This is a genomic window from Eikenella corrodens, assembly GCF_900187105.1.
In the GTDB taxonomy this organism is placed as follows: Bacteria; Pseudomonadota; Gammaproteobacteria; order Burkholderiales; family Neisseriaceae; genus Eikenella; species Eikenella corrodens.
This window is the reverse complement of record NZ_LT906482.1, coordinates 57,672-167,504: the sequence shown is the minus strand read 5'-3', so window position 1 is coordinate 167,504 and position 109,833 is coordinate 57,672. Positions and strand designations below refer to the sequence as shown.

The window sequence follows — 109,833 nt, the reverse complement described above, 5'->3', positions numbered from 1 at the left end:
CGGCCACGTTGCGCGCCGTAATCTGGCGCAGCAGCTCTTCGCCGTCGGCATCGCGGCCGCGCCGGCTGATGATGCTGCAGTCCGCGCCAAACGAGGCCAGACGCACCAAAACATTGAGCGGCGCGCCGCCGAGGGCTTTGCCGCCGGGGAAGTCGTCCCACAATACTTCGCCGAAGCTGCTGATTTTCATGATGAGGCCTTTATGGTTGTTTATTTGGGCGTTGGCAGTTTGCCTGATTTTGGTTTCAGGTAGCCCGATGGGGTAGGAAGTAAAACAGGCTACCTGAAAACAATTTATCGCTTTTCAGGTAGCCTTCCATTTGGATTACACGTTAAACAAGAAGTGCATCACATCGCCATCCTGCACTACATATTCCTTGCCTTCCACGCGCATTTTGCCAGCTTCTTTGGCCTTGGCTTCGCCACCGAGCGAGACAAAATCGTTGTAGGAAATCACTTGGGCGCGGATGAAGCCGCGTTCGAAGTCGGTGTGAATCACGCCGGCAGCCTGCGGGGCGGTGTCGCCTTTGTGAATCGTCCACGCGCGGACTTCTTTCACGCCGGCGGTGAAGTAGGTTTGCAGGCCCAAGAGGTCGTAGCCCGCTCGGATCAGGCGGTTCAGGCCGGGTTCTTCCAAGCCCATTTCGGCGAGGAATTCGGCTTTTTCGTCGTCTTCCAACTCGGCGATTTCGCTCTCCATCGCGGCGCAAACGGCAACGACGGGGGCGTTTTCTTTTTCGGCCAATGCTTTCAGGCGGTCGAGGTGCGGGTTGTTGTCAAAACCGTCTTCGGCCACGTTGCCGACATACATGGCGGGCTTGGCGGTCAGCAGGAACAGCGGTTTGAGCATGGCGAGCTCGTCTGCGTCTAAGCCGAAGGAGCGTACGGGTTTGCCTTCGTTGAGGTGCGGCAGAATTTTTTTGCACAGTTCCACCAATTTTTGCGCGTCTTTGTCGCCTGAGCGGGCGCGTTTTTCTTCGCGGACGATGGCTTTTTCCACGCTGGCGAGGTCGGCCAGCGCCAGTTCGGTGCCGATGGTTTCGATGTCGGCAATCGGATCGACTTTGCCGGAAACGTGGACGATGTTGTCGTCGTCGAAGCAGCGTACGACGTTCACGATGGCGTCGGTTTCGCGGATGTTGGCGAGGAACTGGTTGCCCAAGCCTTCGCCTTTGCTTGCACCGGCGACCAAGCCTGCGATGTCCACAAATTCCACAATCGCGGGCTGCATTTTTTGTGGATTGACGATTTTTGCCAGCTCCGCCATGCGCGGGTCGGGCACTTCCACGATGCCGACGTTGGGCTCGATGGTGCAGAAGGGATAGTTCGCCGCTTCGATGCCCGATTGGGTCAGCGCGTTGAAGAGGGTGGATTTGCCGACGTTGGGCAGGCCGACGATGCCGCATTTCATGCTCATGTGTGTTCCTTAAATGCCGTTAGATTAAAATCGGCGGATTTTAACATAGAAGGCTACCTGAAAGCTGCGGTTTGGGTTTTCAGGTAGCCTTTAGGCGATTTGAAGCGGGCTGAAAATAGCCGCACGGGATGACGGTCGGGCAGAAACGCGGCTTCGGCCGGGCAAAATATTGTGCCGCTTTGTTGAAGCTGCATTTTCAGGTAGCCTGCGGGGCAGGGCGGAAATAGGCAGTTTGCCCATAAGGCTGCTATAATGCCGCCCCTGTTTGGCCGGTGTGTTTGCCCGGCCGTATAGCTAAAGCGGTTATTTCTTCATGCAGCCAGGAAGGAGTGAATGCTTTGGCGTTATGCCGATAACCATACAAAGCCGCACATCACCATGCTTGAACACCTGCCTTATTTCCAGCAACATCTGCCTCGCGATTTGAGCCGCGTTAATGCGGTGATTGAGCGCGCGGTGCAATCGGAAGTGGCGCTGATTTCGCAAATCGGGCGCTACATCATCAGCGCCGGCGGCAAGCGGCTGCGGCCGGTGCTCACCATTCTTTCCGGCAAGGTGCTGGGTTACGATGAAGACCCGCTCTACGCACTGGCGGCGATGGTGGAATTCATCCACACTTCGACCCTGCTGCACGACGATGTGGTGGACGAAAGCGAGTTGCGGCGCGGCCGGAAAACGGCAAACAATATGTTTGGCAACGCTGCTGCCGTGTTGGTGGGCGATTTTCTCTACACCCGCGCCTTCCAGCTGATGGTGTCTTCAGGTAGCCTCAAGATTTTAGACGTGATGGCTGATGCCACCAACATCATCGCCGAGGGTGAAGTGTTGCAGCTGATGAATATCGGCAACACCAACATCACCGAAGCCGAATATGTGCAGGTGATCCAATACAAAACCGCCAAATTGTTTGAAGCCGCCGCACAGGTGGGCGCGATTTTGGCCGGCGCCACGCCCGAGCAGGAAAACGCGCTGAAAGACTACGGCCGCCACATCGGCACCGCTTTCCAGATTATTGATGATGTGCTGGATTATTCCGGCAACATCGAAGAAATCGGCAAAAACGTGGGCGACGATTTGGCCGAAGGCAAGCCGACCCTGCCGCTGATTTACCTGATGCAAAACGCCGAGCCGCCGGTGGCCGACGCCGTGCGCCACGCCTTGGAGCACGCCGACCGCAGCTATTTCGAGCAGATTCATGCCCATGTGGTGCAATCCGATGCGCTGGCCTATTGCGTGAGCGAGGCGCGTAAGGCAGTGGATGAGGCTTTATCTTGCCTGGCCGCACTGCCGGATAATGAAGTGTCGCAAGCGATGCGGCAGCTTGCCGAAGAATCACTGGCACGTGTATCATAGCGGCCTTTTTCGGGAATATATAATTGCATCTGAATGTTATCCCGTTGTTTTTGGTATTGCTGATTTTGCTGGGCGTGCTCAGCAACAACCAATCCATTACCATCTCGGCCACTGTGTTGCTCCTGATGCAGCAAACCGTGCTGGCACGCTATATCCCGCTGGCCGAACAATACGGCATTCAAGCCGGCATTATTCTGCTCACCATCGGCGTGCTCAGCCCGCTGGTGTCGGGCAGAATCCAGTTTCCCGGTTTGGCCGGTTTGATGAGCTGGAAAATGCTGGCGGCGGTGTTGGTGGGCGTGTTGGTGGCCTGGCTGGCCGGGCGCGGCGTGCCGCTAATGAGCGAGCAGCCGGTGCTGGTAACCGGCCTGCTGCTGGGCACGATTATCGGCGTGGCGTTTTTGGGCGGCATTCCGGTGGGGCCGCTTATTGCCGCGGGGATTTTGTCGCTTATTGCCGGAAAAGTTTGATTGGAAAGTTTGAGTATTTCTCGCCGTAGTTCAATGGATAGAACGTATGCCTCCTAAGCGTAAAATACAGGTTCGATTCCTGTCGGCGGGGCCATGATGAAAAGGCTACCTGAAATTTTCAGGTAGCCTTTTTCTTGCCTGCCGTTTGCAGGGAATGGGGGATTAACCCGTATTGCGCAAGCCTTGTGCCACGCCGTTGATGGTGAGGTGGATCAGGTGGATGAGCTGCGGGTTGCCCGGGTGCTGGCGCAAGCGGGCGAGCAGGGCTACCTGAAGCCAGTTGAGCGCGTTCAGGTAGGGAATGCGCAGAGCCAGGGAGCGGGCGAGGCTGCGGTTGTCGGTGAGCAGGTGGTCTTGCTCGATTAATTGTAACAGGGCGCGACGGCTGCGTTCGAACTCGCCTGCAATGAGTTCAAACATGGCTTGGGCGGCTTGCGGCTGGTCGGCCAGGCCGACGTAGGCACGGGCAATGTCTAAATCCGCTTTGGCCATTACCTGCTCCATATTGGAGAGCATGGCTTGGAAGAAGGCGCTGTGCTGCACCATATGGCGCAGGTGCTCGAGATTGGCAGGGTTGTCGCGCAAGAGCTGTTCAACAGCACTGCCGAAGCCATACCAAGCAGGCAGCATCAGGCGGTTTTGCGTCCAGGAGAACACCCAAGGGATGGCGCGCAAATCCTGTATTCGCGCTAGGGTTTTGCGGCTGGCGGGGCGGCTGCCGATGTTGAGGCTGGCGATTTCGTTGATCGGGCTGGTTTGCAGGAAATAGCCCACGAAATCGGGATGGGTGATGAGCTCGCGGTAGTAGGCGAAGGCGGCGTCGGAGAGCGACTGCATCAGCGCGGCATCGGGCTCTTCGGTGCGGTGCGGCAGCAGGCTGGCTTCCAGCGCGGCGGCCACCAAGGTTTCGAGGTTGCGCTCGGCGTTGTCGGCATCGGCATATTTGGCGGTGATGACTTCGCCCTGCTCGGTGATGCGGATTTGTCCGGCCACGCTGCCGGCTGGTTGTGCCAGTACGGCTTCGTAGGAAGGGCCGCCGCCACGCCCCACGCTGCCGCCGCGCCCGTGGAATAGGCGCAGGCGTACTTGGTGTTTGGCAAACAGTTTCACCAAAGCTTGCTCGGCCTGATACAGCACCCATTGGCTGGTTACATAACCGCCGTCTTTATTGCTGTCGGAATAGCCGAGCATGATTTCCTGAATATTGCTGCGGTCGGCGAGCAGGTGGCGGTACCACGGCAGGGAGAAAAGATGATCCATCACGCCGATGCAGTCTTGCAGCGCTTCGATAGTTTCAAACAGCGGCACGATATTGAGCCGGCTTTCAGGTAGCCCTTCGGTGTTTAGGCGCAACAGGCCGGTTTCTTTCATAATCAAGGCCAAGGCAAGCATTTCGCTTACGTTTTCGGCATTGGAGATGATGCTTTGGCGGATGGCTTCCTCGCCGAAGCCGGCTTTAATTTCGGCAGCGGCACGGAAGATGGCCAGCTCGTGTTCGGTATCTTCGCTGTATCGGGCGAACGGGCTGTGGAGCGGGCGCGGGGAAGACAGTTCGCGCAGCAGCACACGTTCGCGCTCGGCTTCGTTCAGCGCGGCGAAGTCTTCCAAGCCGGCAGCTGCAAAGAGCTCGGCTACCACGTCGATATGTTTTTGGGCGTGTTGGCGCAAATCTAGCGGCATCAGATAAAAGCGGAACACGGAAGCGGCACGGATCAGGTCGGCCAAGCGGCCGTCGGCCAGCAGGCGGCTGCCGTTGGCGCACAAGGAAGTGTGCACGATGTGCAGGTCGGCTAAAAATTCTTCCACCGTGTCATACGGTTCGAGTAGGCCAAACTGGCTGCCCAAGCCGCTGCCGAAACGGTGGGCGGTGGCCACGGTGCGGGCGAGAATATAGGCCAGGGCGCGGCGGTAGGGCTCTTCTTCGTGGGCGCGTTCGGTGTCGGGAGATTTAGCTGATAAAGCCAACACTTCGGGGCTCACGTTCACGCGCCGGATTGACATCGGCAGCTCTTCATACAGTTTGTAGAGCTGGCTGCGGTAGAAGCGGAACACGGCGCTGGCCTGCTGGGCGAAAGCTGTGCGCAGGGTGTCGGCGGAAACGAAAGGGTTGCCGTCGCGGTCGCCGCCGATCCAGCCGCCGATGTGCAGCACATTGGGCAGGCGGGTGTGCGGAAAGGCTACCTGAAGGGCGGCTTCCAGCTTGCGGTATACGCCGGGCACGGCGCTGAAGAAGCTGAGCGGAAAATACATGATGCCGTTGCTGATTTCATCGGCTACCGTAATTTTGAAATGACGGTTTTCATTGGTTTGCCACAGCGTCCACAGCATGGTTTGCACCTGCTGCTGCAAGCGTTCTTCGTTTTGCCCGGCCTGGTTGGCGCGTTGGTCGAGCAGGTTGCGGATTTGGCGGTGCAGGGTGAGGGTGGTTTGGCGCTGCACTTCGGTGGGATGCGCGGTGAGCACAGCGGCCACTTCGGTGTGGTTTAGCTGCTGCTGTAAGGCTTCGGCGCTTACGCCTTGCTGTTGCAGCAAATCAAGGGTGTGGCCGAAGGTGGATTTGGCGTTGTCGCGGGTTTGGCTGTGCGCCAGACGGCGGCGTTGGTGGTGTGCGTCTTCGGCAATATTGAGGATTTGTGCAAACAGGCTGCAGGCGCGGATGAGGTCTTCCAGCTGTTGGTCGTTGAGCTGCGGCAGGCTGCGTGTTACCACGTCTTGCGGCGCTTCGCCGCCCAGCAGCGCGGCCACGGCTTCCTGCACGGGGCAGTCGGTTTGCGCGGCCAGCACGGTTTGCAGCGCGCCGGTGAGGAAGGCAACGTCGTCGAAGAGCGGCGCGTCTTTGTAGGGATGTTGGCCGGAAGGTTCGGGCATCATGGGATATTCCTTTGCAGAGGGTTATTCTTGGGTTAGCCGGGAAAAACGCAATGTACTGTTTGGGTAATCCAAACCGTACACGCACCAGATCAATACGAAATAGGCAATGGCATGCAGCAGCCAGCCGGCAGGAAGGCTACCTGAAAACAGCGGAGCCGAAGGCAGACAGGTAAACAAGATGCCCGCCAGCACCGATGCCAGAGCCAGCCATTGGTATACGCGCATGCCGAGAAAATACGGCGTTTGCGGTTCGCCGCGCAGCGATTCTTCCACAAAGCGGAACGCACCGCTGAGAATCAAATACATACCGGCGATAAACGAAGCAGGCATTTGCAGCCGGTATAAGCGCCACAGCAGGAAAAAGCTCAGAAAATTGGCGGCGATGGAATAAAATTGGGTGGGGTGCAGATTTTTCCCCTGCCAGCCGGCCAGTTTGCACACACGCGATTTATCATGGAAAAAGCGGATGCCAGGCATATCGGTGGGGATACCGTGGCAGCAGCCCTGAATCAGGCAGCGGCAGCGGCCGAAAAGCTGGATGGGGCAGGCAGCCAGTGCAGCCGCGCCCAGCAGCGTCCAACCGCCCAAATCCGAACCGGCGGCAATCAGGCAGCCGGCCAACACGATGCCGAACACGCTGCCGTAGTAGCCAAACGGGCGCAGCAGCGCCGATGAGCCTTCCACCCATTGCGCCCATAGGCCCGCGCCGATAAACCCGGCCACCCCCAGCAGCCACACTGCCCATAAATACTGCGGCAGCAGATAAGCCAACACCAGAAAACCGCTCACACCGCCCAATGCGGCATAGAAGCCGTGGTTAATCAGCCGCAGGCGGCCAAAGCGCCATTCGTGCCACGAGTTGGCAATATATTCGGCGGCGCGCAACAGAGCGTGGTAGATCGGCTGCCGGTGTCGGATTGCCCAATAGGCGGCCATCCCGGCTAACACATCAGCCAAGGTATGGTTGTGCGTGGTCAGGCAGCTGACAATTACCAGCACCGCCAACAAAGCCCATACCATACGCCACTGCGGGCGGCATAGGCAAGAATATCGTGCGGCCAACAGTGCCCAAAATACATGAAACGAAGGCAGCGCCGCTGCGGCGCTATCATACTCACGCCCCAGGGCAATCCACTGTAGCCATAACGTATTTTCAGGTAGCCTGCTATAGCGCACGGCAGCCGGAATAATCAGATAACAATAGAAAATCAGTGCCATGCCCCAGAATGCGTCTAGGGCAAAGCCGCGCAGCTGGCGGTTTTGCCGCAACCACAGCGGCAGCAACCCGGCCCACGGATAAAGTAGCGCATAAAACACCACGCTGAAGCCCCACAGCGGCACAGCCGCATCCCAAGCGCCGTTGCTATACCACGCATCGGACGGCACCCCCAGCCACACAAACGCTTCATACAGCAGCAGCCATACCAACCAAACCTTCAGCCCGAGCAATAGCCGCCTGGAGAAAGCCACCTCATGCCCGTTATCCGGCGGCAGGCTGAACAGGCTGTAGTGAAGCATCGGCCGGGCGCCAAACTGCTTGGCCATCACCTCGCGCTCGAAGCCAGCCACATAAGCCACAATGAGCAATGCAAACAGCGGCGATACCAGCCACAGCCCGCCGGGCGACTGCGCATACAGTGCCGTGCCCGTGCAAAGCATGACGGCGCCGGTATAAATCGGGTGGCGGCACAGGCGGTAGGCGCCGGAAGCCACAAAATGCTGTGGCGGAAACGCATTCATCGGCAGGCCGCCGCCGCGGTACCACAGGTTGTGCATCGCCCACAGGATTAATGAGAGTCCGGCCGCCGCCAGCAGTGCGCCGGCCAGCGGGTAGGGCGGTACCGGCAGCCGCACCACCTCCGAAGTGTGCCGTGCCCAATATTGCAGCAGCAGCGGCAACAGCAGGCAGAACACCAAGGCATAAACAATTTTTTGCAGGGTAACGCTTATTTTTGCCATAACACCCTCTCGTATAAGGCCCAGCCTTCCACGGCAATATTTTCAGGTAGCCTCAAGGTGGCGTGGCTTTTCCATTTTTGTTCGCGGCTGGATAAAAATCTGCGGCTGAATAGTAGCCGCAACAATGGGTTGCGTGCTGCAATAGCCAGCAGCGGCTCGTCTTTTATCGTTTCCGGTGCAGCAAACGCCAGATGCAGGCCGAATGCCGGCGCTTTCAGCCCACCGGCTTCCAGCACGAAATCTTCAGTTAGCACGCCGTTGTAGTACAAACGTTTTAGCGGCACTTCGCCGCGCCATTCGATCCACACCACATAGTGCTGCTCCGATACGAAACGCCCCCAATACAGCTCGCATAACGGCAGCTGTTGCGGCCAAAAATCCATTTCCAGCGTTTCGGCATAACCCAAGCCGCCGTATTCCTGCCCGTTTAAGGCTACCTGAAAACGGGCATTGGGCGTGTGGGCATGCCAAACGAGCCGATGTTTGCCGCCGGCCGGCAAGGTAAGCCGGATGCCATCAGACAAAGCCTGCCAGCGGCCTTCGAGGCCAAGTTTGGGTTGCCGGATGCCGTTGGGAGATAGTTGTGATGCGCTCAGGCAGCTGCGTTCGATGGTGCAGCCGTGGGCCGGGTTGAAAATCAGGGCTGAATAGGGCAGCTTGATGCCGTGGTAATGCAGCTCGGCCGCATAGGCAATCACTGCGTTGCCGTCAGAATCGATGCCGTCGAAATAATGTTTGCGCAGGCGGAACATGATGGGAGAAAAACTATTTGGCCGGATGAGGCTACCTGAAAAATAGCAGTTTCGTGCCAGCCGATATTTTCAGGTAGCCTTGGCTGGCACGGCCAGTATACTGTTTGATTGCAGTTTACGCGGCAGCTGGCCGGAAGGAAACAGCGTGTTTAGATGTTGCCAAGCCTACAGCGCGGCTTCGTCCCGCTCGCCGGTACGGATGCGCACTACGCCTTCCACCGGCAGGATGAAGATTTTGCCGTCGCCGATTTTGCCGGAGTTGGCCGCCTGCACGATGGCTTCCACCGCCTGCTCGACCATGCTGTCTTCCAGCACGATTTCCAGCCGGATTTTGGGCAGGAAATCCACTGCGTATTCCGCGCCGCGATAGATTTCGGTGTGGCCTTTTTGGCGGCCGAAGCCTTTTACTTCGGTTACGGTCATGCCGTTTACGCCGATATCGGTGAGCGCGTCGCGCACGTCGTCGAGTTTGAACGGTTTGATGATGGCTTCGATTTTCTTCATGGGTTCCTCGGGTAGGTTGGTATATAAGGTTTTAGGCAGTTAAGCTACCACAAGGCAGCAGTGCTTTCAATCGGCTCACTCCGCCGACAGATTAGGGCAGACTTGGCGTATAATCACGCCTCCCCAATCCTCTTTCATGCGAGTCTGTCCATGCCTATCCTCTTCCTGCGCGGCGAGCGCGCCCTGTCTGGTTTCCGTGTTGAAAAACTGCTGCAAAAAGCTGCTGCTTTGAGGCTACCTGAAGCCGAAATCTGCAGCGAATATTGGTATTTTGCCGATTGCGCCGAACACTTGAATGCGGCAGATGCGGAAAAGTTGGAAGCCTTGCTGGCGGGGCAAGTGGCATCGGAGTTGCCGCAGTCTTCAGGTAGCCTGCATCTGTTTCTCATCACGCCGCGCATCGGCACGATTTCGCCTTGGGCTTCCAAAGCCACGGAAATTGCGAAAAACTGCGGCTTCACACAAATCCGGCGCATCGAACGCGGCATGGCAGTGTGGCTTTCAGGTAGCCTTTCCGAAGCGCAGAAACAGCAATGGGCAGCTTTGCTGCACGACCGCATGACCGAATCGGTGTTGCCCGATTTTCAGGTAGCCGCCAAATTGTTCGCCCACCCCGAAGCGCAAACCTTCGATACGGTAGATGTGCTCTCCGGCGGCCGTGCCGCGCTGGAAAAAGCCAATACCGACTTAGGCTTGGCGCTTTCGCCCGACGAAATCGATTATCTGCTGGACAATTATCAGGCTTTAAAACGCAATCCGTCTGACGTGGAACTGATGATGTTCGCCCAGGCCAACAGCGAACACTGCCGCCACAAAATCTTCAATGCCGACTTCATCTTGAACGGCGAAAAGCAGCCCAAATCGCTGTTCCGCATGATTCGCGACACGCACGAAGCCGCGCCGGCCGGCACGGTAGTGGCGTATAAAGACAACGCCTCGGTAATCGAAGGCGCGAAAATCGCCCGTTTTTATCCCGATGCGGCGGCCAATCAGGGCTACCGTTTCCATGAAGAAGACACCCATATCCTGATGAAGGTGGAAACGCACAACCACCCCACGGCGATTGCGCCGTTTGCCGGTGCGGCCACTGGTGCGGGCGGCGAAATCCGCGACGAAGGCGCAACGGGACGCGGCGCGCGCCCCAAGGCGGGACTGACCGGCTATACGGTTTCCAACCTCAATATCCCCGATTTGAAACAGCCTTGGGAAGGCGGCTACGGCAGGCCCGCCCACATTGCCTCCCCGCTCGACATCATGATTGAAGCCCCCATCGGCGGCGCGGCGTTCAATAATGAATTCGGCCGCCCGAACCTGCTGGGCTATTTCCGCACCTTCGAAGCCGAGTTCGACGGCCAAATGCGCGGCTACCACAAGCCGATTATGATTGCCGGTGGTTTGGGCAATATTCAGGCCGAGCAAACGCATAAACACGAAATTCCCGAAGGTGCGCTGTTGGTGCAGCTCGGCGGGCCGGGCATGCTCATCGGCTTGGGCGGCGGCGCGGCTTCATCTATGGACACGGGCGCAAACGATGCTTCGCTTGATTTCAACTCCGTGCAGCGTGGCAACCCCGAAATCGAACGGCGCGCGCAAGAAGTGATCGACCGCTGCTGGCAGCTCGGCGCGGCCAACCCGATTATCGCCATTCACGACGTGGGCGCGGGCGGTTTGTCCAACGCCTTCCCCGAATTGGTCAACGATGCCGGGCGCGGTGCGGTGTTTAAGCTGCGCGATGTGCCGCTGGAAGAGCACGGCCTGACGCCGCTGCAAATCTGGTGTAATGAAGCGCAGGAGCGTTATGTATTGTCGATTCTGGAAAAAGATCTGGACACTTTCCGCGCCATTTGCGAACGCGAGCGCTGTCCGTTTGCCGTGGTTGGCACGGCTACCGACGATGGGCATTTGCAGGTGCGCGACGATTTGTTTGCCAATAAGCCTGTAGATTTGCCGCTGAACGTATTGCTCGGCAAGCCGCCCAAAACCACACGCACCGATAAAACACAACAGCAGCCTGAAAAACCGTTTTCAGGTAGCCATATCGATTTGAAGGAAGCCGCCTACCGCGTGTTGCAACTGCCCGCCGTAGCCGCGAAAAACTTCCTCATCAACATCGGCGACCGCAGCGTGGGCGGCTTGACCCACCGCGACCAGATGGTCGGCCGCTGGCAAACCCCAGTGGCCGACTGTGCCGTGACCATCATGGGCTTCGATACGCATCGCGGCGAAGCGATGGCCATGGGCGAAAAGCCCGCCGTTGCGCTGTTTGACGCACCCGCTTCGGGCAGGATGTGTATCGGCGAAGCCATTACCAATATCGCGGCAGTTAATATCGGCAATATCGGCAACATCAAATTCTCCGCCAACTGGATGGCCGCCTGCGGCAATGCGGGCGAAGACGAGAAACTCTACCGCACGGTGGAAGCCGTGTCGCAGATGTGCCGGGAAATCGGCGTGAGCATCCCCGTGGGCAAAGACAGCCTTTCCATGAAAACCGTGTGGCAGGACGGCGCGGAGAAAAAATCCGTGGTGTCGCCGTTGAGCCTGATTGCCACCGCCTTCGCCCCTGTGCAGGACGTGTGCAAAACGGTTACGCCCGACATCAAGCCGGTGGCCGACAGTATGCTGCTGCTGGTGGATTTGGGGCAGGGCAAAGCCCGCATGGGCGGCTCGGCCTTAACGCAGGTATACGGCGAATTGGGCGGAGAAGCGCCCGACATCGAAGCAGGCTACCTGAAAAAGTTTTACGATGTGATTCAGCAGTTGGTGCAGGAAGACAAACTGCTTGCCTACCACGACCGCAGCGACGGCGGCCTGTTTGCCACGCTGGCGGAAATGGCGTTTGCCGGGCGGAGCGGCTTGGAAGCGAATATCGATGAATACGCGCAGGTTCTGTTTAAAGAATGGGAACGCAAACTGCCGAACGCGATTGTGGAAGAAGTGTTGCCGCTTGCTAATCTGACGGCCTTATTCAACGAAGAGCTGGGCGCGGTATTGCAGGTGCGGAAGCAGGATTTTGCCGATGTGATGGCGGCATTCGATAAACAAGGTTTGGGCAACGCGGCTTACTGCATCGGACAGGCGCATTGCGGCAGCAATTTCACGCTTGTGAATGACGGGGAAACCTTGTTTGACCAACCCTTGGTAGATTTGCAACGCGCCTGGCAGTCCACCAGCCATCAAATCCAACGCCTGCGCGACAACCCCGCCTGTGCCGACAGCGAGTTTGCCTTGCTGGCCGATAAAGAACGCAGCCGCCTGTTTGCCGATTTAAGCTTTGATGTGAAACAGGATATTGCCGCACCGTTTATCAACAGCGGGGCAAAACCCAAAATCGCCATCCTGCGCGAGCAGGGCGTGAACGGCCAAGTGGAAATGGCCGCCGCCTTCACCCGCGCCGGTTTCGATGCCTACGATGTGCATATGTCCGACCTGATGGGCGGCCGCGTGAAGCTGGATACCTTCCAAATGCTGGCCGCCTGCGGCGGGTTCAGCTACGGCGACGTGCTGGGCGCGGGCGAAGGCTGGGCGAAATCTATCCTGTTCCACAGTAAACTGCGCGACCAGTTCGCCGAATTCTTCGCTAAGCCAGACACCCTCGCACTCGGCGTGTGCAACGGCTGCCAGATGATGGCCAACCTGGCTGAAATCATCCCCGGTGCAGACGGCTGGCCGAAGTTCCGCCGCAACGAATCCGAACAGTTTGAAGCCCGCCTGAGTATGGTACGCGTGCCGCAATCGCCCTCGCTGATTTTGGCCGATATGGTGGGCAGCAGCCTGCCCGTGGTGGTTAGCCATGGCGAAGGCCGCGCCGATTTCACCCACTTGGGGCGAGCTGAAAACCAAGTTTCAGGTAGCCTGAAAACCGCCATGCAATATATCGACGGTCAGGGCAAGCCCACCCAAACCTACCCGCTCAACCCCAACGGTTCGCCCGATGCCATCGCCGCCGTCACCACTGCCGACGGCCGCGTAACCATCATGATGCCGCACCCCGAGCGCGTGTACCGCAGCGCGCAAATGAGCTGGCTGCCGGAAGAGTGGCGCGACAGCGAACTGGCCGGCTGGTATCGGATGTTTGCTACGGCACGGAAGGTGCTGGGCTAGGCCGTCGGGCAACACAGGGCTACCTGAAAATATCCGCTTCAATGCCGTGAGGATGTAGAAGCTGAATACTTTCAGGTAGCCTCAATCATGACGAAAACGGAGATAGGGCATGGAAGCCAAGCTGCTGGTGTTAAAACCGGCCAAAATATTCGGCGACCCCGATGAGTTGGCCAACTTCCGCTTTGCCAACGGCCGGGGCTTTCCCACATCCTACCAGCGCTTTGCCACGCAATACGGCTGGGGCCGCTCGCTGGGCAACTACCTCGTTTACATCCCCGCCAGTCCGCACTATTGCGATTCCTGGCAGCAGGCCAGGGCAGCGGTGAAATCTACCTATATCGATGATTTAGACGAATACGAAGGCTTTTTCTCCGCACAGCACGTTTGCCTGATGGCCAGGATGGAATGTTTTGCCAAAAGCGAATCCGGCACTTATCTGTTTTGGGATATTGAAAGCAGGCCGAGCCAAGACGAATTCGATATTTATGCTTTCGATTTCAGGGAAGAGCCCTTCTTAATCGGCCGCTCGCTGGATGAAGTTTGGCTCAAGCTCACCCGTGAATCCGATGCCACCGCCGCCCTGCGCGCCGCGCCGCGTCAGGCCGTGTTTGAAGGATTTGATTCGATTTCATAAGCGGGCAAGCCAGCCCGATATTTTTCAGGTAGCCTCATCATGAATTGGGAAACCCTCACGCAAATCGACCGCCGCCACATTTGGCACCCCTACGCCGCCATGCCCAACACCCAGCCGGTGTACGTCGTGGCACGGGCGGAAGGTTGCAGCATCGAGCTGGCCGACGGCAAACGGCTGGTGGACGGCACTTCTTCTTGGTGGGCGGCGCTGCACGGCTACAACCACTCGCGCCTCAACGCCGCGGCTGCCGCACAGCTGGCGAAGATGAGCCATGTGATGTTCGGCGGGCTCACCCATGAGCCGGCGGTGCGGCTCACGCAGTTGCTGCTGGAATTGCTGCCGACGGCCCTCAACCAAGTGTTTTATGCCGACAGCGGCTCGGTGGCGGTGGAAGTGGCGATGAAGATGGCGCTGCAATACCAGCAGGCCGTGGGGCGGGGTAAACGCTGCCGTTTCGCCACCATCCGCGCCGGTTATCACGGCGACACTTGGCATGCCATGTCGGTATGCGATCCGGAAGAAGGCATGCACGGCCTGTTTTTAAGCAGCCTGCCGGTGCAGTATTTCCTGCCGCAACCGGCCAGCCCGTTCCACGGCGAATGGCAGCCTGAAAGCATCCGCCCGTTGGAAAACTTGTTGGCAGAAAAACACGATGAATTGGCGGCGCTGATTTTAGAGCCGGTGGTGCAGGGGGCGGGCGGGATGTATTTCTACCACCCCGAATACCTGCGGCAGGCACGGGCATTGTGCAGCCGATACGGTGTGCTGCTGATTTTTGACGAAATCGCCACCGGATTTGGCCGCAGCGGTGAGATGTTTGCCTTGGAGCACGCCGGCGTGGTGCCAGACATTATCTTGCTGGGCAAGGGGCTCACCGGTGGTTATCTCACCTTGTCGGCAGCGGTGTGCACCAAGGAAATTTCTACGGCCATTAGCCGGGGCCAAGCGGGTGCATTTATGCACGGCCCCACCTTTATGGCCAATCCGCTGGCCTGCGCGGTGGCGGCCGAAAGCGTGGCGATGCTGCGGGAAAGCCCGTGGCGGCAGCGGGTGGCCAATATCGAGCAAACGCTGCGGCGTAAGCTGGCTGTGGCAGCGCAATGGCGTTGCGTGCGCGAAGTGCGGGCGCTTGGCGCGATTGGCGTGCTGGAGATGGCGCAGCCGGTCAACACGGCGTCCTTGCAGCCGCGGCTGGTGGAAAAGGGCGTGTGGGTGCGGCCGTTCGGGCGGTTGGTGTATCTGATGCCGCCGTTTGTGATCAGCCAGCAGGAATTGGATTTCTTGGCCGAACAGACCTTGGCGGCAGTGGCGGAGGAATACGGCGAAGCATGGCCGCAGTCCGAATAATGCTACACGCGCCGAAGGCTACCTGAAATTTTCAGGTAGCCTGTTTGCAGAGAGGAGAGCAGTATGCAGAAACAAGTTTATTTTGTGAGCGGCATCGACACCGGCATCGGCAAAAGCATCGCCACCGGCCTGTATGCCAAAGAGCTGGCCGCCGCCGGCTGCCGTGTGATTACCCAAAAAATCGTGCAAACCGGCTGCCAAGGCATCGCTGAAGACATCCAAACCCACCGCCGCCTGCAAGGCATCGGGCTCACCGAACACGACCGCAACGGCAGCACCTGCCCCTATGTGTTTGCTTATCCCTGTTCGCCGCACTTGGCTGCCGAGCAGGAACAGCGCCCCATTGATTTGAAAACCATCGATGCCGCCACCCAAACCCTGCTGCAAAGCTACGACACCGTGCTGCTCGAAGGGGCGGGCGGGCTGATGGTGCCGCTAAACCGCGAGCAAACCCTGCTCGACTTTGCCGCCGAACGCGGCTACCCGCTGGTGTTGGTTACGTCCGGCCGCCTGGGCAGCATCAACCACACCCTGCTCAGCCTGGCCGCCGCCCGCCATGCCGGCCTGCCGGTGCACCGGCTGGTGTACAACCGCTATCCCGCTGCCGACCCCGTCATCGGCGCGGAAACCGAACGCTATTTGCGCGATTACCTGCAGCGGCATTTCCCCGAGGCGGAGTGGGCGGTATTGGAAGAGGCTACCTGAAAACCGAGTGCAGCATTTTTTCAGGTAGCCTTGCACACAGCTTTAGCCCGAACCCCCACATATCCGCTATAATCCGCATTTCTGTTTACCCCTCTCCCCAAACCGAATCATGGGACAAAAAATCCAAGCCGTAAAAGGCATGAACGACCTCTTGCCGGTGGAGCAGAAAGATTTCAAGCTCACCGCCGCCTTCTGGCAGGCCTTTGAAAACCGCATCGGCCAATGGGCGCACCGCTTCGGCTACCGCCAAATCCGTACCCCGATCGTGGAGCAAACCGGCCTTTTCGTGCGCTCCATCGGCGAAGACACCGATGTGGTGGGCAAAGAAATGTATACCTTTGCCGACTCCAACGACACCCTCAGCCTCAGCCTGCGCCCCGAAGGCACCGCCTCCTGCCTGCGCGCCGTGGTGGAGCACAATCTGCTGTACAACGGCGGCCAGAAGCTGTGGTATATGGGCCCCATGTTCCGCCGCGAACGCCCGCAGAAAGGGCGCTACCGCCAATTTCATCAAGTGGGCGTGGAAGCGCTGGGCTTTGAAGGCCCCGATATCGACGCTGAAATCATCGCCATGTGCGCCGATTTGTGGCGCGAGCTCGGCATCAGCCAATATCTGACTTTGGAAATCAACAGCCTGGGCAACCGCGAAGAACGCGCCGCCCACCGCGCCGCCTTGGTAGGCTACCTGAAACAGCACGAAGCCGCGCTGGATGAAGACAGCCTCCGCCGTATGCACACCAATCCGTTGCGCGTGCTGGACAGCAAAAACCCCGATTTGCAGGAAATTTGCAACGGCGCCCCGCGCCTGGCCGATTACCTCGGCGAAGCCTCCCGCGCCCACTACGCCGGTTTCAAAGCCCTGCTCGACGGCTTGGGCATCGCCTATGTGGAAAACCACCGCCTCGTGCGCGGGTTGGACTACTACAACCAAACCGTGTTCGAATGGACCACCGACAAACTCGGCGCCCAGGCCACCGTGTGCGGCGGCGGCCGCTACGACGGCCTGATTGAAGAACTCGGCGGCAAACCCGCCCCCTCCATCGGCTTTGCCATGGGCGTGGAGCGGCTGTTGCTGCTGGTGCACGAATACGGCAATCTGCAAGCCGATGCCGCACCCGATATTTACGTGATACACCAAGGCGGCGATACCCTGCTGCCCAGCATGCAATATGCCGCCGCCGCCCGCGCCGCCGGCTTCAGCGTGCTGCAACATTCCGGCAGCCAGAAACTGGCCGCCCAAATGAAAAAAGCCGATGCATCCGGCGCCAAAGTGGCGCTGATCGTGGGCGAAGGCGAGCTGGCCGAAGGCAAAGCCAGCCTCAAAGACATGCAGCAAGGGCGCGGCCAAGTGAGCGTGCCTGCTGCCGATTTGCTTAAACAATTAAACGAATGGATAGGTTAAATGGCTGTTTACGATTTAAAAGACCAAGAAGAAATTGAAAACTTCAAATATTTCTGGCGCAGCTGGGGGCGTTGGCTGTTTGCCCTGCTCGTGGTGGCTGCCATCGGCTACTTCGGCTGGGTGATGTACAGCAGCCACCAGCGCAGCGTGAACAACGAAGCCGTGGCCGTGTTCGACCAATGGGCGGAAAACCAGCAGGCCAACAAGCCTGCCGAAGCCGCCAAGCTGCTCACCCAACTGCAAAGCCAATATCCGACCAGCATCTCCGCCGCCCAAGCCACCCTGATGCAGGCCGGTGCCGCCTTCGACCAAGGTAAATACGACGAAGCCATCGGCCACCTGAATTGGGTGCTCAAATATCACCAAGAACCGCTCATCCGTGCCATGGCCATCCAGCGCCTGGCCACCGTGCAGCTGCAACAGCAGAAATACGATGACGCCATCGCCACCCTCGGCATGAATACCGATGAAGCCTACGCTGGTATCTTGTTGGAAACCAAAGGCGATGTTTACGCCGCCCAAGGCAAACGCAGCGAAGCCGCCGCCGCCTACAAACAGGCGATGGACAAACTGCCCCAAGACGACCAAGGGCGCGAGTTCATACAGCTGAAAATCGACCAGATGAACTAAGGCAGGCCAAAGCCCATAACGGCTGTTGCCGGCGGATGGAAAACCCACCGCCGGCAACAGCCGTTTTTTCAGGTAGCCTTTTGGGTTTCAGGTAGCGTGTAAGGCGAAGTATTATTTGTACAGGAGCTGTCATAGATAATACGCCAATGTTTTACTGATGTGCTGATACTTGATTTGCCTGTAAAGGCTACCTGAAGGGTTGAGTGATTTGGCTATATGGCGATTAGGGAATCGATCAGCAGGCCGCTGCCGAAAAGTAGGTTGATAGCCAAAGCAAGGCGCACGATGTGTGGCAGTTCGCGCCCGACGGCGGCGGGGTTGGTGGCGGTTTGCAGGCGGTGCAGGTGAGTGGCGGCTAACGGTAGTGCGGTTAACCAGAAGAGGCCGCTAGGAATTTGCGGGGCGAGGGCAGCGTAGCAGATGAGGGCGGTGGTGAGGAGGAGTCGGTGCAGGGTTTTGCTGCGTTCAAAGCCCAGCCGGGTGGCAGGGGTGGTTTTGCCGGATTGGCGGTCGCTTTCGATGTCGCGCATATTGTTGATGTGCAGCACGGCTGCGGCGAGCAGGCCGCAACCAGCGGCGGGCAGCCAGCCTTCTGGCGGGCAGCTGCCTTGTTGCAGGTAGGCGCTGCCTTGCACGCCGAGCAGGCCGAAAAATAGGAATACGCTGATTTCGCCCAGCCCGTGGTAGCCGTAGGCATGGCGGCCTAGGGTGTAGGTGAGGGCAGCGGCGAGAGAGAGGCTGCCTAAGAGCAGGAAGGCGAGCCATTGCTGCGGGTGGCGCAAGCTGAGGGCGATGAGCGTGCTGCCGAGGAGCAGGGCGGCCAATATGCTGGCGGCGAGGAGACGGCGGATGTGTTGGAGAGGGATTTGGCCGCCGGCGGTGAGGCGTTCGGGCGCATTGGGGGCGCGGTGGCGGTCGGTACCGCGTATGCCGTCGCCGTAATCGTTGGCAATATTGGAAACGATTTGCAGGGCCAGCGCGGTGAGCAGGCTGAGCAGGAACACGCTGCTGCGCCAGCTTGCGGGGCTGCTGTGCCAAGCAATGGCGTTGCCGCAGCAAACAGCGGCAAGGGCCAGCGGCAGGGTGCGCGGACGAATGAGGCGGAATAGGACGTGCATGGCGGGAGTGGCTTGGAGGCTACCTGAAAAATTCAATTGGCAGTTTCAGGTAGCCTGATACGAAAAACGGGCATGATACCCGATTCTGCGCCATTGGGCTGGGGCTTGCGCTTTTTGCTTGTGTTGGGTCAAGAGGGAGAGTGAACAAATTGTCGGGCAGCTTCAAGCGTTTTCGGCTAGAATACGCAGTTTGGTTTCGGCACGGCTTGCTGCGTTGCCACCCCTGTTTTAACTTTGCTGAAGCTCCGCTTTTCAGGTAGCCCTTATCGGCCAAACTGATGCTTTTGCCTACCATCACGACCGCTTACTTTTTTGCCAAAATATGAACAATATCCGCAATTTCTCCATCATCGCCCATATTGACCACGGTAAATCCACGCTCGCCGACCGCTTCATCCAACACTGCGGCGGCTTGGAAAACCGCGAAATGAGTTCGCAGGTTTTGGACAGCATGGACATCGAAAAAGAGCGCGGCATCACGATTAAGGCGCAAACCGCCGCGCTGAACTATAAAGCCCGCAATGGCGAAACTTATCTTTTGAATCTGATTGATACGCCCGGACACGTCGATTTTTCCTACGAAGTCTCCCGCTCGCTTTCCGCCTGCGAAGGCGCGCTGTTGGTGGTGGACGCGTCGCAGGGTGTGGAAGCGCAAACCGTGGCCAACTGCTACACCGCGATTGATTTGGGCGTGGAGGTGGTGCCGGTGCTGAACAAAATCGACTTGCCCGCCGCCGACCCCGACCGCGTGGCGCAGGAAATCGAAGACATCGTCGGCATCGACGCGGTGGGCGCGGTAACCTGCTCGGCCAAATCCGGACTGGGCGTGGAAGACGTGCTGGAAGAAATCGTGGCCAAAATCCCCGCGCCCGAAGGCGATGAGAACGCGCCGCTGCAAGCCGTGATTATCGATTCGTGGTTCGACAACTATGTCGGTGTGGTGATGCTGATTCGCGTGAAAAACGGCCGGCTGAAACTGAAAGACAAAGTGCGCTTTATGTCCACCAAGGCCGAAAGCCAAGTGGAGCAGCTCGGCGTGTTTACACCGAAATCGGTGAACAGACAAGAGCTTAAGGCGGGCGAAGTAGGCTTTTTGATTACCGGCGTGAAAGAGCTCGGCCAAGCCAAAGTGGGCGATACGGTAACGCTGGTGCAAAATCCCGCTGCTGAGCCGCTGCCCGGCTTCAAAGAAGTGCAAAGCCAGGTGTTTGCCGGTCTGTATCCCGTGGAAAGCCACGACTACGAAGCCCTGCGCGACGCGCTGGAAAAACTGCAACTCAATGATGCTTCGCTGAAATTCGAGCCGGAAGTCTCTCAAGCGCTCGGTTTCGGTTTTCGCTGCGGCTTCCTCGGCCTCTTGCACTTGGAAATTGTGCAGGAACGCCTGGAGCGCGAGTTCGATATGGACTTGATTACCACCGCGCCCACTGTGGTGTATGAAGTGATTTTGAAGACTGGCGAGCATATTGAAGTGGAAAATCCTTCTAAATTGCCGGATTTGGCCACGGTGGAATCCATTTTGGAGCCGATTATCACTGCCACCATCCTGGTGCCGCAGGAATACGTGGGCAATGTGATGACGCTATGCAACCAGAAGCGCGGCGTGCAAATCAATATGCAGTATCTCGGCCGCCAGGTGATGCTTACCTATGATTTGCCGATGAACGAAGTAGTGATGGACTTTTTCGACAAGCTCAAATCCACCTCGCGCGGCTATGCCTCGCTGGACTACCATTTCAAAGAGTTCCGTGCCGCCAATTTGGTGAAACTAGATATTATGGTGAACGGCGACAAAGTGGACGCGCTCAGCCTGATTGTACACCGCCAAAACGCCGTGCAGCGGGGCCGCGAGCTGGCAGCGAAAATGCGCGAACTGATTCCGCGCCAAATGTTCGACATCGCCGTGCAGGCCGCCATCGGCAGCCAGATTATCGCGCGCGAAAACGTGAAAGCGCTGCGCAAAAACGTATTGGCGAAATGCTACGGCGGCGACATCACGCGTAAGAAAAAACTGCTGGAAAAACAAAAGGCCGGTAAGAAACGCATGAAGCAGGTGGGCAACGTGGAAATTCCGCAGAGCGCGTTTTTGGCGATTTTGCAGGTGGGCGATAAGTAGCCTGAAGCTTATCGAACTTATTTCAAACGGGAAAATATCAAAGTGGAACAATCCAATACAATCCTTTATGCCGCCATCGCCGCTTTGGTGGCCGGCATCGTGCTGTTTGCCGTGAGCGGGAAAACGCGGCAGGAAAACGGCGAATGGAGCGGCGGCCTGCAATGGGGCTACCTCCTGATGATGGTGGGTTCGTTCGGCCTCTTGGCCAAGCTGATGAGCCTCACGGCGGTGCTGCTGCTGCTAGTGCTGTTTACCGGCGCGGTGTGGCTGTGGGCGCGTGCGGCACGCAAGCAGCGCAGGCAATTGACTGATCACGCTGAAGCAGCGGAGCAAGACGACAACCATTTCCGCGATTATATGGGCAGCTTCTTCCCGCTGATTTTGGTGGTGTTTGTGCTGCGCACTTTTGTGGCCGAGCCGTTTCAGATTCCCTCCAGCTCGATGCGGCCTGGGCTGGTGAAGGGCGACTTTGTGCTGGTGAACAAGTTCAGCTACGGTATCCGCGTGCCGGTGTTGAACAATGTGCTGATTCCGGTGGGGCAGGTGCAGCGCGGCGATGTGGTGGTGTTCAATTATCCGGTGGAGCCGGACACCAACTACATCAAGCGCATTGTCGGCCTGCCGGGCGATGTGGTGGAATACCGCAATAAGGTGCTGACGGTAAACAGCAAAACCGAGCAGGATAATTTGGTGGGCGGCTACCAATATCCCGATGATTACAAACCGGAGCGGATTCTGGAAGCCACCCGCTTTTCCGCCGATTGGGAAGGCCGCCATTTCGAGGTGCTGAAAAATGAAAACGCGCCCACGGTTTCCATCCCCTTCTTGGCCGAATCCGCCAATAATTTTGCTGCAAACGGCTATCAAAGCGGCTTGCGCGAAAATTGCGAATACGAAGCAGACGGCAGCGGCTTTAAATGTACTGTGCCGGAGGGCAAATATTTCGCCATGGGCGACAACCGCGACAGCAGCGCCGATTCGCGCTACTGGGGCTTTGTGGACGACAAGCTGATTGTGGGCAAAGCGTTTTTCGTGTGGATGAACGTGGGCGATACTTCGCGCATCGGCAACACTATCCGCTGATAGGAAAGAAAAACCGGCCGGCTGGCCGGTTTTTGCTGCTTATGTAAAAGGCTACCTGAAAGTTTCAGGTAGCCTTTATCCTTGTTGTAAATCAGATGGATATGGTGCCTTACTTCACTCCTGGTAGCGACTATTTGGATTGATTCGGCTGGAGCCAGCGGAAGGCGCGGCGCAGTTCGGCGGTGCCGTTGGTTTCGTAGCAGCGGCCGTGGGCGAGGATGATTTTGTCGGGCTGCCAGGCGAGTATTTGCGCCAGGCTCTCGCGGGCGGCAGCGCGGTTGCGGAAGGTGGCGCGCCAGTCGGGCGGGGTTTTGCCGTCGGGCTCGGCGATGCCAACCCATTTCATTACCTGCGCCCAGAAGCGGTTGGAGAATTTGGCGGGCTCGAAGTTTTCGATGAGGTCGGCGAGGATTAGGGTGCGGCTGGCGCGGTGGAAGAATACGGTTTCAGTCATAACCGGGCTGCCGAGGAAGGGGAGCTGGGCAATGTCGTCTGCCCATTGGGCTGGGGCGCTGGAGCCCAAATCGGCATCGAAGGCTACGGCAATGTGCTGGGCGGCTGCGCGTTCGCGCACACCGAGGCTGGCCCAGGCGGTGGCTTGGGGATAGTGTTTTTGCCAAGCGGGGATGTGGGCGTAGTGGATGCGGTTGGGCGAGACGAGGTGGCGCACTTCTCCCAATGCGTTGATTCGGGATAACAGTTCCGGGTTTGGCTCGATGGGGGAGTGGCACCAGAGGCCGCCATCGGCGAGGCGGATAACCGTCATGCGGGTGCTGAAAGGGATGCTCAGGCCGAGCGGAAAGGCCATACGCACGATGCCGCCGTCGGCAATCCAGATATTGCTGCCGAAGGGTTTGAGGGTGTGTAGCGGGCGGTAGAGGTGGATGGGGGCGGACATGGTGTTTCCTTTTTTCAGGTAGCCTTGGATGGGGCTACCTGAAATGTTTTATTACCGTTTCGTGCGTTTGGCGAAGTTCATCAGGCTCATCCCGGCCACCACGGCTGCGCCGCCAATCAATAATGAGACGTGTGGCGGCTCGTGCAGCCAAAAGGTGGCGATGGCGATGCCGAATACGGGCACGAGTGCCATGTAGGCCGAGGCCGTGCCGACACCGAGCTGGCGGATGCCGTCGAAATACCAAAGATAGGCCAGCATGGTGGCGCCGAAAGACATGGCGGCGAGCAACAGCCACACCCGAGCGGGCGTGTGCTGCAGGCTGTGGGTGAATGCGCTGCCTTCGTAAAGCGTGGTTAGAAACAGCAGCATCAGTGCGCCGATGGCTACGGTGGCGGCGGTGGTTAGGAGGGGGCTGATGCCTTGCAGCAAAACGCGGCCGATGAGGGCGTAGCCTGTCCAACACAGCACGGTGGTGAGCAGCAGGTATTCGCCCGTGCCGAGGCCGCCGGCCAATATGGATAGGGGGTTGCCGCGCGCGATGGCGGTGAGTGCGCCGAACACGGCCAAGGCCATACTGATTATTATGCCGCCATTGAGCCGTTCTTTAAACAGCACGGCGGCCAGCAGCAGCGTCGGAATGGGGTTGAGTGCCACCACGGTGGCGGCCTTGCCGGCGGGAACGTATTGCAGTGCCTGCATGAAAAACACGGCATAGCTGCATACGCCGAACGCCGCAGCCGCGGCCAAACCCGCCCATTGGCGCAGGGTGAGCCGGAGCAGCGGGCGCGTGCCTTCTTTCAGCAACAGCCAGCCCACCAGCAGGATGGCGGCCAGTATGAAACGCAGCGTGGCAGCCGTGAGCGGGGGCATGGATTGAACCACGGCTCTGCCCCATGACCAGTTTGCGCCCCACAGCAAGGCCATGCCGAGGAGCTGCAGGTGCGGGCGTAAAGAATGTGTGTGCATAAATATCCTGTGTGTTTGGTTTTTTAAGCTACTTTTATTAGAGGCTACCTGAAAGTGAGGTTGCCGCACAGAGGAGGCGGCATTTTTAATCTTAGGGTTTGTCGGCGGCGAACACTACGAAATTGTAGTGCTGGAAATAGAGTGTGGGCGGCAGGCCGGCGGCGGTGAGCCATTGGAATTGGCCGGACAGGGTGGCCATGCGGTCGAGTTTGATGCGCTCGAAGGCGGCGGCTTTGGCTTCGGCGGACAAATCGGGATGGGCGGTTACGTGCCGCCGCCAGTGTTCGGTATAGGCGGCTTCGGCGGCTGCGGTTTCGCCCAGCACTTGGTCGGCGTTGATGAAGCGGCCGTTCGGGGCGAGCAGGCGGGCGATTTGGCGGAACAGGGTTTGCTTTTGCGGGTTGTCGAGGTGGTGGATGGCGAGGGAGGAGACGATGAGGTCGAAGCCGTTTTCAGGTAGCCCGCCACCGGGTGCGAGCCGGGTGAGGTCTTGTTCGATAAAGTGGAAATTTGGCAGGCCGCAGAAGCGTTCTTGCGCTTTGGCGAGCATCTGCATGGAGATGTCGGCCAGGATGAATTCGGCCTGGGGGCAGCGTGTGTGCACGAAGGCGCTCATCAGGCCGGTGCCCGCGCCGAGGTCGAGCACGCGGCGCACGTTGGGCACGGCTGCGGCGAGATCGGCAGCGGTTTGGTAGAAGAGGTCGAAACAAGGGATGAGAGCGCGGCGCTGGCCGTCGTATTGTTCGGATACGGCGTTGAATTGGCTTTGGAGGGTTTTGGACATGGTTTTTCTCGGGCAGGCGGTTTCAGGTAGCCTGTTGGCATATGGGGGCTACCTGAAAGCGGGCGGTGCGGGTTTCGGCGAAGCTGAAACTATCGGCTCGGCCGTCCGCTTTATTCCGCCCAAACCACGGTTTCGGCGGCATCGCGGCGTGGTTTGGGCTGAATATCGCGGGCGCGGTAGCCGAAGGTGGCGGCCACGGATACGCCGTATTCGGCGGGGTCGAGCATCCCGGCTTGGGCGAGGATGTGCTCCACAGCGGCGTAGTCCATGCCTTCTATGGGGCAGGAGTCGATGCCGAGCATGGCGGCGCCGGTGAGCATATTGGCCAGGGCGATGTAGCTTTGCTTGCTTGCCCAGTCAAATAGGGCGCGTTCGTCGTCGGCAATGGCGATATCGTGGATTTGGAAGCTGCGGTAGCGCTCAAGGGCGGCGGCGCGCTGTTCGGGGGTGAAGCCGCGCCGGTTCATCAGCTCGCTGAAAAAGGGGCTGTCGTAGCGGGCGTGTTTTTTCGCCAGCAGAATCACTAGGTGGCTGGCTTCGGCAATGGTGGCCTGCATGCCCCAGGCCACGGGCTTGATTTTTTCGCGCAGCTCTTGGTTTTGTATCACCAGAAACTTCCACGGTTCGGAGCCGACAGAGCTGGGCGAGAGGCGGCCGAAATCGAGGATGGCGGCGAAATCTTCGGCGCTGATTTTGCGTGCGGGGTCGTAGTAGCGGGTGGAAACGCGGCGGCGGAAAATATCGAGGGCTTGCTGGCGGGTGAGGATCATGACGGTTCCTTTCTATGGCGCTGCATGTTTATTGAAGGGATGATTGGTTTGGGCGGCGCAGAAATTGGCTCTGTGTGTTTTTCAGGTAGCCTGTTTGTTTTCCTGATAACGGTGTTCGGGCATGCCGATTTGGCGGCTGACAGGGTTGTTTGCCAGATGGAAGAAGCCGTCTTCGATTTCGTAGAGTGGGTGGCTCCAAAAGGCGTGGTCGGTAGCGGCATCGGGGTCGGCTTGGGTGAGCCAGTTTTGCAGTTGTGTGGCCAGGGCTGTGCCTTGGTCAAAGTTGTAGCCTTGGGCGAAATCGGCTTTGAGCAGGAATACGGCAGACATCAGCCGGCAATAAGTTTGTACAAACAAGGCTAGGCTGCTGTTAACCAATACCCATTCCTGCTCCCAAGCGTTTTTGGCGCGTGGCGAATACAGCCACACCGCATCATCTGCGGCCACCACGAAATAGCTGCCGCCATAGCCGTATTTGCCGAAGCAGCGGGCTTCGCCGCGCGGGGTTTGGATGTCGATGGTTTCATCGGGGAGGCGGACGAAGTGGAAACGGGCTGGCGGATAGTCGGCCAGATAGGCGATGCCGTCTTTGAAAACAGTATTGAGGCCGGCCGGCTCTCCGGCGCTATAGGCAGCGGGGCGGAGGATGGGAATATGGTCGGCAGTGAGGGCTTGGGCTAGGTTCATAGCGGTGTTGGGGTGGCATTTGTGGTGGGCAGGCTACCTGCAAGCCAAATTAAAACGAGGGTTTGGATCGATGATGGCGGAGGGTATTTTACACTTTCAGGTAGCCTGTTTCAGAAAGGCTACCTGAAAATTTGGCCACGCATTTAACTGCGCTTAAGCTTCGCAAAAATCCAGCTTCAGCTGAGCCGAAACTTCGCTTTCAGGTAGCCTTTTGCAGTTGAAACCTGCCTACAGTGCGGGCAGCCATTGGCTGAGGGTGTAAATCAGCAGGCCGACCAGGCCGCCGACTAAGGTGCCGTTGATGCGGATAAACTGCAAATCACGACCGATGGAAAGCTCGAGTTTGTCGCTCATTTGGCGGCTGTCCCAGCTTTTCACTTTGTCGGCGATAAATTCGGCGGCGGCGTGGCGGTGGCGGCGCACCAGGCTGCGGGCGAGCAGGGCGAGGCGCACGTTGAGGCGGCGCAGCTGCTGCGGGGTGGCGGCGTGTTGCTGCAGCAGGTAGGTAAGCAGGCTGTTCAGCCGGCGGGCAGTAGCAGAATCGGGGTGTTGGGCATCGGCGGCGAGTCGGGTGGTAAGGCTTTGCCACAGTTGGGCAATTTGCTGTTTCAGCCCGGGGGAGTCGGCCAGGCGGCGTTTGGCCAGGGCGAGTTTGCGCTGCCAGGCTTCTGATGTGGCGAGCTCTTGGGCGAGGGCGCGGTATTGACGGCGGAAGACGGTGCGCAGTTCGTGCTGCGGGCTGGTGAGGGCGGCTTCGAGGTAGTTGTCGGCCCAGTCGAGGGCTTTTTGCGCCACCCAGCTGTCGATTTGGCCAACGAGGCGGCCGCGCAGCTGGGCTTTAAGTTTGTCCCAGGTGTCGGGTTGGCTGGTTTCGATTTTTTCAGCCCAGGCGCGGAGGTTTTCTTCGAGTAAAACGCGGGTGTCGGGCTGTTTGATCCAATGGCGGATTTGACCGAGCAGGGCGGTTTGCAGGCTTTCAGGCAGCCCTTGCTGTTCGAGCAGGAGCAGGGCTTGGGAGAGGGCGGTGCCGAGTTGTTTGCCGCTGCCGTGTGTGGCTAAAAAGGCGGCGCCGAGACGGGCAGCTTCTTGCGGTGGGATGGTTTGCAGGGCGGCGGGGATTTGGCGGGCGAGAGCGGGCAGCCATTCTTGGCGGGTGCTGCTGCGCGCCAGCCAGCGGCGCAGTTTTTCGGCGATGCGCAGGCGGTAGATGCGGATGGCGATGGGGCGCTCGGGCAGGAAGTTGGTTTCGATGAAGCGGCCGAGCTCGTCGGCAATGCGGTTTTGGTTGCGCGGCAGGATGGCGGTGTGGGGGATTTTGAGGCCGAGCGGATGGCGGAAGAGGGCGGTTACGGCAAACCAGTCGGCCAACGCGCCGACGGTGGCGGCTTCGGCGAAGGCTTTCAGGTAGCCCAGCGCGGGGTGGCGCTGCACGAACAGCGCGGAAACGATAAACAGCAATACGGCAGCCAGCAGCAGGCCGCCGGCCTGGCGGCGGCTGCGTTGCAGCCTGGCGCGGGCGGCGGCTTCTTGGGCGTGACCGGACAGGATGTTCATGGCTATAGGGCGCGCTCGGAATAGAGCGGCACTTTGCTCTCGGCCGACAGGCGTTCGATATAGGCCTGCAGCTTGGCGGGGAAGGCGATGCCTTTCACCAGGGTGAGGTTGCGCAACACGGGGAAAATGATGATGTCTTCCATGCCGGGGGCGCTGCCGTTGAGATAAGGTTGTTTGCCCAACAGCGCGGCCAGCTCGGGCAGGGTGATATGGATGCGCTCGAGATAGGTGTTGGTTTCGGCTAGGTTTTGCTCGAAGCTGCCGATATTTTGCTCTTTTTTCTGCACGAAGTAGGCAATGGCTTCGGCGGTGGCGAATTCGGGCAGGGGCGGCTCGAGGCGCACTTCGCGCGGCATCACCAGATGATTGTAGTATTTGTTTACTTGGTCGAACCAAGCCTGCACGGCGGGGCGGATGGTTTCATCCAGTCGGGTTTGGCCGGCGAATTCGTCTACATAGCGCACGATATCGAGGCTCTCGCCCATGTGGCTGCCGTCCGGTTTTTGCAGGATGGGCACTTGTTTGGCGCCGATTAGTCCGATGGGCGTGGCTTCGTCGTCGTTTAGCAAAATGATTTCTTCCACCGGCACGTTGCGCAGGCCGAAAATCATGCGGGCGCGCACGCAGAAGGGGCAGTGGTCGTAGATATAGAGCTTCATGGCGGTTTCCTTGGCGGGGTTTGATTTCAAACAGGCGGATTGTAGCACGGCGGTAGAAGGCTACCTGAAAGTCTAGTGGATTAAAATAAGGATGGGATAAGAAGAGCCAACGCAGTAGCATTCTTATTTCCATTCACCATATCTGCCTGCCAAAACCGTTGGCCTAGCAGCGCCGGGCGAATGTTCAGCGGCGCGGTTTGCTGTTAAAATCCGCTTTCTGTAACGAAACGGCAAAGCATCATGAGTATCGCCAACAATAAAAAAGCCTTTCACGATTATTTTATCGAAGACCAGCTCGAGGCCGGATTGGTGCTCGACGGCTGGGAAGTGAAAGCCGTGCGCGCCGGCCGCGTGCAGCTGAAAGAAAGCTATATCCACTGGAAAAAAGACGCGTTTTACCTGGTGGGCTGCCACATCACCGCGCTGCCCACCGCCTCCACCCACGTTAAGCCCGATCCGGTGCGCCAGCGCAAGCTGTTGCTCAAGCAGAGCGAAATCAATAAGCTGATCGGCAAGGTGGAACGCAGCGGCTACACCCTCGTGCCGCTCAACCTGCACTACCGGCGCGGCTACATCAAAATGGACATCGGCCTGGCCAAAGGCAAAAAACAGCACGACAAACGCCAAAGCATGAAAGAAGCCGATTGGAAGCGCGAAAAACAGCGGCTGTTGAAAAACCGCTGAGTTGTTTGCGTGTCCGATTAAAGGCTACCTGAAAGCGCCATGCCGCCAGATTTCAGGTAGCCCCACCTTCAGCAGGAGCCCCTTATGAAACAATCCTCCCTTTTCCTCCCCATCGTGCTGATTATTTTCGGCGCCGTTTGGTTTCTCAGCAGCACCGACATCCTGCCCACCACCGCCACGCTGCTGGCTCTCGCGCTGGTGTTGGGCGGCCTTGCCCTGCTGCTGCTCGACGGCATCAACACCCAAAGCATTGTGCACGGCCCCATGCTGATGTATATCGGCGCCGCGGTTTACCTGCGCAACCAAATGTTTATCAACACTGCCCCGCTGGCGGCGCTCGGCATGATGCTGCTCGGCGCACTCATGCTGCTCGCCCGCAGCGGCATCGTGCCGCAAAAATACGGCGCCCACGGCATCCTGCTGCGCCGCAAACGCCGCAACGGCGAACAGGAATAACATCCAAGGCTACCTGAAAAAGTTTTGGCCTGGCAAAAGCCCGGCCAAAGCCTCGTTTTCAGGTAGCCATTACCGAAATTATTAGGAAAAACAATATGGCTATCATCATCAAAACCCCCGAAGAAATCGAAAAAATGCGCGAACTCGGCCGCCTGGCCGCCGAAGCCCTCGACTACATCGGCGATTTCGTCAAACCCGGCGTTACCACCAACGAACTCAACCAGCTGGTGCACGATTATCATGTAAACGTGCAAGGCGGCTACCCCGCGCCTCTGCACTACGGCAATCCCCCCTTTCCAAAATCCTGCTGCACCTCCGTAAACCACGTTATCTGCCACGGCATACCCGACGATAAACCACTGAAAAACGGCGATATCCTCAATATCGACATCACCATCAAAAAAGACGGCTTCCACGGCGATTCCAGCCGCATGTATACCGTGGGCACCATCAGCCCGCAGGCGCAGCGCCTGATCGACATCACCCACCAAAGCATGATGGCCGGCATCGAAGCCGTGAAGCCCGGAGCCACCCTTGGCGACATCGGCTACGCCTGCCAACAAATTGCCGAAAACGCCGGCTACTCCGTGGTGCAGGAATTTTGCGGCCACGGCATCGGCCGCAGCTTCCACGAAGACCCGCAAGTCGTCCACTACGGCAAAAGAGGCACCGGCCCCGTGTTGCAGCCAGGCATGATTTTCACCATCGAGCCCATGATCAACCAAGGCAAACGCCACCTGCGCATCCTCGAAGACGGCTGGACCGTGGTGACCAAAGACCGCAAACTCTCCGCCCAATGGGAACACGAAGTGCTCGTTACCGACACCGGCTACGAAATCCTCACCATCAGCCCCCGCACCGGCCGGCCCTAATCCCGCCGCTCCGCCCCATTCCGGCCAACCAGCCGAACCGCATCCGCGCTTGGCTGAAACTATCATTTCTCCGCGCCAGGCAAGCCTATGCGGCAGGAAGAAATAAACGTTTCAGCCACCCCCGATTTTTCAGGTAGCCTTTTCCCTTCGCCAAGTCCCGCCATGAACCGCACCTACCAAATTTTCTATTCCTTCTACACCGACGACGCCCACATCGACGGCGGCAGCCCCATTACCGTGTCCGCTGCCGAGCTGCCCCAATATTTCAGCCGCCTGCAGCAGCACCACGACTTCCTCGGCATCATCGACCGGCACGACAACACCTTCCAAATCCTGCTCGAAGAATTCAGCGGCTTTTACTGGGGCGAAATCCCCGACCCCGTAAAAGTTGGCGCGCACGGCCGCTTCTACAGCGCCGAAGAGATGCTCGAACTGCTGAGCAACCTGCCCGCAGAATTCGTGCCGCAAAACTTCGAAGGCCTCAGCTTCGAGCCTTGGCACGAATATTTTGAAGACACCACCTACGGCAAAGAAGCCCAGCTCCTGTTTGAAAGCAGCGGCGACACCGGCGAAATGGTGCGCACCGCCGAAGACATCTGCGAATCCTGCCGCCTCGGCGCATGGGACAACCTCTGCGACGACGGCCTCGCCCTCCTGCAAAGCGAACTCCCCGCCAGCCCCGCCGCCTACACCGAAATCAACTACCAGCGCCTCTGCCGCAGCCTCGATTGGCTCGAAGACCTCGTGGCCGAAAACGGCGCATTCGACGAAGACAGCATGGACGATTTGTGCGACATGCTGCTCGAACGCATCGTTGATCTCGACAACTACCGCCAGCCAAGGCACTAGGTATAGCCCATCGAAAGGCTACCTGAAAGCGTATAGGTCGGGGTTTATGCCAGCCAAACCGCGAAAAGGCTACCTGAAAAATGTTTCAGGTAGCCTTTCTTGCAGGAAAGTTTGTGCGGTGTAGGGTGCGTGCCTCAGGCACGCACGCCGTTGCCCATTTGCCAAGTTGCCGTATTCCCAAGCCACGTGCGTGCGTTCCGCACACTCCCTACATCCCACACATGAGCAGGCTACCTGAAACTATTTTTTCAGGTAGCCTGTTGATCGGGCAGGGCGTAGGTTGGGTTGGTAAACCCAACATTTCACTTTAATTTGTTGGGTTATTCCTGAGGCTAACCAAACCTGCTTACTTATGGAGCTTGATAAAAGGTAACACCAAACTGTTCATATTCTCCAATAATTTCAACAATAAATTTTTTATTGGGGTAGTTTGTTATTAAATGGTATTCCCAGTTTTTTTTAATTAGATCGGCAACATTTTTATAAGTTTCATCACTGGCAGTTTGAGAAGTATTAAAAAAGATATCATATAATATAATATAATTAATAGCTTTTTCAGCTTTTGAAATAGAAAGAAAATTTCTTATTCCTTCATCAAATATTTTTTTAATTTCTTCAATATCTTCATCTGTTTCTGCCCACCAAGATAAAATTACCCTATCCTTATATTCTATCGTTTTTGGACAAAGAATGTTTGAAAATATCTCAATATCTTCTGCATATATATTTAAACTAATATATGATTCTATATAAGAATCTATGAAGCCCTGTTCACGCCATTTTTCATATTTCCAATTTAATTTCATATGTTAATCCTTATGATATTTTAATTCATCTAGTCTAATTGCCAGTTATTCCAAAGCCGCGTGCGTGTGTTCCGCTCACACCCTACACTCCACATAATAAGCAGACTACCTGAAATTCATTTTTCAGGTAGTCTGTTGATCAGGCAGGGTGTAGGTTGGGTTAGTAACCCTAACATTTCACTTTAATTTGTTGGGTTACGCCTGCGGCTAACCCAACCTACTTTGCTGACCTACGGCTGCTGCTGATTGGGGAAAGTGCAGTAGCTTCGGGATGTCTGGGTGCACTTGCCTTTCAAAAATACAGGCTCGGCCGCTATAGAAATCGGGGTTGAATAAGTCGATACCGAAATGGCCGCAATAGCGTTCCACCATTTCCGGGGTGAGCCGGTCTTTGATGCGCCGGGCTTGGTATTGTTCTAACTCTTCAAATGGGAAGGGCTCGCCTTGTTCGACAAATTCCCAGCGGCTTTCTCGATGTGCTGCAATATAACGCCCAGGAACTTCATAATAATAGCCTGTTTCGGAAACAATTTTTTTGGCTCTCGAACCATCGCTATAACTGAATTGGGTTGAACCTGGTTTAATTTTTGGAATATCCCGTACCATGGTGATTGCGATCTCATGGACACCTAATATTTGGCATAAATAACTTGGGTCTGAATAAATATCAGTCCCCTGCATACCGTTATCCACATAAACACACCATGGAGACTGGGTTTCGGAAATCATTGCTTTGGGGGAATGTAGAGTCAGCGGCAGCAGGCTATTCAATCTTTGCTCCCATGTGCCGCCAATCTCAATCTTTTGTACGGACACTTCACGATATTTATCCTGTTTACGCTCCCACTGGGCTATACAGTCAACCAGCTTGTCATAGGGAACTTCCAAAAAGGCCATGATATTGGTGGTGGGTGCATAACGGCGGAGGAAGAAATCGGGATCGCGCATGGGCTTCCTTGGTTGTTGAGGTGTGGAGGCTACCTGAAAATTTCAGGTAGCCTTTTTGTCTTCCGGCTGCGTGGTGCTGCTTAGGGCGGCTTCATCCAAATCTTTGAGCCAGGATAATTTTTCGGCGATTTTGGCTTCGAGGCCGCGTGGCACGGGTTGGTAGAAATCGGGCTCGGCCAGGCCTTCGGGCATATAGGTTTCGCCGGCGGCGTAGGCGTGCGGTTCGTCGTGGGCGTAGCGGTAGGCGCGGCCGTAGCCGAGCTCTTTCATGAGCTTGGTGGGGGCGTTGCGCAGGTGGATCGGCACTTCGGCGCTGCCGTGTTGCTTCACAAATTGGCGCATTTGGTTGTAGGCGGTATAGCCGGCGTTGGATTTGGCGGCGGCAGCCAGATAGAGCACGGCTTGGGCGAGGGCGAGCTCGCCTTCGGGGGAGCCGAGGCGTTCGTAGGTGTGGGCGGCTTCGTTGGCGATGGTGAGGGCGCGTGGGTCGGCCAGGCCGATGTCTTCCCAGGCCATGCGGACGATGCGGCGGGCGAGGTAGCGGGGGTCGGCGCCTCCGTCGAGCATGCGGCAGAGCCAGTAGAGGGCGGCGTTGGGGTGGGAGCCGCGCACGGATTTGTGCAGGGCGGAGATTTGGTTGTAGAAGCTTTCGCCGCCTTTGTCGAAACGGCGGATTTGGCTGCCGAGGCTGTCGGCCAGGAAGTCGGCATTGAGCCGGCTGATGCGGCGGGTGGCGGCGGCGCGCAGGAGCTGTTCGAGCAGGTTTAGCAGGCGGCGGGCGTCGCCGTCGGCGGTTTGGATGAGCAGTTTTTGCGCGTCTTCTTCGAGGCTGAAGCTACGGTATTCGGGCAGGGCGAACACTTTGGCGGTGAGCTGAGCGAGTTCGTCGGCAGAAAGGGCTTGCAATACGTAAACTTGGGCGCGGCTGAGCAGGGCGGGATTCACTTCGAAGGAGGGGTTTTCGGTGGTGGCGCCGATGAAGGTGAGCAGGCCGCTTTCCACATAGGGCAGGAAGGCGTCTTGCTGGGCTTTGTTGAAGCGGTGGACTTCATCGACAAACAAAATGGTGGCTCGGCCTTGCTGGAGGGCGATTTCGGCTTTGTTGACGGCTTCGCGGATGTCTTTCACGCCGGAAAATACGGCGGATACGGGCAGGAATTGGGCGTTGAAGCTTTGTGCGAGAATGCGGGCGAGGGTGGTTTTGCCCACGCCGGGCGGCCCCCACAGCAGCATGGAGTGTGGCTGCCCGCCTTCCACGGCCACGCGCATGGGCTTGCCCGCGCCGATCAGGTGCTGCTGGCCGACTACGTCGTCGAGCGTGTGCGGGCGCAGGCGTTCGGCCAGGGGGGCGGCGGGGGTTTGGGCGAAGAGGTCGTTGGGCATGGCGGGCTACCTGAAAAGTGGTAAGGCGTTGGGGTGGATTTTATAGCAAATTCTGCGCGGCGGCTTCAGTGGGAAGGGGCGGGTTGTGGTATGATGCGGCGCGATGGCTTTCAGGTAGCCTTAAGCGCATCGGCTGCGAATACTGAAAGGCTACCTGAAAGCTGTGTTTCCGATTTTCTGATTTTCTGAAAATAGCCCGGCACGGGCTGTTTTTAACGTTTGACTGATTTTTCCGTATGCGATTCCGTTTTGATTTTGCGGTGCTGTATGCCTTGCTGGCGCTGAATGTGCTGGTGTTTGTGCTGATGCAGTTGCCGGGTTTTGAATTTTTGCAGCTGGCCGGCCCGTTGTGGCCGCTTGAGCATCCGCGCTACCAATATTGGCAGTGGCTTAGCCATATGTTTTTGCACGCGAATTTCACGCATCTGCTGTTTAATATGGTGGTGTTGTGTTCGTTTGCTCCGATGTTGCTGCTGCGTTTCGGCCAGCGGCGCTTTTTGCTGCTGTATTTGCTGTGCGGCTTGGCCGGGGCGTTGCTTTATACGGGCTGGAACGAATACCTGATTGCCAACGGCGTGCGCAATGTGGCCGAGCAAATCGGGCTGGACGAAGCTACAGTACGCTCGGCGTTGCTCTCCGGCGGCCTGCCCAATGTGCCCGACGGCTTGGCGATGGCGTTTTATACCCACCTGCTGGGCGCATCGGGCGCGGTGTTCGGTGTGCTCGCGGCGTTTGCGCTGTGCTTCCCGGATGCGCCGCTCACGGTGATGTTTTTGCCGATGCGGATTAAGGCGAAGTATTTGGTGCCGGTGGCGGTGGGGTATGAGCTGTTTGCCCAGTTCGGCGGAGTATCGCTGTTTGGCGACAACATCGCGCATCTGGCGCACGTGGGCGGCGCGGTGTGTGGCGCACTATTAGCCTGGTATTGGCTCAGCCGCCGCGAGCCGGTGTCGTTTACCGATTCCGGTGCTTCGGATTTCAGGTAGCCTTTTTATACAAATCATTATTCCAACGGTGTTTTTATGAAATACATCAGCACGCGCGGGCAAACCGCGCCCAAATCTTTCAGCGAAGTTTTGCTTATGGGCCTCGCGCCCGACGGCGGCCTGATGCTGCCGGAGCGTTATCCGCAGGTGGATGCAGCCGCGCTGCAAAGCTGGCGAAATTTGAGCTACGCCGAATTGGCGTTTGAAATCATGAGCCTGTTTATCGACGATATTCCAGCAGCCGATTTGCGCCGACTGGCCGGCAACACCTACACCGAAGCCGTGTTCGGCACGCGCGAAATCACCCCGGTACGCACCCTCTCCGACGGCATCAAAATCCAAGCCCTGTCCAACGGCCCCACGCTGGCCTTCAAAGACATGGCCATGCAGTTTCTCGGCCATGCCTTCGAATATGTGCTGGCGCGAGAAGGCAAATGCCTGAATATTATCGGCGCCACCAGCGGCGACACCGGCTCTGCCGCCGAATATGCCCTGCGCGGCAAGGCCGGCATTCATGTATTTATGCTGTCGCCGCACGGCAAAATGAGCGCCTTCCAGCGGGCGCAAATGTATAGCCTGGCCGATGCCAACATCCACAATATCGCCATCGAAGGCATGTTTGACGACTGCCAAGATATTGTGAAAGCGCTGCAAAACGATGCCGCCTTCAAGCAGCAATACAGCATCGGCACGGTAAACTCCATCAACTGGGGGCGCATCGTGGCGCAGGTGGTGTATTACTTTGCCGGCTATTTCCGCGCCACCGCAAGCAATAGCGAAGAAGTGAGCTTCTGCGTGCCCAGCGGCAATTTCGGCAACATTTGCGCCGGGCATATCGCCAAACAGATGGGCCTGCCCATCCGCCGCCTGATGGTGGCCACCAACGAAAACGATGTGCTGGACGAGTTCTTCCGCACCGGTCGCTACCGCCCGCGCAGCGCCGCTAAAACCTACGTTACCTCCAGCCCGTCGATGGATATTTCCAAAGCCTCCAATTTCGAGCGTTTTGTGTTTGATTTATTGGGGAGGGACAGCGTTCAGGTAGCCTCTTTGTGGCAGCAGGTAGCCTCGGGCGAAGGTTTCGATTTATCTGCCGAGTTGCCGCGCATCCGCGACACCTTCGGCTTTGTGTCCGGCTCCAGCCGCCATGCCGACCGCCTCGCCACCATCCGCGCGGTGCAAGCCAGCGACGGCGAATGGCTCGACCCGCACACCGCCGACGGCGTGAAAGTGGCGCGCGAATTGCGCGAAGCGGGCGAAACCGTCGTGTGCCTGGAAACCGCGCTGGCGGCCAAGTTTGCCGACACCATCAGCGAAGCCGCCGGGCATGAAGTACACCCGCCGCGCCCCGCCGCACTGGCCGGGCTGGAAAACCTGCCGCAACACGTTACCGTGCTGCCCAACAGTGCGGCAGCAGTGAAAAGCTTGATTGAGCAGGCCTTGACTTAATTGGTCGGCCATAAACAGGCTGAAGGCTACCTGAAAAATTTCAGGTAGCCTTCATATAGTGGATTAACTTTAAACCAGTACAGCGTTGCCTCGCCTTGCCGTACAATCTGTACTGTCTGCGGCTTCGTCGCCTTGTCCTGATTTTTGTTAATCCACTATACCATTCGTTTCTATCAAACGCTTCAGCCCGCGCGGCATTTCGCCGACGCTTCGGCCACTGCTTGCGTGAGCTGTTGCGGCGATACTTCGCCCAGCAGGGTTTTGCGGTAGTTGCCGCAGGCCGGGGCGCGGATGACGGTGAAGGGCAGGGCACCGGTTGGGTTGCCCAAGCCGTGCATCCAGGCGGTGCTGTCATTGCCGGTGTAGCGCAGAATCGGGTAGCGCACCGGCACGCTTTGCAAAAAGCGGCTCACATCGGCAGGCTTATCCAGCGCTACACCCGCCATATCCACGCGCACGCCGCGCCGCTGCCGTTTTTCCGCGGCATACCACTGCGAAAGCGCCGGCATTTCGCGTCGGCACGGCACACACCATGTCGCCCATACGTTCACCACCTGCACCCGCTTCTGCGCGCCGGTATCGAGCGAAGCAGGGCGGTTGTCCGCATGGTTCACCAAATCCGCGGCATACAGCGGGGCAGCGGCCAGCAGGGCGGCCAATCCAACATATTTTTTCAAAACAGGCTTCCAAATTGTGAAAACAAGGGCGTTTATTGTACGATATAGCGGCTTGGAATAGAAACGGCTGATGGCCGATGCGGTTATTTCTTCCGACAGGGCAGGCTGGTTTTGCCATGCTTTATGTGCCGTCTGCGGCTGCATCGCCGCTTTGGATTTTTATAGTGAATTAAATTTAAACCAGTACAGCGTTGGCTCGCCTTGCCGTACTATTTGTACTGTCTGCGGCTCGCCGCCTTGTCCTGATTTAAATTTAATCCACTATATTAGCCAGCTATCATGGCATCAGCTATTTTGGCTGCCAAGCCGCTGTTTAAACAAACCATCATTTCCCCGCGAGCATCCCCATGAGCGAAACCGTTTTGCTGTATCACAACCCGAATTGTTCCAAATCCCGCGCCGCCCTGGAGTGGCTGCAACAGCAGCCGGGCGTGGCCGTACAAACGCTGGATTACCGTGCCAACCCGCTTTCCGAAGCCGATTTGCGCAGCTTGTTGCAACAGCTCGGCAGCCCAGATGTGCGCAACATCATGCGTACCGGCGATGCGGCTTATGCAGAGCTGGGTTTGGACAAGCTGGAGTTGAGTCAAGACGAGCTGATTGCCGCGCTACACCAACATCCGGTGTTGCTGCAACGCCCGATTGCGGTATACCGCCAACGCGCCGCCATCGGTCGGCCGCTGGAAAACATTATCGCCTTGTTCGATTAACTGATTGAGTTGTAAATATATGTGAGACCACCATGCTGGCCATATTCCGCGGTTCCTTGTTGCGCCAAGTTTGGCGGGGCATCAAGCTCTGCCTGCTGGTGTTGCTGGTGCAGGCCGCATGGTGCACTTGGCTGGTGTACAGCTATAGCACGCGCACCGCTTCCCGGCGGGCAGATGCAGCGGTGGTGCTGGGCGCGGCAGCCTGGGGCAAAAATCCTTCGCCCGTATTCCGCGAGCGCATCAACCACGGCATCACGCTCTACCGCAATAATCGGGTGGGCAAACTGATTTTCACCGGCGGCACGCCCAAGGCGGGCTATATGACCGAAGCCGAAGTGGCCCGCCGCTACGCCCGCGGCCACGGCGTGCCGAATAAAGACATCCTGCTGGAAACCACGTCGCGCGATACACAGCAAAATTTGGAAAATACCAAAGCCTTAATGTATAACAACGGTTTGGAAAGCGTGGTTATCATCAGCGACCCCTACCACCTCGCCCGTGCCGCCGCCGTGGCCGATTATGTGGGGCTGGATTACCAAACCGAGCCCACGCCCACCAGCCGCTACAGCGGGCAGAGCCGCGCTAAATTCATGGCCAGCGAAGTGCTGTCGCTAATGGCCTTCCAGTGGTGGCGGCTGAGCGAAACCGTCGCCGCCTATGGGCGTGATTACCTGCTTTCACGGCAAGCGGGGCAGTAGTGCAACACGCCGTTGCCCTGCCGCCATCATTTGCCTGCGGGCGGGAGGCATAAAGTGGTAACAGTATTTCCCTATTCAGTTCACATTATTTTCAGGTAGCCCTATGTATTTGCTGCTCAAACTGCTGCATATTTTCTTTATTATTTCGTGGTTTGCCGGCTTGTTTTACCTGCCGCGCATCTATGTGAACCTGGCCATGGTGCCGACAGGCAGCACGGAATACCGCCAGCTTCTGGGCATGGCGCAGCGCCTGTTTAAATTCATGACGCCGCTGGGCATCGGCGCGGTGCTGTTCGGGCTGCTGATTCCGTTTTTCACCGGCTGGTGGGGCCAGGGCTGGGTGCACACCAAAATCACGCTGGCCGTTATCCTCGCGGGCTACCATTTCTACTGCTACCGCCTGCTTATCGATTTCCAAGAGCGGCGCAACCGCTATTCGCACCGCTGGTTTCGAGTGTTCAACGAGATCCCGGTGCTGGTGATGGCGGCGGCGCTGTATTTGGTGGTGTATAAGCCGTTTTAGTGTGGATACGGATTTTCAGGTAGCCTCTGAATAGCGGGAGGCTACCTGAAAATATTTAGAGAAATAGAAATGTTTTGCTATTCAGTAGTTGGGTGCTCATGTGTATCGGCAGGGCATGCTGATTGAGGGTATGGAGATTATGGGCTGCTATACGAATGGTATGGCAGGTATTAAAGCAAAAAAGGCTACCTGAAACTGTTTTCAGGTAGCCTTTTTTACCGGAGTGGGTTGAGAACAGGCCGTTGGAAGATTGCTTTCCAATGGCCTGTATGGTTAGGTGTGGCCGGATTTGGCGTAGAAATCGGGGCTACCTTCGGGGCGGGTTTTGAAGCGTTTGTGCAGCCAGAAGTATTGTTCGGGCTGTTCGCGCACGCGCTCTTCGATAAAGTCGTTCATACGCTGTACGTCGGCTTGCACGTCTTCGCTGGGGAAGTTTTCCCAGGCGGGGTAGAAGCGCAGGATAACGTGGCCGTTGGGCTGGCGGGTGGGGATGGCGGGCACGACTTTGGCTTGGGTGAGGGCGGCGATGCGGGGGAGGCCGGCGATGGTGGCGGTGGGGATGCCGAAGAAGTCGGCGAAGATGGAATCTTTGCGGCCGAAGTCTTGGTCGGGCAGGTAGAGGAAGGGGGCGGGGTCGGCGCGCAGGTGTTTGATGATGGCGCGCAGGCCTTCGGTGCGGCCGATGAGGAAGACGTTGTTGTAGCGGTGGCGGCCGCGCAGGATTTGCTGGTCGAGCACCGGATTTTTCTGGTGGGAATACATGCTGGTGAGCGGCACGTCTTGGTTGAGCGCGTACACGGCGAGCTCGAAGGCGGTAAAGTGGGGATAGAGCAGGATAACTTTATTCCCGGCGGCGAGCTCGTTGTCGAGATGATGTTTGTCTTGGTAGAGGACGAGGGATTTGAGCCGCTCGGCGCTGCCATACCAATAGAGGCCGTATTCAAGAATGAGTTTGGCCATATGGCGGAAGTGGCATTTGAGCAGGGTTTTGCGCTGTTTTTCGCTTAATTCGGGGAAGCACAGGCGCAGGTTGATTTCGCCGATGCGGCGGCGGGGGGCGACGGCATAATAGGCGAGGCTGCCGATGGCGTCGGCCAGCTTTTGGATGGCGGCGAAGGGCAAAAGTTGGATGAGGTAAAGAAAGAAAAAGGCGACTTTCATGGGCGGGTGCAATCGGGCGGGTTGCGGGGATTATACAGCGGCGGGCCGGCGGAAAGGGCTACCTGAAATGATCTGCCGGCATGTTGGCCAGGCAGAAAGCTGTGCTGTTTGTTTTCAGGTAGCCTTTATCTGCCATCATGAATCCAAGCTTTGATCCATATCGGCGGAGGGGCGCACGTTGCCTTGACCGATCACGCGGGCGGGCACGCCGACTACGGTACTGTGGGCGGGTACGTCGTGCACCACCACGCTGCCGGCGCCGACTTTGGCGCATTCGTTCACGCGGATGTTACCGAGGATGGAGGCATTGGCGCCGATCATCACGCCGTCGCTGATTTTGGGGTGACGGTCGCCGCCTTCTTTGCCGGAGCCGCCGAGGGTAACGCCGTGCAGGATGGAGATGTCATTGCCCAAAACGGCGGTTTCACCCACCACAAGGCCGGTGCCGTGGTCGACCATAATGCCGTGGCCGAAACGGGCGGCGGGGTGGATGTCGATGCCAAATACTTCGGAGGCGCGGTTTTGCAGGAAGTAGGCGAGGGTTTTGCGGCCGTGCTGCCACAGCCAGTGGTTGATACGGTGGGCTTGCACGGCGTGGAAGCCTTTGTAGTAGAGTAGCGGCAGGTAGTAGGCGTCGCAGGCGGGGTCGCGTTCGTAGTAGGCGACGATGTCGGCCTGCATGGCTTTGGAAATGCGGGTGTCGCTGTCGAGTGCCTGGAAGAAGATTTCGTTGAGCGCGCGGCTGTCCATCACGGGGCTGGCGAGCTTGCTGGAAAGGTGGAAGGCGAGCACGCGGTCGATGCTGCTGTGGCGCAGCACGGTTTGGTGTAGGAAGCTGGCGAGCATGGGCTCGCTTTGGGCGGCTTGGGCGGTTTCGGCCAGGATGGTTTGCCACAGGGTGCGGCTGTCGGCGTAGTCGAGGGTGGTCATGTTTTCAGGTAGCCTTTAGGAGGGCTATAGTTAAAATACTTTACTATCATTAGGATGCTGGCCTAAAGCCCATCCACTCATTTATTTGCAAAAGTTGAATTGAAGCGCATATTGCTCACAAGCAACATTGGATTCCAGGCGATTTTTATTATTTGTGTTCTGTTCCCCTTTGCGCCTCATGCCGGCGCGGGGCACTTCCTTTTCTTTGCTTCGCCAAAGAAAAGCGACTGCGGGCACAGGTTTGGCTTCGCCAAACTTCCCTCACTTCACGTGATTTTTCGGGCGGGCTCGCAACTTGCGGCTGCGCCGCTTCGAACATGCAAGCCCTTGTTTCCCGAAAAACCACGCTCCGTTCGGCTGCGCCAGCAGAGAATGACTGCAACCTAACCATTTGCGCCAAAGATTCTGCATTTCGATTTTTGATAGATTTATTATGGTTTTCAGGTAGCCTCTAAGGCTACCTGAAAGTGCGGGCGTCAACAAGGTAAGCTGGTATTTTGGTGGAGCTGAGGCGGCGGGCCTATTTGCCGCGCATCAGCTCGAAAAACTCGTCGTTATTTTTGCTGTCTTTGAGTTTGCCCACCAGGAATTCGGTGGCTTCGAGGTCGTCCATCGGGTGGAGGAATTTGCGCAGCAGCCACATGCGTTGCAGGCGGTCGTTAGAAACGAGCATTTCTTCGCGGCGGGTGCCGGATTTGTTGATGTTGATGGCAGGGAACACGCGTTTTTCGGCCATGCGGCGGTCGAGGTGCAGCTCCATGTTACCCGTGCCTTTGAATTCTTCAAAAATCACATCGTCCATGCGGCTGCCGGTTTCCACCAACGCGGTGGCGATGATGGTGAGCGAGCCGCCTTCTTCGATGTTGCGGGCGGCGCCGAAGAAGCGTTTGGGGCGGTGCAGGGCGTTGGCGTCCATGCCGCCGGTGAGGATTTTGCCGGAGGTGGGGGCAACGGTGTTGTAGGCGCGCGCCAGGCGGGTGATGGAGTCGAGCAGGATCACCACGTCTTTTTTGTGCTCCACCATGCGCTTGGCTTTTTCAATCACCATTTCGGCTACCTGAACGTGGCGGGCGGCGGGTTCGTCGAAGGTGGAGGCCACCACTTCGCCGCGCACGGAGCGGGTCATTTCGGTTACTTCTTCGGGGCGCTCGTCGATCAGCAGCACAATCAGCACCACTTCGGGATAGTTGGCAGTAATGGCGTGGGCAATATTTTGCAACATCACGGTTTTGCCGGTTTTGGGCGGCGCCACCAAAAGAGCGCGCTGGCCCATGCCGATGGGGGAAACCAAATCGATGGCGCGGGCGGTGATATTTTCTTCGGCCTTAATGTCGCGTTCGAGCTTGATCGGACGGGTGGGGAAGAGGGGGGTAAGGTTTTCAAACAGGATTTTGTGTTTGCACACTTCCGGGTCGTCACCGTTGATTTTATCGAGGCGCACGAGGGCGAAGTAGCGCTCGTTGTCTTTGGGCACGCGCACGCTGCCTTCGATGGTGTCGCCGGTGTGCAGGTTGAAGCGGCGGATTTGGTTGGGGGAAACGTAGATATCGTCGGGGCTGGCCAGATAGGAAGTGTCGGTGCTGCGCAAGAAGCCGAAGCCGTCGGGCAGGATTTCGAGCGTGCCGGAGCAGCTGAAGCTTTCGCCCTGTTTCATCATGTGGCGGACGATGGAAAACACCAAATCTTGTTTGCGTAGGCGGTTGGCGTTTTCAATGCCGTGTTGTTCGGCCATTTCCAAAAGTTTGGAAATGTGCTGGGTTTGTAGTTCGGAAACGTGCATAAGATTATGTTTTGTGTTGAATAATGGATAAATTGATTAAATGAACGCGCGGTTCAGATAATGGGAAAACGGGGATATGTGTGGGGATGGGTTTGGAAGATTTAAGAGTTTTGGCTGTTGTAAGCCGGAGAATGGGGCTGCGCACCAAAAGTGAGGCGGGCGCAAAACGGCGGCATTCTAGGAGCTTTGGTACGGCTTGTCAAGGAAAGCCACCGCCGGAAGAAGCGGCGGTGGCGGAATGAGGCGGTATTACAGTGAAGCGTTCAAGAAATCGGTGAGCTGGCCTTTGCTCAGGGCGCCCACTTTGGTGGCCACGCGCTGGCCGCCGTTGAACACCATCAGGGTGGGGATGCCGCGCACGCCGAATTGGGCGGGGGTTTGCTCGTTTTCGTCGATATTCATCTTCACTACTTGCAGCTTGCCTTGGAACTCTTCAGCGATGTCGTCCAGAATCGGGGCGATCATTTTGCAGGGGCCGCACCAGGGAGCCCAGAAGTCGAGCAATACGGGCAGCTCGGCTTTCAATACGTCTTTTTCAAAGGCAGCATCGGAGGTGTGGATGATTTGGTTGCTCATGTTTTTTCCTTTCAGATAGGGATTTCAGATGGCAGGCAAGATACGGGTTTCGCCGCAAAATAACAAGGCCGGCCGTGCATCGGCAATGGCGGTTATAGTTTCCGGCAATGGCCGAAGCAATGTGTATTGAGGCTACCTGAAAATGTGCGGCTGTGGTTTTAACTTCGTTGAAGTTTCGTTTCCGCTCCGTAAAAACCTGGCTTGCTTTTGAAATCTGTGTTTCAGGTAGCCGTTGCCAACGGGTTACTTCAAAATCACATTCACCAACACTTCTTTCATCAAAAAGCCCATCACGCCCAAGCCGAGCACAAAAAACAGCACGGCCATGCCGAATTTGCTGGCGCCGGATTTTTTGCCTAAGTCCCAAATAATGAAGCCGATGAAGATAACCAGCACGCTGAGGCCGATTTTCATACCCCAGGCGGAAAGTTGGGCTTCGGTCATGATGTTTCCTTTTTAATTAAGATGGTGTGAATGGCGCATTATATCGCTAAAGTTTGTGCAAGGCAGCGGGGCGGCAACAGGCTACCTGAAACCGCTGTTACGCATCTGCCGCCAGCAGCTCCCGCCAACGGGCTACCTGAAACTTCACCTGCTCCGGCGCGGTGCCGCCTAAGTGGTTGCGGGCGTTCAGGCTGCCTTCGGGGGTGAGCACTTGGTAAACGTCGTTTTCAATCAATGTGCTGAAGCCTTGCAGCACGGTGAGCGGCAGGTCTTCCAGCCCGCAGCCTGCCTGTTCGGCGTGTCGCACGGCTTGGGCGACGGCTTCGTGGCTGTCGCGGAAGGGCAGGCCTTTTTTCACCAGATAATCGGCCAAATCGGTGGCGGTGGCGAAGCCTTGCAGCACGGCGGCGCGCATGGCTTCGGGCTTCACGGTGATGCCGCGCATCATGTCGGCGTAAATCCGTAGTGTGTCGATGAGCGTGTCCACCGTGTCGAACAGCGGCTCTTTGTCTTCCTGATTGTCTTTGTTATACGCCAGCGGCTGGGATTTCATCAGCATAATCAGGCCGGTGAGGTGGCCGATGACGCGGCCGGATTTGCCGCGCACGAGTTCGGGCACGTCGGGGTTTTTCTTCTGCGGCATGATGCTGGAACCGGTGCAGAAGCGGTCGGCGATGTCGATAAAGCCGAAACGGGGCGACATCCACAAAATCAGTTCTTCGGACAGGCGGCTCAAATGCACCATCACCAGCGAGGCGGCGGCGGTGAATTCGATGGCGAAGTCGCGGTCGGACACGGCATCGAGCGAGTTTTGGCAGATTTGCTCGAAGCCCAGCAGCGCGGCGGTGGTTTCGCGGCGGACGGGGAAGGTGGTGCCGGCCAGCGCGGCGGCGCCCAGCGGCATGCGGTTGGTGCGGCGGCGGCAGTCCGCCATGCGTTCGTCGTCGCGGCCGAACATTTCCACATAGGCGAGCAGGTGGTGGCCGAAGCTGACGGGCTGGGCGACCTGTAAATGCGTGAAGCCGGGCATGACGGTGGCGGCGTTTTGTTCGGCCAAATCGAGCAGGGCAGCCTGCAGGTCTTTAATCAGGCGGCGGATGGTGGAGATTTCGTCGCGCAGCCACAGGCGGATGTCGGTGGCGACTTGGTCGTTGCGGCTGCGGCCGGTGTGCAGGCGTTTGCCGGCGTCGCCGATTTTGTCGGTGAGGCGGCGTTCGATGTTCATGTGTACGTCTTCCAAATCAAGCGACCATTGCAGGCTGCCTGCTTCGATTTCAGCTTGGATTTCGGCCATGCCGCGCTGGATGTCGGCCAAATCTTGCGCGGAGAGCACGCCGGCTTCGTGCAGCATCTGCGCGTGCGCGAGCGAGCCTTGGATGTCGTGGCGGGCGAGGCGTTGGTCGAAGTTGATGGAGGCGGTGTATTGTTTGACGAGTTCGGACACGGGCTCGTTGAAACGGCCGGACCAGGTTTTTTGCTTGCTCATGGAGTTTCCTTCTATTGGGTAAAGTAAATTTTTAGGCTGCCAGGCGCCCGGTTAGCCAGTATTTGCCACTAATGACATTGCCGGTTTGCGGCGCATGCTCCGACATATCGCTTGGGAATACCGCTTGCAGCGTGCCGCCGTGGGTTTCGATCAGGCAGCAGTAGAAATTGTTGCCGGATAATTCGTTGCGGCGTGTTTTGGTAGTGCGGACAGTGCCGATAAACCATGCGCTCGCTTTGGCTTGGTTTTCCGCACCATCTGAAGATTGAAACATACCCAACGGGGTGAAGAATGTGCTGCTTAATGGCAGTTCAGGGTCTTGTTGCGCTTCAAATGCGGCTTCATCGGCAAAAATATCAGCCTCTTCGGCAAAGGCACACAGGCGGATTTGGCAGCTGGTGCTTTCTGAGTGCTCGGGGAAGCTGGCCAAATCGGGGGTGTCAAACACGAAAGGATAACTGCCGCCCAGCCTTTCGCCGTCTTTCCATTCGCTGCCGTTCATCCAGGCCTGCACTGAGCCTGTGCCGTCGCCATAGCCGCTGGAGAATACGGCATCTATGCCTACGGTGTGCAGGCTACCTGAAAAATAGGGTTCGGCGCAGAGCAGGCTGTCATCGTCTGAAAAGCCCAGCCATAACTGGGCGCCGCTGGGATCGGAATACACCATATAGTTGTCGGAAGGCTCGGCTTCGGAAGAGTGCTCTTCCGTGTCGACCTCATTTTCGGCAAGCGTGCGCAGGGCCTGGCGGATGAGGTCGTTCAGCTCGTCGTTGCTGTCGATAGCATGGAAGCCGATAGCGGAATAATGGCTCATGGGGGGCGTCCTTAAATACTGCAAAGCGTAAAAATAGTGTTTCAGGTAGCCTTATCGCGGCGGAGGCTACCTGAAAGCAGCACGGGCATTATAGTCCAATCCTCCAATGGGGCTACCTGAAAACAGCTGCCGTTCGCTATATAATGCCGCCGTCTTTTCCACATAGTTTGCACCATGACCCAATACTATATCGGCCTGATGTCCGGCACCAGCATGGACGGCGTAGATGCCGTGCTGGCCGCCTTCGATGGCACCCAATGGCAGGGCGCACTCGGCCATTTTGCCGTGCCCTATAGCGATGATTTGCGCCGCCGCCTGCTGGATTTGCAAAACCCAGGCGGCAACGAAATCCAGCGCAGCGAAATGCTCGCGCAAGAGTTGGCCGCGCTCAACGCTCAAGCCGTGCATGGCCTGCTGGCGCAGCAAAAGCTTGCCCCGCGCGATATCGCCGCCATCGGCGCGCACGGCCAAACCGTGCGCCATGCCCCCGAGCACGGCTACACCGTGCAGCTCATCAACCTGCCGCTCTTGGCCGAGCTTACCGGCATCGACACCGTGGGCGACTTCCGCCGCCGCGACATGGCCGGCGGCGGCCAAGGCGCGCCGCTCGTGCCCGCTTTCCATCAGGCCGTGTTCGGCAGCCCGGAGTATGGCCGCGTGGTGCTCAATATCGGCGGCATTGCCAACATCAGCGTGTTGCAACCGCATGCCGATGCCAGCGGCTTCGACACCGGCCCCGGCAATATGCTGGCCGATGCCTATATGCAGCACCGTTTCGGCCAAACCTGCGACCGGGACGGCGCCCTTGCCCGCAGCGGCCGCGTTATTCCCGAGCTGCTGCAAACCCTGCTGGCACACCCTTATTTCCACCGCACCCCGCCGAAAAGCACCGGCCGTGATTTGTTTTCCCTCGATTGGCTGCAAGGCTACCTGAAAAACAGCGAAACTAACACATCACTATTGGAAAGCGGCTACGCCCCCGCCGATATCGTGCGTACCCTCAACGCCCTCACCGCACAAAGCATTGCCGACGCCATTGCCGCCCATGCTCCCGGCGTACGCGAAGTGTTTGCCTGCGGCGGCGGCGTGTTCAACCCCGTGCTGATGGCCGAGCTCTCCGGCAGGCTCGCTCCGCTCGGCATCCGCACCGCCACCACCGACGAGCTAAACCTGCCGCCGCAATGGGTGGAAGCCGCCGCCTTCGCCTGGCTCGCCGCCTGCCGCGTGTGCCACGAGCCGGGCAACCCCCACGCCGCCACCGGCGCGAAACAGCCCTATATCCTCGGCGCTTGGCATTGCGCGTGAGTTTGTGATGAGAGGGAAGTTTTGGTGGCAGGTACATCGAAACGCTTGGTATTCGTTCATTTCGTGCATGCATATGTTTTCAGGTAACCTGACGGAGACAGGCTACCTGAAAAGAAGGGTAGAGTGAGTGGTAAGCGTAAGCTTATATGGCACATGGAACGAAATATAGCTTGCTGTTAAGCCTAATCTATTCTGGATTCTCATTATGGGGGTGTTCGCCTTCATGCGTAGGCTGTTCGCATGCCTGGCAACATACGGTGCCGGTATCGGCGGGCTCGGTTTGCACCGTGATGTGGCTGATGCCGTGTTTTTGCACCGTTGCCTGCACTTGTTGCGCCAAGACGGCGGCCTCTGCCACGGTTAGGTCGCCGCGCACGATGATGTGGCAGGACATAGCGTGTTTCTTGCTGGTAATCGTCCAGGCATGCAAGTCGTGTATGCCAAATATGCCGTTGATTTTCTGAATGTCTTCGGCAATTTTCACCAAGTCCGTGCCTTTGGGCGTGCCTTCCATCAGGATGTGCAGGCTACCTGAAAGCACGCCCCAGCCGCTTTTGCCAATCAGCAGCGCCACTGCCGCGCTGGCCGCCAAGTCCGCCCAGTTCCAGCCGTAAAACTGTATCAGCAGGCCGGCTGCTACTGCGGCAACGGAACCGAGCAAATCGCCCACCACATGCAAAAACGCGCCGCGCATGTTCAGGTTGTCCTTCTCGCCGCGCAACATATACCAAGCGATAAACAGGTTCACCAAGAGCCCGAGCACGGCCACCGCCAGCATCGCGCTGCCCGCCACGGGCACGGGCTGGAAGGCGCGGATAACGGCTTCGACCACAATCCATGCCGCCATCACCACCAGCGTGAGGCCGTTGAGCGCGGCGGCTAGGATTTCCACGCGTTGATAGCCGTAGCTTTTCTGCGAGTTGGCGGCCTTTTCCGCCCATTTGAAGGCGAACAGGGCGAGGGCGAGCGAGGCGGCATCGGAAAACATGTGCCCCGCGTCCGACAAGAGCGCGAGGCTGCCGCTGAGCCAGCCTGCCGCCGCTTCCACCAACATAAAGCCGGCAATCACGGCCAGCGATACTCGCAGGATGCGGGTGTTGGTGCTGTGGGCGTGGGCATGGTTGTGTTCGTGGGTGTGGAAGGACATGGGCACTCCTTGGGCTGGATTGGGGCTACCTGAAAAATAGGCAGGGCAATAGGGGCGGGCATTTATGCCCACGGGCTTTCAGGTAGCCGGAGAAGTATAAACTGTAGTAGCAAGAGTTCATCTACTTGCTTGTCCCATAGGTTACCTGAAATATCCGGCTGCATGGCTGCCGGTATGTTCAGGTAGCCTTTTGCCAGATTGTGCAGGCGGTTTCCCATTTCAAGGCGTACCACCATTCCAGTGGGGCAAATCGGGAATGCGGATACCGAACAGGCCGAGGGCGCGGCCTACGCTGTGGGCGAGCAGTTCGTCTATGCTTTGCGGGCGCAGGTAGAGGGCGGGCACGGGCGGGAAGATGATGCCGCCCATTTCGGTGATGCGGCGCATATTGTCGAGGTGGGCGAGGTTGAGCGGGGTTTCGCGCGCCATCAGCACGAGGCGGCGGCGCTCTTTGAGGGTAACGTCGGCGGCGCGGGTGAGCAGGTTGTCGCCCAGGCCGTGGGCGATGGCGGCGAGGCTGCGCATGGAGCAGGGGGCCACCAGCATGCCGGCGGTTTCAAACGAGCCGCTGGCGATGGCGGCGCCGAGGTTCCGGACGGGGTGCACCACGTCGGCCAGCGCGGCAATATCTTCGATGCGGTGCGCGGTTTCGTGGCGGCAGGTGTGCTCCGCGCCTTCGGAAATCACGAGGTGGGTTTCGATATCGGCTGCGTTTTGCAGCAGTTGCAGGGCTTTGTGGCCGTATTGGAAGCCGTCGGCGCCGCTGATGCCGAGGATGAGGCGTTGGGTGGGCATGGGGTTTTGTTGGTGGTTGGATTTTGGTTTTCAGGTAGCCTTTGGGATGGGCTACCTGAAAGTTATGGGGGAGGGCGGAATAAGTTGCCTGTGCAGGGTATCGTTGGGGAGGTGCTTTAGCTTCACGAAAGCCCGGGCTTTCAGGTAGCCCGGATGGTCAGGCTACCTGAAACTGCTTCAACCGGCCTTCAGCGCGCGCTGGCGGCGGGTTTCGGCCAGCACCATGCCGGTACTCACAGAAACGTTCAGGCTTTCCACTGTGCCGAGCATGGGGATAGACACCAGTGCGTCGCAGTGTTCGCGGGTGAGGCGGCGCATGCCTTCGCCTTCGTTGCCCATCACCCAGGCCACGGCGGCGGGGATGTCGTAGTGGAACAAGTCAGCTTCGCCGCCCATGTCGGTGCCCACTATCCAGATGTCGCGCTCTTTGAGCTCGCGCAGGGTGCGGGCGAGGTTGGTAACGGCGATGTAGGGCACGGTTTCGGCGGCGCCGCAGGCCACTTTGCTAACGGTGGCATTCAAGCCGACACTGCGGTTTTTCGGCGCAATTACGGCGTGCACACCCATGGCGTCGGCCACGCGCAGGCAGGCGCCGAGGTTGTGCGGGTCGGTGATGCCGTCTAGGATGAGCAGCAGCGGCGGCTCAGTAAGGTTGTCGAGCACGTCGTCGAGGTGGACGTGGTTGTGCGAAGCGTCGATAAAGCCGGCGATACCTTGGTGGCGCGCGTGGCGGCACAGATTATCGAGGCGGGCGGCTTCCACGAAGTGGACGGGAATATTTTCCTGCGCGGCTTTTTCTAAGGCCTGCTGCATACGGGTATCGTGGCGGCCGGATAGGGCGTAGAGCTCGGTGAGGCTTTTGGGGTTTTGCCATAGGCGGGCGTTGACTGCGTGGAAGCCGTAGATCAGGCGGCGGTTGGACATATGGTTTGCTTTCGTGATGCAGGCTACTTGAAAAAGCGGATGCGGTTTCAGGTAGCCTTTTGGATATCGGGGTTTAATTTACGCGGCAGCTTTCGCTTGCGGATGGCCGCATGGTGTACGGCCTTATTCCGGCCACAATTTTTGGAAGGCGCGCACGGCGGCGGCAGGGTCGGGGGCGTGGGTGACGGCGCTGACCACAGCCAGCGAGGACACGCCGGTGGCGAGCACGGCGGGCGCGTTTTCCAGCGTAATGCCGCCGATGGCCACAGTGGGGGTATTGCCGGCCTGCTGCACGTAGCGGCGCAGTTTGTCCAGTCCCTGCGGTTCGGTGGGCATGGCTTTGGTGTTGGTGGCAAATACGGCGCCGCAGGCCACGTAGCTGGGCTGAACGGCCAAGGCGCGGGCCATTTCGGCTTCGTCGTGTGTGCTCAGCCCCAAGCGGATGCCGGCGCGGGCGAGGGCGGCGAAGTCGGCACTGTCCATGTCTTCTTGGCCGAGGTGCACGCCGTAGGCGCCTTCTTCGAGGGCGAGCTGCCAGTGGTCGTTGATAAAAAGTTGGCTGTGTGAATCGCGGGTGGCGGCGATGACACGGCGGATTTCCCGGCGCAGGGCTTCGCCGGTGAGGTGTTTGCTGCGCAGTTGCACGGTGTCTGCGCCGGCCTCGACCATGCGCGCCACCCAATCGGCATCGGGCACTACGGCGTAGAATTTGAGGGGGCGGACGACAGGGGGAAAGGGTTGCATAGCGGGCTACCTGCGGGTGGTTGCGGGGTGGCTATTATAACGCAGCCGCTGATGGCCGGGATGGAAAAGGCTACCTGAAAATGGATTGGAGTTTTCAGGTAGCCTTTTGTGATGGATGGGAGACGGTAGGCTTTGCCTACTCTTCGCCCAATAATTGCTCGCGGGTGAGCAGGAAAACGCTGCTGCCGCCGTCGCTTTGTTCGGGCCAGAAGAAGGGGAGCTGGGGTAAGGCGGCTTCGAGGGCTTCGCGGTTGTGGCCGATTTCCACCAGCAATACGCCGCGTGGATTGAGGAAGCGGGGGGCGTGTTGGAGGATTTGGCGGGTGGCGTCGAGGCCGTCTTCGCCGCTGCCGAGTGCCATTTCGGGTTCGTGCAGATATTCGGCGGGCAGGGCGGCGACGCTTTCGGCGTTTACGTAGGGTGGGTTAGAGATGATGAGGTCGTAAGTGCCGGAAAGGTTGGCGAAGAGGTCGCTTTGAATCAGGCGGACGCGCTCTTCTAGGCCGTAGTTGGCCACGTTGATAGCGGCCACTTCCAAGGCTTCGGGGCTGAGGTCGGCGGCGTCGACTTGGGCTTCGGGGTAGTGGCAGGCGGCTTGGATGGCGAGGCAGCCGCTGCCGGTGCAGAGGTCGAGCACGCGGTGGATAGAGTGGCTGTCGCCTGTCCACGGGGCGATGGGCTCGCCGAGTTGTTCGTAGATGAAGGAGCGGGGGATAAGCACGCGTTCGTCTACATAAAATTCGAAGTCGCCCTGCCAGGCTTGACGGGTGAGGTAGGGCATGGGGAGGCGTTCGTTGACGCGGCGTTCGGCCAGGCTGAGCACGGCGTCGATTTCTTCGGGCAGGAGCGCGGCATCGAGATAGGGCTCGAGGGTGTCGAGCGGGAGGACGAGGGTGTGGAGGATGAGATAGGCGGCTTCATCGTGGGCGTTATCGCTGCCGTGGCCGAAACTGAGGCGGGCTTGGTTGAAGCGGCTGGTGCAAAAGCGCAGGAGGTCGCGCGGGGTGCGGAGGTGTTGGCGGGCTTGGGCAAACATGGTGTTGGCGTGTTTATGAAATGGTAAGGGGTGGGATTATAACGGATTGGCGGGTGAGGCTACCTGAAAATTTGGTGGGGCGGTTTGTGGCGGCTATGGAATGGTGTATGATTAATTTGTTGCTTAAACATTGGTTTAAGGAGGAGATGATGTTGGCGAAACTTTTTCAGGTAGCCTTTGCCGGCCTGCTGCTGGCGGGCTGTGCGATGACGCCGCAGCAGCGTGCGGCCTATGAGGCGGCAAGGGAGCGGGAGATGAAGCAGACGGCGGTGGCGCTGGCAGCGCAGTGCGACCGGCGCACGGCTGAGCTGTTGGCTTTGCAACAGGAGGATTACTTGGGGGTGGCGGATGCCGAGAAACCTAAGTTGCAGCGTGAATACCGGCGGCGGATTGCGGAGCCGTCTTTTCAGGCTTGTTATCGGATGGCTTGGGAGAATCTGGTGTATCGGCAGCAGCTGGAAATGTTGGAGCGGCGCGAGCGGCGGCGTGAGTTGGAGTGGATGATGTATCGGCCGTATTATCCGTATTGGTGGTAGGGTGGTTTTTATCAGTTTGGTTATATTCGGTTTCCAATAGATTGTTGGGAGCCGATTTTTTATTGCTAATCATATAATTATTTTATAAGTAAATATTCATTTAATCTAATTAGAAATTGTTTGCATTTTGCTCTGCTGCAAGGATATAATCGACCGAATATGAATTTTGTAAGGAGCGGCCGGCGATGCTGATTGCTTTTTTGATTATGCTGCGCGAGGGCATCGAAGCGGCTTTGATTGTGGGCATTGTGGCCGGCTTTTTGAAGCAGGGCGGCTATCGGCATATGATGCCGAAAGTGTGGCTCGGCGTAGTGCTGGCAGCGGCAATGTGCCTGTTTGCTGGTTGGTTTATTTATAAAAAAACAGGCGAAATTCCGCAGAAGCAGCAAGAGTTTGTGGTGGGCGTGATCGGCTTGGTGGCCGTGGCGATGCTCACTTATATGGTGCTGTGGATGCAGAAGGCGGCCAAGTCGATAAAGCAGCATTTGCAGCAGTCGGTGAGCGATGCGCTCAACCGCGGCAACGGGCATGGCTGGGCGCTGGTGGGCATGGCCTTTTTGGCGGTGGCGCGCGAAGGCATGGAGAGCGTGTTTTTCCTGCTGGCGGTGTTCAACCAAAGCCCCACGGCGGCCATGCCGCTGGGTGCAGTGCTCGGGCTGGCCGCTTCGGCTGTGGTGGGCTGGCTGATTTATCAGGGTGGGGTGCGCATCAACCTGGCGCGTTTTTTCCGCTGGACGGGCGTTTTCCTGATTTTTGTGGCCGCCGGCCTCACTTCCGGCGCGTTCCGCGCACTGCATGAGGCGGGCGTATGGAATGTGTGGCAGGTGAATCCGTTTGATTGGTCTTCGCACACGCCGCTGGATTGGTCGCACGTTTTGCATGAAGACAGCCCGCTGGGCGTGCTGCTCGGCGGTTTCTTCGGCTATACCGACCACCCGGTGTTGTCTGATTTTATTCTTTATTTCGCTTATCTGATTCCCGTGTTGTTTTTGTTTTTGCGCGGCAGCAAGCCGGTTGCCGCACCTTCCCAAACCAGCTAGTTTTTTGCATCTGAAAGGTTAAATTATGAAGAAACTGAATATTACCGCCTTGGCCGTATTGGCCGCTTTCGGCTTGGCAGCCTGCCAGCCGCCGGCCGCCGAACAGCCCGCCGCACCCGCTTCCGGTGCTTCCAGTGCTTCTGCCGCTTCCGGCGCAGCCGCCACTGCCAATGCCGACGGCAGCTTCAATATTGCGGTAAACGACCACGCCTGCGACCCGATGGAGCTCACCGTGCCCAGCGGCCAGGTGGTGTTCAACATCAAAAACAACAGCACCCGCAAGCTGGAGTGGGAAATCCTCAAGGGCGTGATGGTGGTGGACGAGCGTGAAAACATCGCCCCCAGTCTGAGCGACAAAATGACCGTTACCCTGCTGCCGGGCGAATACGAAATGACCTGCGGCCTGTTGAACAACCCGCGCGGCAAACTGGTGGTAACCGACAGCGGCTTCAAAGAAGCGGCCGGTGAAGCCAATATGGAAAAACTGGCCAAACCTTTGGCCGACTATAAAGTTTACGTGCAAAACGAAGCCGCCCAGCTGGTGACCAAAACCACGGCTTTCGTAGAAGCCGTGAAGGCCGGCCGCACCGAAGATGCCAAAGCCATGTTTGCCGACGTGCGTACCCACTACGAGCGCATCGAGCCGATTGCCGAGCTGTTTAACGAGCTCGACCCCGCCATCGACTCCCGCGCCGACGACTTCAAGCTCGGCGAGAAAGACGAAGGCTTCGGCGGCTTCCACCGCATCGAACATTCTTTGTGGGCACTCAATACCACCAAGGGCATGGAGCCCGTTGCCGACAAACTCCTGGCCGACGTGCAGAAGCTGAAACAGGAAATCGACATCCTCACCTTCCCGCCGAGCAAAGTGGTGGGCGGCGCCGCCACGCTGATTGAAGAAGTGGCAGGCAGCAAGATTACCGGTGAGGAAGACCGCTACAGCCGCACCGACCTGAGCGACTTCCAAGCCAACGTAGAGGGTGCGCAGAAAATCATCGAGCTGTTCCGCCCGATGATTGCCGAGAAAGACCAAGCCCTGTTGGATAAAACCGATGCCAACTTCAAACAGGTAACCGACATCCTCGCCAAATACCGCACCGAGAAAGGCTTCCAGCCCTACGACAAACTCAGCGAAACCGACCGTAAAAACCTGCAGGCACCGATTAACGCCTTGGCCGAAGATTTGGCTAAATTGCGCGGTATTCTCGGTTTGAACTAAATGCAAGCCATCGTGTTTGATTTAGTTGGATGAAAGATTTTCAGGTAGCCTGTATTCAGCATAGAGGCTACCTGAAAATTTATAGTGGATGAAAATCGCAATGCTACGGCGTTGGCTCGCCTAGATGTACTACCTGTACGCCTTGCGGATCGCCGCCTGGTATCATTTTTATTTTAATCCACTATAATCACTCATCAAAACAGCGTATATTGCCAAACAACCCATTCCTACTCCCGGCAGGAGAAAAACATGAGTCACAACGAACACCCCCAATCCCCGTCCAAACGCAATCTCTTCAAAGGCCTCGCCGTTGGTGCTGCGGCCGCCGGGCTGGCTGCCTGCGGTTTGAATAGCAGCGGCCAAGGTGGTGAAGGCGGTACAGCACAAAACGGCGGCAGCAACGCCGAGCACCATTCCGATCAGAGCTTCCCCTTCTACGGCACACACCAAGCCGGCATTACCACGCCCCACCAACAATTCGCCATCATGGCCGCCTTCGACGTGCTGGCTAAAACTCCCAAAGAACTCGAACACCTCTTCCGCGCCATCACTGCCCGCGCCGATTTCCTCACCAAAGGCGGCGAATTGCAAGACGGCGATTCCAAACTCCCCCCGCAGGGCAGCGGCATCCTCGGCAAGGTCATCAAACCCGACGGCCTCACCATCACGCTCAGCGTGGGCAACAGCCTGTTTGACGAACGTTTCGGCCTCGCTCCGCACAAGCCCAAGCATCTGCAGGAAATGAAAGACTTCCCCAACGACAAACTGCAGAGCGAATGGTGCGACGGCGACATCAGCATCCAAATCTGCGCCTTCAGCCCCGAAACCTGCCAAAACGCCCTGCGCGACCTGATTAAAAACACCGCTCAATTTGCCGTTATCCGCTGGAGCATCGACGGCTTCCTGCCCAAGGCCGAGCCCGGTGCGCTGGCCGCCCGCAACCTGTTCGGTTTCCGCGACGGATCCGGCAATCCCGATGTATCCAAGCCCGAAACCGCCGATGCTGTAGTGTGGAGCGGCGTGGCTGAAAACAGCAAAGACGAACCGGCCTGGGCCAAAAACGGCAGCTACCAAGCTGTGCGCCTCATCCGCCATTTCGTAGAATTTTGGGATAGAACACCGTTGCAAGAACAGCAAACCATCTTTGGTCGCGAAAAATACAGCGGCGCCCCGCTGGGCATGAAAAATGAAGGCGATATTCCCAACTACGCCTCCGACCCCGAAGGTAAAACCATGCCCACCGACAGCCATATGCGGCTTGCCAATACCCGCGATCCCGAATTCATGAAACGGCATTTGCTCTACCGCCGCCCCTTCGACTATTCGCGCGGCCTCTCCAAAGCCGGCCAGCTCGATGTGGGTCTGATCTTCATTTGCTACCAGGCCAACCTCGATGATGGCTTCATCTTCGTGCAGAAACTGCTCGACTTTGAGCCTTTGGAGGAATACATCAGCCCATTTGGCGGCGGCTACTTCTTCACCCTACCCGGCGCGGAGAAGGGTGGCTACCTCGGACAGAGCCTGTTGGCCAATGTGCTGGCGTGATTGAATGTACGGATAGCTTGTCCACAAAACGATATTGGCTTGAGCCTGGCTTGCAGCGATGCAAGAAAGCGGATGAGCCGTCCATACTTCGATATAGCCACTGAATATTTGAGGCTACCTGAAAAATGAAACCCGTCTGCTTGTGCAAACGGGTTTTGTCTTGTTCAGGTAGCCTCGGCGCACCGAAGCAATGTTTCATCTAAAGCAGGCCAACTTAACTTTCGCTACAGCGTTGGTTCTTCTTGCCATACTTCTGTCTGCCTGCTGCTCACCGACTTGTATCAAAAGTTCTGTTGGCTTGCTATATCAACCGAACAGGCTACCTGAAAGTGGAAATCCGTTTTCAGGTAGCCTGTTTATTTTTAGGTAGCCTCTTTCAAAGCTTAGCCGCTTTTTTTGCGAGTGCGGGGCTTGCGTTTGGCTTTGGGCTGGACGGCCTGAGCTGGCTGGCTGCTTTTGCGGCTGCGGGTTTTCTTGGCCGGAGCAACGGGGGCTTTGGCCTTGCTTTTGGCAGCAGGTTTGCCGGCGGGAGCTTGGCTACGGGTTCTGCCTTTTGCTGTGGCAGTTTTCCCTTTGGCTGCGGGTTTTTTGCCTTTGCCGGGCAGGCTGCCGCCGCTGATGAGCATGAGGTCGATTTTGCGGGTATCCAAGTCGGCACGGGCTACCTGAACCACAACTTTGTCGCCCATGCTGAAACGCAAGCCGCTGCGTTCGCCTTCGATGCTCATGGTTTCGGCGCGATAGTTGAAGTAGTCTTCGCCCAGTTCGCTGATGTGGACGAGGCCTTCAATGTGGATGTCGTCGAGAGTAACGAACAGGCCGAAGCCGGCCATGCCGCTGACGGTGCCGCTGAATATTTCGCCCACTTTGTCTTGCATGTAGTAGGTTTTGAGCCAGTTTTCCACGTCGCGGCTGGCTTCGTCGGCACGGCGCTCGCATTGCGAGCTGTGGATGCCCAGCGCGCTCCAGTTTTCGGCGGGGTTGTAGCGGCTACCTGAAAGCACGGCTTTGATGGCACGGTGCACGAGGAGGTCGGGGTAGCGGCGGATGGGGGAGGTGAAGTGGGTGTAGGCGGGGTAGGCAAGGCCGAAGTGGCCGCTGTTATCCGGCTCGTACATGGCCTGCTGCATGGAGCGCAGGAGCATCACTTGAATCAGCTCGCGGTCGGGGCGCTCGGCAGTTTGGGCGAAAAGTGCGGCATAATCCAGCGGGGTGGGTTTGTCGCCACCGCCGAGGGTAAGGCCGAGCAGGCCGAGCTGCTCGCGCAGGGTAGCGAGCTTTTCCGGAGTGGGGCCGGAGTGGTTGCGGAATAGGGCGGGATGCTGGTGTTTCAGCAGGAATTCGGCAGCGCACACGTTGGCGGCGAGCATGCATTCTTCAATCAAGCGGTGGGCTTCGTTGCGCACCACGGGCACGATGCGTTTGATTTTGCCCTGTTTGTCGAAAATCATCTCGGTTTCGGTGGTTTCAAACTCCATCGCACCGCGCTGGTGGCGTTTTTTGAGCAGGATTTGATAGAGTTTGTAGAGGGTGTCGATGTGCGGCTTGAGCGGGTTGTCGCTGCCGTTTTGAATCCAGTCCCACACTTGGGTGTAGGTGAGGCGGGCATGGGAGCGCATCACGGCGGGGTAGAAACGGTAGGATTTAAGATTGCCGGCGTAGGTGAACACCATGTCGCACACCATGCACAACCGATCCACATCGGGATTGAGCGAGCAAATGCCGTTGGAGAGGCTTTCTGGCAGCATGGGAATCACGCGGCGTGGGAAATACACGCTGGTGGCGCGATCCAGCGCGTCGGCATCAATCGCGTCTTTGGGCTTCACATAGTGGCTCACGTCGGCAATGGCTACCACCAGGCGGAAATTGCGGCCTTGTTTTTCGGCATACACGGCATCGTCGAAATCGCGCGAGCTTTCGCCGTCTATCGTTACCAGTGGTAGGTCGCGCAGGTTTTCACGGTCTTTGAGGTCGGTTTTGCGCACGGCAGAAGGGATTTTCGCAGCGGCTTTTTCGCAGGCGGTGGAGAATTGGTGGGGTAGGTGGTGCTGGCGCACGGCAATTTCGATTTCCATGCCGCTGTCGGCATAGTTGCCCAACACTTCCACCACGCTGGCCACGGCGGGGCGGTGCGCGTCGGGGTAGGCATCGATTTGAGCCACCACCACTTGGCCGGGCTTGGCCTTGCCCACCGAATCGGGTTCGAGCAGGATGCTGTCGGGCAGGCGGCTGTCTTCGGGTGAGAGCATGGCAATACCGCGCTCTATCATGAGCCGCCCGACTACGGTTTTCTGCGCACGTTCAATCACATCGAGCACCTGGCCTTCGCGGCGGCCGCGCCGATCGGTGCCGGCCGGGCGCACGGTTACCGTGTCGCCATGCATCAGGCCGCGCATCTGGCGGGCAGGCAGCACGAAGTCGCCCTGGCCGTCGGGCGTGAGCGGTACGGCAAAACCGAAGCCGTCTTTATGTGCTTCAACGCGGCATTTCACCAGCGCGAGTTTTTCGGCAGCGCACACCATGCCGCGCCGGTTGATGAGGATTTGCCCGTCGCGCACCATCGCAGTCAGGCGGCGTTCGAAAAAGGGCATTTCGTGCTCGGCAATATCGAGCAGGATGGCTAAAGATTCGGTTTTCAGCGGCACGCCCCTGTCTTCCAGCATTTCGGTAATCCATTCGCGACTGGGCAGGGGGTGTTCGTAGCGTTGTGTTTCCCGCTGCAGATAAGGGTCTTGCAGTCGGAGCGAGGTTTTCTTCTTCATATATAAATTGACAAGTGGAAAATTGGCGCTATAATGCGCGTTTCTTGCATAAAGAGCAATGCACTTTACCGCAAAGTTCGATTAAAGCAAAGCCCAGGTGGCGGAATTGGTAGACGCGCCAGCTTCAGGTGCTGGTATCCTCACGGGTGTGGAAGTTCGAGTCTTCTCCTGGGCACCACAACTTGCTTTAATTGAAACTGAAATGGAAATTGCTCGCCCAGGTGGCGGAATTGGTAGACGCGCCAGCTTCAGGTGCTGGTATCCTCACGGGTGTGGAAGTTCGAGTCTTCTCCTGGGCACCAAAGAATCAATAATATCCCGCATGGTTTGAACCTTGCGGGATTTGTTTTGTGCGTATGGATATGAGCCAACAAGCGGAAGGCTACCTGAAAAGCGTGGGTTTTGTGGAAAATAACTCTATATCTGAGGTGAAGTATGCAACAAACCTATTTATTCCCAATCCTGTCTATTGTTTATATTATACAAGTTAATATTCATTTAATTTTAAGCTATAAAATATTCAAACAGGAAAAAGCTATTTCTGGATTTGGTGATTTTATGTTGAAATCTGCTTCACTCTATCCTTTAATGTTTAAAATATTGCTGGGTAAGAGAAATAGCTCGCCCCTTGCGAAGCTGTATAGAATTAATTTCTTTTCAGCATTGGCTATATTCGTGCTTATGCTAATGATATTTATAGTTGAATTGGTAGGGTAGGTAATTGATTGTTTATGTGTGCAATACCAAGTCTCTTTATTGGTTTTGTTATTGATGGTTCTTAAGTCATCCTTATTTCTATTTTGCAAAAGGCTACCTGAAAATATTCAGGTAGCCTTTTACTTTACAAACTACAAGCAGCAATCAGAATTTCACACCTTTGTGCAGAGCCACTATGCCGGCACTCATGTTGTGGTAGTCCACGCTGTTGAAGCCGGCGTCGAGCATCATTTGCTTGAGGGTTTCCTGGTCGGGATGCATGCGGATGGATTCGGCCAGGTATTGATAGCTGTCGGCATCTTTGGCGATGAGTTTGCCCATCAGCGGCAGGAGCTTGAAGGAATAGAGGTCGTAGGCCGGAGCAAGCGGCTTGGCTACTTTGGAAAACTCCAGCACCAAGAGTGTGCCGCCGGGCTTGAGCACGCGGTGCATTTCTTTGAGGGCAGCGTCTTTATGCGTCATGTTGCGCAGGCCGAAGGATACGGAAACGAGATCGAAATAGTTATCCGGGAAGGGCAGTTTTTCGGCATCGCATACTGCCACGGGCAGGAGCAGGCCTTCGTTGAGCAGGCGGTCGCGGCCCACGCTGAGCATGGAGGAGTTGATGTCGGTGAGCCAGACTTCGCCGTCTTTGCCCACACGTTTGGCCCAACCGCGCGAGAGGTCGCCTGTGCCGCCGGCAATGTCGAGTACTTTACCGCCTTTGGGCACGCGGGCGGTGGTGAGGGTGAAGTGTTTCCACACGCGGTGCAGGCCGCCGGACATCACGTCGTTCATGATGTCGTATTTTTTGGCGACGGAGTGGAATACTTCGGCCACTTTGGCGGCTTTTTCGCTTTCGTTTACGGTGCGGTAACCGAAATGGGTTTGCTTGTCGGTCATTATGGTGCTTTCAGGTAGCCTTTGGGCGTGTTACATCAGGTTTTGGTTGGCGGCGCAGCTTTGCAGGCCTGCCACCAGTTTTTGAAAGATTTCCTGGTTTTGGTCGTTGGGGGACAGGCCGGCGCGAATCAGGTCGCGTTTCCATTTTTCGCGGTCGGTGTATTGGGCGGAAGCGGTGTCGTAGGCGCAATGGCAGAGCTTGGAGGCTTCTGCTTGGCTCAATTGGCGTTTGAAGGCTTGCGGATCGAGTGCGCCTTTGACACAACCTTCGATAAAGCCGTCTTTGGCTTCTTGCTCGGTTACGTTGCTGGCGGCTTTATTGGCAATAAAGTCGCAGCCGGCCAGGAGCAAGAAGCTTAAGGCGATGAGGGCGGGTTTGGTGGACATAAAGTGCTTTCAGGTAGCCTGCAGAAGGGTTATAGCTGGCCTTTGGAGAAGCGGTCGATACAGGTGGTCATGGCGGCTTGGATTTTGGCTTCCAGCTCTTTGTTGTTTTGGTTCAGGCCGTAGCGGATGAGGTCTTTCTTCCACTCTTCGGAGCTGCTGTAGGTGGAGGCGGCTTGGTCGTAGGTGCAGCCGCACAGTTTGGTGGCTGCTTCGTTATTGATTGAGCCTTTGGAGGATTCGACGGCAGATTTGGCGCAGTTGGTAACGAATTCGCTGCGGGCTTTTTGGTCGTCGATTTGCCCGGCGGCGTTGTCGGCAACTTTGTCGGCAACTTTATCGCAGCCGGCCAGCAGCAAAACGGAGGCGGCGATGAGGGCGGGGAGTGTGCGGCTTAATGCGGACATTTCTTTCCTTTCGGGATAGCAAGGGTTTGTTCGGTAGGTTCGCGGGAGGCGCCGGCTTCTTCAAGGCGGCGCAGGTAATCGGGCCACATTGTAGCGTATCCGCTTGCCAATTCATACAGGTAGCCCCAGCTGTAGAGGCCGCTGTCGTGGCCGTCGGAGAAGGTGATTTTGAGGGCGTAGTTGCCGGCAGGCTGCAGGTCGGTGATGCTGATGCCGGCTTTGCCGGCTTGCAGTTTGGCCTGCCCGTGGCCATGGCCGCGCACTTCGGCGCTGGGGGAATACACGCGCAGGTATTCGGCGGGCAGGGTGTATTCGGCATCAGGGTAAACTAATACGAGGCCTTGGCGGCCGGCTTGCAGGCGGATTTGTTGCGGAGGTTGATGGAGCATGGGGTTCCTTTGCTGTGTGATAGAGGCTACCTGAAAATGGGGGTGGCGGCTAATGCGTATAGCATGGCGGTGTGGGTTTCGCCGGTGAGCTTGGAAAAGAAGTGCTCTATGGTTTGCCGGTGGCGGAAGCCGCGTTTTTCCAGCACTTTTTGTGAGGGGATGTTTTCTTGATAAGCGCCGGCCAATAGGCGGGTTAGCCTTAGTTTTTCAAAAGAATAGGCAATCATGGCTTGCAGGGCTTCGGTGGCATAGCCTTTGCCCCAGAAGCTTTCGCCCAGCCAATAGCCTATTTCGGCTTCGCCTGCGGCCAGTGGCAAATTGCTGTCGTTTGGGAAGAGGAGGCCGATGCTGCCGATGAGTTGATGGTCGGCCAGACAGATGGCGAAGGAATGGGGCTTAAACAGGATATGTTCGATAATTTCCCGGCTTTCTGCCACGCTTTTATGCGGCAGCCAGCCGCACATGACGCCTATTTTGGGATTTTGGGCTTGCGCGTAGAGCGCGGCAGCGTCGGCGAGTGTCCATGGGCGGAGGATAAGGCGGGTGGTGCGGAGGGTTTCCATTGCTTGCTTTCGGTTTGAGCGGTGCAGAAATCTGCGGCGTTCATTGTTATTACGCTGAGGCTTTGGTTTTCAGGTAGCCTCTGCGGAATTTTAGCAGATTGCCGGGCTGGGCTTGGCATTTGGCTTTTGGGCGGATTGGCGATATATTACCCTCTGCCGTGCAACCGAGCGAAGGGTGGCAAATGAGCGAGATAGAATTGTTGGCACACATCATCAAATGGCGCGACGAGCTTTCGGCCGATATTCGGGTGCTGAAAATTGATGCGGATATTTTTGTGCGCCCGCGTGCGATTAGGATTCTGCTCAGCCTGCTGCTGCGGGAAGGCTACCTGAAAAATAGCGATAACGATGAAGTGGTGCTCGAAATGGAGCTAAACCGGGCAACTTTGCAAGGCAGGGTGGATGTGAGCGATTCGCTGGGGCAGTATTATTATTTGGAAGAGAATGCAAGGATTGCGGATGAAGCCGGCCTGGCTTCATTGAGCGCTTATATTCAACAGGCCGCCGATGAATTATGCGTTGGCGGCTCATCAAAATAGGAAAAACATGATGCAAACCCAAGCCGTTATCCGACACATCAGCCGCTGGCTGGCCGATTATGCCGTGCGCGCGGGCGCGAAAGGTTTTGTGGTGGGCGTTTCCGGCGGGGTGGATTCCGCCGTGGTGTCTGCCCTGTGTGCGCACAGCGGGCTGGACGTGTTGTGCGTAGTGCTGCCCATCCGCCAACAGGCCGACCAGTTGCAGCGGGCCAACGAACACATCGCCGACTTGCAGCACCGTTTTATCAACGTGCGCAGCCAAACGCTGGATTTAACCCCCACTTTCGAGCAGTTCGAGCGCAGTGTGGCCGACACTGCTGCCGCCAATAAAAACCTGGCCATGGCCAACACCCGTTCCCGCCTGCGCATGGCCGCGCTGTATTACTACGGCCAAATCAACGGTCTGCTGGTGGCGGGCACGGGCAATAAGGTGGAAGATTTCGGCGTGGGCTTTTTCACCAAATACGGCGACGGCGGCGTGGATTTAAGCCCCATCGGCGATTTGCTCAAAACCCAGGTATACACCCTGGCCGAAGCCTTGGCGGTGCTGCCCGCCATCCGCCAAGCCGCACCTACCGACGGGCTGTGGGACGAAGAGCGCACCGACGAGCAGCAGATGGGCGCGAGCTATCCCGAGCTGGAATGGGCGATGGCGCAAAGCGAAGCCGGCCGCCGCGCAGAAGAATTTTTCGGCCGCGAGCGCGAAGTGTTCGAGATTTACCAACGCCTGCACCGTGCCACGCTGCACAAAATCCAGCCTATCCCCGTGTGCAAAATTCCCAGCGAATTATTTGATGAAAAGGAAAAATGATGATGAGAGTGCTAACCATGAACCTGCACGCCGTGCGCGCCCGTATTTGGGCTGCCGCCGAAGCGGCAGGCCGCCCCGAGCCTGAACTGATTGCGGTGAGCAAAACCTTTCCCGCCGCCGATGTTCGCCTGTTGTGCCAGAAAAGTGCGCAGCGCGATTTCGGCGAAAATTATCTGCAGGAATTTGAAGAGAAAAGCAGCGAGCTGGCCGATATTCCCGACATCTGCTGGCACATCATCGGCCATATCCAATCCAACAAAAGCCGCATTGCCGCCGAACGCGCCCATTGGGTACACACCGTCGACCGTGAAAAAATCGCCCGCCGCCTGAGCGATCAGCGGCCGGAAACTATGCCGCCGCTGCAAGTGCTGATTGAAGTGAACATTGGCGGTGAAGACGTAAAACACGGTGTGCCGCCGCAAGAGGAAACGTTGAGCGAACTGGCTTTTCAGGTAGCCTCTCTGCCCAGGCTGAAACTGCGCGGCCTGATGTGCGTGGCGCGGCTGGGCAGCAGCGAAGAAGAGTTGCGCCAGCAGTTTGGCCGCATGAACGAATTGCTGCAATTTCTGCAGGCGCAGGGGCTGGATGTGGACGTGCTCTCCATGGGCATGTCGGACGATTTGGAAACTGCCGTTGCCTGCGGCGCTACCCATGTGCGTATCGGCAGTGCTATTTTCGGGCAGCGGGATTATGGCGAATAAAGGTTTCAGGTAGCCTTTTGCTGCTAGGGGAGGCTACCTGAAAAATGTGCCGTACTGTGTGAAGATTCTGTATTTAATTCGTTGAAGCCGAAGCTTTCAGGTAGCCTATGGTTTCCAAAGCCAGCTTGACAAACATGTTTACCCCACTTTCTGCAGAACAAATTATGGCTAAGCTGCCCAAGCGTGCAGTTGCGGTTAAGCGTTTGGACAAACTGCCGCCTTTGCCTGCAGCGTATTTGTCTTTTTTGCAGCAATGCGAAAGCGTGGAAATCACGCCCGATATCCGGCTTTGGGATTACCCGACCGCGCTTGGCGAAAACCGCCGCCTGGGCAGCGACTATCCCGATGTGGCTGCGCGGTATTGGCTGATCGGCGATGCGGGGCAGGGCGATACCTGGTTCATCGGCAAAGAGAGCGGGAACATTTTGTTTTATGACCACGATCAAGGCGAATACGATGAAGCCGATGCACGGTTTGCCGATATGGGCATCGGATTCATTCCCTTCCTGCAAACGGCCTTCCTCTTTCAAGAGCTTGAAGGGCTGTTCGAAACGCAACCGGAACCCGGCCAGCCGATACGGGATGCTTTCAAAACCCGGATGGATACCATTGCACCGGGTTTGTATGAGCAATATCCGTTTGCATATTGGTAGGTAACAGGCTACCTGAAAAGATGCAGATAGGTTTTCAGGTAGCCTGTCGGTAGGTAGATGAGGCTACCTGAAACTTTCCAACCACCACATAAGGAAACATCATGACCATCTATTTTCTCGGCGCAGGCAATATGGCCTCTGCCATTATCGCCGGCATGAGCCGCGCCGGCGGTTTCGATATCTGTGCCATCGACTACAGTGTCGACAAACTGGCCACGCTTGCGCAGCAATACGGCATCGCCACTGCTGCAGAGCTGCCGCCGCTGAATGAGGGCGACGTGCTGGTGTTGGCAGTAAAGCCGCAAGATATGCAGGCGGCGCTGCAAAAGGTGCAAACGGGCGGCGCGCTGGTGTTGTCGATTGCCGCCGGGCTGCCGTGTGCGGCCTTGAGCCGCTGGTTGGGCGGTACACGCCGCATCGTGCGCATCATGCCGAACACGCCGGCGCAAGTGGGGCAGGGTGTGGCCGGCTTGTTTGCCGACAGCGGCGCATCCGCTGCCGACCGGGAATTGGCCGACCGTATCATGCGCGCCAGCGGGCAAACCCTGTGGCTGGATAGTGAGGACGGCCTGCACCGCATTACCGGTATCAGTGGCAGTGGCCCGGCCTATGTGTTCTACCTGCTTGAAGCGCTGCAAAACGCCGCAAGGCAGCAAGGTTTCAATGCGGAAGAAGCGCGGCAGCTCAGTTTGGCCACCTTCCAAGGCGCGGTGCGTTTGGCCGAGCAGAGTGGCGAAGAGTTTTCCGATTTGCGCCAAAAAGTTACCTCTAAGGGCGGTACGACTTATGCTGCGCTGCAAAGCTTTGAGGCGCACGGTGTGGCCGAAGCGATTGTCGCGGGCGTGGCTGCTTGCGTGGCGCGTTCGCAGGAATTGGCTGAGCAGTTGGCGGAATAGGGTGGTATGTTTAATCAATTTGTCGCCCTGCTCGCCGATGCGCTGGCCATGCTCCTGTTGGCGCGCTGCCTGCTGCAATACGGCCGTTTGAACTATATGCACCCGCTGGCGCAGTTTTGCTGCCGCAGCAGCGACTGGCTGGTGAAGCCGCTGCGCCGCCTGCTGCCGCCCTTGGGCGTTTTGGACAGTGCCTGTATTTTGGCGGCCTGGCTGCTGTATGCGGTGTTATATTTGTTGTTGTCGCTCATCAATCTGCCGGCAGGGATGTTCGGCTGGCAGATCGCGGCGGCTGATGTGTTGCTTGCTGCGCTCGCCCTGACGCGTTCGGCGGCTTATGTGTTGCTTGGCGGTTTGTTGTGGCGCATGGTGCTGTCTTTATCACAGGCGTATTCGCCGCTGGTGGCAGTGCTCAACCGTGTGTATGAGCCGCTGTGCCGCCCGTTTGCCTTTTTGCGTATTGGCCGCTGGGATTTTTCAGGTAGCCTGTTGGCACTTTTGCTGTGGGGTTGGATTAGCTGGGGGCTGCCGGCAATTATCATGCATTTGAATTTTTTGCTCTTGCCATAAGCTGGCGGCTGTTTTATATTCCGCCTTTTTATAAAAGAAGCAGCCGCTGGCGGGAAGGGGCGGTTGGTAGAATTTCACAAAAAGGATAACTCATGGCAAAATTAACCGAGCAAGACATCATCAACTGGAAAGGCCCGGAAGAGGAGTATATGAATGCCGATCAGCTGGCTTTCTTCCGTGAGTTGCTGGTTAAGCTGCAAGATGAGCTGATTCAAAAGGCGGCCGACACTACCGGCCATCTGCAAAACCATGAAGCTGCTCCCGATCCGGCCGATCGTGCCACGCAGGAAGAAGAATATGCGCTGGAGTTGCGCACCCGCGACCGTGAGCGCAAATTGCTGAATAAAATCCAGGCCTCGCTGCGTCAGATTGATGAAGGCGAATACGGCTATTGTGTTGATACCGGCGAGCCCATCGGTCTCAAACGCCTGCTTGCCCGCCCCACCGCTACTTTATCGGTGGAAGCGCAAGAGCGGCGAGAGCGCATGAAGAAACAGTTTGCGGATTGATGCTTCAAACCAACTGGCCGGCAAGTGGAATGCCGGCCTGTTTGGATTGTGCAAAAGCAGCGTGAAAATTAGTTATCTATATAAATCAGGCTGTAGCAAAAAAATTGTGTTTTGGGGTTTGACAGAATTTAAGAAAGCCGTATAATGCGCGCTTTCTGAATGAGCGGCGAATTAGCTCAGCTGGTTAGAGCAGAGGAATCATAATCCTTGTGTCCGGGGTTCGAGTCCCTGATTCGCCACCAAATTGGGGGTATAGCTCAGTTGGTAGAGCGCTTGCATGGCATGCAAGAGGTCAGCGGTTCGATCCCGCTTACCTCCACCAAATTTAAAAGAGTCGGCTAAAACAGCCGGCTCTTTTGCATTTTCAGGTAGCCTTTGCCGTATGGTGTTGGGTATACACACTTGATGTGGTGGAGGAGAATCAATATTGGCAGCAAACCCTTGCCTGATGCTGCTTCTCTCAAATCCATGCCAAGCAAAAAATCACCTATATAGGTGGTTTTTTATCGTAGGTAAAGGTGGTAAGATAATTACATTAGAACGATAATGACTCTTTTCGCCCATGCTGTTTTGGGGCGATAAGGGTAGGGCGCTTGGAATGCAGTTGATGTTTGAATTTCTAAGTTTTCAGGTAGCCTCAATCCAATCTTGAAACACAAATACACATTCTCATTTGTTGTAAATACAGGAATTACCCAGCAAAAACAAGGAAAAAGTTTTATGGTGCAACAAGCTGGAATCAACTTTGTGGTGGCGCCGGACTACCTGCCCGACCACTTCAGCCATTGGTATCTACTCAGCAGTCATTTACAGCGCGAAACCGAACTCTCCATCCATTTGCATCTGCCTGCTAATGCTGTAGAAATACAGGAGTTAGCCGAGGGCGGTAAAATGGATATGCTCTATGCCAATGCTTTTGATGCCGTGGCACTGATTAAAGACAAAGGCTATTTGCCGCTGGTGTGTTTGAAAGATAAATTCGATGAAGCCGTAGTGGCCGTATCCGCCGAATCAGAGTATCAAAAAATAGAAGATTTGCCGGTTGATGCGTTGATTAAAACCGGCCCCAATCCTGATATCCGTTGTCTTGGCCTGCGTTTGTTGAAACAGGCCGGGTTGGATGTGGAACAGCTTAAAATCGAAGAAGCCGCCACCTTCCCTCAGGCAGCCTCTGCCTTGATTAGAGGCCAAGCACAGGCCGGTTTCTTTCTGGCCAGCACCTATGCCCACATGAGCAAGCGTACGCTTGAGCAACTGCGCGTGTTGCAGGAAGGCAGTTTTGCCGCCGTAACGCATATGGTGGTGTTGCATCCCGATTTTGCCGAGCAGCAAGAAGCCCTGCGGCAGGCATTTGCCGAGATGGCCGACAAACCCACCGGCAAAACCACGTTGGAAGCATTGGATTTGCCTGCCGGTTTCGCCACCCTCACCCAAGAAGCCGCCGAACAGATGGTGGCCGATGCCGAAGAAAACGGCAAACAGGATGATTGAGCGCGGCCACTGTTTTATGCTTATATCACAGAGGCCTTTGCGAATACACCGCAGAGCGGCACTTCGCAAAGGCCTCAAATTGTCACACGGAAATTGAATGACTATGCCCCAACCCACCCCCCATTCCATACTCACCATTATCGGCAAAGACCGCATCGGCATCGTTTACGACGTATCCAAACTCTTGGCCGAACACCAAATCAACATCCTCAATATCAGCCAGCAGCTCATGGGCGAATATTTCACCATGATTATCCTGATGGATACCAGCCGCTGCCCGCAAAGCCGCGAAGAAATGCTGAGCGTATTCGCCCAAGCCGGTGAGAAGCTGAGCTTGGATATCCGTATGCAAAACGAAGCTTTATTCAACGCCATGCACCGGATTTAATCTTCAGGCTGCCTGAAAGTTCTTCACCGCGATTACAGTATTTCAGGCATGGAATAGGTTTCAGATAGCCTAGAGTGAAGAAATACCCAGAGATATTCGCATACCAGATGCGCAAAAGTGTTGAGGGGACCCATGGAAATATGTATGTCAAACTCAAAATCTAATCCAACAATATAAAGGCTACCTGAAAATGTCCCTTCGCTTTACCGAAATCTTAGAAACCGTCCGCATGGTTGCCGACCAAAATTTCGACGTGCGCACGCTTACCATCGGCATCGATTTGCACGACTGCATTTCGCCTGATATCGACCAGCTAAACCAAAATATCTACGATAAAATCACCCGCGTGGGCAAAGACTTGGTTCAGGTAGCCCGCGAGCTGTCGGCCAAATACGGTGTGCCGATTGTGAACCAGCGCATTTCCGTAACGCCCATCGCCCAAATCGCCTCGGCTACGGGGGCGGACAGCTACGTTTCCATCGCGCAAACGCTGGACAAGGCGGCCAAAGCCATCGGCGTGTCGTTTATCGGCGGCTTTTCCGCGCTGGCACAAAAAGGCATGTCGCCATCCGACGAAGTGTTGATTCGCTCCATTCCCGAAGCGATGAAAACCACTGACATCGTGTGCAGCTCAGTCAATATCGGCGGCACCCGCGCCGGCATCAATATGGACGCGGTGAAGCTGATGGGGGAAACCATCAAGCGCACGGCGGAAACTACGCCTGAAGGTTTCGGCTGCGCCAAAATCGTTGTGTTCTGCAACGCGGTGGACGACAATCCGTTTATGGCGGGTGCGTTCCACGGCGCGGGCGAAGGCGATGTGATGCTGAACGTGGGCGTGTCCGGCCCCGGTGTGGTGCAGGCCGCGTTGGCGGATTGCGATGGCAAGGATTTGACTGAAATTGCCGAAATCGTGAAGAAAACCGCGTTCAAAATCACGCGGGTGGGCGAACTGATCGGGCAGGAAGCGGCACGCCGTCTGAATATTCCGTTCGGCATTTTGGATTTGTCGCTCGCGCCTACGCCCACCGTTGGCGATTCCGTCGCCCGCATTCTGGAAGCGATGGGTCTGACTATCTGCGGCACGCACGGCACCACCGCTGCACTCGCGCTGTTGAACGATGCTGTGAAAAAAGGCGGTATGATGGCTTCCTCTGCCGTCGGCGGCCTGAGCGGCGCGTTCATTCCCGTGTCGGAAGACGAAGGCATGATTGCGGCGGCGAAAAGCGGCGTGCTGACGCTGGACAAACTCGAAGCCATGACCGCCGTATGCTCGGTGGGGCTGGACATGGTGGCCGTGCCGGGCAACACTTCAGCCGCCACCATTTCCGGCATCATCGCCGATGAAGCCGCCATCGGCATGATCAACAGCAAAACCACCGCTGTGCGCATTATCCCCGTAACCGGCAAAGGCGTGGGCGAAAGCGTAGAATTCGGCGGGCTGCTGGGCTACGCGCCGATTATGCCGGTGAAGGAAGGAAGCTGCGAAGTGTTCGTGAACCGCGGCGGGCGGATTCCCGCGCCGGTGCAGTCGTTGAAGAATTAAACCAATGGCTAGTTGAAACCTTTTATTTGGTTTTCAGGTAGCCTCAGATATGGATGAAATCATGAGCAGAATCAAACAAGTTTTTCAAAATGCCGATACACATAAAACCTTGGTTGCCTACATCACCGCTGGCGACCCAAACCTTGAAACTACTCTGGAGCTGATGCACAGTCTGGCTGCCAACGGCGCGGATATTATCGAGCTGGGCGTGCCGTTTTCCGACCCGATGTCGGATGGCCCCACCATCCAGCGTGCAGCCGAACGCGCCTTGGCCAACGGAGTTACTCTGAAAGACGTATTGGAAACCGTGCGCCGCTTCCGCCAAAGCAACCAAAGCACCCCCGTGGTTTTGATGGGCTACCTGAATCCGATTCACAAAATGGGCTATGAGCCATTTGCCCGTGCCGCCAAAGAGGCCGGCGTAGACGGCATACTCACGGTGGATAGCCCGATTGAAACCGTAGCCCCACTGCATAACGCGCTCAAGGCCGCCGGGCTCGATACCATTTTCCTGGTTGCCCCCACCACCGGCGAGGAACGGATGGCCGAAATTGCCAAGCTGGCTTCCGGCTTCGTGTATTACGTATCGCTCAAAGGCGTTACCGGCTCGGCCAGCCTGAACACCGCGGAAGTGGCGGAAAAAGTGGCTGTGCTGCGACGCCATGTGCCGCTGCCGATTTGCGTTGGCTTCGGCATTTCCGATGCCGAGAGCGCGCGGCAAGTCGCCGCCGTGGCTGACGGCGTGGTGATCGGCAGCCGCATTGTGAAAGAAATCGAAGCCAACCCCGGCCGCGAGGTAGAAGCCGCAGGCAAGTTGGTGAAAAGCTTGAGAGAAGCCATTTAAGGCTACCTGAAAATGACGCGGGACGAATTAATCGATTTAGGGAAGCGCATCTTGGTGGAAGAAGGCGATGATGTGCTGGACGGTTTGATGGCAGAGTTCGACCTCAATGTGCTCCATCCCGAAGGCAGCAGCCTGTTTTTCTACCCCGAAGGGTGGAACGCCCGCAGCAGCGGCCCGGCGGATTACGCGCCCACGGCGGAAGAAGTGGTGGATGCCTGTTTGGCCTACTGCCCGATTTGCTTGTAAAACCGCCGCCCGTAGCCAGGCAAAATCCTTGCGGTCTTTACAAAACTTGCCTAAACCGCCGCTATTGGCTACTATCCCGCCCGGCTGTTGCCCCAAGTGGCAAACCAAACCTAATTAGGAGCAAATGGAGTAAATCATGAGTTGGCTCGACAAAATCCTCCCCCCGAAAATCAAACGCGAAGACAGCGGTAAATCCGGCGTGCCGGAAGGCCTGTGGCGCAAATGCCCGGCCTGCTCTGAAGTGCTGTATGCCTCCGATTTGGAAGAAAACCACCAAGTTTGCCCCAAGTGCAACCACCATAATCCGCTCAGCGCCCGCGAGCGGCTGGATCTGCTGTTAGACGAAGCTGGCCGCGAAGAAATCGGCGCCGAGGTGAAGCCCACCGATATTTTGAAATTCAAAGACAGCAAAAAATACCCCGACCGCCTCAGCGCGGCGCGCAAAGCCACCGGCGAAAACGATGCCTTGGTGGTGATGAAAGGCGAAATGGACGGGCTGCCCGTGGTGGTGGCTGCATTTGAATTCCGCTTTATCGGCGGCTCGATGGGCTCGGTGGTGGGCGAACGTTTTGTGCGCGGTGTGCGCGCGGCGGCGGAAAACGGCTGCTCCTTTATCTGTGTTGCCGCTTCCGGCGGGGCGCGGATGCAGGAAGGCCTGAGCTCACTGATGCAGATGACCAAAACCAGCGCCGTGTTGCACTTGTTAAGCGACAAACAGCTGCCCTTTATTTCCGTGCTCACCGACCCGACCATGGGCGGCGTTTCTGCCAGCTTTGCCTTTTTGGGCGACGTGGTGCTGGCCGAGCCGAACGCGCTAGTGGGCTTTGCCGGCCCGCGCGTGATTGAGCAGACCGTGCGCGAAAAACTGCCCGAAGGCTTCCAGCGCGCCGAATTCCTGCTGGAGAAAGGCGCCATCGACCAAATTGTGGACCGCCGCGAAATGAAAGCGCGCATCGCCAAACTTATCCGCCTGCTGCGCAACCAGCCGGTGGCGGCTTAGTTGGGAGAGATACGAAGCGAAACAGGCCGGAGCAATACGGCCTGTTTTGCCGTTTTTGGGGAGGCTACCTGAAACTAGAAAGCTGTTTTCAGGTAGCCTCCCATCAAGCCGCCTGCCTCCGATATAATCCCATCCGTTGTGTGCCGAGGAATGGGCGTGCTTGAGCAACAGTGTAGGCTGCAGGTACGTTGATCAGGCCATGCCTTCGTTTGATGCCAATGCAGCCTTGGCCTTATACCGCCTGCCCGCTGGCCAGTGCCGCGCCGTCTTGGATAAGGTTTTGGCCGAACATTCCTCCCCATCGCGCAAATTGAGCTGGAATGAGCAGGAGCGGATGATTTATTTTGATGAATACAGCCCAAACAAGGCGCCGGATCCGATTCCGGTTAACCTGAATGCCGGGAAATAGGGTGCAGCTGGTCTGAAAAAAGATAAGCTGCCATCAGATCAATTTGCCTGCCCCAAGGAGGTGCGGCAATAGCTGTGCTACACCCGATAAATTAAGGCTACCTGAAACAGAAAAACTGTTTCAGGTAGCCTTTTGCTTGGGTTGCCGGGTTATTCCACCGGTTTGAGGGTGGTCAGGACAGTGTCCCAAATGGCGAAGATTTCCTGCTGGCTGCGTTTGGTGCCGTCGAAGGTTTCGGTACCGAAGGGCATCATCACGAGGAGGTGGTCGCTTTCGCGCTCCCATCTAAGCAGGTAGTGGTTGCCGTCCCAGCGGCTGATTTTTTCGTAGCCGGGCATGCCGTTGATGGTGCGCGGGCCTTGGCGGACGGCGTGGGCGGTGAGCGATTGCATAAAGCCTTTCAAGCCTTCGGTGTCGGGATGGTTGCGGCCGTTGGCGATGGAAGCGCCGCGTGGGTTGCGGCCGTGGGAGATGATGATATAGGTGTCGTCTTGGCCGGCGAAATAAACGCGGGAGCTGCCTTTAAAGGGGGTATCGCCGTTGTCGGCGAAGAAGCCGTCGGGGATGCATACACCTTGATGTTTAGGTACTTCGTATGGCTGGCGCTCGCGCAGGCGGGAGGTGAGGTCGCGGCGCATTTCATGCGTTGCTTTGTTGAGCAGTGAGCGTTCCTGTTCACGCCAGTTGTTCGGTTCTGTGCCGCCCGGGGTGGGGATTTTTAATTCACCGTCGGTGTGGAAACCGCCGTTTGGGCCGAGCTTGACGATGAGCTCGGCATCGTAGCGGATGCCGAGACTGGCACTCAGGCGGCTGCCGTCGAACATGGGGGTTTTGCGGGTGAATTGCAGGAAGGCGCGGCCGGGGATAAGCTCGCGCTCGCCGATATAGCCTTCGCCATGGCCGGTACTCCGCTCAAAATAGCGGTTAAATCCGCCTTGCCGCCTTTGGGTGAGGATGACGTTGAGGAAACGCCAATCGTCGACGTAATGATTGATTTGCCAGCCGTTGTAGCGGTAGCTTTCGGTTTGGCCTTGGTTTCTTGAGCCGTAGCGGCGCTCGGCAGGCAGGCGCATTTGCACGCGGCCGGCGCAGTAGGGCTGGGCGGTCCAAAATGCGGTGTTGATCATGGAGGTGTCGGTGGGTTGGTCGGCGGTGGGCGGAGGCAGGGGGTTGCCGGCACAGGCAGCGAGCAGCAGGGCGGCGATGGGGAGGAGGATGGGTGTGCGCATGTGGTTTTCCTTATGTTGGATTAGAGTTTGAGGCTACCTGAAAGTTTCAGGTAGCCTGTAGTGTGGTTGTGAGTATTCATTGGCGCTAATTCATACTGAAGTACAGCAAAAGGCTACCTGAAACTTTTCAGGTAGCCTTTATGGGCCGTAGATTTATTCGGCTGCCGGGGCGGCAGGGGTTTCTGCGGCGGGCGCAGCAGTTTCTGCTGTGGCTTCGGCGGGCTGTTCGGCAACGGCGGCTTCAGCCTCGGCTGCTTGTTGTTCGGCCTGTTTGGCGGCTTGGCGGGCGAGCATTTCCTGCACGGCAGGGTGTTGCTGGGCGATGGCCTGCTCTTCGGGGCTAATTTTGCCTTTGAAGCGGTTGTTCAAATCGAAGCGCTTACCGCCGCGTGCCAGCGATTTGAGGTAGCGCGGGCGGCGGCAGTGATTAGAAAGCACGCGGGCGATCAGGGCGGGGTCGTATTGGGGCAGGGCGGCAACGAGGTCTTTGTCGATGCCCAAGGCCAGGGGTTTGAAGCGTTTGAATACGTCGTATTTGCCGTAGATGTGGTCGGCAATCAGATCGGTTTGCTTCTTCTTGCTCATGGTCTGCACGGCAGACTTGAGGGCGGCTCCCAAGGCGGTTTCTTGTGTCATGGCAGGTTCTCGGTTAGTGGGGTAGTGGGTGGATTGTGGCACAGCTTGGCAGTTTTGGCGAACAATCCTTACGTTTTTGCCGGTTTGTGCGGCTTTGTCTGGCAATAATTGCTATTTTGCCAGACGGCGGGTGTTGCTTTCAGGTAGCCTGAATAGCGTGGATTTTGCAGCTGAAGCTTTTTTTCATGCTAGGCAGCTAGTTGTATAAGTACATACAGTCAGTACACGGCCAAACGGGTTAGGCAAGCAAGGTTTTAGTTATTCGGCTTCGGGCAGTTCCATTGCCAGCACGGTTTGGCGCTGGGTTTCGCGGAAATCGGCGAGTTTGGCCGCCAGTGCGGGGTCGTGGTTGGCAAGCAGGGCGGCGGCAAAGAGGGCGGCATTGGCAGCACCGGCTTCGCCGATGGCGAAGGTGGCCACGGGGATGCCTTTGGGCATTTGCACGATGGAGAGCAGGGAGTCTTCGCCGCGCAAATATTTGCTGGGCACGGGCACACCGAGCACGGGCAGGGTGGTTTTGGCGGCCACCATGCCGGGCAGATGGGCAGCACCGCCGGCACCGGCAATGATGGCCTGCAGGCCGCGTTCGCGGGCGGTTTCGGCGTATTCAAACATCAAGTCGGGCGTGCGGTGGGCGGAAACCACGCGGGTTTCGTAGGCGATGCCGAATTGTTTGAGCACGGCGGCGGCGTGCTGCATCACGGCCCAATCGCTGTTGCTGCCCATGATGATGCCGATTTGAGTCATTTAGTGTTCCTTGTGGTTTGGAGTTAAGAGGCTACCTGAAAAATATTGGCCATGGCATGGCGGCTAAATCAAGCCGTAGGCGCTGAGCTTCTTGCGCAGGGTATTTCGGTTTAGGCCGAGCACTTGGGCGGCTTTGGATTGGTTGCCTTCGCAATGCGCCATCACGTAGCGCAAAAGCGGCAGTTCTACTTGCTGCAACACCATTTGATACACGTCGTGCGCCGGTTGGCCGTCGAGATCGGTAAAGTATTGCTGCAGGCTGTTTTCGATGCAAGTAGTGATATGGCTGTTCTGATGGAGCATTTTGCTCTCCTTTTATTATTGTGGTGTAAAAATGGGGCAACAAACCGGCACATGATGCGGCAGCGGGTATTGCCAGCTTCCCTTCGTGTGGTTTGCAGTGTTTCAGGCCTGCCGCCAGGGGCAGGGCCAGTATTCGTATTGTTCGGACTGTGCGGCCAAACAGGCGGCCAGCCCGTTGTATTGCGCTTCGGCACTCTCCAGCACGTTGAGGCGGCGGCGCTCGGCTTCGCCTTCCGGCAGGTCGGCCAGATACCAGCCGATGTGTTTGCGGGCGATGCGCATACCGGCCGCTTCGCCGTAGAAGCCGTACATGGCACGGATATGGCCGAGCAGGGCTTCAGAGGCTACCTGAAAAGGCAGCGGCTGCGGCAGGCTGCCGTGCGCGAGGTAGTGCGCCACATCGCGGAACAGCCAAGGCCGGCCTTGGGCGGTGCGGCCGATCATCACGCCGTCGGCACCGGTTTCGGCCAATACGCGCGCGGCTTTCTGCGGGCTGTCGATATCGCCGTTTACCCACACGGGAATGCTCAGGCGGCGTTTGGCTTCAGCAATCAGGCCGTATTCGGCCTGGCCGCGATACATTTGGGTGCGGGTGCGGCCGTGGATAGCGATGGCGGCAATACCGGCGTCTTCTGCCATGCGGGCAATGGTGAGGATGTTTTTGTGTTCGTCGTGCCAGCCCAGCCGTGTTTTGAGCGTAACCGGCACGTCCACCGCGCGCACCACGGCATGTAAAATTTCGGCCACCAAGGGCTCGTTTTGCAGCAGGGCACTGCCAGCCTGCACCTGGCATACTTTCTTGGCCGGACAGCCCATATTGATGTCGATGAGCTGCGCGCCCTGTGCCACGTTGTAGCGGGCAGCTTCGGCCATTTGAGCCGGGTTGCTGCCGGCAATCTGCACGGCAATCACCCCGCTTTCGCCGCTGCGGTCGATGCGGTTGAGGGTTTTGCGCGTGTTTTGCAGATCGGGGTTGCTGCTGATCATTTCGCCCACTGTCCAGCCGGCGCCGAATTGCCGTGCCAGCATACGGAACGGTTTATCGGTGATGCCGGCCATCGGCGCGAGCGCCACGGCGGGGGAAACAGTGTAGGGGCCGATTTGCATAAAGCTGAACTGCTGTAAATTGGGAATTGTACATTTTTTAGACAAAGCCTCCAAGTGCGGCGGCGGTTGTCGGAACGGGCATGCTTATTTACAATGCGTGCCGTTATTGTTTTTCAGGTAGCCTGCGATTGCGATGAAGGCTACCTGAAAGTTTCATTTGAGTATTGTGTTACAAGAATTAGAAAAGAGATTGCACGATGGGAACAAAAATAAATAAAACCTGTTTGGGCGGGCTGTTGTTGGCACTTATGCTGAGCGCCTGCGCGCAGCCGCAGGCACAGGTGCAAACGCCGCCTGCCGGGCAGCCGGCTTGGGCGGAGCAGGTGAGCAAGGCGGCTAATCTGTATCGGGTGGACGACAAACTCTACCGCAGCGAGCAGCCGGTGGAGGAAGATGTGGAGTTGTTGCAATCTTTGAACGTGAAAAGCGTGGTGAACCTGCGCTACTTCAACCGCAGTGGCGATCGCAAAGTGTTGGCCGACCGGGGTATCGCGCTGTTCAATCAGCCGCTGCTCACTTGGCGGATTACGCCGAAACAGGTGGCCGAAACGCTATATTTGATTGAACAGCAGCAGGCTGAAGGGACGGTGTTGATCCATTGCTACCACGGCGCCGACCGCACTGGCCTGATTGCCGGCATGTACCGCATCATCTACCAGGGCTGGACGGTGGAGCAAGCCAAAAACGAAATGCGCCACGGCCCCTACGGCTTCCACAGCATCTGGCGCAATATCGAGGATTTGTTTACCGAAGAGAACGTGCGCCAAGTGCGGACGCATTTGCAGCAGTTGCGTTCGCAGCCTAAATAGCCGAAAAATAAGTTTTCAGGTAGCCTAATATGCGCGCAGCCTATTGCCTTAATGGACGTTTTTAAGTACAATTCGCCGCTTGTCTGTAGTATAGGCAAATTCCCTATACCCGCTTTTTAAAGGAAAAATCATGAAACCTGAGATTCATCCCGACTACCACGAAGTCAATGTTACCTGCTCTTGCGGCAACAAATTTATCACTAAATCTGCCATGAGCAAAACCGAATTCAACATTGAAGTTTGCTCCGAGTGCCACCCGTTCTACACTGGTAAACAGAAGATCGTGGATAGCGCCGGTCGTGTGGACAAATTCAATCAGAAATACGGCAATATGTTCCAACGTTAATTTGCTGCCGTGTTTCCCCGAGGCTGCCGAAAGGCAGCCTTTTGTTTTGACTGAAAATAGCTTGAACTGGCAGGAAATAGATGCCCAACAGGCTGAATATGGCAGAAATGAAAAGTTTTGACTGAAGCAGTTGGAAAATGGCATAGACAGGCCATATTTAGCAGAGTATTGCAGGTTGGCACATAAGATGCTACCTGAAAAACAGCATTATATTTCTTTGCCACGCCACACCATGAGCCGCGCCGTTTCCATCACCACCTACAATATCCACAAAGGCATGTCGCCACTAAATCGGCGGCTACAACTGCCGCAAATGGTCGATGCCCTGCAACATCTCGATACCGACATCCTGTTTTTGCAGGAAGTGCAGGGCGTGCACCACAAACGGCAGCAGAACGTGCCCGAATTTCCTGCCGAGCCACATGGCGAAGTGATTGGCCGGCAGCTCGCTTTTGCCTGCAGCTACGGCCAAAACGCCACCTATGCCGGCCGCCACCACGGCAACGCCATCCTCAGCCGCCTGCCGCTGCAGATGCGCACTAATCTAAACGTATCGGTAAACCGGCTCGAACAACGCGGCGTACTGCATTGCGAAATTCAACCACCCGGCTGGGATAGGCCGCTTATCTGCCTCTGCGTACACCTCAATCTGCGTGAGGCTGACCGCAAACGGCAATACCGCACCATTGCTGACTATATCGAACACCAGATTCCATCCGATGCCCCGCTGATTCTCGCTGGCGACTTCAACGACTGGCGGCAACGCTCATGCAGCCGCTTCGGTCAACTGCTTGGTTTAGACGAAGCTTTCGCCCATCTTTCTGCCGGACGGCCGAAAACCTTCCCTGCAAGAATGCCGATACTCAGCCTAGACCGCATCTACACCCGCCATCTCACCGTATTAAACGCGGTAAGCCATCAAGGTTTACCATGGCAACAACTCTCCGACCATCTACCGCTCTCAGCTGTGGTTGAGCCGAAGTGGTAGGGATTAATAACAAAAGGCTACCTGAAATGGTTTCAGGTAGCCTTTGCACATTCCCTAGCAATCGCAATCAAGCCGCAGGCGTTTTGTCTTGCTGGCCTTTGATGATGCTCATACCGGCGGAGACGAGACCGCCGATGTCGGCCACGTTGGCGGGCATAATCAGGGTGTTGCCTTCTTTAGCCAGTTTGGCGAAGGCGTCTACGTATTGTTCGGCCACTTTCAGATTAACGGCTTCGTTGCCACCGGGCTGGTTGATGGCGTCGGCCACCAGGCGGATGGCGTCGGCGCTGGCTTGCGCCACCAGTTTCAGGGCTTCGGCTTCGCCTTGGGCGCGGTTGATGCGGGCCACTTTTTCGCCTTGCGAGGCGTTGACGGCGGCTTGGGCTTCACCTTCGGATTTTTTGATTTCGGCTTCACGCTCGCCCGAAGCAAGGTTGATTTGCTCGATTTTTAGGCCTTCGGATTGGGCGATGCGGGCGCGTTTTTCGCGTTCGGCGGTGATTTGCGCCTGCATGGCACGCAGGATTTCCTGCGGCGGCACGAGATCTTTGATTTCGTAGCGCAATACTTTCACGCCCCAAGATACGGCGGCTTCGTCGAGCGAGGCGACCACGGTGCGGTTGATGTCGTCGCGCTCTTCAAAGGTTTTGTCCAGTTCCATGCGGCCGATGACGGAACGCAGGGTGGTTTGCGCGAGCTGGGTGATGGCGGTGATGTAGTTGCTGGAGCCGTAGGAGGCGAGTTTGGCGTCGGTTACTTGGAAGTAGATGATGCCGTCTACGGTGAGCTGGGTGTTGTCGCGGGTGATACACACCTGGCTGGGCACATCGAGCGGGATTTCTTTGAGCAGGTGCTTGTAGGCCACGCGGTCGAGGAAGGGGATGAGGAAGTTGAGGCCGGGGTTGAGCACGGCGTGGAAGCGGCCGAGCCGCTCCACCACATAGGCTTCCTGCTGCGGCACGACGGTGAAGGCTTTAAAGCCGAATACAACGATAACGGCAAATAGGATTGCCAGGGTAACGATATCCATCAGTTTTCCTCCAGAGGTTGCAAAATCAGGATGTTGCCGGATTTCCCGGCGATGCGGGCGGCTTGACCGGCCTGCGCGGGGAAGGGAGCTTCGGCCTGCCAATAGGTGCCGCGATATTGCACGAGCCACAGGCTGCCGGATTGGGGTTGGTGCAGCAGCACAGTGTTGCCGATGTCCAAATCGCCTTCGGCATCGGCGGCGTGGGTGCGGCGGTTGCGCCGGATGCGGTACACGGCGGCGATGCCGGCTGCGGAAAGCAGCACGGCCACCAGCAGCGATACGCCGCTGCCCGCACCGAGCCAGGCGGCCACGCCTGCACCGAGCAGGGCGATGCTGGCCACCAGCAGGTAGAACGTGCCGCTGAACATTTCGAGAACGAACAGGGCGGCTGCGGCGATAAACCAATACCAATAGTGCATGGGCGGCTCCTTTTTTGTGTGGGCGGGGCTTGAGCTTTGCTGAAACTCTGCTTGGGCTATACCAAGACATTGTTTAAGGTAGTTTCAGGTAGCCTTTAGCCCGCCGGATGAGGCTACCTGAAAACGGTCTGCCCAAAGTTTTATTGCATCTGGCCGGGTTTTAACTTTGTTGAAACAGAGGCGTTGGCTTTGCAGAAACGCTGATTCACTCGTTTCAGGTAGCCTCTGGATGGTAGGTGAGGCTACCTGAAAAGCTCAGTTGCACCGAAGTTAACATTGTGCAGGCAAATCCAGCCTATGCTTGTGTTTCCTGCAAACGGGGCAGTGCGGCAGTAAGGTCGATGCCGGCGGCGGCAGCGGTTTGCACCAGTTGGTGCGGGTCTGCGCCTTGGGCGGCCTGCCCCATGGCCCACAAGAAGCTGCTGCGGGTGCCGCTGCGGCAGTAGGCAAGGGCTGGCGCGGGATTGTCGGCCAGGTGTTTGGCAAACTGTGCGGCAGCGGCGACATCGATTTGCGGCATCAGCATGGGCTGGTGAATAACGTGCCGGATACCGGCTTCGGCCGCCCAATGGCGGATTTGCTCAAAGCTGGGCTGGCCGGGCTCTTCGCCGTCGGGGCGGTTGCAGATGATGGTTTGCACGCCTGCGGCAGCGGCGGCGAGAATGTCTTGGCGGCTGATTTGCGGAGAAACAAACAGGCCGGGAGCAATGGCGGGGAAGGGGGCTTGGTTTGACATGGTTTTCCTTGGTTTATGAGTGGCTGGTTTTGGCTCGGACGAGCTCGATGGATTCTTTGGCAGTGAGGTGGTCGATTTCTAAAACCATCACTTTCACATAATCAAAATGTTTGCCGATATAGGGCAGGAGGCCGTTTTGGTCGGGGGAATATTTGTGCCCCACGGCTTCGAGTGCAGCCTGTTTTTCGGCGGGGTCGGTAACGGTGCGTACTGTGCCGAACACGATGGCGCTGCGGAAATAGGTGGTAAATTCCTGCGGCACGATGTCGTTGAGATCGACCACGCAGAAGGAAACGTGGTTGTCGCGCGCGAGCAGCTCGTGTTTATGGCCTGCGGGCGCGCCGTGTAGGATGATTTTGCCTTCGTGGTAAACGTAGCTGATCGGCACGGCATAGGGATAGTCGTTGTCGCCGTGCAGCGCGAGTACGCCGGATTTGCCGCGCTGCAAAATGGCGATGGCTTCTTCATTGGATAGCTGCTGGTTTGCGTGTTTCATTTCTCTGAAAGACATGATTTTCTCCTCAGTTAAGTTTAGGCCGGCCGGTTTCAGGTAGCCTGTTGCCAATAGGGGAATGATACCAAAATCCGCGCCCGAATGCTGGCCCCAAAAGGCTTGGAGGCTACCTGAAAATAGAGCGGCGGCAGGGAGTGGCACTTGGTTTGCAGGCGGCGTGGGCGGCTATATAATGGCAGCTATTTCCCCTGTTTGCTTGCTAAGGAGTTTGCCATGCACAAACCGCCGTTTGCCCGCACTGTTTTGCTGGCCTTATTGTCTGTATCCGCCCTGCCCGCGCTGGCAGACAATGTCCAACGTGTTCATCAGGCCTGTTCGCGTTATTTGGACGAACAGCCGGATTATTATGAATCCCGAAATGCCCGCTTCAGCTTACGCGCCATGCCGCAGGCAGCGGTGAAGAGTGCTGCCCCCGCAGATTTGTCGGCCAATGCCGCACCAATGGCTGAGGCTGCTGTTGGCTCCGTGGCCACTCGCCAAATGGCTCCACCGCGCCAAAACACCGAGCGCTACGGCCATTATGAGCCCAACCCTGTGCATGCCGTGGCCGAGCAGCCCGTTTCCACCTTCAGCATTGATGTGGACACCGGCAGCTACGCCAACATCCGCCGCTTCCTCACCCAAACCGGCCGCCTGCCGCCCGCCGATGCCGTGCGCATTGAAGAAATCATCAACTATTTCGACTACGGCTACGCCAAGCCTACCGACGGCAAACCCTTCGCCGTGCACACCGAAACCGTGGATTCCCCCTTCCGCAGCGGCGCCAAGCTGATCCGCATCGGCATTCAGGCCAAAGAAGTGAGCCAGGCCGCGCTGCCGCCGGCCAACCTCGTGTTCCTGGTGGACGTGTCCGGCTCCATGTATAGCCGCGACAAACTGCCGATGGTGAAATACACCCTCTGCACCCTCGCGCACCAAACCCGCGCCCAAGACCGCATCACCCTTGTTACCTATGCCGACGGCAACAAAGTCGTGCTGCCGCCCACCCCGGGCAACCAGCGGCAGAAAATCCTCGCCGCGCTCGACAGCCTGAAGGCAGGCGGCTCCACCGCCGGTGAAAATGCCATCCAACAGGCCTACCAGGCTGCCCAGCGCGCCTATATCCGCAACGGCATCAACCGCATCCTGCTCGCCACCGACGGCGATTTCAACGTGGGCATCACCGATTTCAATACCCTGCGCAGCATGGTGGCCGAAAAACGCAAAAGTGGCATTTCTCTCACCACGCTCGGCTTCGGTAGCGGTAATTACAACGAACGGCTGATGGAACAGCTGGCCGATGCCGGCGACGGCAACTACAGCTACATCGACAGCCCAGAAGAAGCGCAGAAAGTGCTGCACCGCCAGCTCTCCTCCACGCTCGCCACCGTGGCGCAAGATGTGAAAATCCAAGTGGAATTCAACCCCGCCACCGTGAAGGAATACCGCCTGATCGGCTATGAAAACCGCATGCTTGCCCGCGAAGACTTCAACAACGACCAAGTGGATGCAGGCGACATCGGCGCCGGCCACAATGTTACCGCGCTGTATGAAATCATCCCCGCCGGGGAAACCGGCTGGCTGCCCGAAAGCCGCTACCAGGCCGCCCCCGCCGCCAACGATAAAGCCGGCAGCGAATACGCCTTCATCAACCTGCGCTACAAACTGCCCGGCCAAAGCAGCAGCATCCTCATCAACCGCCCCGTGGCCACGGGCAGCAAACCGCTCGCCCAAGGCAGCAACGCCACCCGCCAGGCCGTGGCCGCAGCTGCCTTCGGCGAACTCTTGCGCGGCGGCAAATACAGCGGCAACTTCGGCTGGCCGCAAACCCTCGAGCTGGCCCGCAACGCCCAATTCCCCGACCGCCACGGCCTGCGCCGCCAGTTTGTGCAGCTGATTGAGAAAGCGCAACAGCTCAGCAGCAAACCGCAATAAGGTTGCAGGTAGCCTTTATCTCCCTTAAAGGCTACCTGAAAATTAAAACTGGTAGGTTGAATACTCATGCCCTGCAAGCATGTTGTGGGGCGGTTTTCTGTTTGCCCCTATATTTTCAGGTAGCCCCTATCCCGAACAAACAAAGGAACTCCCATGCCCATTTCCCCCAGCATTTTCAAAGCCTACGACATCCGCGGTATCGTCGGCCAAACCCTCACCGAAGCGGCTGCCGAGCAAATCGGCCGCGCCATCGCTACGCGTGCCGCCCGGCAAGGCCTGCGGCAGATTACCGTGGGGCGCGACGGCCGGCTCAGCGGCCCGGCATTGCAGGCTGCGCTGATGCGCGGGCTCACCGCAGGCGGGCTGGAGGTGGCCGATGTGGGCATGGTGGCCACGCCCATGCTGTATTTCGCCGCCGTGCAGCATTGCTCCGGCAGCGGCGTGATGATTACCGGCAGCCACAACCCGCCCGATTACAACGGCTTCAAAATGATGCTTGGCGGCAATACCCTGGCCGGGGAAAGTATTCAAGAGTTGCGCGGCATCATTCAAGCGCAGGATTTTGTTTCAGGTAGCCCGCAAGGCAGCGTGCGCCGTTTGGATGTGGCAGACGAATATATTCAACACATCGCCGGCCATATCCGCCTGCAACGGCCGATGAAAATCGCCGTCGATGCCGGCAACGGCGTGGCCGGGGCGTTTGCCGGTCGGCTGTATCGTGCGCTGGGCTGCGAAGTGGAGGAGCTGTTTTGCGAAGTGGACGGCCATTTCCCCAACCACCATCCCGACCCCGCCAAGCCTGCCAATCTACAAGACCTTATCTGTGCCGTGCAGGCCGGCGCGGCTGAAGTCGGCCTTGCTTTCGACGGCGACGGCGACCGCCTCGGCGTGGTTACCCGCAGCGGCAGCATCATCTATCCCGACCGCCAACTGATGCTGTTTGCGCAAGATGTGCTCGGGCGCAACCCCGGCGCGAAAGTGATTTACGACGTGAAATCCACCCGTCTGCTGGCGCCGTGGATTAAGCAGCACGGAGGCGAACCGGTGATGAGCAAAACCGGCCACAGCTTCATCAAAGCCGCCATCAAGCAGCACGGCGCGCTTTTGGCGGGCGAAATGAGCGGGCATGTGTTTTTCAAAGAACGCTGGTTCGGCTTCGACGATGGCCTCTACGCTGGTGCGCGCCTGCTGGAAATCCTTTCAGCCAGCCCCAACCCCAGCGCTGTGCTGGAAGCCTTGCCGGAAGGCGTGTCCACCCCCGAATTGAATATCGCCCTGCCCGAAGACGCCGATGGGCACGCATTGATTGCCGATTTGGCGCAGGCCGCCCGGTTCGACGGCCTGCAAGAGCTGATTACCATCGACGGCCTGCGCGCCGAATTCGCCGACGGCTTCGGCCTGCTGCGCGCTTCCAACACCACGCCGGTGTTGGTGTTGCGCTTCGAGGGCGACAACCAGGCCGCGCTGGCGCGGATTCAGGCGCAGTTCAAAACCCTGGTGGAACAACACGGCGGCTTGCAGTGGCCGTTGTGAAACGAGCCGGATAAACCAAACCGCACCGTGGCAATACGGTGCGGTTTGGTTTTCAGGCGGCCTGATCGCTTTAGGAAAAGGCTGGGCAGGGTTTTCTGTATTCAATACTGGATTGTGCCGTTTGCGGTTTGCTGCACGGTGCTGCTGCCCGGGCTGTCGAACACGGGCTCGGGGCTGCCTGCTTTTTCATAGGCGGCGGCGCGTGCCATCGCGGGAACGGCCAGGGTTTGTTCGTTTTGCTGCAACGATACTTCCACCACGCGGTAGCCGCTGCCGCCCATGCTGCGGCTGAGGGTGTCGGCGCGTTTGCGGAAATTTTGCAGGGCTTCGATGGCGAGGCTTTCTTCAATTTGGCGGCGGCTTTCTGGCTTGAGTGAGAAGCCTATATCGTTGATGGTAGCTTCGCCGCTGCTTTCGGCAATCAGCTTGCCGATGGCTTGGAAATCGCTGCCGGAAACGCGCAAGATGGCGATGTCTTCCCAAGGGCGTGAGCCGTTGCGGTAGCTTTGGTAGGCGTGGCGGCCTTCCAGCTCCACTTCTGCGCCGGAGAGGCGGCGGGCGCGACTTTGCAGAATGTTTAAGCGGCGCGTGGTTTCGGCGGCAGCCTGGGCGGGATTGGCGTGGGTGGTGGAAACTTTCAGGCGTACGGTTATCCAATTGTTGGGCACGGTGCGGCTGGCGGTTTCGCTGAATTTGAGCAGGTTGTAGTTGAGCGGCTCGGCTAGGGCGGGAGCAAGGCTGAGGCCGGCCAGCAGGGCGGGCAGGAGGAGGGCGGTTTTTTTCATCAGCGTTTTCCTGTGGATTGGGATAGGGTGATTATAGGGAACGGCTATGCCGAAGGCTACCTGAAAACACTTCGGGTTTGCCTGCGCTAAGGTTTTCAGGTAGCCTTGCGCGCCATCTGATCGTGAAAAGGAAATGCCGTGATTACTGTGAACACTTTGCGCAAAATGAAGCGCGAGGGCGAGAAAATCGCCATGCTCACTTGCTACGAAGCCAGCTTTGCCGCGCTGATGGATGCGGCGGGGGTGGATATGCTGCTGGTGGGCGATTCGCTGGGCATGACGGTGCAGGGGCAGAAATCCACCCTGCCGGTGAGCCTGGCCGATATGTGCTACCACACGGCGGCAGTGGCGCGCGGCAGCAGCAATGCGCTGATCGTGAGCGATTTGCCGTTTGGCGCCTACCAGCAGAGCAAGGAGCAGGCTTTTGCCGCTGCGGCCGAATTGATGGCGGCAGGTGCGCATATGGTGAAGCTGGAAGGCGGCGCCTGGATGGCGGAAACCACCGAGTTTCTGCAGCTGCGCGGCATCCCGGTGTGCGCGCACATCGGGCTCACGCCGCAGTCGGTGCATGTGTTTGGCGGCTATAAGGTGCAGGGCAAGGGCGATGTGGCGGCGCAGGCATTGCTGAATGATGCGCTGGCGCACGAGAAGGCCGGCGCGGCAGTGGTGCTGATGGAGTGCGTCCCCGATGCTTTGGGCAAACAAATTACCGAAACGCTGGCCTGCCCCACCATCGGCATCGGCGCGGGCGTGGACTGCGACGGGCAAGTGCTGGTGATGCACGATATGCTCGGCGTGTTCCCCGGCCAAACGGCGAAGTTTGTGAAAAACTTCATGCATGGACAGGATAGCATTCAGGCGGCGGTGGCGGCTTATGTGCGCGAAGTGAAAGAGAAAACCTATCCTGCGCCGGAGCATACCTTTGCAGCTTGAGGCAGGCTAATAAAGTGAGGCTACCTGAAAACGCAGCGCCGCTTTTGCCAAGCTGAATTCGGATTGCCTTGCCATTGTTTTCAGGTAGCCTCGCGATTGAGCCAAAAGGCTACCTGAAAACCTTAGCCAAACCATTCCAATTTCTAATCAACAAAGAAGATAGAGCAACCATGCCGCACCGCACCCCCCGCCGGCAGAAAATCGCCCGGCTTGTGCACGACCACGGCTTTATGTCGGTGGAAGAGCTGGCGCGCAGCCTAAACGTGACCCCGCAAACCATCCGCCGCGACATCAACGTTTTGTGCGAACACAATATCCTGCGCCGCTACCACGGCGGCGCCGCGCCCGGCAGCAGCGTGCAAAACGAAGACTACGACACGCGCAAAAACAAGCTGCAAAGCGAAAAAGCCCACATTGCCGACCTGATTGCCGAGCACATTCCCGACAACGTTTCTCTGTTTATGAGCATCGGCACCACCATCGAAGCCGTGGCGCTGGCGCTGGTGAAAAACCATAAAAATCTCTGCATCATCACCAACAATATCCACGTTGCCTCCATCGTGTCCGGCCGGCCGGACTACACCGTCATCATCACCTCCGGCGTGGTGCGGCCGGTGGACGGCGGCATCACCGGCGTAGCCACCATCGATTTCATCAACCAATTCAAAGTGGATTACGCCATCCTTGGCGCCTCCGGCATCGAAGCCGACGGCTCGCTGCTCGATTTCGACTACAAAGAAGTGAGCGTGATGCAGGCCATGATGGCCAACGCCCGCCACTGCTACCTGGCCGTAGACCACAGCAAATTCGGCCGCAACGCCTTGGTGCGCATAGGCGACGTAACCGAATTTCACGCCCTGTTCACCGACAAGCCGCCCAGCGCCGGCCTGTGCAAGAAACTGGACGACGCGGGCGTGCGCTGGCATCTGGCGGCCAAAGAAGAGAAAGAGTAGGGCGGCAGGCTGCCTGAAAGAGGTTCGGCATCAATTTTCAGATAGCCTTTGATTAAGCCGATACGGCTCTGAATGCCAAGCTTGAATAAAGCGAAAATGCCGTGTGATGATTGAAAAAACGGTATTCATGCCGCAATAAACTGGCGGCTGCACCAGCTTTGCAGTATATTTTGCCTAAATTGATTTTGTTACGGAGAACACACCATGTCGATATTGAAAAGGCCGGAAGAAGTGATTATGGCGGTGCTGGGCGCGCTGTTTGTGGTGCTGACTTATGCGGCGGCATCCTATTTCGGCGCGCAGGGGCAAACCGCGCTACTGGTGGCGGCGCTCACGTTGATTGTGCTGCTGCCGGCGTTTTTGCTGTGGCAACACAACCGCGCGGCCTGGCTGTGGCCCTGCCTGCTCGGCCTGCTGGCCGCTTGCTGGTGGCCGTATTTCGATGCCCGCGGCGAACAATCGCTACCGGTGGGCTTGTTGCAGCAGGATGCCGCAGCTGCGGTTTCAGCCCTGCCTTGGTATGCGGGCTGGACGTTTAAGCTGATCTTCGCCGCGCTGCCGGTGCTGGCGGGGTATGGCTGGATGGTGTATCGGCGCTATTATCGGAAGAAAACACCGGTGTAAACATAGCAGGAATTGGAATAGGAAAAAGGCTACCTGAAGTTTTCAGGTAGCCTTTGCTGATGCTGGCAAGCTTATTTCAGCGGCTGCATATTCATCACTTCCATCAGGAAGTTGGTGAACGCGGGGTTAGCCGGGCGGTTTTGCATATTGGGCCAACGTTGCTGCCAGCCTTGCAGCGCGTTGCGCACGAAGATTTTAGATTGTTCGGGCGTAATACGGCCTTGTTGGCTTTGTACGGCAGAGCGCAGGTAGACTTCATACATGCTGTCGTCCACGCTGTTGCGGCCAACCAAGTTGATGCGGAAGCGGTTGAGCTGCTGCGCGGCCTGGGTTTTGGTCATGCGGCCTTTGTTTACTTCGTAGCCCAAACGGGTGGCTTCATTACGGATTTTAGCCACATCGCCCCAGTGGCTGGCAGCTAGGGTGTAGCGGGGTGAGGCCTGTGTGTTTTGGCGTGTGTTGTTGGGGGAAGAAATGAGGTTACAGCCGCCGAGCAGGCCGGCAACGAGGAGGATGGGGATATATTTTTTCATGTTTTGACTTAAGGTAACAGTTCCATTAATGCGGTTAACTATAGGGAAAATCGAGCGTCGGGGCAAGTTTTTGGCGGTTTCCCGACAAATTTACAACACGCTGGCAGATTAGAGATGCAAGAAAAGCCGCATGGCTGCGGCTTTTGGCGTTGGATTGCCTTAGGAGGCGAGGTCTTCAAACAGCGGGGTGGAAAGATAGCGTTCGCCGTTGGAAGGCAGCACCACTACGATGAGTTTGTCTTTGTTTTCCGGTTTTTTCGCCAGCTCCAAGGCAGCCCAGATGGCGGCGCCGGAAGAGATGCCCACCAAGAGGCCTTCTTTGGCGGCGGCATCGCGGGCGGTATCGAAGGCGGCTTGGTTGGCCACGGTAATCACGCCGTCGTAGATTTCGGTATTCAGGGTTTGCGGCACGAAGCCTGCGCCCAAGCCCTGAATCGGGTGCGGGCCTTTTTCGCCGCCGCTCAATACGGGGGAGGCGGCGGGCTCAACTGCATAGGCCTGCAGTGAGGGTTTGTGTTTTTTCAGCACTTCGCCCACGCCGGTGAGCGTGCCACCGGTGCCCACGCCAGAAACGAAAATATCAACTTGGCCGTCGGTGTCGCGCCAAATTTCTTCGGCGGTGGTGCGGCGGTGGATTTCGGGGTTGGCGGGGTTGTCGAACTGGCGCGGCATAAAGTATTGGCCGGGGTGGGCGTCTACCAGCGCCTGGGCACGGGCGATGGCGCCGGGCATGCCTTCTGCGCCGGGGGTGAGGATGAGTTCGGCACCGTAGGCACGCAGCAGCATCTTGCGTTCTTTACTCATGGTTTCCGGCATGGTGATGACCAGTTTATAGCCCAAGGCGGCGCAAACCATAGCTAGGCCGATACCGGTGTTGCCGCTGGTGGCTTCCACAATAATAGTGTCGGGTTTGATTTGGCCGGCTGCTTCGGCGGCGCGGATCATGGAGATAGCGATGCGGTCTTTCACGCTGCTGCCGGGGTTGAAGTATTCCAGCTTGGCGGCTACTTTGCCGGGCAGGCCTTCGGTGAGGCGGTTGAGGTAAACCAGCGGGGTGTTGCCGATTAAATCAACGATGTTGTTGGCGATATTGCTCATTAGGTGCTCCTGTGAAGTGTGAATTGGATACGGTGCGCATGATAATGGCAAAGCCGCAGGCAAACAAATAATTTGTTTTTGTATCTTTATATTAAAAAGGCATATGCAATGGCGGTATTTCGCATGAAGTTTGGATAAATCATGAGACAAACCCGCCGGAAATCTTTAAAATACGCCGTTTCCCAGCAGTAGATTAACCCTAAAGTGACACACCCATGACCTACGCCAAAATCCTCGGCACCGGCAGCTACCTGCCGGCCAAAACACTCAGCAACCACGACCTAGCCAAAATCGTAGATACTTCAGACGAGTGGATTACCACCCGTACCGGCATCAAAACCCGCCATATCGCCGCCGACAACGAAAAATGCAGCGACTTGGCTGTAGCCGCCGCACAAAACGCGCTGGAAGCCGCAGGGGTGGATGCAGCCGAAATTGATTTGATTGTCGTGGCCACTTCCACTCCCGATATGCAGTTCCCCGCCACTGCCACCATCGTGCAGCAGAAGCTCGGTATCAGCGGCTGCCCCGCGTTCGACGTGCAGGCCGTGTGTGCCGGCTTTATGTATGCCATCACCACCGCCAATGCCTACATTAAAAGCGGTATGGCCAAAAAAGCTTTGGTCATCGGCGCCGATGTGTTCAGCCGCATCATGGACTGGACCGACCGCCGCACCTGCGTGCTGTTCGGCGACGGCGCCGGCGCCGTGGTGCTCGGCGCATCCGACGAGCCAGGCATCCTGCACAGCAAACTCTTGGCCGACGGCAACTACGGCTATTTGCTGCAAACCCCCGGTCAGATTGCTAACGGCGCTGTTTGCGGCACACCGTTTTTACAGATGGACGGCCCCGGCGTATTCAAATTCGCCGTGAAAGCGCTGGCCAAAGTGGCCGAAGACGTGATTGCCGAAGCCGGCCTTACCCCCGATCAAGTCGATTGGCTGGTGCCGCACCAGGCTAACTACCGCATTCTGGAAAGCACCGCCAAACACCTCAAGCTCGGCATGGAAAAAGTGGTGCTTACCGTGCAGGATCACGGCAACACCTCCGCCGCCTCCATCCCCCTCGCCCTCGACTGGGGTGTGCGCCAAGGCAGCATTCAACGCGGCCATACCCTGCTTTTAGAAGGTATCGGCGGCGGCTTTGCCTGGGGCGCGGTGTTGGTGAAATATTAGGCTTGCAGCTGCCTGAGAGGCACTAAGAAAGGCTACCTGAAAGTTTCAGGTAGCCTTTTGGTTTCCAAACAACGCTTCCACAGGCTGTCTGAGTATGAAGTGCGACGCTATAGATGCGTCGGCAGACAAGGCCGTGCGGCTTTGTAGTAAAATCTGCCGTTTTGTTTTCAGGTAGCCTTACCATGATGAAGATCCTGCGCTCGCCCGTTTCCCTGTTTGCGCTCAATATTGTGCTTACGCTGTATTTGTTTGCATTAAACCTGTTTTCCAATCATGGAATGGTGGAAATTCAAGCAGCAGTGTGGCCAGCATTGGTGCTGCTTGCGCTGGGTTGGCTGCTGGCGTTGGTACACCGCTGGCCATTCAAATTATTTTGGACGTTGAACCTGCTGGCGGGTTCGGTGGCGGTGTTTGCCAAAAGCCAATACCGCATCTTGATTACTGAAGATATTTTGCTCAGCGCGCTCATTAGTGAAAATGATTTGACGGCAGAAATGATTTCAGTAAAGTCGGTGTGTTTTGTGCTGGTGTTCGGCTTGTTGCCGGTACTGCTGTTGTGGCGGCAGCGTATTCGGCAGGTGGGCTGGCGCCGGCACCTGGCCTGCTGCGGCCTGGCTTCGCTTGCAGCGCTGTTGGCGGTGTTCGGCCTGTTTCAATATAAGGGCTACCACTTCCGCGGCAAAGGCAGCATCCGCGACAGCCGATTTATGGGCGATGTGCTGCGCTTTTCTCCTTTGGATGTGTATTACAACGGCCAGCGGGCGCGCAAATCTGTTCGGGATATGAAGCGCAATTATGCCGGAGTGGAACGGATGCCGCAGAAATACCGTTATCTCGACCAAAAAGACGATTTGCTGGTGGTGTTCGTGATTGGCGAAAGTACGCGTGGCGACCGTTTTTCGCTTAACGGCTACCCGCGCAACACCAATCCGCAGCTTGCCGCCATTCCCAATCTCTACAGCTTCAAAAATGCCCAATCTTGCGACACGCTGACTGTAAATTCGCTTAATTGCCTTTCTTCACCCATGTTGAAAAGCAGCCCCGACCGCACCCCGCGCCAATCCTCGTTTGGCGAGGTGTTCCGCTCATTGGGCTATCGTAGCGAAATCTATTCGCTGCAAACCCTGTCCGGTTTTTACAGTTATATGGGCTACGACAGGCTGGTGAGCAAATACCAAATTGTGGCCGAGCAGCAATCCGGTGCCTGGGATGCGGCGCTGTTGCCTTATATGCGGCAATCGGTGGCGCAGTATCGCGGCGGCAAGATGCTGTTGGTGCTGCACACTTTGGGTTCGCATCAAACTTATGCCGACCGCATCCCGCCGCACCACCGCGTGTTCACTCCATATTGCACCAACCCCGATGTATCGCATTGCAGCAAGGCCGAATTAGACAATGCCTACGACAACACGGTGCTGGGTGTGGACGAACTGCTGGCGGAAACCATTAAATCGCTGTCCGATAAGCGGGCGCTGCTGATTTACGTGTCCGACCATGGCGAATCGCTGGGCGAAAATGGCGATTATTTCCACGGCAAGCCAGTGAATATCGCGCCCAAGGAGCAGTTCTCCATCCCGTTTGTAGTGTGGTTTTCCGAAAGCTATCGGCAAAGCCCCGAGGGCAAAGTGCTGGCCGAACGGGTGGCACAAGCTGTTAAGGAGGGGCGAGCGGTTTCGCACGACAATATCTTCCACACTGTTTTAGGCTGCGCCGGCATCACCTCGCCAGATGGCGGCATCGATCCGCATCTGGATATTTGTGCTGCCGATACCGGTAACTAATTTCAACTTTTTGCCCGCAGCGATTAAGGCTACCTGAAAACGGATTTTCAGGTAGCCTTTATGTATTTTGAAGAAATTCATGTGTTCGCTATAATCGGTTATCCCAGAGCCTAACCGGAGGAATTACCATGAAAGTCAGCACTTCCGCCATCCAAAATGGCGCATTCGCCGACCGCTTCGGCAAACGTGGCAGCCAATTCAGCCCCAATGGCATGCCTACTTATTCCATCCCGTTTGAAATCAGCGATGCCCCGCCCGAAACCCAATCTTTCGCCGTGGTGTTGGAAGATAAAGATGCGATTACCGCCAGCGGCTTCGTGTGGGTGCACTGGCTGATTGCCGACCTCACCCGCACTTCCGTGCCGGAAAACGACAGCCAAACGGCTCAAGATTATGTGCAGGGCGCCAACAGCTGGGCCAGCGTGTTGGGGCAGCTCGATTTGGAAGAAGCCTCCGCTTATGGCGGCATGGCACCGCCCAACTGCCGCCACCGCTATGAATTGTTTGTGTATGCGCTCGACACCAAGCTCAACCTGCCGCAAGGTTTCCGCTACAACGACCTGCACTTCGCCATGCGCGGACATATCCTAGCCGAAGCTTATGCAGTGGGCACTTATGATGTGTGAAATGATGCGGTGAACAAAGGCTACCTGAAAACGCAACGCCGTTGCTGCGCAGCTAAAAGTTTCAGGTAGCCTTTTGTATGCCTGTGTGTAGGGAAAGAGTGTTCCTACCGGTTTCAGGTAGCCTCCCAACGGCATGGCAGGCTACCTGAAAACTATATGGCGGATTGACTTGGCTTGGGTTGTAGCATTGTCTTGCCTTCCCTTTTGCCGGAGTGGTTTTGAGCCAGCAGGATTTTCATATTTTCAGGTAGCCCAAGCGATGCGGACGCACAGGCTCTCGGGTATAATCCAGTCCGTTTTGCCGACTGAATTTTTCGAGGAGGAGACATGTTCCAATCTTTTAAAACCGCAGTGGCGGGGGCGCAGATTTTGTTTGTGGCCTTCGGCGCAATGGTGCTGGTGCCGCTGCTCACAGGGTTGAACCCGGCGATGGCGCTGTTGGGCGCGGGCATCGGTACGCTGCTGTTTCAGGCGCTGACCGGCCGCAAGGTGCCGATTTTTCTGGGTTCGTCGTTTGCGTTTATCGCGCCGATTATCTATGCCATGCAGGAATGGGGCATGGGCGGCACGATGTTCGGGCTGTTTGCGGCGGGCTTTATGTATTTTGTGTTTGCCGCGTTGATTAAGTATTTCGGGCTGCCGATGGTTAGCCGATTGCTGCCGCCGGTTGTGATCGGGCCGGTGATTATGGTGATCGGGCTTTCGGTGGCGGTGGTGGCCAGCAGCATGGCGATGGGCCAGGCCGGCGGCAATCAGGTGCTGGATTACACCCATTCGCTGTTGCTTTCCGGCTTTACCTTTGCGGTAACCGTGATGGTGGCGGTGTTCGGCAGCAAGATGATGAAGCTGGTGCCGATTTTAATCGGGGTGGCGGCCGGCTATTTGATGGCCTTAGCCATGGGTATGGTGGATACCGCGCCGATTGCGGCCGCGCCGTGGTTTGCCGTGCCGCATTTTCATTCTCCGCAGGTGAATTGGCAGGCCGCGCTGTTTATGCTGCCGGTGGCGATTGCGCCGGCGATTGAGCATATCGGCGGCATCATGGCTATCGGCAAGGTAACCGGCAAGGATTATGCCGCCGAGCCGGGGCTGCACAGAACGCTGGCCGGCGACGGCCTGGGCGTGTGCGTGGCCGGCCTGATCGGCGGCCCGCCGGTAACCACTTACGGCGAGGTAACGGGCGCGGTGATGCTCACCAAAAACAGCAATCCGGCCATCATGACTTGGGCGGCCATCTTCGCCATCTGCATGGCGTTTTTCGGCAAATTCAATGCTTTTCTGGCCTCGATTCCGCTGCCGGTGATGGGCGGGGTGATGATTCTGCTGTTCGGCACGATTGCTTCGCTGGGGCTGAAAACGCTGATCGACGCGCAGGTAAACCTGATGCAGCCGAAAAACTTGGTAATTGTGAGCTCGGTGCTCACCGTGGGCGTGGGCGGTATGGAAATGAAGCTGGGCAGTTTCAGCTTCGCCGGCGTGGGCTTGTGCGCGCTGCTGGCGATTCTCCTGAGCCTGCTCTTGCCCGATGTGCGGCACGACGATTAACCCGTTTGAGGCTACCTGAAAACGGAGCTTCCGAAGGAAGCGGAGTTTCTGCAAAGCTAAAACGCCGCTTCCATAAGCTCAAACTTTCAGGTAGCCTGCCAACCAATCCAAACAACAATGAATAAGAAACAAAACAAATGGCTGTGGCTCTTGGTGTTGCTCGGTATCGCCGCCTATTTCCACTTTGCCGAACAGCCAAAATCCAAGCCGGAGCAGGGCGCGGCACGGCCGCAAACCGCCGTAGTCGAGCAGGCGCGTGTACCACACCGAAACGCTACCCAACCCCCTGCCAAGACGGCAGCAGATGGTGCTGAACTGATTGCACAAGCCTTTGCCGAGCAGCGCAGCGATGTGCAGGTGAGCGGCAGCGGCAAAGTGCACCGCACTCTGCCCGACGACACTCAAGGCTCGCGCCACCAGCGTTTCATCATGAAACTCTCCAACGGCCAAACCGTATTGGTGGCACACAATATCGACCTTGCACCGCGTATTCCGCGTTTGCAGCGCGGCGACACGGTGGGCTTTTCCGGCGAATACGAATACAACGCCCAAGGCGGCGTGATCCACTGGACGCACCACGACCCGGCCGGCCGCCATACAGATGGCTGGTTGGAGCACAATGGGCAGCGCTATCAGTAGCAGCATTTTAGAGCTGAAATAATGATTTCTTCATACCAGCGGCAAGCCGCAGACAGCACAAGCAGTACGGCAAGGCGAGCCAACGCAGTAGGAAGATGAAGTATTTCAGCTATAGGCTACCTGAAAACAATGGGAGGCAAGCTTTCAGATGGCCCCATAAGCAAACCGTCAGACTAATTAGAAAGGAAAAATCATGCGGGATTTTCGTAAATCAAATTTCAATAGTCAGATAGGTGAAGAGATCAAACAAGTTTTCCGTTCTGCTGTGTTGGAAGACGAAGTGTGTGATGAAGACGGCATCAATGTAGAGCTGGCCGCACCGTGGCGGCGGGTAGCGGCTGTGGCATTGAACCTATTGATGATGCTGGTGATTACAGTCGGTATCGGCTTCATTGTCGGCCTAATCGGCAGCCTGTTGGGCCGCAATTTCGGCAATCCTGCGCTTATCGGCTACGGCACGATGCTTGCCTATGTAGTCGGGCAGGCCATGCTGATGGCCAATAGCGGGCAAAGCCTGGGCAAACGCATTATGGGCATCCGCGTGATTAGCGAAGACGGCAGCGAGCCCAGCCTGGTGCAATACCTTCTGTTGCGCGAAGCCGCCATTCTGCTGCCGCTGGCCATCTTACTGAAATTCCTCCCGCTTATCGGCGGCATGCTCTCCTTGGTGGTGGCCGCGGCCTGCATCCTGATGATGTTTATGGAAGACGGCAACCGCCGAACCGGGCAGGATATGCTGGCCAAAACCTTGGTTATCCGCGATTAAGCGCCAAAGGCTACCTGAAAATGTATGATGTAAACACCCACGACGTGCGCCGCTTTTTTGCCGACGTATGGCGGCAACGCTTTGCCCCGCTGCAACTGGACAAACTCCAGCAAAAAGCCCTGCGCATCATCGAAGCCCACCCCGAATATCACCATTATCTCGACAATATCGAACGCTACCTCGAGCACAACTGGACGCCGGAGCAGGGCGAGACCAATCCCTTCCTGCATCTGTCGCTGCACCTTTCGATACAAGAGCAAAGCGATATCGACCAACCGCCCGGCATCCGCGCCATCCACCATAAGCTGCAAGGCCGCTATGCTGGCGACTGGGTACGCGCCGAACACGATATGATGGATGCGCTGGCCGAAACCATCTGGAGCGCGCAGCGCAACGGGCAGGGACTGGATGTGAACCTCTACATGACCCGTCTGCGCCAACTGGTTGGCTTGGGGCAGGAAGACCATGCCCGCCTTAATCCGCATGAGGTGGCAAAGATGGAAACGGGGCATTAGCCAACTGTATTGAGTTAAAGGGAAAGGCTACCTGAAAGTGCCGAGAGGCTTTCAGGTAGCCTTTTTTTAATTGAAGTGGCTATCGCCGTATGGTGGAGGATAACTAAAATACTTACTTCTTCATACATTGTTGGCTCGTCTAGCCGTACCACTTAGTACTGCCTACGGACCACCGCCTTGTATGAAACATCATTGTTGCAGCTACAAGCTTTCTGTCGCTAAATTTTTCAGGTAGCCTTCGTGTGGTAGGAACAGGCTATCTGAAAATTTGAGCTTGATATTAAAGCAAAAAGATTGTAGCCAGCCCGAGGAAAATCAGGAAGCCGCCGGAGTCGGTAACGGCGGTAATCAGTACCGAGCTGCCCAGTGCCGGATCGCGGCCGAGTTTATCCATGATCACTGGAATCAGCACGCCCACGGTGGCGGCGAGCAGCAGGTTTAGCGTCATGGCGGCTACCATCACCAGGCCGATGCCGATGTTTTTATACAGCAGCCAGGCCACCACGCCCATCACGCCGCCCCAAATCACGCCGTTGATCAGCGCCACACCCACTTCTTTGCGCAACAGGTGCAGCGCCTGGCTACCTGAAAGCTGCCCCATGGCCATAGCGCGCACAATCATGGTGATGGTTTGGTTGCCGGAGTTACCGCCGATACCGGCCACAATCGGCATTAGCGCGGCCAGGGCGACAATTTGGGCAATGCTGCCTTCGAATGCGCCGATTACACGGCTGGCGAGGAAGGCAGTGCAGAGGTTCACGGCCAGCCACATCCAGCGGTTTTTCACGGAATCAAGCACGGGGGCGAACAGGTCTTCGTCTTCCTGCAAACCGGCCATGTTCAACATATCGGCTTCGGTTTCTTCACGAATCACGTCCACCATTTCGTCCACGGTCAGGCGGCCGATAAGCTTACCATCGGCATCGGTCACGGGTGCGGTTACCAAGTCGTAACGCTCAAACGCCTGCGCGGCTTCTTCGGTGTTGTCTTCGGGGCGGAAGCGCACAATGTCTCGTGCCATGATGTGCTCAACGATTTCGTCGGGGTCGGCCACGAGGAGCTTGCGGATGGGCAGCACGCCTTGCAAGACGTCGTTTTCGTCGACCACAAAGATTTTGTCGGTGTGGTCGGGCAGGCTCTCGAAGCGGCGTAGGTAGCGCATCACCACTTCGCAGGTAACATCGGCGCGGATACTCACCAGCTCGAAGTCCATGATGGCGCCCACTTGGTCGTCGGCAAACGACATGGAGGCCTGTACTTTGGCGCGTTCGTCTTCATCCAATGATTGCAGGGCTTCGGCCACGACTTGGCGCGGCAGGTCGTCGGCCAGCTCGGCTAAGTCGTCCACGTCCATATCTTCCACGGCGGCCAGGATTTCCTGCCGCTCCATGTTTTCAATCAGAGATTCGCGAACCGCATCAGATACTTCAAGCAGAATGGTGCCGTCGCTCTCCGGTTCCACCAGTTTCCACACCAATAAGCGCGACTGCAGCGGCAGCGATTCAAGCACGGCGGCAATGTCGGCCGGATGCAGCTCGTGCAGAATTTCGATGAGTTCGGCCAGGCAGCTGTTGAGATAGGGATTATCCAGCACGCTGTCGGGCCGGATGGTGTTGGACACGGGCAGCAGGGCATCGGCCAATTCGTGAATACGGCCGGTGTCGATCTGCGGTTGTTCGGAAGAGGGCAGTAGGGTAGGCATGCGCACTCCTTACCGTGCATCACGGTAATGGCGCACGGGAGAAATCAGGAAGAATAAATAAGGTAAAACAGAATCTTGTGGGAACCGGAAGGATCCATAAATTTGAAGCCCCAATCTGGCATCAATAGCAAACCGCCGCATTCTACACGCTTTTGCACTGAGGCGACAAACTGCTTTCAGGTAGCCTGTGGCTGGGAAACCATGCTCCATATCCATATATTTTATACGGCTAAACTTATGGCATTGATTTAAATCAAAACTCTGTGAAGAGGTGTGATTCTTACCAGCACTATTTTAATATCGAAAATTATTATCATTATAATATAATGATAATATTGTGCTTTTTAGCCTGTTTATTTTGAATGCGGAAAAAAATTTGGTTACAATACGAGTTGGTTTTACCTGCATTTTTATGTCTATTTCAGAGTGCAAACCATGTTGGCTAACTATTTTCCCGTTTTTGTCTTTATTTTGGTCGGCCTGATTGCCGGCGTGCTGTTTATCCTGCTCGGTACGCTGCTGGGCTCCAAACGCCACTATGCCGAAAAAGACCAGCCGTTCGAGTGCGGCTTCGAGGCGTTTGAAAACGCGCGCATGAAGTTTGACGTGCGTTATTACTTGGTGGCAATTTTGTTCATCCTGTTTGATTTGGAAGTGGCGTTCATGATTCCGTGGGCAGTGGTGTTCAAAGATTTGCTGGCTCAGTCGGGGCAGTTTGCCTTCTGGTCGATGTTTGTCTTCATCGTCGTGCTCGGTGTGGGTTTTGTGTACGAGTGGAAAAAAGGAGCGCTGGAATGGGAGTAGAAGGCATTCTGAACAAAGGGTTCATTACCGCCAGCGCGGATACCGTGCTCAACTATGTGCGTACCGGCTCGCTGTGGCCGGTAACCTTCGGTTTGGCCTGTTGCGCAGTAGAAATGATGCATGCCGGTATGGCGCGTTACGACCTCGACCGTTTCGGTATCATTTTCCGTCCCTCGCCACGCCAATCCGACTTGATGATTGTGGCCGGTACGCTGACCAATAAAATGGCACCCGCCCTGCGTCGCGTGTACGACCAGATGGCCGAGCCTCGTTGGGTGTTGTCGATGGGTTCGTGCGCTAACGGCGGCGGTTATTATCATTATTCCTATTCAGTGGTGCGCGGTTGCGACCGTGTGGTGCCGGTAGACGTGTATGTGCCCGGCTGCCCGCCTACTGCAGAAGCCTTGATTTACGGCCTGATTCAGCTTCAGGGCAAAATCAAACGCACTTACACCATTGCCCGCAACTAGGAGCGCACCATGCACCCGAAAGATTTATACAGCGCGGCACAGCGCATCTTGGAAGGTAAGGCGGATAAAGTATTGTTGGCTTTGGATGAAGTAACTGTCGAATGCCGTCCTGAATACTATCTCGATATTATGCAAACCCTGCGCGACCACGAAGAAATGCACTTTGAGCTCTTGGTGGATTTGTGCGGTGTCGATTACAGCACTTATAAAGACGAACCTTGGCTCGGTAAACGCTTTGCCGTGGTCAGCCAGCTGTTATCTGTGAAGAATAATCAGCGCATCCGCGTGCGCGTGTGGGCGGAAAACGACGATTTCCCGTTGGTTCAATCCGTTATCAATATTTACAACAGCGCCGACTGGTACGAACGCGAAGCCTTTGATATGTACGGCATCGTTTTCGAAAACCACCCCGACCTGCGCCGCATCCTTACCGACTACGGCTTTGTCGGCCACCCCTTCCGCAAAGATTTCCCTATTTCCGGCTATGTTGAAATGCGTTACGACGAAACCGAAAAACGCGTTATCTATCAGCCTGTAACCATCGAGCCGCGCGAGATTACCCCGCGCGTCGTCCGCGAGGAGAACTACGGTGGCCACTAAACTCAGAAACTACACCATCAACTTTGGCCCGCAGCATCCTGCCGCCCACGGCGTATTGCGCATGATTTTGGAGCTGGAAGGTGAAACCATCGTCCGCGCCGACCCGCATATCGGTCTGTTGCACCGCGGCACCGAAAAACTGGCCGAAACCCGCACCTACCTGCAAGCTCTGCCGTATATGGATAGGCTGGACTACGTTTCTATGATGGTAAACGAACAGGCTTACTGTCTCGCTATCGAAAAACTGCTCGGCATCGACATCCCTATTCGTGCCAAATACATCCGCACCATGTTTGCGGAAGTAACCCGCATCCTCAACCACCTGATGGGCATCGGCTCGCACGCCCTCGACATCGGCGCAATGACCGCCATCCTCTATGCCTTCCGCGATCGTGAAGAGCTGATGGATTTGTATGAGGCCGTTTCCGGTGCCCGTATGCATGCCGCCTACTATCGCCCCGGCGGCGTATATCGCGACCTGCCCGACTTCATGCCCAAATATGAAGCCAGCAAATTCCGCAATGCCAAAGTGTTGAAAGAGCTCAACGAAGCCCGCGAAGGCACCATGCTTGACTTCATTGAAGCCTTCTGTAAACGCTTCCCCGGCCGCATCGACACCCTCGAAACCCTGCTGACTGATAACCGCATCTGGAAACAGCGTACTGTCGGCATCGGCGTGGTTTCCCCCGAGCGTGCCCTGCAAAAAGGCTTTACCGGCGTGATGCTGCGTGGTTCGGGCATTGAATGGGACGTGCGCAAAAAAGAACCCTACGAAGTCTACGATAAAATGGATTTCGACATCCCTGTTGGCGTAAACGGCGACTGCTACGACCGCTATCTCTGCCGCATCAATGAAATGCGCCAATCCGTGCGCATTATCCAGCAGTGTGTTGATTGGCTGCGTGTTAATCCCGGCCCCGTCATCGTGGATGACCACAAAGTCGCACCGCCCAAACGCACCGAAATGAAAACAGGTATGGAAGACCTGATTCACCATTTCAAATTGTTTACTGAAGGCATGCACGTGCCCGAAGGCGAAACCTATACCGCCGTGGAACACCCCAAAGGCGAATTCGGCGTTTACATTATTTCAGATGGTGCCAACAAACCCTACCGCCTGAAAATCCGCGCCCCCGGCTTCGCCCACCTGCAAGGCATGGACGAAATGGCCAAAGGCCATATGCTCGCCGACGTCGTTGCCATCATCGGCACGCAAGACATCGTATTCGGAGAGGTAGACCGCTAATGTTATCCGCAGAATCCTTGAAGCAAATCGATACCGAACTGGCCAAATACCCGGCTGAGCGTCACCGTTCCGCCATCATGGGTGCGCTGCGTATTGCACAAACCGAAAAAGGCTGGCTCTCCCCCGAAACCATCGAATTTGTTGCCGACTACATCGGTATCCCTCCCGTGCAGGCCTATGAAGTCGCTACCTTTTACAATATGTACGACCTCAAGCCTGTCGGCAAATACAAACTCACCGTCTGCACTAACCTCCCTTGCGCCCTGCGCGGCGGCGTGGATGCCGGCGAGTATCTGAAGAAAAAACTCGGCATCGGCTACGGTGAAACCACGTCCGACGGCAAATTCACCCTGGTTGAAGGCGAGTGCATGGGCGCGTGCGGCGATGCCCCCGTGATGCTGCTGAACAACCACAAAATGTGCAGCTTCATGACTGAAGAAGCGATTGAAGCCAAACTCGCCGAATTGGGTTAGAGGCTACCTGAAACCGTAAAGGCCATCTGAAAAACCAACGCAGGCCGCCCCGAAACCGAACGGAAAGAAAAACAGAAAACCCTTTTTCAGACGGCCTAACAGGCTACCTGAAAAACACCGCAATATTGACAGGCCGTCTGAAACCGACAAGGCCGCAGCAGAAACCGAAACACATAGGCACACCAAAATGGCTATTTACCAATCAGGCGTGATTTTTGACCAAGTGGATACCGCCAATCCCGATTGCTGGACGCTGGACGAATACGTCAAACGCGGCGGCTACACCGCCCTGCGTAAAATTTTGGCCGAAAAAACGCCGCAAGACGACGTGATTGCCGAAGTCAAAACTTCCGGCCTGCGCGGGCGCGGCGGTGCCGGCTTCCCGTCCGGCCTGAAATGGAGCTTCATGCCCCGTTCCTTCCCCGGTGAAAAATACATCGTCTGCAACACCGACGAAGGCGAGCCCGGCACCTTCAAAGACCGTGACATCATCCGTTTCAATCCGCATGCCCTGATTGAAGGCATGATTATCGGCGGCTATGCCATGGGCGCGTGTGCCGGCTACAACTATATTCACGGCGAAATTTTCGAAGGCTACCAACGCTTCGAGGCCGCTCTGGCCGAAGCCCGGGAAGCAGGCTTCCTCGGTAAAAACATCCTAGGCAGCGGCTTCGATTTCGAACTCTTTGCCCACCACGGCTACGGCGCATACATCTGCGGCGAAGAAACCGCGCTGCTCGAATCGCTCGAAGGCAAAAAAGGCCAGCCGCGCTTCAAACCCCCGTTCCCGGCTTCGTTCGGTTTGTTCGGCAAACCCACCACCATCAACAACACCGAAACTTTCGCCTCCGTCCCGTTTATCATCCGCGACGGCGGTCAGACCTTTGCCGATAAAGGCATTCCCAACGCAGGCGGCACCAAACTCTTTTCCGTGTCCGGCCACGTTGAACGCCCGGGTAACTACGAAGTGCCGCTCGGCACGCCCTTTGCCGACCTTTTGGCCATGGCAGGCGGCGTGCGCGGCGGTAAAAAACTGAAAGCCGTCATCCCCGGCGGCTCGTCCTCCCCTGTGATTCCCGGCGACATGATGATGACCCTTACCATGGACTACGACGCCATCGCCAAAGCGGGTTCCATGCTTGGTTCCGGCGCGGTTATCGTGATGGATGAAGACGTGTGCATGGTTAAGGCATTGGAAAGATTGAGCTACTTCTACTTCGAAGAATCCTGCGGCCAATGTACCCCCTGCCGCGAAGGCACCGGCTGGCTTTACCGCATCGTTCACCGTATCGTAAACGGCCAAGGCCGCATGGAAGACCTCGAACTTTTAGAGAGCATCGGCAACAACATGGCCGGCCGCACCATCTGCGCCCTTGCCGACGCCGCCGTTTTCCCCGTGCGCGGTTTCATGAAGCACTACCGCGACGAATTCGTCCACTACATCGAACACGGCAAACCGATGAAAGAGCACAAGTGGTGCTAGCTGCCGGAATAATTGGGCTACCTGAAAGCAAAAAGGCCGTCTGAAAACAGGCTGCCTGAAAAACAGCCCGCAGGCCGTTGCCTTTTTTCAGACGGCCTCACAACGAAAAATTTTAAATACCCGTAACGTAGGAAATACACCATGTTACAAATCAGCATTGACGGTAAGGAAGTATCGGTGGAGCAGGGCGCGACCGTGATTGAAGCGGCGCAGAAGCTCGGCACCTACATCCCCCACTTCTGTTACCACAAAAAACTTTCCATCGCCGCCAGCTGCCGTATGTGCCTGGTGGAAGTGGAAAAAGCGCCTAAGCCGCTGCCTGCCTGCGCCACGCCGGTAACCGACGGCATGGTGGTGCACACCCATTCCAAAATGGCCAAACAGGCGCAGGAAGGCGTGATGGAATTCCTGCTCATCAATCACCCGCTCGACTGCCCCGTGTGCGACAAAGGCGGCGAATGCCAGCTGCAGGATTTGGCCGTCGGCTACGGCAAATCCACCACCCGCTATACCGAAGCCAAACGCGCCGTGGTGGCTAAAGACATGGGCCCGCTGATTTCCACCCGGGAAATGAGCCGCTGCATCCACTGTTCCCGCTGCGTGCGTTTCACCGAAGAAATCGCCGGCAACCAGGAAATCGGCATCGCCAACCGCGGCGAACATTCCGAAATCCTCACCTTCATCGGCCGCGCCGTGGAAACCGAACTTTCCGGTAACGTTATCGACCTCTGCCCCGTGGGCGCGCTCACCAGCAAACCCTTCCGTTTCAACGCCCGCTCCTGGGAATTGAACCGCCGCAAATCCGTGTCTGCCCACGACGCATTGGGCAGCAACCTGATTGTGCAAACCAAAGAACACACCGTGCGCCGCGTGTTGCCGCTGGAAAACGAAGCCATCAACGAATGCTGGCTGTCCGACCGCGACCGCTTTGCCTACGAAGGCCTGAACCACGCAAGCCGTCTGAAAAACCCGAAAATCAAACAGGGCGGCGAATGGATCGATGTGGACTGGCAAACCGCGCTCGAATATGTGCGCAACGGCATCGAGTGCATCGCCAAAGACGGCAACCAAGAGCAAATCGGCTTTTGGGCCAACCCCATGAACACGCTGGAAGAACTTTATCTGGCGAAAAAACTGGCTAACGGCATCGGCAGCCGCCACTTCGCGACCCGCCTGCGCGAACAAGACGGCCGTCTGAAAGGCACGCTGGCAGGCGCGCAATGGCTGGGCTGCAACATCGCCGACCTTTCCGATGCTGAAGCCGTGCTGGTGGTGGGTGCGAACCTGCGCCAAGAGCAGCCGCTGCTCACCGCCCGCCTGCGCGTGGCCGCCAACCAAGGCAGCAAAATCAGCGTGGTGGCCGCACGTAAAGAACAACTGCATATGCCATTGGCCGCGCAGGAAGCCCTGCATCCGAACCAATGGGCAGGCTACCTGAAAACCCTCGCCGCCGATGCCGCCAACCCGATTCACGCCGGTTTGAAAGATGCGGAAAAAGCCGTCGTCCTGCTCGGTGCGGAAGCGCAAAACCACCCCGACTACGCCGCGATTTACACCGCCGCGCAAAGGCTGGCCGAACAAACCGGCGCGTCATTCGGCATCCTGCCGCAGGCGGCCAATAGCGTGGGTGCGGATTTGCTGGACGCCGACAGCGGCAGCATTGCCGAAATGATTGCCGCGCCGAAACAGGCCGTGCTGCTGCTCAACGTTGAGCCCGAAGCCGACGTGGCGGGCGGAGCCGCCGCCGTGGCCGCGCTGAAACAGGCCAAGAGCGTGATGGCGTTCACCCCGTTCGTCAGCGATACCTTGCTCGAGGTGTGCGATGTGCTGCTGCCGATTGCCCCGTTCACCGAAACTTCCGGCAGCTTCGTCAATATGGAAGGCCGGCTGCAATCCTTCCACGGCGTGGTAAAAGGCTTGGATGAAAGCCGCCCGCTGTGGAAAATCCTGCGTGTACTGGGCAACCTGCTGGAGCTGGAAGGCTTCGAATACGACAGCAGCGAGCAAATCCTGCACGACGCGCTGGATGCCCAAAGGCTACCTGAAAAACTGAACAACCGCAGCAGTTGGCAGGGCGAAGCTGCGCCCGCCGCCGCAGGCCTGATCCGTACCGGCGGCGTGGGCATCTACCACACCGATGCCATCGTGCGCCGCGCCGAAGCGCTGCAACAAACCTCGCACGCCCAAGTGCCGCCTGCCCGCGTCCACCCCGATACGCTGGCCGCGCTCGGCCTCGCCGACGGCGCAACTGCCGAAGCCGTGCAGAACGGCAGCCGCGTGCGCGTAACCGTAATGGCCGACAACGCATTGCCGCCCAACGTCGTCCACCTGCCGCAGCATCCGGCTAACGTCGCACTGGGCGGGCTGATGAACGCGATTGAACTGGAAGGAGTCTGATGATGCAGGAATGGTTTCAAGCCCTGTTTGCCGGCTGGTTCGGCGCGGCGGGCAACGACATCGGCCTCTTGGTGTCGATTGTCGTCAAAATCGTGATTATCCTTGTGCCGCTGATTCTGACCGTGGCCTACCTGACCTACTTCGAGCGCAAGGTTATCGGCTTCATGCAGCTGCGCGTCGGCCCGAACGTTACCGGTCCGTGGGGCTTGATTCAGCCGTTTGCCGACGTGTTGAAACTGCTGTTTAAAGAAGTTACCCGTCCCAGCTCGTCCAACAAAGCCTTGTTCTACATCGGCCCCATGCTCTCGCTCGCGCCCTCGTTTGCCGCGTGGGCGGTAGTGCCGTTTTCCGACCAATGGCTCTTAACCAAAGTCGATGCCGGGCTGCTGTATATCTTAATGATTACCTCGCTTTCCGTGTACGGCGTGATTATTGCCGGCTGGGCGTCCAACTCCAAATACGCCTTCCTCGGCGCAATGCGTTCCTCCGCGCAAACCATTTCCTACGAAATTGCCATGAGCGCGGCGTTGGTGTGCGTGATCATGGTTTCAGGTAGCCTGAACTTCAACGACATCGTGGCCGCGCAAAGCACCGGTATCGCGGGCGGCTCGATTTTCTCGTGGAACTGGTTCACCCTGTTCCCCGTGTTCCTCGTTTACCTGATTTCCGCCGTGGCCGAAACCAACCGCGCCCCGTTCGACGTGGCCGAGGGCGAATCCGAAATCGTGGCCGGTTTCCATGTCGAATACTCCGGCTTTGCCTTCGCGCTGTTTTTCCTCGCCGAATATATTTTCATGATTTTAATCGGCGCGCTCACCTCCATCATGTTCCTCGGCGGCTGGCTGTCGCCCTTCCCGCAAAGCTGGGGCATTGTCGGTACGCCGAGCCCGATTTGGATGTTTGCCAAAATGGCCTTCGTGCTCTACGGCTATCTGTGGATTCGCGCCACTTTCCCGCGCTACCGCTACGACCAAATCATGCGTTTGGGCTGGAAGGTGCTGATTCCCATCGGCTTTGTCGCCATCGTTTTCTACGGCCTGTGGATGGCTTCGCCGTGGAGCTTGTGGAAATAGGGCAGGGAGGCCGTCTGAAAGTTTTCAGGTAGCCTGAACCCAAATTTTTAACCGTTTCAAACCGAGAGAAACCGATGAAAGCTCAATGCCTGTGCGGCGCAGTATCACTGGAAACTGCCGAAAACCGCGAACTCCACGCCTGCCATTGCGGAAAATGCCGCGTATGGGGCAGCGGCGCGTCTTTTACTTTGGCCGCCCAGTCGCCTGAAATTACAGGCAGCGAGCACATTGCGCATTATCAGTCGTCCGAATGGGCGCAACGCTGTTTTTGCAAACACTGCGGCACACACCTGTTTGTGAAAGTTGGCAACGATTATTACATCAACGCCGGGCTGTTTGCCGACAACGCGGGCTTTGAAACCACCTCGCAAATCTTCATCGATTGCAAAGCTCCGTATTACGACTTGGCTAACGATACTCCGAAGCTGACCGAAGCCGAGTTTTTAGAAATGGTGGGCGCGGCAGGTTAAAAAACCGCTTTCAGACGGCCTGTAAACAGAATAATCCGAAAAGAGCATCCGAAAATGGCTAATTTAGTAAAAACCTTCCTGCTGGGCGAATTGGTGAAAGGCATGGGCGTAACGCTCAAAAACTTCTTCGCCCGCAAAGACACGATTTACTTCCCCGAAGAAAAAACGCCGCAATCCGTGCGTTTCCGCGGCCTGCACGCCCAACGCCGCTATCCGAACGGCGAAGAACGCTGCATCGCCTGCAAACTGTGCGAGGCCGTCTGCCCCGCCATGGCGATCAACATTGAAAGCGAAGAGCGCGAAGACGGCACCCGCCGCACCACCCGCTACGACATCGATTTAACCAAGTGCATCTTCTGCGGCTTCTGCGAAGAAGCCTGCCCGACCGATGCGATTGTGGAAACCCACATCTTCGAATACCACGGCGAGAAAAAAGGCGATTTGCACTTCACCAAACCGATGCTCTTGGCCATCGGCGACCAATACGAAGCTGAAATCGCCAAGCGCAAAGCGGCAGATGCGCCGTACCGCTAAAGAACGGAACGCTCGCAGAGTTTTCAGGTAGCCTGAAGCCCAATATTCCGGCTGTCGTGATTGAAGGAAATACAGAATGGATAAGCAACAAGCCTTCGCCGATATGGTTTTTCAGAAAACCGCCACCGCATTGGCCGGGCTGCCTGAAGAGATTCGGGATGATGTATATGCCTTATCGTTCTGGGTAATGGGCGGTGATGAGTGGTTGCCCGGCCTTTCGGTCAGCTACAACACTTGCGGGCAGTTTGAAGGCAAGAAGGGTGAGACGCTTAATCAGGATGACGAAG

At 57.2% G+C, this 109,833-nt stretch carries 114 protein-coding genes and 5 tRNA genes (2 of these 119 running past the window's edge); 69 read left to right on the top strand and 50 right to left on the bottom strand.

What is annotated here, in order from left to right; translation table 11 throughout:
- From CKV94_RS00865 to CKV94_RS11020, 3 genes are all read right to left on the bottom strand, one after another.
- On the bottom strand, positions 1–190 hold the start of the coding sequence (locus CKV94_RS00865; protein WP_035580134.1) for a carbohydrate kinase family protein. 692 nt of this gene lie to the left of the window's left edge; only the first 190 of its 882 coding nucleotides appear in the window; the start codon lies at positions 188–190; the stop codon falls past the left edge of the window.
- Between the two features lie 135 nt (positions 191–325).
- Complete coding sequence (gene ychF / locus CKV94_RS00860; protein WP_003823115.1) at positions 326–1,417, bottom strand: redox-regulated ATPase YchF; 1,092 nt, start codon at positions 1,415–1,417, stop codon at positions 326–328.
- Between the two features lie 53 nt (positions 1,418–1,470).
- Positions 1,471–1,611, bottom strand: coding sequence for a hypothetical protein (locus CKV94_RS11020; RefSeq protein ID WP_003823114.1), 141 nt, complete (start codon positions 1,609–1,611; stop codon positions 1,471–1,473).
- A gap of 184 nt (positions 1,612–1,795) precedes the next feature.
- Between CKV94_RS11020 and CKV94_RS00855 the strand changes: the two genes are divergently transcribed.
- From CKV94_RS00855 to CKV94_RS00845, 3 genes are all read left to right on the top strand, one after another.
- On the top strand, positions 1,796–2,770 hold the full coding sequence (locus CKV94_RS00855; protein WP_035580415.1) for a polyprenyl synthetase family protein: 975 nt from the start codon (positions 1,796–1,798) through the stop codon (positions 2,768–2,770).
- Positions 2,771–2,793: 23 nt separating this feature from the next.
- Positions 2,794–3,240 (top strand): DUF441 domain-containing protein, encoded by a 447-nt coding sequence (locus CKV94_RS00850; protein WP_003823112.1) that lies wholly within the window; start codon positions 2,794–2,796, stop codon positions 3,238–3,240.
- Between the two features lie 19 nt (positions 3,241–3,259).
- Positions 3,260–3,334: transfer RNA gene (locus tag CKV94_RS00845), tRNA-Arg, on the top strand.
- A 68-nt stretch (positions 3,335–3,402) separates the two neighbouring features.
- Here CKV94_RS00845 and ppc read toward each other — a convergent pair.
- The 4 genes from ppc to CKV94_RS00825 form a co-directional block, all read right to left on the bottom strand.
- A complete protein-coding gene (gene ppc, locus CKV94_RS00840; RefSeq protein WP_003823111.1) occupies positions 3,403–6,111 on the bottom strand; it encodes a phosphoenolpyruvate carboxylase in 2,709 nt (902 codons plus the stop codon).
- 21 nt (positions 6,112–6,132) lie between these two features.
- A complete protein-coding gene (locus tag CKV94_RS00835) occupies positions 6,133–8,070 on the bottom strand; it encodes a prolipoprotein diacylglyceryl transferase family protein (RefSeq protein WP_003823110.1) in 1,938 nt (645 codons plus the stop codon).
- Positions 8,058–8,822 carry a hypothetical protein gene (locus CKV94_RS00830; RefSeq protein ID WP_003823109.1) on the bottom strand — a complete coding sequence of 255 codons (765 nt, stop codon included), beginning with the start codon at positions 8,820–8,822 and terminating at the stop codon, positions 8,058–8,060. The genes CKV94_RS00835 and CKV94_RS00830 overlap by 13 nt, the downstream gene beginning before the upstream one ends.
- 165 nt (positions 8,823–8,987) lie before the next feature.
- Positions 8,988–9,326, bottom strand: coding sequence for a P-II family nitrogen regulator (locus tag CKV94_RS00825; protein WP_003823108.1), 339 nt, complete (start codon positions 9,324–9,326; stop codon positions 8,988–8,990).
- A 150-nt stretch (positions 9,327–9,476) separates the two neighbouring features.
- Between CKV94_RS00825 and purL the strand changes: the two genes are divergently transcribed.
- From purL to CKV94_RS00795, 6 genes are all read left to right on the top strand, one after another.
- Complete coding sequence (gene purL / locus CKV94_RS00820) at positions 9,477–13,430, top strand: phosphoribosylformylglycinamidine synthase (protein WP_003823107.1); 3,954 nt, start codon at positions 9,477–9,479, stop codon at positions 13,428–13,430.
- 109 nt (positions 13,431–13,539) lie between these two features.
- Positions 13,540–14,064, top strand: coding sequence for a hypothetical protein (locus CKV94_RS00815; RefSeq protein WP_003823105.1), 525 nt, complete (start codon positions 13,540–13,542; stop codon positions 14,062–14,064).
- 39 nt (positions 14,065–14,103) lie between these two features.
- A complete protein-coding gene (gene bioA, locus CKV94_RS00810; RefSeq protein ID WP_003823104.1) occupies positions 14,104–15,411 on the top strand; it encodes an adenosylmethionine--8-amino-7-oxononanoate transaminase in 1,308 nt (435 codons plus the stop codon).
- 63 nt (positions 15,412–15,474) lie between these two features.
- Positions 15,475–16,116 carry a dethiobiotin synthase gene (bioD, locus tag CKV94_RS00805; protein ID WP_003823103.1) on the top strand — a complete coding sequence of 214 codons (642 nt, stop codon included), beginning with the start codon at positions 15,475–15,477 and terminating at the stop codon, positions 16,114–16,116.
- Between the two features lie 109 nt (positions 16,117–16,225).
- Entirely contained in the window at positions 16,226–17,518 is a 1,293-nt protein-coding gene (gene hisS, locus CKV94_RS00800; RefSeq protein ID WP_003823101.1) for a histidine--tRNA ligase, read from the top strand.
- Positions 17,519–18,148, top strand: a complete 630-nt coding sequence (locus tag CKV94_RS00795; RefSeq protein WP_003823100.1) for a YfgM family protein — start codon at positions 17,519–17,521, stop codon at positions 18,146–18,148.
- Between the two features lie 212 nt (positions 18,149–18,360).
- Here the strand turns inward: CKV94_RS00795 and menA are convergent, their stop codons facing one another.
- Positions 18,361–19,266 carry a 1,4-dihydroxy-2-naphthoate octaprenyltransferase gene (gene menA / locus CKV94_RS00790; protein WP_003823098.1) on the bottom strand — a complete coding sequence of 302 codons (906 nt, stop codon included), beginning with the start codon at positions 19,264–19,266 and terminating at the stop codon, positions 18,361–18,363.
- A gap of 322 nt (positions 19,267–19,588) precedes the next feature.
- On the opposite strand from menA, the gene lepA reads away from it, so the two are divergent.
- Positions 19,589–21,382: a translation elongation factor 4 gene (gene lepA / locus CKV94_RS00785; protein ID WP_003823096.1), complete on the top strand. Its 1,794-nt coding sequence runs from the start codon at positions 19,589–19,591 to the stop codon at positions 21,380–21,382.
- A gap of 42 nt (positions 21,383–21,424) precedes the next feature.
- Positions 21,425–22,465 (top strand): signal peptidase I, encoded by a 1,041-nt coding sequence (gene lepB, locus CKV94_RS00780; protein WP_003823095.1) that lies wholly within the window; start codon positions 21,425–21,427, stop codon positions 22,463–22,465.
- A gap of 130 nt (positions 22,466–22,595) precedes the next feature.
- On the opposite strand, the gene CKV94_RS00775 is transcribed toward lepB, so the two are convergent.
- From CKV94_RS00775 to grxB, 7 genes are all read right to left on the bottom strand, one after another.
- Entirely contained in the window at positions 22,596–23,363 is a 768-nt protein-coding gene (locus tag CKV94_RS00775) for a DUF4336 domain-containing protein (RefSeq protein ID WP_003823094.1), read from the bottom strand.
- A 51-nt stretch (positions 23,364–23,414) separates the two neighbouring features.
- Positions 23,415–24,329 (bottom strand): DMT family transporter, encoded by a 915-nt coding sequence (locus tag CKV94_RS00770; RefSeq protein WP_035580118.1) that lies wholly within the window; start codon positions 24,327–24,329, stop codon positions 23,415–23,417.
- A gap of 91 nt (positions 24,330–24,420) precedes the next feature.
- Entirely contained in the window at positions 24,421–25,113 is a 693-nt protein-coding gene (locus tag CKV94_RS00765) for a class I SAM-dependent methyltransferase (protein ID WP_003823092.1), read from the bottom strand.
- 110 nt (positions 25,114–25,223) lie between these two features.
- Positions 25,224–25,883, bottom strand: coding sequence for an NAD(P)H-dependent oxidoreductase (locus tag CKV94_RS00760; protein WP_003823091.1), 660 nt, complete (start codon positions 25,881–25,883; stop codon positions 25,224–25,226).
- Positions 25,884–25,964: 81 nt separating this feature from the next.
- Positions 25,965–26,570 carry an SUKH-4 family immunity protein gene (locus CKV94_RS00755; protein WP_003823090.1) on the bottom strand — a complete coding sequence of 202 codons (606 nt, stop codon included), beginning with the start codon at positions 26,568–26,570 and terminating at the stop codon, positions 25,965–25,967.
- Between the two features lie 228 nt (positions 26,571–26,798).
- Positions 26,799–28,124 (bottom strand): DUF445 domain-containing protein, encoded by a 1,326-nt coding sequence (locus tag CKV94_RS00750; protein ID WP_003823086.1) that lies wholly within the window; start codon positions 28,122–28,124, stop codon positions 26,799–26,801.
- Positions 28,125–28,126: 2 nt separating this feature from the next.
- The gene (grxB, locus tag CKV94_RS00745) at positions 28,127–28,783 is read right to left on the bottom strand and encodes a glutaredoxin 2 (protein ID WP_003823085.1); all 657 of its coding nucleotides are present in this window, start codon (positions 28,781–28,783) and stop codon (positions 28,127–28,129) included.
- Positions 28,784–29,023: 240 nt separating this feature from the next.
- On the opposite strand from grxB, the gene smpB reads away from it, so the two are divergent.
- The 4 genes from smpB (at position 29,024) to CKV94_RS00725 (ending at position 31,644) form a co-directional block, all read left to right on the top strand.
- Positions 29,024–29,467 carry an SsrA-binding protein SmpB gene (gene smpB, locus CKV94_RS00740; protein ID WP_003823084.1) on the top strand — a complete coding sequence of 148 codons (444 nt, stop codon included), beginning with the start codon at positions 29,024–29,026 and terminating at the stop codon, positions 29,465–29,467.
- An 84-nt stretch (positions 29,468–29,551) separates the two neighbouring features.
- Positions 29,552–29,923, top strand: a complete 372-nt coding sequence (locus tag CKV94_RS00735; RefSeq protein WP_003823083.1) for a hypothetical protein — start codon at positions 29,552–29,554, stop codon at positions 29,921–29,923.
- A 95-nt stretch (positions 29,924–30,018) separates the two neighbouring features.
- Complete coding sequence (gene map / locus CKV94_RS00730) at positions 30,019–30,795, top strand: type I methionyl aminopeptidase (RefSeq protein WP_003823082.1); 777 nt, start codon at positions 30,019–30,021, stop codon at positions 30,793–30,795.
- An 87-nt stretch (positions 30,796–30,882) separates the two neighbouring features.
- A complete protein-coding gene (locus CKV94_RS00725; protein ID WP_153711395.1) occupies positions 30,883–31,644 on the top strand; it encodes a hypothetical protein in 762 nt (253 codons plus the stop codon).
- A gap of 350 nt (positions 31,645–31,994) precedes the next feature.
- On the opposite strand, the gene CKV94_RS00720 is transcribed toward CKV94_RS00725, so the two are convergent.
- From CKV94_RS00720 to CKV94_RS00710, 3 genes are all read right to left on the bottom strand, one after another.
- Positions 31,995–32,450, bottom strand: coding sequence for a hypothetical protein (locus tag CKV94_RS00720; RefSeq protein ID WP_003823078.1), 456 nt, complete (start codon positions 32,448–32,450; stop codon positions 31,995–31,997).
- A 207-nt stretch (positions 32,451–32,657) separates the two neighbouring features.
- Positions 32,658–33,398 carry a hypothetical protein gene (locus CKV94_RS00715; protein ID WP_003823075.1) on the bottom strand — a complete coding sequence of 247 codons (741 nt, stop codon included), beginning with the start codon at positions 33,396–33,398 and terminating at the stop codon, positions 32,658–32,660.
- A 42-nt stretch (positions 33,399–33,440) separates the two neighbouring features.
- Positions 33,441–34,781 carry a replication-associated recombination protein A gene (locus CKV94_RS00710; RefSeq protein ID WP_003823074.1) on the bottom strand — a complete coding sequence of 447 codons (1,341 nt, stop codon included), beginning with the start codon at positions 34,779–34,781 and terminating at the stop codon, positions 33,441–33,443.
- A 236-nt stretch (positions 34,782–35,017) separates the two neighbouring features.
- Here CKV94_RS00710 and CKV94_RS00705 point away from each other — a divergent pair, with 236 nt between their 5' ends.
- Both CKV94_RS00705 and thrC read left to right on the top strand, forming a co-directional pair.
- On the top strand, positions 35,018–35,767 hold the full coding sequence (locus CKV94_RS00705) for a rhomboid family intramembrane serine protease (protein ID WP_003823072.1): 750 nt from the start codon (positions 35,018–35,020) through the stop codon (positions 35,765–35,767).
- Positions 35,768–35,803: 36 nt separating this feature from the next.
- A complete protein-coding gene (thrC, locus tag CKV94_RS00700) occupies positions 35,804–37,216 on the top strand; it encodes a threonine synthase (protein WP_003823071.1) in 1,413 nt (470 codons plus the stop codon).
- A 182-nt stretch (positions 37,217–37,398) separates the two neighbouring features.
- On the opposite strand, the gene CKV94_RS00695 is transcribed toward thrC, so the two are convergent.
- Positions 37,399–37,893: a TlpA family protein disulfide reductase gene (locus CKV94_RS00695; RefSeq protein ID WP_035580403.1), complete on the bottom strand. Its 495-nt coding sequence runs from the start codon at positions 37,891–37,893 to the stop codon at positions 37,399–37,401.
- Between the two features lie 347 nt (positions 37,894–38,240).
- Here CKV94_RS00695 and arsC point away from each other — a divergent pair, with 347 nt between their 5' ends.
- The 3 genes from arsC to CKV94_RS00680 all read left to right on the top strand — a co-directional run bounded on the left by arsC (position 38,241) and on the right by CKV94_RS00680 (position 39,824).
- On the top strand, positions 38,241–38,603 hold the full coding sequence (gene arsC / locus CKV94_RS00690; RefSeq protein WP_003823068.1) for an arsenate reductase (glutaredoxin): 363 nt from the start codon (positions 38,241–38,243) through the stop codon (positions 38,601–38,603).
- A 32-nt stretch (positions 38,604–38,635) separates the two neighbouring features.
- Entirely contained in the window at positions 38,636–39,301 is a 666-nt protein-coding gene (locus tag CKV94_RS00685; protein ID WP_003823066.1) for a YdcF family protein, read from the top strand.
- A 103-nt stretch (positions 39,302–39,404) separates the two neighbouring features.
- Positions 39,405–39,824 carry a CopD family protein gene (locus CKV94_RS00680; protein WP_003823064.1) on the top strand — a complete coding sequence of 140 codons (420 nt, stop codon included), beginning with the start codon at positions 39,405–39,407 and terminating at the stop codon, positions 39,822–39,824.
- 273 nt (positions 39,825–40,097) lie between these two features.
- Here the strand turns inward: CKV94_RS00680 and CKV94_RS00675 are convergent, their stop codons facing one another.
- The 7 genes from CKV94_RS00675 to CKV94_RS00645 all read right to left on the bottom strand — a co-directional run bounded on the left by CKV94_RS00675 (position 40,098) and on the right by CKV94_RS00645 (position 47,015).
- Positions 40,098–40,985, bottom strand: a complete 888-nt coding sequence (locus CKV94_RS00675; protein WP_003823062.1) for a lipid A biosynthesis lauroyl acyltransferase — start codon at positions 40,983–40,985, stop codon at positions 40,098–40,100.
- Between the two features lie 135 nt (positions 40,986–41,120).
- Positions 41,121–41,915 carry a serine O-acetyltransferase gene (gene cysE, locus CKV94_RS00670; RefSeq protein WP_003823060.1) on the bottom strand — a complete coding sequence of 265 codons (795 nt, stop codon included), beginning with the start codon at positions 41,913–41,915 and terminating at the stop codon, positions 41,121–41,123.
- Positions 41,916–42,435: 520 nt separating this feature from the next.
- Entirely contained in the window at positions 42,436–43,695 is a 1,260-nt protein-coding gene (gene rho / locus CKV94_RS00665; protein ID WP_003823056.1) for a transcription termination factor Rho, read from the bottom strand.
- Positions 43,696–43,944: 249 nt separating this feature from the next.
- Positions 43,945–44,271, bottom strand: coding sequence for a thioredoxin TrxA (gene trxA / locus CKV94_RS00660; protein WP_003823052.1), 327 nt, complete (start codon positions 44,269–44,271; stop codon positions 43,945–43,947).
- A 243-nt stretch (positions 44,272–44,514) separates the two neighbouring features.
- Positions 44,515–44,715, bottom strand: a complete 201-nt coding sequence (locus CKV94_RS00655; RefSeq protein WP_003823051.1) for a DUF2788 domain-containing protein — start codon at positions 44,713–44,715, stop codon at positions 44,515–44,517.
- Between the two features lie 97 nt (positions 44,716–44,812).
- Complete coding sequence (gene argH / locus CKV94_RS00650; RefSeq protein ID WP_003823050.1) at positions 44,813–46,201, bottom strand: argininosuccinate lyase; 1,389 nt, start codon at positions 46,199–46,201, stop codon at positions 44,813–44,815.
- A 31-nt stretch (positions 46,202–46,232) separates the two neighbouring features.
- A complete protein-coding gene (locus CKV94_RS00645) occupies positions 46,233–47,015 on the bottom strand; it encodes a hypothetical protein (protein ID WP_003823048.1) in 783 nt (260 codons plus the stop codon).
- Positions 47,016–47,189: 174 nt separating this feature from the next.
- Between CKV94_RS00645 and CKV94_RS00640 the strand changes: the two genes are divergently transcribed.
- Entirely contained in the window at positions 47,190–48,320 is a 1,131-nt protein-coding gene (locus CKV94_RS00640; protein WP_003823045.1) for an anhydro-N-acetylmuramic acid kinase, read from the top strand.
- 187 nt (positions 48,321–48,507) lie between these two features.
- On the opposite strand, the gene CKV94_RS00635 is transcribed toward CKV94_RS00640, so the two are convergent.
- The 5 genes from CKV94_RS00635 to prmB form a co-directional block, all read right to left on the bottom strand.
- Positions 48,508–49,467 (bottom strand): cation diffusion facilitator family transporter, encoded by a 960-nt coding sequence (locus CKV94_RS00635; RefSeq protein WP_003823042.1) that lies wholly within the window; start codon positions 49,465–49,467, stop codon positions 48,508–48,510.
- A gap of 219 nt (positions 49,468–49,686) precedes the next feature.
- Positions 49,687–50,262, bottom strand: a complete 576-nt coding sequence (locus CKV94_RS00630; RefSeq protein WP_003823040.1) for a UbiX family flavin prenyltransferase — start codon at positions 50,260–50,262, stop codon at positions 49,687–49,689.
- Between the two features lie 177 nt (positions 50,263–50,439).
- Complete coding sequence (rlmB, locus tag CKV94_RS00625) at positions 50,440–51,186, bottom strand: 23S rRNA (guanosine(2251)-2'-O)-methyltransferase RlmB (RefSeq protein WP_003823039.1); 747 nt, start codon at positions 51,184–51,186, stop codon at positions 50,440–50,442.
- 123 nt (positions 51,187–51,309) lie between these two features.
- Entirely contained in the window at positions 51,310–51,930 is a 621-nt protein-coding gene (thiE, locus tag CKV94_RS00620; RefSeq protein ID WP_003823038.1) for a thiamine phosphate synthase, read from the bottom strand.
- Positions 51,931–52,066: 136 nt separating this feature from the next.
- Complete coding sequence (prmB, locus tag CKV94_RS00615) at positions 52,067–52,966, bottom strand: 50S ribosomal protein L3 N(5)-glutamine methyltransferase (protein WP_035580116.1); 900 nt, start codon at positions 52,964–52,966, stop codon at positions 52,067–52,069.
- Positions 52,967–53,073: 107 nt separating this feature from the next.
- Between prmB and CKV94_RS00610 the strand changes: the two genes are divergently transcribed.
- The 4 genes from CKV94_RS00610 (at position 53,074) to efeB (ending at position 57,306) form a co-directional block, all read left to right on the top strand.
- Entirely contained in the window at positions 53,074–53,502 is a 429-nt protein-coding gene (locus tag CKV94_RS00610) for a hypothetical protein (protein ID WP_050754436.1), read from the top strand.
- 185 nt (positions 53,503–53,687) lie between these two features.
- Positions 53,688–54,542 carry an iron uptake transporter permease EfeU gene (efeU, locus tag CKV94_RS00605; protein ID WP_003823033.1) on the top strand — a complete coding sequence of 285 codons (855 nt, stop codon included), beginning with the start codon at positions 53,688–53,690 and terminating at the stop codon, positions 54,540–54,542.
- A gap of 25 nt (positions 54,543–54,567) precedes the next feature.
- Positions 54,568–55,761 (top strand): iron uptake system protein EfeO, encoded by a 1,194-nt coding sequence (gene efeO, locus CKV94_RS00600; protein ID WP_003823032.1) that lies wholly within the window; start codon positions 54,568–54,570, stop codon positions 55,759–55,761.
- Between the two features lie 249 nt (positions 55,762–56,010).
- Complete coding sequence (gene efeB / locus CKV94_RS00595; protein ID WP_035580114.1) at positions 56,011–57,306, top strand: iron uptake transporter deferrochelatase/peroxidase subunit; 1,296 nt, start codon at positions 56,011–56,013, stop codon at positions 57,304–57,306.
- Positions 57,307–57,689: 383 nt separating this feature from the next.
- Here the strand turns inward: efeB and rnr are convergent, their stop codons facing one another.
- The gene (gene rnr / locus CKV94_RS00590; RefSeq protein ID WP_003823028.1) at positions 57,690–60,068 is read right to left on the bottom strand and encodes a ribonuclease R; all 2,379 of its coding nucleotides are present in this window, start codon (positions 60,066–60,068) and stop codon (positions 57,690–57,692) included.
- A gap of 91 nt (positions 60,069–60,159) precedes the next feature.
- On the opposite strand from rnr, the gene CKV94_RS00585 reads away from it, so the two are divergent.
- A tRNA-Leu gene (locus tag CKV94_RS00585) sits at positions 60,160–60,246 on the top strand.
- A 37-nt stretch (positions 60,247–60,283) separates the two neighbouring features.
- Positions 60,284–60,370: transfer RNA gene (locus CKV94_RS00580), tRNA-Leu, on the top strand.
- Positions 60,371–60,929: 559 nt separating this feature from the next.
- On the opposite strand, the gene ubiE is transcribed toward CKV94_RS00580, so the two are convergent.
- From ubiE to CKV94_RS00550, 5 genes are read right to left on the bottom strand one after another with little or no spacing between them, the layout of a single operon-like run.
- Complete coding sequence (gene ubiE, locus CKV94_RS00570; protein ID WP_003823026.1) at positions 60,930–61,667, bottom strand: bifunctional demethylmenaquinone methyltransferase/2-methoxy-6-polyprenyl-1,4-benzoquinol methylase UbiE; 738 nt, start codon at positions 61,665–61,667, stop codon at positions 60,930–60,932.
- Between the two features lie 30 nt (positions 61,668–61,697).
- Complete coding sequence (locus tag CKV94_RS00565) at positions 61,698–62,054, bottom strand: hypothetical protein (RefSeq protein ID WP_003823025.1); 357 nt, start codon at positions 62,052–62,054, stop codon at positions 61,698–61,700.
- A 29-nt stretch (positions 62,055–62,083) separates the two neighbouring features.
- Complete coding sequence (locus tag CKV94_RS00560; RefSeq protein WP_003823024.1) at positions 62,084–62,458, bottom strand: hypothetical protein; 375 nt, start codon at positions 62,456–62,458, stop codon at positions 62,084–62,086.
- A complete protein-coding gene (locus CKV94_RS00555) occupies positions 62,446–62,847 on the bottom strand; it encodes a gamma-butyrobetaine hydroxylase-like domain-containing protein (protein WP_003823023.1) in 402 nt (133 codons plus the stop codon). The genes CKV94_RS00560 and CKV94_RS00555 overlap by 13 nt, the downstream gene beginning before the upstream one ends.
- A 26-nt stretch (positions 62,848–62,873) precedes the next feature.
- Positions 62,874–63,410 (bottom strand): GNAT family N-acetyltransferase, encoded by a 537-nt coding sequence (locus CKV94_RS00550; protein WP_003823022.1) that lies wholly within the window; start codon positions 63,408–63,410, stop codon positions 62,874–62,876.
- Between the two features lie 182 nt (positions 63,411–63,592).
- Here CKV94_RS00550 and CKV94_RS00545 point away from each other — a divergent pair, with 182 nt between their 5' ends.
- The 16 genes from CKV94_RS00545 (at position 63,593) to CKV94_RS00470 (ending at position 74,010) form a co-directional block, all read left to right on the top strand.
- Entirely contained in the window at positions 63,593–63,949 is a 357-nt protein-coding gene (locus CKV94_RS00545; protein ID WP_003823020.1) for a hypothetical protein, read from the top strand.
- A 10-nt stretch (positions 63,950–63,959) separates the two neighbouring features.
- A complete protein-coding gene (gene nadE / locus CKV94_RS00540; RefSeq protein ID WP_035580397.1) occupies positions 63,960–64,760 on the top strand; it encodes an NAD(+) synthase in 801 nt (266 codons plus the stop codon).
- Between the two features lie 2 nt (positions 64,761–64,762).
- The gene (locus tag CKV94_RS00535; RefSeq protein ID WP_035580394.1) at positions 64,763–65,461 is read left to right on the top strand and encodes a YggS family pyridoxal phosphate-dependent enzyme; all 699 of its coding nucleotides are present in this window, start codon (positions 64,763–64,765) and stop codon (positions 65,459–65,461) included.
- Positions 65,462–65,625: 164 nt separating this feature from the next.
- Positions 65,626–66,114 carry an SMI1/KNR4 family protein gene (locus CKV94_RS00530; protein ID WP_152907607.1) on the top strand — a complete coding sequence of 163 codons (489 nt, stop codon included), beginning with the start codon at positions 65,626–65,628 and terminating at the stop codon, positions 66,112–66,114.
- A gap of 101 nt (positions 66,115–66,215) precedes the next feature.
- Positions 66,216–67,010 (top strand): pyrroline-5-carboxylate reductase, encoded by a 795-nt coding sequence (gene proC / locus CKV94_RS00525; protein WP_003823012.1) that lies wholly within the window; start codon positions 66,216–66,218, stop codon positions 67,008–67,010.
- Positions 67,011–67,016: 6 nt separating this feature from the next.
- The gene (locus tag CKV94_RS00520) at positions 67,017–67,577 is read left to right on the top strand and encodes a YggT family protein (protein ID WP_003823011.1); all 561 of its coding nucleotides are present in this window, start codon (positions 67,017–67,019) and stop codon (positions 67,575–67,577) included.
- Positions 67,578–67,669: 92 nt separating this feature from the next.
- Complete coding sequence (dksA, locus tag CKV94_RS00515) at positions 67,670–68,086, top strand: RNA polymerase-binding protein DksA (protein WP_003823010.1); 417 nt, start codon at positions 67,670–67,672, stop codon at positions 68,084–68,086.
- A gap of 165 nt (positions 68,087–68,251) precedes the next feature.
- Positions 68,252–68,328: transfer RNA gene (locus CKV94_RS00510), tRNA-Met, on the top strand.
- A 4-nt stretch (positions 68,329–68,332) separates the two neighbouring features.
- Positions 68,333–68,408: transfer RNA gene (locus tag CKV94_RS00505), tRNA-Ala, on the top strand.
- A 398-nt stretch (positions 68,409–68,806) separates the two neighbouring features.
- Positions 68,807–69,577, top strand: coding sequence for a PhnD/SsuA/transferrin family substrate-binding protein (locus tag CKV94_RS00500; RefSeq protein ID WP_003823006.1), 771 nt, complete (start codon positions 68,807–68,809; stop codon positions 69,575–69,577).
- Positions 69,578–69,674: 97 nt separating this feature from the next.
- Positions 69,675–69,965, top strand: coding sequence for an ACT domain-containing protein (locus CKV94_RS00495; protein ID WP_003823003.1), 291 nt, complete (start codon positions 69,675–69,677; stop codon positions 69,963–69,965).
- 190 nt (positions 69,966–70,155) lie between these two features.
- Positions 70,156–71,511, top strand: coding sequence for a PFL family protein (locus tag CKV94_RS00490; protein WP_003823000.1), 1,356 nt, complete (start codon positions 70,156–70,158; stop codon positions 71,509–71,511).
- A gap of 61 nt (positions 71,512–71,572) precedes the next feature.
- Positions 71,573–72,355, top strand: coding sequence for a tryptophan synthase subunit alpha (gene trpA / locus CKV94_RS00485; RefSeq protein ID WP_035580384.1), 783 nt, complete (start codon positions 71,573–71,575; stop codon positions 72,353–72,355).
- Between the two features lie 12 nt (positions 72,356–72,367).
- On the top strand, positions 72,368–72,601 hold the full coding sequence (locus CKV94_RS00480) for a hypothetical protein (protein ID WP_003822998.1): 234 nt from the start codon (positions 72,368–72,370) through the stop codon (positions 72,599–72,601).
- A gap of 136 nt (positions 72,602–72,737) precedes the next feature.
- Positions 72,738–73,601, top strand: coding sequence for an acetyl-CoA carboxylase, carboxyltransferase subunit beta (accD, locus tag CKV94_RS00475; protein ID WP_003822997.1), 864 nt, complete (start codon positions 72,738–72,740; stop codon positions 73,599–73,601).
- A 199-nt stretch (positions 73,602–73,800) separates the two neighbouring features.
- Complete coding sequence (locus tag CKV94_RS00470; protein WP_003822996.1) at positions 73,801–74,010, top strand: hypothetical protein; 210 nt, start codon at positions 73,801–73,803, stop codon at positions 74,008–74,010.
- 149 nt (positions 74,011–74,159) lie between these two features.
- On the opposite strand, the gene CKV94_RS00465 is transcribed toward CKV94_RS00470, so the two are convergent.
- The 5 genes from CKV94_RS00465 to dusB all read right to left on the bottom strand — a co-directional run bounded on the left by CKV94_RS00465 (position 74,160) and on the right by dusB (position 78,032).
- Entirely contained in the window at positions 74,160–75,239 is a 1,080-nt protein-coding gene (locus CKV94_RS00465; RefSeq protein WP_003822994.1) for a T6SS immunity protein Tli4 family protein, read from the bottom strand.
- 153 nt (positions 75,240–75,392) lie between these two features.
- Complete coding sequence (locus CKV94_RS00460; RefSeq protein ID WP_003822993.1) at positions 75,393–75,875, bottom strand: ProQ/FINO family protein; 483 nt, start codon at positions 75,873–75,875, stop codon at positions 75,393–75,395.
- A 258-nt stretch (positions 75,876–76,133) separates the two neighbouring features.
- Positions 76,134–76,622 (bottom strand): 5-(carboxyamino)imidazole ribonucleotide mutase, encoded by a 489-nt coding sequence (purE, locus tag CKV94_RS00455; protein WP_003822991.1) that lies wholly within the window; start codon positions 76,620–76,622, stop codon positions 76,134–76,136.
- Positions 76,623–76,685: 63 nt separating this feature from the next.
- Complete coding sequence (gene fis / locus CKV94_RS00450) at positions 76,686–76,925, bottom strand: DNA-binding transcriptional regulator Fis (protein ID WP_003822990.1); 240 nt, start codon at positions 76,923–76,925, stop codon at positions 76,686–76,688.
- 102 nt (positions 76,926–77,027) lie between these two features.
- Positions 77,028–78,032, bottom strand: coding sequence for a tRNA dihydrouridine synthase DusB (gene dusB, locus CKV94_RS00445; RefSeq protein ID WP_003822989.1), 1,005 nt, complete (start codon positions 78,030–78,032; stop codon positions 77,028–77,030).
- Between the two features lie 197 nt (positions 78,033–78,229).
- Here dusB and CKV94_RS00440 point away from each other — a divergent pair, with 197 nt between their 5' ends.
- The 3 genes from CKV94_RS00440 (at position 78,230) to CKV94_RS00430 (ending at position 80,175) form a co-directional block, all read left to right on the top strand.
- Positions 78,230–78,841, top strand: a complete 612-nt coding sequence (locus CKV94_RS00440; RefSeq protein ID WP_003822987.1) for a phosphatase domain-containing putative toxin — start codon at positions 78,230–78,232, stop codon at positions 78,839–78,841.
- Positions 78,842–78,971: 130 nt separating this feature from the next.
- The gene (rpmE, locus tag CKV94_RS00435) at positions 78,972–79,187 is read left to right on the top strand and encodes a 50S ribosomal protein L31 (RefSeq protein ID WP_003822986.1); all 216 of its coding nucleotides are present in this window, start codon (positions 78,972–78,974) and stop codon (positions 79,185–79,187) included.
- Between the two features lie 232 nt (positions 79,188–79,419).
- Positions 79,420–80,175 carry an endonuclease/exonuclease/phosphatase family protein gene (locus CKV94_RS00430; protein WP_003822983.1) on the top strand — a complete coding sequence of 252 codons (756 nt, stop codon included), beginning with the start codon at positions 79,420–79,422 and terminating at the stop codon, positions 80,173–80,175.
- A 67-nt stretch (positions 80,176–80,242) separates the two neighbouring features.
- Here the strand turns inward: CKV94_RS00430 and CKV94_RS00425 are convergent, their stop codons facing one another.
- The 4 genes from CKV94_RS00425 to CKV94_RS00410 all read right to left on the bottom strand — a co-directional run bounded on the left by CKV94_RS00425 (position 80,243) and on the right by CKV94_RS00410 (position 82,871).
- The gene (locus CKV94_RS00425) at positions 80,243–81,205 is read right to left on the bottom strand and encodes an SPFH domain-containing protein (RefSeq protein WP_003822981.1); all 963 of its coding nucleotides are present in this window, start codon (positions 81,203–81,205) and stop codon (positions 80,243–80,245) included.
- Complete coding sequence (locus tag CKV94_RS00420; RefSeq protein WP_003822979.1) at positions 81,205–81,624, bottom strand: NfeD family protein; 420 nt, start codon at positions 81,622–81,624, stop codon at positions 81,205–81,207. Before CKV94_RS00420 ends, CKV94_RS00425 begins: the two co-directional genes overlap by 1 nt.
- Positions 81,625–81,919: 295 nt before the next feature.
- Positions 81,920–82,360, bottom strand: coding sequence for a TIGR01244 family sulfur transferase (locus CKV94_RS00415; protein WP_003822977.1), 441 nt, complete (start codon positions 82,358–82,360; stop codon positions 81,920–81,922).
- A gap of 13 nt (positions 82,361–82,373) precedes the next feature.
- A complete protein-coding gene (locus CKV94_RS00410) occupies positions 82,374–82,871 on the bottom strand; it encodes a pyridoxamine 5'-phosphate oxidase family protein (protein WP_035580109.1) in 498 nt (165 codons plus the stop codon).
- Positions 82,872–83,255: 384 nt separating this feature from the next.
- On the opposite strand from CKV94_RS00410, the gene CKV94_RS00405 reads away from it, so the two are divergent.
- Both CKV94_RS00405 and CKV94_RS00400 read left to right on the top strand, forming a co-directional pair.
- Entirely contained in the window at positions 83,256–84,788 is a 1,533-nt protein-coding gene (locus tag CKV94_RS00405) for a vWA domain-containing protein (RefSeq protein WP_223417338.1), read from the top strand.
- A 153-nt stretch (positions 84,789–84,941) separates the two neighbouring features.
- Positions 84,942–86,321, top strand: coding sequence for a phosphomannomutase/phosphoglucomutase (locus CKV94_RS00400; RefSeq protein WP_003822974.1), 1,380 nt, complete (start codon positions 84,942–84,944; stop codon positions 86,319–86,321).
- A 101-nt stretch (positions 86,322–86,422) separates the two neighbouring features.
- Here CKV94_RS00400 and CKV94_RS00395 read toward each other — a convergent pair whose 3' ends face one another.
- On the bottom strand, positions 86,423–87,106 hold the full coding sequence (locus CKV94_RS00395; RefSeq protein WP_003822973.1) for an SIMPL domain-containing protein: 684 nt from the start codon (positions 87,104–87,106) through the stop codon (positions 86,423–86,425).
- Positions 87,107–87,244: 138 nt separating this feature from the next.
- Here CKV94_RS00395 and panB point away from each other — a divergent pair, with 138 nt between their 5' ends.
- From panB to CKV94_RS00380, 3 genes are all read left to right on the top strand, one after another.
- Positions 87,245–88,039: a 3-methyl-2-oxobutanoate hydroxymethyltransferase gene (panB, locus tag CKV94_RS00390; protein ID WP_035580107.1), complete on the top strand. Its 795-nt coding sequence runs from the start codon at positions 87,245–87,247 to the stop codon at positions 88,037–88,039.
- Between the two features lie 170 nt (positions 88,040–88,209).
- Positions 88,210–88,992: a DeoR/GlpR family DNA-binding transcription regulator gene (locus tag CKV94_RS00385; RefSeq protein WP_035580104.1), complete on the top strand. Its 783-nt coding sequence runs from the start codon at positions 88,210–88,212 to the stop codon at positions 88,990–88,992.
- Between the two features lie 204 nt (positions 88,993–89,196).
- Positions 89,197–89,616, top strand: a complete 420-nt coding sequence (locus CKV94_RS00380; RefSeq protein WP_003822969.1) for a hypothetical protein — start codon at positions 89,197–89,199, stop codon at positions 89,614–89,616.
- 71 nt (positions 89,617–89,687) lie between these two features.
- On the opposite strand, the gene CKV94_RS00375 is transcribed toward CKV94_RS00380, so the two are convergent.
- A complete protein-coding gene (locus tag CKV94_RS00375; protein ID WP_003822968.1) occupies positions 89,688–90,149 on the bottom strand; it encodes a hypothetical protein in 462 nt (153 codons plus the stop codon).
- Between the two features lie 159 nt (positions 90,150–90,308).
- Entirely contained in the window at positions 90,309–91,247 is a 939-nt protein-coding gene (gene cysK, locus CKV94_RS00370) for a cysteine synthase A (RefSeq protein ID WP_003822967.1), read from the bottom strand.
- A gap of 215 nt (positions 91,248–91,462) precedes the next feature.
- Between cysK and CKV94_RS00365 the strand changes: the two genes are divergently transcribed.
- The 7 genes from CKV94_RS00365 to CKV94_RS00335 all read left to right on the top strand — a co-directional run bounded on the left by CKV94_RS00365 (position 91,463) and on the right by CKV94_RS00335 (position 98,294).
- Positions 91,463–92,422, top strand: a complete 960-nt coding sequence (locus tag CKV94_RS00365) for a beta-ketoacyl-ACP synthase III (RefSeq protein WP_003822966.1) — start codon at positions 91,463–91,465, stop codon at positions 92,420–92,422.
- Between the two features lie 182 nt (positions 92,423–92,604).
- Positions 92,605–94,203, top strand: a complete 1,599-nt coding sequence (locus CKV94_RS00360) for a phosphoethanolamine transferase (RefSeq protein WP_003822963.1) — start codon at positions 92,605–92,607, stop codon at positions 94,201–94,203.
- Positions 94,204–94,331: 128 nt separating this feature from the next.
- The gene (locus CKV94_RS00355) at positions 94,332–94,829 is read left to right on the top strand and encodes a YbhB/YbcL family Raf kinase inhibitor-like protein (protein ID WP_003822962.1); all 498 of its coding nucleotides are present in this window, start codon (positions 94,332–94,334) and stop codon (positions 94,827–94,829) included.
- A gap of 327 nt (positions 94,830–95,156) precedes the next feature.
- Positions 95,157–96,374: a uracil-xanthine permease family protein gene (locus CKV94_RS00350; RefSeq protein ID WP_003822960.1), complete on the top strand. Its 1,218-nt coding sequence runs from the start codon at positions 95,157–95,159 to the stop codon at positions 96,372–96,374.
- Positions 96,375–96,491: 117 nt separating this feature from the next.
- A complete protein-coding gene (locus tag CKV94_RS00345; protein ID WP_003822958.1) occupies positions 96,492–97,013 on the top strand; it encodes a DUF3465 domain-containing protein in 522 nt (173 codons plus the stop codon).
- 193 nt (positions 97,014–97,206) lie between these two features.
- Complete coding sequence (locus tag CKV94_RS00340) at positions 97,207–97,779, top strand: RDD family protein (RefSeq protein ID WP_003822957.1); 573 nt, start codon at positions 97,207–97,209, stop codon at positions 97,777–97,779.
- 20 nt (positions 97,780–97,799) lie between these two features.
- Positions 97,800–98,294, top strand: a complete 495-nt coding sequence (locus tag CKV94_RS00335) for a DUF1841 family protein (protein WP_003822956.1) — start codon at positions 97,800–97,802, stop codon at positions 98,292–98,294.
- Between the two features lie 280 nt (positions 98,295–98,574).
- Here CKV94_RS00335 and mgtE read toward each other — a convergent pair whose 3' ends face one another.
- Positions 98,575–99,996 (bottom strand): magnesium transporter, encoded by a 1,422-nt coding sequence (gene mgtE, locus CKV94_RS00330; RefSeq protein ID WP_003822954.1) that lies wholly within the window; start codon positions 99,994–99,996, stop codon positions 98,575–98,577.
- Positions 99,997–100,431: 435 nt separating this feature from the next.
- On the opposite strand from mgtE, the gene ndhC reads away from it, so the two are divergent.
- From ndhC to CKV94_RS00275, 11 genes are all read left to right on the top strand, one after another.
- Positions 100,432–100,800, top strand: a complete 369-nt coding sequence (gene ndhC / locus CKV94_RS00325; protein WP_003822950.1) for an NADH-quinone oxidoreductase subunit A — start codon at positions 100,432–100,434, stop codon at positions 100,798–100,800.
- Positions 100,791–101,270: a NuoB/complex I 20 kDa subunit family protein gene (locus tag CKV94_RS00320; RefSeq protein ID WP_003771161.1), complete on the top strand. Its 480-nt coding sequence runs from the start codon at positions 100,791–100,793 to the stop codon at positions 101,268–101,270. The genes ndhC and CKV94_RS00320 overlap by 10 nt, the downstream gene beginning before the upstream one ends.
- 9 nt (positions 101,271–101,279) lie before the next feature.
- A complete protein-coding gene (locus CKV94_RS00315) occupies positions 101,280–101,870 on the top strand; it encodes an NADH-quinone oxidoreductase subunit C (protein ID WP_003822949.1) in 591 nt (196 codons plus the stop codon).
- Positions 101,860–103,116, top strand: a complete 1,257-nt coding sequence (nuoD, locus tag CKV94_RS00310; protein WP_003822948.1) for an NADH dehydrogenase (quinone) subunit D — start codon at positions 101,860–101,862, stop codon at positions 103,114–103,116. The genes CKV94_RS00315 and nuoD overlap by 11 nt, the downstream gene beginning before the upstream one ends.
- Positions 103,116–103,589, top strand: a complete 474-nt coding sequence (nuoE, locus tag CKV94_RS00305) for an NADH-quinone oxidoreductase subunit NuoE (protein WP_003822947.1) — start codon at positions 103,116–103,118, stop codon at positions 103,587–103,589. The genes nuoD and nuoE overlap by 1 nt, the downstream gene beginning before the upstream one ends.
- A 187-nt stretch (positions 103,590–103,776) precedes the next feature.
- Entirely contained in the window at positions 103,777–105,072 is a 1,296-nt protein-coding gene (nuoF, locus tag CKV94_RS00300) for an NADH-quinone oxidoreductase subunit NuoF (RefSeq protein WP_003822945.1), read from the top strand.
- Between the two features lie 141 nt (positions 105,073–105,213).
- Positions 105,214–107,469: an NADH-quinone oxidoreductase subunit NuoG gene (nuoG, locus tag CKV94_RS00295; RefSeq protein ID WP_003822944.1), complete on the top strand. Its 2,256-nt coding sequence runs from the start codon at positions 105,214–105,216 to the stop codon at positions 107,467–107,469.
- A gap of 2 nt (positions 107,470–107,471) precedes the next feature.
- Positions 107,472–108,542 (top strand): NADH-quinone oxidoreductase subunit NuoH, encoded by a 1,071-nt coding sequence (gene nuoH / locus CKV94_RS00290; RefSeq protein WP_035580103.1) that lies wholly within the window; start codon positions 107,472–107,474, stop codon positions 108,540–108,542.
- A 74-nt stretch (positions 108,543–108,616) separates the two neighbouring features.
- Positions 108,617–109,012 (top strand): GFA family protein, encoded by a 396-nt coding sequence (locus CKV94_RS00285; RefSeq protein ID WP_003822942.1) that lies wholly within the window; start codon positions 108,617–108,619, stop codon positions 109,010–109,012.
- A 54-nt stretch (positions 109,013–109,066) separates the two neighbouring features.
- Positions 109,067–109,546, top strand: coding sequence for an NADH-quinone oxidoreductase subunit NuoI (nuoI, locus tag CKV94_RS00280; protein ID WP_003822940.1), 480 nt, complete (start codon positions 109,067–109,069; stop codon positions 109,544–109,546).
- A 76-nt stretch (positions 109,547–109,622) separates the two neighbouring features.
- Positions 109,623–109,833 carry the beginning of a hypothetical protein gene (locus CKV94_RS00275; RefSeq protein WP_003822938.1) on the top strand. It continues 389 nt past the right edge of the window, so the window shows 211 of its 600 coding nt (coding positions 1–211); the start codon lies at positions 109,623–109,625; the stop codon falls past the right edge of the window.

What these genes read in the sequence shown, in the direction of transcription:
- ychF (WP_003823115.1), bottom strand. Translation starts at nt 1,417, where the DNA reads ATGAGCATGAAATGCGGCATCGTCGGCCTGCCCAACGTCGGCAAATCC.
- CKV94_RS11020 (WP_003823114.1), bottom strand. Translation starts at nt 1,611, where the DNA reads ATGCAGCTTCAACAAAGCGGCACAATATTTTGCCCGGCCGAAGCCGCG.
- CKV94_RS00855 (WP_035580415.1), top strand. Translation starts at nt 1,796, where the DNA reads ATGCTTGAACACCTGCCTTATTTCCAGCAACATCTGCCTCGCGATTTG.
- ppc (WP_003823111.1), bottom strand. Translation starts at nt 6,111, where the DNA reads ATGATGCCCGAACCTTCCGGCCAACATCCCTACAAAGACGCGCCGCTC.
- CKV94_RS00835 (WP_003823110.1), bottom strand. Translation starts at nt 8,070, where the DNA reads ATGGCAAAAATAAGCGTTACCCTGCAAAAAATTGTTTATGCCTTGGTG.
- CKV94_RS00830 (WP_003823109.1), bottom strand. Translation starts at nt 8,822, where the DNA reads ATGTTCCGCCTGCGCAAACATTATTTCGACGGCATCGATTCTGACGGC.
- CKV94_RS00825 (WP_003823108.1), bottom strand. Translation starts at nt 9,326, where the DNA reads ATGAAGAAAATCGAAGCCATCATCAAACCGTTCAAACTCGACGACGTG.
- purL (WP_003823107.1), top strand. Translation starts at nt 9,477, where the DNA reads ATGCCTATCCTCTTCCTGCGCGGCGAGCGCGCCCTGTCTGGTTTCCGT.
- CKV94_RS00815 (WP_003823105.1), top strand. Translation starts at nt 13,540, where the DNA reads ATGGAAGCCAAGCTGCTGGTGTTAAAACCGGCCAAAATATTCGGCGAC.
- bioA (WP_003823104.1), top strand. Translation starts at nt 14,104, where the DNA reads ATGAATTGGGAAACCCTCACGCAAATCGACCGCCGCCACATTTGGCAC.
- bioD (WP_003823103.1), top strand. Translation starts at nt 15,475, where the DNA reads ATGCAGAAACAAGTTTATTTTGTGAGCGGCATCGACACCGGCATCGGC.
- hisS (WP_003823101.1), top strand. Translation starts at nt 16,226, where the DNA reads ATGGGACAAAAAATCCAAGCCGTAAAAGGCATGAACGACCTCTTGCCG.
- CKV94_RS00795 (WP_003823100.1), top strand. Translation starts at nt 17,519, where the DNA reads ATGGCTGTTTACGATTTAAAAGACCAAGAAGAAATTGAAAACTTCAAA.
- menA (WP_003823098.1), bottom strand. Translation starts at nt 19,266, where the DNA reads ATGCACGTCCTATTCCGCCTCATTCGTCCGCGCACCCTGCCGCTGGCC.
- lepA (WP_003823096.1), top strand. Translation starts at nt 19,589, where the DNA reads ATGAACAATATCCGCAATTTCTCCATCATCGCCCATATTGACCACGGT.
- CKV94_RS00775 (WP_003823094.1), bottom strand. Translation starts at nt 23,363, where the DNA reads ATGTCCGCCCCCATCCACCTCTACCGCCCGCTACACACCCTCAAACCC.
- CKV94_RS00770 (WP_035580118.1), bottom strand. Translation starts at nt 24,329, where the DNA reads ATGCACACACATTCTTTACGCCCGCACCTGCAGCTCCTCGGCATGGCC.
- CKV94_RS00765 (WP_003823092.1), bottom strand. Translation starts at nt 25,113, where the DNA reads ATGTCCAAAACCCTCCAAAGCCAATTCAACGCCGTATCCGAACAATAC.
- CKV94_RS00760 (WP_003823091.1), bottom strand. Translation starts at nt 25,883, where the DNA reads ATGATCCTCACCCGCCAGCAAGCCCTCGATATTTTCCGCCGCCGCGTT.
- CKV94_RS00755 (WP_003823090.1), bottom strand. Translation starts at nt 26,570, where the DNA reads ATGAACCTAGCCCAAGCCCTCACTGCCGACCATATTCCCATCCTCCGC.
- CKV94_RS00750 (WP_003823086.1), bottom strand. Translation starts at nt 28,124, where the DNA reads ATGAACATCCTGTCCGGTCACGCCCAAGAAGCCGCCGCCCGCGCCAGG.
- grxB (WP_003823085.1), bottom strand. Translation starts at nt 28,783, where the DNA reads ATGAAGCTCTATATCTACGACCACTGCCCCTTCTGCGTGCGCGCCCGC.
- smpB (WP_003823084.1), top strand. Translation starts at nt 29,024, where the DNA reads ATGAGTATCGCCAACAATAAAAAAGCCTTTCACGATTATTTTATCGAA.
- CKV94_RS00735 (WP_003823083.1), top strand. Translation starts at nt 29,552, where the DNA reads ATGAAACAATCCTCCCTTTTCCTCCCCATCGTGCTGATTATTTTCGGC.
- map (WP_003823082.1), top strand. Translation starts at nt 30,019, where the DNA reads ATGGCTATCATCATCAAAACCCCCGAAGAAATCGAAAAAATGCGCGAA.
- CKV94_RS00725 (WP_153711395.1), top strand. Translation starts at nt 30,883, where the DNA reads ATGCGGCAGGAAGAAATAAACGTTTCAGCCACCCCCGATTTTTCAGGT.
- CKV94_RS00720 (WP_003823078.1), bottom strand. Translation starts at nt 32,450, where the DNA reads ATGAAATTAAATTGGAAATATGAAAAATGGCGTGAACAGGGCTTCATA.
- CKV94_RS00715 (WP_003823075.1), bottom strand. Translation starts at nt 33,398, where the DNA reads ATGCGCGATCCCGATTTCTTCCTCCGCCGTTATGCACCCACCACCAAT.
- CKV94_RS00710 (WP_003823074.1), bottom strand. Translation starts at nt 34,781, where the DNA reads ATGCCCAACGACCTCTTCGCCCAAACCCCCGCCGCCCCCCTGGCCGAA.
- CKV94_RS00705 (WP_003823072.1), top strand. Translation starts at nt 35,018, where the DNA reads ATGCGATTCCGTTTTGATTTTGCGGTGCTGTATGCCTTGCTGGCGCTG.
- thrC (WP_003823071.1), top strand. Translation starts at nt 35,804, where the DNA reads ATGAAATACATCAGCACGCGCGGGCAAACCGCGCCCAAATCTTTCAGC.
- arsC (WP_003823068.1), top strand. Translation starts at nt 38,241, where the DNA reads ATGAGCGAAACCGTTTTGCTGTATCACAACCCGAATTGTTCCAAATCC.
- CKV94_RS00685 (WP_003823066.1), top strand. Translation starts at nt 38,636, where the DNA reads ATGCTGGCCATATTCCGCGGTTCCTTGTTGCGCCAAGTTTGGCGGGGC.
- CKV94_RS00680 (WP_003823064.1), top strand. Translation starts at nt 39,405, where the DNA reads ATGTATTTGCTGCTCAAACTGCTGCATATTTTCTTTATTATTTCGTGG.
- CKV94_RS00675 (WP_003823062.1), bottom strand. Translation starts at nt 40,985, where the DNA reads ATGAAAGTCGCCTTTTTCTTTCTTTACCTCATCCAACTTTTGCCCTTC.
- cysE (WP_003823060.1), bottom strand. Translation starts at nt 41,915, where the DNA reads ATGACCACCCTCGACTACGCCGACAGCCGCACCCTGTGGCAAACCATC.
- rho (WP_003823056.1), bottom strand. Translation starts at nt 43,695, where the DNA reads ATGCACGTTTCCGAACTACAAACCCAGCACATTTCCAAACTTTTGGAA.
- trxA (WP_003823052.1), bottom strand. Translation starts at nt 44,271, where the DNA reads ATGAGCAACCAAATCATCCACACCTCCGATGCTGCCTTTGAAAAAGAC.
- CKV94_RS00655 (WP_003823051.1), bottom strand. Translation starts at nt 44,715, where the DNA reads ATGACCGAAGCCCAACTTTCCGCCTGGGGTATGAAAATCGGCCTCAGC.
- argH (WP_003823050.1), bottom strand. Translation starts at nt 46,201, where the DNA reads ATGAGCAAGCAAAAAACCTGGTCCGGCCGTTTCAACGAGCCCGTGTCC.
- CKV94_RS00645 (WP_003823048.1), bottom strand. Translation starts at nt 47,015, where the DNA reads ATGAGCCATTATTCCGCTATCGGCTTCCATGCTATCGACAGCAACGAC.
- CKV94_RS00640 (WP_003823045.1), top strand. Translation starts at nt 47,190, where the DNA reads ATGACCCAATACTATATCGGCCTGATGTCCGGCACCAGCATGGACGGC.
- CKV94_RS00635 (WP_003823042.1), bottom strand. Translation starts at nt 49,467, where the DNA reads ATGTCCTTCCACACCCACGAACACAACCATGCCCACGCCCACAGCACC.
- CKV94_RS00630 (WP_003823040.1), bottom strand. Translation starts at nt 50,262, where the DNA reads ATGCCCACCCAACGCCTCATCCTCGGCATCAGCGGCGCCGACGGCTTC.
- rlmB (WP_003823039.1), bottom strand. Translation starts at nt 51,186, where the DNA reads ATGTCCAACCGCCGCCTGATCTACGGCTTCCACGCAGTCAACGCCCGC.
- thiE (WP_003823038.1), bottom strand. Translation starts at nt 51,930, where the DNA reads ATGCAACCCTTTCCCCCTGTCGTCCGCCCCCTCAAATTCTACGCCGTA.
- prmB (WP_035580116.1), bottom strand. Translation starts at nt 52,966, where the DNA reads ATGTTTGCCCAAGCCCGCCAACACCTCCGCACCCCGCGCGACCTCCTG.
- CKV94_RS00610 (WP_050754436.1), top strand. Translation starts at nt 53,074, where the DNA reads ATGATTAATTTGTTGCTTAAACATTGGTTTAAGGAGGAGATGATGTTG.
- efeU (WP_003823033.1), top strand. Translation starts at nt 53,688, where the DNA reads ATGCTGATTGCTTTTTTGATTATGCTGCGCGAGGGCATCGAAGCGGCT.
- efeO (WP_003823032.1), top strand. Translation starts at nt 54,568, where the DNA reads ATGAAGAAACTGAATATTACCGCCTTGGCCGTATTGGCCGCTTTCGGC.
- efeB (WP_035580114.1), top strand. Translation starts at nt 56,011, where the DNA reads ATGAGTCACAACGAACACCCCCAATCCCCGTCCAAACGCAATCTCTTC.
- rnr (WP_003823028.1), bottom strand. Translation starts at nt 60,068, where the DNA reads ATGAAGAAGAAAACCTCGCTCCGACTGCAAGACCCTTATCTGCAGCGG.
- ubiE (WP_003823026.1), bottom strand. Translation starts at nt 61,667, where the DNA reads ATGACCGACAAGCAAACCCATTTCGGTTACCGCACCGTAAACGAAAGC.
- CKV94_RS00565 (WP_003823025.1), bottom strand. Translation starts at nt 62,054, where the DNA reads ATGTCCACCAAACCCGCCCTCATCGCCTTAAGCTTCTTGCTCCTGGCC.
- CKV94_RS00560 (WP_003823024.1), bottom strand. Translation starts at nt 62,458, where the DNA reads ATGTCCGCATTAAGCCGCACACTCCCCGCCCTCATCGCCGCCTCCGTT.
- CKV94_RS00555 (WP_003823023.1), bottom strand. Translation starts at nt 62,847, where the DNA reads ATGCTCCATCAACCTCCGCAACAAATCCGCCTGCAAGCCGGCCGCCAA.
- CKV94_RS00550 (WP_003823022.1), bottom strand. Translation starts at nt 63,410, where the DNA reads ATGGAAACCCTCCGCACCACCCGCCTTATCCTCCGCCCATGGACACTC.
- CKV94_RS00545 (WP_003823020.1), top strand. Translation starts at nt 63,593, where the DNA reads ATGAGCGAGATAGAATTGTTGGCACACATCATCAAATGGCGCGACGAG.
- nadE (WP_035580397.1), top strand. Translation starts at nt 63,960, where the DNA reads ATGCAAACCCAAGCCGTTATCCGACACATCAGCCGCTGGCTGGCCGAT.
- CKV94_RS00535 (WP_035580394.1), top strand. Translation starts at nt 64,763, where the DNA reads ATGAGAGTGCTAACCATGAACCTGCACGCCGTGCGCGCCCGTATTTGG.
- CKV94_RS00530 (WP_152907607.1), top strand. Translation starts at nt 65,626, where the DNA reads ATGGCTAAGCTGCCCAAGCGTGCAGTTGCGGTTAAGCGTTTGGACAAA.
- proC (WP_003823012.1), top strand. Translation starts at nt 66,216, where the DNA reads ATGACCATCTATTTTCTCGGCGCAGGCAATATGGCCTCTGCCATTATC.
- CKV94_RS00520 (WP_003823011.1), top strand. Translation starts at nt 67,017, where the DNA reads ATGTTTAATCAATTTGTCGCCCTGCTCGCCGATGCGCTGGCCATGCTC.
- dksA (WP_003823010.1), top strand. Translation starts at nt 67,670, where the DNA reads ATGGCAAAATTAACCGAGCAAGACATCATCAACTGGAAAGGCCCGGAA.
- CKV94_RS00500 (WP_003823006.1), top strand. Translation starts at nt 68,807, where the DNA reads ATGGTGCAACAAGCTGGAATCAACTTTGTGGTGGCGCCGGACTACCTG.
- CKV94_RS00495 (WP_003823003.1), top strand. Translation starts at nt 69,675, where the DNA reads ATGACTATGCCCCAACCCACCCCCCATTCCATACTCACCATTATCGGC.
- CKV94_RS00490 (WP_003823000.1), top strand. Translation starts at nt 70,156, where the DNA reads ATGTCCCTTCGCTTTACCGAAATCTTAGAAACCGTCCGCATGGTTGCC.
- trpA (WP_035580384.1), top strand. Translation starts at nt 71,573, where the DNA reads ATGAGCAGAATCAAACAAGTTTTTCAAAATGCCGATACACATAAAACC.
- CKV94_RS00480 (WP_003822998.1), top strand. Translation starts at nt 72,368, where the DNA reads ATGACGCGGGACGAATTAATCGATTTAGGGAAGCGCATCTTGGTGGAA.
- accD (WP_003822997.1), top strand. Translation starts at nt 72,738, where the DNA reads ATGAGTTGGCTCGACAAAATCCTCCCCCCGAAAATCAAACGCGAAGAC.
- CKV94_RS00470 (WP_003822996.1), top strand. Translation starts at nt 73,801, where the DNA reads ATGCCTTCGTTTGATGCCAATGCAGCCTTGGCCTTATACCGCCTGCCC.
- CKV94_RS00465 (WP_003822994.1), bottom strand. Translation starts at nt 75,239, where the DNA reads ATGCGCACACCCATCCTCCTCCCCATCGCCGCCCTGCTGCTCGCTGCC.
- CKV94_RS00460 (WP_003822993.1), bottom strand. Translation starts at nt 75,875, where the DNA reads ATGACACAAGAAACCGCCTTGGGAGCCGCCCTCAAGTCTGCCGTGCAG.
- purE (WP_003822991.1), bottom strand. Translation starts at nt 76,622, where the DNA reads ATGACTCAAATCGGCATCATCATGGGCAGCAACAGCGATTGGGCCGTG.
- fis (WP_003822990.1), bottom strand. Translation starts at nt 76,925, where the DNA reads ATGCTCCATCAGAACAGCCATATCACTACTTGCATCGAAAACAGCCTG.
- dusB (WP_003822989.1), bottom strand. Translation starts at nt 78,032, where the DNA reads ATGCAAATCGGCCCCTACACTGTTTCCCCCGCCGTGGCGCTCGCGCCG.
- CKV94_RS00440 (WP_003822987.1), top strand. Translation starts at nt 78,230, where the DNA reads ATGGGAACAAAAATAAATAAAACCTGTTTGGGCGGGCTGTTGTTGGCA.
- rpmE (WP_003822986.1), top strand. Translation starts at nt 78,972, where the DNA reads ATGAAACCTGAGATTCATCCCGACTACCACGAAGTCAATGTTACCTGC.
- CKV94_RS00430 (WP_003822983.1), top strand. Translation starts at nt 79,420, where the DNA reads ATGAGCCGCGCCGTTTCCATCACCACCTACAATATCCACAAAGGCATG.
- CKV94_RS00425 (WP_003822981.1), bottom strand. Translation starts at nt 81,205, where the DNA reads ATGGATATCGTTACCCTGGCAATCCTATTTGCCGTTATCGTTGTATTC.
- CKV94_RS00420 (WP_003822979.1), bottom strand. Translation starts at nt 81,624, where the DNA reads ATGCACTATTGGTATTGGTTTATCGCCGCAGCCGCCCTGTTCGTTCTC.
- CKV94_RS00415 (WP_003822977.1), bottom strand. Translation starts at nt 82,360, where the DNA reads ATGTCAAACCAAGCCCCCTTCCCCGCCATTGCTCCCGGCCTGTTTGTT.
- CKV94_RS00410 (WP_035580109.1), bottom strand. Translation starts at nt 82,871, where the DNA reads ATGTCTTTCAGAGAAATGAAACACGCAAACCAGCAGCTATCCAATGAA.
- CKV94_RS00405 (WP_223417338.1), top strand. Translation starts at nt 83,256, where the DNA reads ATGCCGCAGGCAGCGGTGAAGAGTGCTGCCCCCGCAGATTTGTCGGCC.
- CKV94_RS00400 (WP_003822974.1), top strand. Translation starts at nt 84,942, where the DNA reads ATGCCCATTTCCCCCAGCATTTTCAAAGCCTACGACATCCGCGGTATC.
- CKV94_RS00395 (WP_003822973.1), bottom strand. Translation starts at nt 87,106, where the DNA reads ATGAAAAAAACCGCCCTCCTCCTGCCCGCCCTGCTGGCCGGCCTCAGC.
- CKV94_RS00385 (WP_035580104.1), top strand. Translation starts at nt 88,210, where the DNA reads ATGCCGCACCGCACCCCCCGCCGGCAGAAAATCGCCCGGCTTGTGCAC.
- CKV94_RS00380 (WP_003822969.1), top strand. Translation starts at nt 89,197, where the DNA reads ATGTCGATATTGAAAAGGCCGGAAGAAGTGATTATGGCGGTGCTGGGC.
- CKV94_RS00375 (WP_003822968.1), bottom strand. Translation starts at nt 90,149, where the DNA reads ATGAAAAAATATATCCCCATCCTCCTCGTTGCCGGCCTGCTCGGCGGC.
- cysK (WP_003822967.1), bottom strand. Translation starts at nt 91,247, where the DNA reads ATGAGCAATATCGCCAACAACATCGTTGATTTAATCGGCAACACCCCG.
- CKV94_RS00365 (WP_003822966.1), top strand. Translation starts at nt 91,463, where the DNA reads ATGACCTACGCCAAAATCCTCGGCACCGGCAGCTACCTGCCGGCCAAA.
- CKV94_RS00360 (WP_003822963.1), top strand. Translation starts at nt 92,605, where the DNA reads ATGATGAAGATCCTGCGCTCGCCCGTTTCCCTGTTTGCGCTCAATATT.
- CKV94_RS00355 (WP_003822962.1), top strand. Translation starts at nt 94,332, where the DNA reads ATGAAAGTCAGCACTTCCGCCATCCAAAATGGCGCATTCGCCGACCGC.
- CKV94_RS00350 (WP_003822960.1), top strand. Translation starts at nt 95,157, where the DNA reads ATGTTCCAATCTTTTAAAACCGCAGTGGCGGGGGCGCAGATTTTGTTT.
- CKV94_RS00345 (WP_003822958.1), top strand. Translation starts at nt 96,492, where the DNA reads ATGAATAAGAAACAAAACAAATGGCTGTGGCTCTTGGTGTTGCTCGGT.
- CKV94_RS00340 (WP_003822957.1), top strand. Translation starts at nt 97,207, where the DNA reads ATGCGGGATTTTCGTAAATCAAATTTCAATAGTCAGATAGGTGAAGAG.
- CKV94_RS00335 (WP_003822956.1), top strand. Translation starts at nt 97,800, where the DNA reads ATGTATGATGTAAACACCCACGACGTGCGCCGCTTTTTTGCCGACGTA.
- mgtE (WP_003822954.1), bottom strand. Translation starts at nt 99,996, where the DNA reads ATGCCTACCCTACTGCCCTCTTCCGAACAACCGCAGATCGACACCGGC.
- ndhC (WP_003822950.1), top strand. Translation starts at nt 100,432, where the DNA reads ATGTTGGCTAACTATTTTCCCGTTTTTGTCTTTATTTTGGTCGGCCTG.
- CKV94_RS00320 (WP_003771161.1), top strand. Translation starts at nt 100,791, where the DNA reads ATGGGAGTAGAAGGCATTCTGAACAAAGGGTTCATTACCGCCAGCGCG.
- CKV94_RS00315 (WP_003822949.1), top strand. Translation starts at nt 101,280, where the DNA reads ATGCACCCGAAAGATTTATACAGCGCGGCACAGCGCATCTTGGAAGGT.
- nuoE (WP_003822947.1), top strand. Translation starts at nt 103,116, where the DNA reads ATGTTATCCGCAGAATCCTTGAAGCAAATCGATACCGAACTGGCCAAA.
- nuoF (WP_003822945.1), top strand. Translation starts at nt 103,777, where the DNA reads ATGGCTATTTACCAATCAGGCGTGATTTTTGACCAAGTGGATACCGCC.
- nuoG (WP_003822944.1), top strand. Translation starts at nt 105,214, where the DNA reads ATGTTACAAATCAGCATTGACGGTAAGGAAGTATCGGTGGAGCAGGGC.
- nuoH (WP_035580103.1), top strand. Translation starts at nt 107,472, where the DNA reads ATGCAGGAATGGTTTCAAGCCCTGTTTGCCGGCTGGTTCGGCGCGGCG.
- CKV94_RS00285 (WP_003822942.1), top strand. Translation starts at nt 108,617, where the DNA reads ATGAAAGCTCAATGCCTGTGCGGCGCAGTATCACTGGAAACTGCCGAA.
- nuoI (WP_003822940.1), top strand. Translation starts at nt 109,067, where the DNA reads ATGGCTAATTTAGTAAAAACCTTCCTGCTGGGCGAATTGGTGAAAGGC.